Here is a 115,343-nt window from a genome sequence, read left to right as displayed (position 1 = left end):
CACATGTTGGAGGACATAGCTTTGGAAAATACTTATTTAACTGAGCTACCCGGCCGCCAAGGTATGGATTCTTCTCAACCAATATAACATCATATCCTACCTCTGCCGCCTCCAGGGCAGCCGTCAATCCGCTAATCCCCCCACCCACGACTAGTATGGTTCCGCTTACAGGACCTGTTCCAGATGTCATGCTATTCCTCCATGGTCGATTTTTCTCGCTCTAAGGACACCAAAAAACCTCCAGGCGTCTTTTACGACGCCTGGAGGCAGTGGTCTGTCATTTGTTACGCACTCAACACTTCCCTCTGACCTCGATTATTCCGGGATGATCTGCTTCCACTCCTTCTTAAATACCGACCATTCCTTCTTATCAGGGTCGTACTTGGAGTTGACAAAGCACTTCCAGTTCACTTCGTCAACCTTCGGGAAGTCTGACCGGTAAAAGAAGCCCGGATATCTGGTCTCTTCCCTGAAGAGTATGTGGCGGAGATGGGACTCTACTGTCCCCAAGCGGTGATATTGTTCCCAGGCCCTCATGAGTTCATGGAGATCGCCCGCCGCCATTTTCTCAGAGTCCTCACGCAGCCACTCCAGAAGCTGCATACATCTCTTCAGCATGGGCCCGCTGGTCATGTAGTTGGCATTGGCGCCCGCGCCATATTCGTCCGAAGCCTTGATCAGACGGAGCATAAAACCCTTCGGTTTAATATAGTTCGGGTTGACGTCCGCAGAGGTGCTAGCGCCCTTGAACTGATTGTAGGTCTTTACCGGCTTATAGATCTCATCGGCCAGTTCCTTTGCGCTCTTTTTCAGGGCCGGAGCAAAGCCGGCATTATCCCGGATATACTTCGCCATGTTTTTGGCTGCCATCCGGCCTTCAGCATGGGAACCGGAGGAGAATTTATGCCCGGAGGCACCGACGCCGTCACCGGCCGTAAAGAGGCCATTAACTGTAGTCATCCGGTTATAACCCCATTTGTAATCCGCCGGGACCCAGGCCTCATTCGGGCCGCTTACCCAGATGCCGCAACAGCCGGAGTGCGAACCAAGGAGGTAGGGCTCGGTGGGCATAATCTCGGACGGAATCTTTTCCGGCTCGATATTCATACCGGCCCAGATTCCAGCCTGTCCCACGCTCATATCCAGGAAGTCTTCCCAGGCCTCGGCCTCGAGATGCTTCATCTCTTTGGGAGTCATGTTTTTACCCAGCTCCGCCAGGGCTGTAGCCGTATCGATAATAATCGGGCCGTGACCGTCTAACATTTCCTTCAGCATGAGATGGTTTCTCAAACAGGTGGCCGGAACCTTGGCCAGCCCGTAGGGTGGATATTCTTCCAGCATGTGCTTATTCTTGGCCATGTAGTTTTCACCCAGGGCGTTCATAGCCTTGGCCTTGAAGAGAAGGAACCAGGCGCCCACCGGGCCATAGCCGTCTTTGAAGCGGGCTGGCACGAAACGGTTTTCCATCATGGTCATCTCAGCGCCAACCTCGGCACACATAGTGTAGGTGGAACCGGCATTCCATACCGGGTACCAGGCCCGGCCCATACCTTCACCGGTAGCGCGCGGCCTGAAGACGTTGACTGCACCGCCACAAGCGACCATCATGGCCTTGCACTTAAAGACGTGAACCTTGTTTTCCCTGGTGCTAAAGCCTACTGCGCCGGCGATGGTGTTGGGCTTATTGGCATCCAGAAGCAGCTTTACAATGAAGATCCTCTCCATGATGTTCTGTTCACCTAAGGCCATCTTGGCGGCCTCAGCCACGATGCACTTATAGGACTCGCCGTTGATCATGATCTGCCATCTACCGGAGCGGACCGGCTTGCCGCCCTCTTTCAGGGTCTTGCCCTCGTCGCCTTTCTGCTTCCAGACCGGAAGGCCCCATTCCTCAAAAAGCTCCACGGAGTCATCCACGTGACGACCCAGGTCATAGATAAGGTCCTCACGGACGATACCCATCAAGTCGTTTCTAACCATCCTTACGTAGTCATCCGGCTTGTTTTCACCCAGGTAGGTGTTGATGGCCGAAAGACCCTGGGCTACCGCGCCACTTCTTTCAAGAGCAGCCTTGTCCACAAGAATGGTCTTGGCATTCGGGGCCCACTTTTTAATTTCAAACGCAGTACCGCATGCAGCCATCCCGCCGCCCACGATAAGAATATCACACTCATGTTCCGCAATTTCCGGATTATCTACTGCGGGGAGTTCACCTAAAGGTTTATTTGGTAATGCCATAGCTAATATCCTCCTTAAAAAAGTATAAAGTTCTGAATGGTACGCCTAATTACGGGGTAGGCAGCGTCTTTCCGAGTTCAGTAAAGAGCAGTTCACTGTCAAGGTCGGCTGCCGCTGGCTCGGGCTTGCCCTCAAAGGGTTTAATGGAACCTTCAGGTGTCGTCCGAATGGGGAATTTGAACCGTTTTAGATTCCCGTTTCTGAATTTAATCGTCCACATAATGGAATCGGAAGCTCGCATCGGGGCAACCAGACCGCCGAGGGGGACGATGTCTGAATATGACCTAACCTCAATGGCGCCCTGCGGGCATATCTTTACGCAAGAAAAACATTCCCAGCACGCATCCGGCTCTTGATTGTATGCCTTCATCTCCGCAGTGTTTAACACCATCAGGTCATTCGGGCATATATACATACATGCGGTCTTCTCACCGCCTTTGCAACCGTCGCATTTTTCTGGATTTACAAAGCTTGGCATAATTTTCCCTCCTATTTATGTTGTACTACTGGCAGGCTTGTTTTCGCCTACAAACCTCACTTCTTATACATTCTTACTTTTCTCTGATCATCCCCCCTCTCGATATAGATTATCGCTCTAAAAACTCGGCCCGTCCGCGGACATAATCTTTACCTACAGCGCCAGACGGGTACCCAAGAAAGCTCACAGCCGAGCACTTTCTCCTGATTCTTCCCAAATAAGACCTAGTGAATGGTATCTCATTTTATATATGGCATCCGCCCATATGTCAAGAGAAAAAATGAATAATTGCTCATTTTTAAGGAGTGGTCTTCCAAACGAAAAGTGTTGGAATATCAAAGGGTAACATGATGTATCCATTGTCTATATCTTGTATCTGGAAACACATAAGGCACAACATATGGACTCATCCCTCGTCTGACCTCTCCGAGAGGAAAGCATCGGTGCATACACCTCTGGAGCGCAGGAAGGCCCTGATCCCCTTGGCTTCATTGCGTTTCCATTCGTCAATGGCCTCTTCAGCGTCCCTGGCAACGGAAACGACAATCAGCTTCCGCATCAGCCAGTAGTTGAAAGAAAGCACCAAAAAAGAACTCTCCGGGGTACTGTCCTTAATGCAATATTCAGGACACCCCTTAAATCCCTCGCAGAGCTTAAACCTCTCCTGATTGTATATTGAGCAAAGTCCTTCCGGAGTAAGCCTTGGGCAGTTGAACAGGACGTAAACCTGGATGTACCTGTTGAAATCTTTATTTATCCCAAAATCAGGACCCTTGACCAGACAGTCCGGAAAGAAAAATGGAGTTACAAAAAAGCCGTAAAACGTCAGTACGTTAAGATTGCCTTCTATGTCTTTCCGGAGGTTCTCGCCGGCCGCTACTACGGTATTGGGCAGGTCTTTCTCGGCCACGGTTCTCGGGATAACCATTGAAGTAATAATGGGATCGCAGCAGTTGTATGCACAACCGATACCGCATGGGGTGCCTGCCAGCTTCGGAAAAGACCTGTATCTGTCCCGGTAGCGGAGCTCGGGGAAGCTGGCTGTATTTACAGACAATGTCATAATGGCAAGACTATGCGTTACTCCACAACCCACACGGTACAGTCCTTGGCGTAGCTAACAATCTTGCTGCTGACGCTGCCGAACAGGAACTCCTCTTTCTTTGAGATGCCCCGCCTGCCGACAACCACCGTACCCTTGTTTTCGTGTTGCGCGTGTCTGATTATGGACTCGGCTATATATCCGCTAGACGCAGTTACTTGTTCTGTCCTTATGCATTCTTCCGGCACGGCATGTTCTCTCATGATATTTCGTGCCTCTGCCAACAAGGCAGCGGAGGTTTGTTTTTGCTTCTCAATGTGGGTCTGTCTTTCCGCGGCAGAAGGGAAGAAATCCTCGCCCATGTCTTCAATAATATTCAGTATAGTTATGCGGTAATCCCCTGATGAGCCCACAATGTTAGCCACATAGCGGATGGCACGCCTTGAATTCTCGGAATTATCTATACTAAGGAGAATATTCTTTCCCGGGTCCACTTCTCCCATTGTATCTCCCCCTTTTTTCTTTTATCTGAGTTCCTCTGTCAGATCGCCAACGATCCACAGATAGAGAACTACCAAACTACAGGTCCACCCGCGCCTCCTCCAAGTCTTCAAGCAGTTCCCAGACCGTTTCGTAGAAGACCGTGGCGCCCGCCGAAAAATGCATCAAAACCCGATTCAAGCCCTCCGGTATCTGCGGATATACTTTCTTAAGATTCACTACCCTGTTTGACCATACAATATTTGTGTCTTCATAGTAGAGTCTGTTCAGGACTTCAGGTTGCTCAGCCTTCATCTGCTGCAAGGTACAACTCCCGCCTCCCACAACAGCCGCCAGGATGTTTCCCAGACCGAACATGTCGTAACCGAAACGCGACCCTTTGGTAGAGTAGTTGTAGTCAAAATCAATCCACCTGAACAAGCCGTCCGCCTTGTCGATGAGGATATGATCCTGCCTGATGTCTCCGTGTACTTCATCCTGATCATGCAGCCAACCCATAGCGCGGAAGCAAACGACGAGCCTGTCCAACAGAGAGGGCAGAGTTTGATGGAAGTATTCATCATATCCCATACGCAGGCTCATGAGGTGTTCGTAAAGGGAAGGCCCATTGATGAAATCCAGGACTCTGATAGGGTTGCCGCGTATCTGTTCCACCGTACGCCCCTGCATGAAGTTCGGGTGTCCTTCCACCTTTTTCAGAATGCGGGCTTCCTTGGCAGGGCTTCGCGCAAGTTTAAACTTTATCCCCCCAATATGGCTGGCAAACTCTTCAAAAAAACAGAATTTGATAATTTTTTTGACATAATTGTCCCGCAGATCCACTACCCTCTTCACCCAGTATTTGGGTTCATCCTCGATCCCAAAACGCTTCTCCGTCTCTACCCCGCGAATCAAGTAATACCTGTCACCCAGCGCCAGAATATCATTATAGTCCACGGCAAAAAAATCCATGTCAGCGCTAACGAAGCGAAATGCCTTTGGCGAAGAATCCTCACCAAGATATTGCCTGGCCAGCGCCTCTACAGCCTCTTTGTCATTAATCTCCATAGCCGGTTATTCCAGGATTTTCGAACAAGACTCCGGGGCAAATTAAAACCTGTCCCCTGGGCATCAAAGCCAAAAAAATGCCGGTATGGCGACACCCATTCTAAACGGCCACCATACCGGCATGATCAACGCAACTGTAATTAAGAAGACTATTACTTTCAGGCCGGATACTTACTTCATCTCCTCACCCGTGGCAAACTTCTGCAGCTTGATCTCTACCTTCTCGGTCAGACCTGAGTAGTACTTCCTCAGGATATCGAGGACTTCAGTACGGCCAAAGTGATCCGGAACCTCCTCGCCCTCGGACAGCATCTTGCGCAGCTTGGTGCCGCTCAGGATGACGCGGTCCGCCTTGGTGTGCGGGCAGGTGCGCATTGAGGCCATGCCGTCGCACTTATGGCAATAGAATGTCCAGTCAATCTTCAGCGGTTTGCATTTGAGATACTTTCCGCCTTCGCCCTTGGGGATCTTGTCGAAGATCGTCTGCGCATCAAAAATACCGTAGTAATCGCCCACACCCGCGTGGTCGCGGCCAATAAGCATGTGGGTGACACCGTAGTTCTGACGGAACGTGGCGTGGAGCAAGGCCTCTCTCGGCCCGCCATAACGCATTTCCATGGGATAGCCGGCCTGCACCACCATGTCCTTGTTGAAGTAGTTCTCAACCAGGACATCTATACACTTAACACGAACGTCAGCAGGTATGTCACCGGATTTCAAAGCGCCGATCAGCGAATGGATGATGACGCCGTCACAGACCTCTATAGCGATCTTGGCCAGGTACTCGTGTGAGCGGTGCATCGGGTTACGAAGCTGTAACGCGGCGATACGGTTCCATCCCTTATCCTGGAATATCTTTCTCACTTCGGCCGGTGTCTTGTAGATGCCGGCAAACTTCGTGGGGAAGTCCATCTCGCTCAACACCTTCACCGGACCAGCCAGGTTGACTTCTTTTTGCTTGTGGACCTTCTCGACACCGGGGTGGCCCGCGATGTCATCCGTCGTGAAGACCTGCATACATTCCCAGCTCTTGTCGGCCTCGGTCATTTCATACTTCTCTACTACCTTCATCGTCGCCATAATCGTGCCGGTAGCATCATCCACCAAGGCGATCTCTGAGTCCGGCTTGATCGCGTCGGCGTCTGCCTTGCTACAATCAACCGTAATGGGAATCGGCCAGAAGGTGCCGTCGGCCATAGTGAAGTTCTCGCACACACCCTTCCAATCTTTCTTGGTCATGAATCCGTGCAACGGACTGAAGGCCCCGATACCCATCATTATCAGGTCAGAAGTAGCCCGCGAATGGATCCGGACCTGCTTCAGGGTTTTCGCCTTGGTCAACTCCGCTTCACGCTCTTTCCCCTCCAGTAAACTACATACCAAACCTCTTCCGCCATGTGGTTCAATTAAAGCCATTCTATTTCCTCCTTATGATTCATCAATAATAATGTGGCAATGCGTCGTTACGCCTCACCATTTTAATAGACATGAAATGATATTGTTACCTCGATCCCCCAAAACACCTCCCTCCATTAAATACTATCTGCAAGCCAAAGGCTTAGAACACAAAAAATCTATTTTTAGACCTAGATTTTTATATACTGTAAGATCCCGCCCCTGTCAAGGACTAAATGAATGAACACTCACTTTTTGTTAAAATATACACATGAGCAAATATTAATAATATCATATTGTTGCCGGATGAGATTGACACACTATATGTTGTGCCTATACACACTTGCCCACAGTATAGAGCGTGGCCATCGATTATTATCAATGGCCTATATTATGTCAACGTGTTAATTTTATCCGATTTTTGCATTCTAGAAATGGAAGCCATCATCCCTTCGCTTCACGGCTTGCGCAGTGACCCTTTTGGGACTCGCAGGTGGGAAATGCTTGCCCCTTCCTGCTTGCCCTCGAAGGGTGCCCCACTGCTCCAGCAAGTTTCGCTCAGAAACAACGGCTTCCATAAGAATGTAGGGAAAGTCCTAATTATAAGGAAAACTTGATAAGTCTATCGGGATGAGTGTAAATGGTAAAATGATCCTCCCGGGCAAAACCAATCAACGTCAGGCCGACTTTATCGGCCAGGGCGATGCCCCGATCGGTAGTTGCCGCGCGTGAAATAACAATGGGGATGCCTGCCCTGGCGACCTTGGCCACCATATCCTCCGGTTGCCGGCCGCTGCACACCAGAAAACATTCCGAAGGGTTATGGCCGTTGTTAAAGGCATAGCCCACCACCTTGTCCACCGCGTTATGGCGCCCGACATCTTCCGCTGCCCGGATTAGCTCGCTATGGCGGTTAAACAAGACCGCAATGTGCAATCCCCCCGTCCTCTGCCAATGGCTTGCGAAGGAAGATAAAGAACCGGCGCAGGACAGGGCTTGTCTTTCCGAAATCTGTAGCGCCGAATCTATGGGTGGAATATCCCTTGACGGTCTGTCGCCAACGGCTACACCGGGTTTGCTGCGTACATAGATTCCAGCTTCGTCGATATTGACCCCAGCAATCTCCTTAAAGGCCAAAAACCCATCCGTCACCACACGGCCGATGGCATAATCCTCCAGGTTCGCAGGTGAGACACTAACCGTAGCAACCAGGTTCCGGTCTATAAAAAACCGGTGAGACGCCTCACATGCCACCTCGTCTGAGACCATCTGGCGGCCATTTTTATTGACTTGAATGACCGGGAATGATTTAATGAGCCCGGAAGACATGATGGATAATCCCCTTAAAATTCGAACTTAGAAATTTTGTAACAATGTAGCGTTTTGAAAATGCATGATAAAAATTGCAAAGAAACATATCAAATCTGGAAATCAGGAACTCAGGGAAGTGTAACCCCAAATAAAGAGGGCCTATCTTTTCCTGATTTCCTGAGTTCCAGATTAATAGCCTTTTCTGAGTGTAGAACGGTTTTAACCACCTAAAGTGTTTCGAAATTTTTATCTCTGTCTCCCTTGTAAGGCAGATATTATAAGATACTCTATTATGAGACAAAAATGAAAGAATTCTTTAAGGTCAAGACATCTGACGAGGTACTCGCCATTATCAACGAGTTCCCGGTTGGACCTACAGAAGAAATCTCTCTGACAGAAGGTACCGGGCGCATTTTGGCTGAACCCATTATCTCACCGGAAGATATGCCGCCTTTTAGTCGTTCTACTATGGATGGATATGCGGTTCGGGCCAGAGATACCTTCGGTTCCTCTGAGAGTATGCCCGCCTTGCTGACTGTAGCCGGCAGCGTGGAGATGGGCGCGCCTCCTTCCCAGGCGATTTCGGGCGGGCAGGCATATAGGATTCTGACCGGCGGGATGCTTCCCCCAGAGGCTGATGCCGTAGTCATGCAGGAATATATACAACAAGCGGACGAGACGACTATTGAGGTCATGAAAACGGTTGCCCCCGGCGAACACGTTATTCTGCGTGGAGAAGACTTGAAAAAAGGCGAAGAAATCCTACCCCGGGGACACAGGTTACGCCCCCAGGATATTGGAGCGTTGGCCGCAATTGGCCGGCAAAAGATCATCGTCTATCAAAAACCACGGGTGGTTATTATCTCCACCGGGGACGAGATAGTCCCGATCGAAGAAATGCCGCCACCTGGTAAAATCAGAGATATCAACGCCTATACGCTTTGGGCCGCAATACTTGAAAACGGCGGGATACCTGTTTACCTGGGTATTGTTCCAGATAGATTTGATGATCTCCGTACCAAATGTGCCGGGGGGATAGAAAAGGCAGACGTTATCCTTGTATCCGGCGGGAGTTCGGTAGGCAGTCGTGATTTTACGGCCGCGGTGTTCGAGTCCTTTCCTGAAAGCCGGATACTGGTGCACGGCATATCTGTAAGTCCGGGAAAACCCACTATCATAGCCAGGGCCGGGAAGAAGGCCCTCTGGGGATTGCCCGGCCATCCGGCATCTTCCATGATCATTTTCTGGCTCTTCGTCCGTCCCTTGCTCCAACGAATCGGAGGTCTCGAGCCACAAATAATAACTCACCCACAACTCATAAAGGCCCGGCTGTCTCGTAATGTGCCGTCTGCGCAGGGCCGGGAGGACTATGTCCGGGTACGCATCCTCCCGGATGAAAAACACGCGCTGTTCAAATCCCCCCATCCCCCTTTGGGAAAGGGGGACGCAGGGGGATTTTCAGGTGCAACGGGTCATATAGCCGAACCCATCTTCGGCAAATCAGGGCTTATTTCCACCATGACCAGGGCCCACGGATTAATCAGGGTCGATATGAATACAGAAGGACTGGATAAGGGTTCCATAGTCGATGTCTATTTGTTTTGAACGTAACTATTAGCCACTAAGACACAAAGTCACTAAGGTTATAGAGTAATTCTCTCTTTGTGCCTTGGTGACTTTGTGGCTGAATAGTTGCCATATTTGAAGAATCAGGAGGCCTGAATTTTGCGAAAAATTTATCTGGAAATGAAGACCCTGGACGAGGCCCAGGGAATATTCTTCAATGCCCTTGATTATGCGCCTATACTCAAGAGTGAAAAGATTCCTGCGACTGAGGCCCTGGACAGAATTACCGCCGAAGCTGTGTATGCCCGTTTTTCTTCCCCGTCCTTTCACTCCGCAGCCATGGATGGTATAGCCGTTCTGGCTGAAGATACCTACGGGGCCTCCGAAGGAAACCCCAAACAACTGACCATCGGCAAGGACACCTTCTTTGTCAACACCGGCCATATCCTGCCACCCGGGACCAATGCCGTTATCATGATTGAAGAGGTCCACCAGATAAACGAAAAAACTGTGGAGATACAGGCCCCGGCCCATCCCTGGAAATATGTGCGCAAGGTAGGCGAGGACATCGTGGCCACCGAGCTGATACTTCCCCAAAACCACCGTATAACACCGTTTGACATCGGCGCACTCCTGGCCGGGGGGATATTTACGCTTTCGGTAAAGAAAAAACCGTGCGTAGTTATCATCCCTACCGGCAGCGAACTCATAGCCGCCGGGGACATTACCGGTGATGCCCCTCCCCAGGGAAAGATCGTCGAATATAACTCGCATATCCTGGCCGGTCTGGTGGAAAAATGCGGGGCTATTCCCATCCGGCACGAGATAATATCCGATGATTGTGATCGCATCAAAGGCGCTGTACAAAAAGCCTGCGCTGCTGATTATGACTGCATAATAATTAATGCCGGCTCCTCGGCCGGCTCAGAAGACTATACCTATACAGTCATAAAAGAATTGGGCCGGGTCCTGGTTCACGGAGTAACTATTATGCCCGGGAAGCCTACGATACTGGGCATCATCGCCGGCAAACCGGTCATAGGAAATCCGGGCTATCCGGTATCGGCGGTCATCTCCTTCGACCAGTTTGTCCGTCCCATTCTTTATAAAATGATGGGCATCCCTCTACCGGAACGTCCCCGCATCACGGCCAGACCGGCGCGCAAGATCCCTTCCAAGCTGGGCATAGAGGAATTTCTCAGGGTCAATGTAGGTCGCGTAGGCGATACAACCATTGCCACTCCCCTGCCCCGCGGCGCCGGCGCGATTACTACCTTGACTAGGGCCGACGGCATACTGCGCATACCACATCTTTCCGAAGGGATAAACGCCGATGAAGAAGTGGAGATAGAACTTCTAAGAGAGGCCCGTGAAATCGCAAATACCTTGGTCATCATCGGAAGCCACGACCTCACCATAGACGTGTTAGCCAACGAGATCAAAAAAAGTACGCCCCGGTTAAGCCTGTCCTCCAGTCATGTAGGCAGCACCGGCGGGCTGCTGGCCATCGGCAAAGGCATGGCCCACCTGGCCGGCTCACATCTCTTTGACCCGGAAACAGGGGAATATAACATCCCATATATCAAAAAAATAATCCCCGATGTCCCGGTAAAATTGGTAAATCTGGTCTATCGGGAGCAGGGATTGATAGTCCCTAAGGGGAACCCAAAAGGTATCCAGTCTATTCACGATCTCAGGCGTAAAGACATCGGCTTTATCAACCGGCAAGCAGGCTCCGGCACCCGGATCCTGCTTGATTTCCAGATCAAGAAGCTGGGTATCTCTCCTGCTGAAATAACCGGCTATGAAAGGGAAGAATACACCCACATGTCGGTAGCCGTGGATGTCTTAAGCGGCAGCGCTGATGCAGGGTTGGGCATATATGCTGCGGCCAGGGCGCTAGGATTAGATTTTATTTCGGTAGTTAAGGAGCGTTACGATCTGGTCATACCGGCCATGTTTTGGGATGATGAAAGAATCCGGGCACTCCTGGCAGTTATTATGTCACCTGAGTTTAAGGAAATCGTTGAACAGTTGGGCGGGTATGATACGAGCCGAACCGGTGAGCTTATCTGGGCGTCATAACAACGAAAGGTATAAGGTGCAGCCGAGCGAAGCGAGGCAACAAGGCCGCAGGCCTTGCCGTCGGTTTAATAGCTTGGTCAGCAGTTTTTTGACAAGGACATTTTGATGGTTAAACTTCTCTCGGCTCGGTAAGCAGTTTTATGCCTTTAAGAATTTCGTTAAATCTTTTTTCTGACACCTTACCAATTTTTTCAACCAAGTCGCTTTTATTAACCGTGTAAATTTGCGAAATATTCACGACACTTTTTTTAGGAAGGTTGGCTTCACCTTTATTCAGTAAAACGTTGCCCGGCGCCTGAGCTCTTTTGACGTTTGAGGTAAGAGCACAAACTACTACCGTATTAATTTTGCTCGCGTTAAATAAATTGTTTTGAATAACTACATGAGGATGCCGATAGCCCGGCTCAGACCCTGATGGCTGACCAAGGTCAACCCAATAGATTTCACCTTGTCCGATTACCATGGCTCTTGCCCTATGATTTTGCGGTGTTTGGCTTTCATAGATGTAGAAATTTTTCTTTCTTCATCATCTGGGTGGTCACTGTATGCATCATTCAGTTGGGCAAGCAGTGTTCGGTTTTCTTCTTTTTTCAAATAATCTCTCACCGCGATGGTAAACAGCCGGCTACGTGAAACATGTAGTTTGTGCGCCAGCTTGTTGACTTTGTCAAATAATTCTTCATCCAACGATATAGCGGTTTTGACTCCAGACATATTTCACCTCATGCATCGTTTTGTAATTGTATTATGCAATCAGTTTATACCGTTGTCAATACTTAATGGCGGAATGAAAGTTTTGACTGCTAACGACGCCCGCGCTCAGCCGCGCCGAGTGAGCGAAGCGAACGAGGAAACCGCCTGCGAAGCGGGCGGCGTCCGCTGGAGCGCGTGGTTGGGCGGCATCTATTTCTTCGCCTGTTCTGTGACTTGAGTAATCAGCTCATTGGACTGTTTGAGAATCTCCGCAGCCTGCTCTAGGTTGGCCTTATCAGCCTCGCCGCCGACAAGCATAGACTGAAGCTCACGCAGTAACCTCGTTTCGAGTTCATCAAGGAGGTAGTGGTATCCCTCTGGCCCGTACTTGTCGATGTAGGCCGGTTGATGCGGCAGAGCGGTCTTCAGCAACTTGTCAATGGAATCCGTGTTGGCAAAGTCCTGTTTTCCGAGGCCACTTTTCAAAATCTGCCAACGCATCGCTGCATGTACGCAGATGGCTTGAAGTGCCGTAAATATGGCCCATGCCATTGGTGAAACGAACGGGCGAGCCTTTTGGGCGTCCGCGCTGCCGAGCAACTTTATGTCGAAGCCGCCGCCCATCATGTCAAATAGCTGTCTGACCTTTGGGTCGCGCTCCGCTCTTTCAGCCGCAGCTTCAAATTTAAACACCGAAAGCCAGTTAGACAGTGCACGTGCAGGGGCAAGGGCCATGGTAGCGGCCCAAAGCTGATCCACCGCATCGAGTCGCCTCTTGTCCACGGCGATCTGCCGGCTAGCCAAAGCGGTCATCGCGCCGCCTCTCAGGGCCGCGATTTCCGCTTCTTTTGCTCGAAGCTCTGTCCTCAGTCGTTCTTCGCCCTGCCGTAGTTCCGCCTCTAAGGCGCTCCAGTTTTTCGTTGAATTCGTGCTCAACACTGGCAGTGAGGCGTGTCCGTATGAGCGTGCGGCCAAACCAAAGCAGAAGGGCAAGAAGCCCAGTTGTCGAGAGAGCGGGAATCCAGTCAGCCAATGTCATGCCGCCCAACATTATATATTATATCGACTCGACTTTTTTCGTCGAGACCTGCGGTTAGGGATAATCGTATAAGAATTTGCGAAATAACACAATAAGAAAAAATCTATTTAAATATTAAGTGGATAGAATCGATAAAACAAAAAACAAGGCTGGTTTTTTAAGGGATAAATTAAATGTTGCGGCTAGCGAAATTTGCTGCTATTTTTTAGTATAAAGGTTGTCCTTATGATCTACCCTCAGCGTATTATAGAAAATATAATCAGGGAAGCCATTGAAAAGGGCGAGTTTGACAATCTGCCCGGCAAAGGGAAACCCCTGGTCTTCGAAGACGATAGCCACGTCCCTGAAGATCTGCGCCTGGTCTATAAAATTTTAAAAAATGCCGATTGTATCCCACCGGAACTGCAATTGAAGAAGGATATCCGGGCTGCCCAGGACCTGTTATCCGGGCTCACCGATGAAAAGGAAAAATACCGGCAGATGAAGAAACTGAACTTCTTGGTCATGAAGCTCAACGTCATGCAGAAGCGACCTGTGAATTTTGAAGAAAACCAGATTTATTATGAAAAACTGATCGACAAGATGAAGTAATTTCCATCCGGAAAGCCTGGCTTCCCGGATGGAAATTAAATGATTCTCGACCCCTTCACAAAAGGCCAATCTCATCCCCCGACAGCGAAATAGATCAGGGTAAGCAAAAACAGGAATATGGTGGCCACACCGGCCGATACGCCGATAGGTATCCTGTACGTATTCACATTATACGGCTCGTTTCGGACAGCCTGATATTTATCCTTGGGGTCGCCACGGAAGTAGGAAGCAATAAGCCGCCCCGCTCGATACGGGTTTTTGGCAAGAAGTGCAACACCTTTCACATCACTGGTAAGAAAAGCTTGCACTCCTGAGCGTAATGCGTTCAGCGGCTTCTCACAGAACCACGCAACGCCACGGCCAAACATTCTATAAAACCAATCCGTATCCATGCTGACCGTTGGTTCTCCCCCCAGCTTGTCTATGTAGAGCCAGAAAGCAGCGGCCGTCAGTAACAGCATCTGCATCATGGCCACGACCTTATCCGCAGTATAAGGATGGAAATCAACCGGATAAGGGAGGATATTATACAGTACCTGGGGATAGACGCCGGTGAGTATGCACAAAAATGCCGTCAGCCCCATCGCTACCAGCATGTTCAGCGGCGGTTCTTTAGCCTCTATTTTGTCCTCCTGCCCGGTAGGCTTGCCAAACCAAGTACCCCAGGGAAGCTTCAGGCCCGTATGGAGAAATGTCCCTATAGAGGCAAGGTGAAGCATAAGCTCGATAGCCGGCCGGTTCAGCATGCCGGCAGCGGCTACGACCATGGTCTTGCTGACAAAACCATTGAATAAGGGTACGGCCGAGATGGAAAAGGCGCCAATCATATAGAGTGTGACGGTAATGGGCATCATCCGGTACAGGTTTCTACCCTGTAATTCGGTCATCTTACGCCGTCCCGTCACGTAAATCACCGCGCCGGTACCCATGAAAAGTAATGCCTTGTAAAGAATGTGACAGAAGGCATGGGCACTTGCACCATTTATGGCTAATTCAGTTCCCAACCCGACGCCACAGACCATATATCCGACCTGACTGATAATGTGGTAGGCAAGAAGCCTTCGGATATCATTCTCGAGAACCGCGTAAACCACACCATAGAGGGCCATGATCGCCCCAAGCCATACCAGAAGCTCGGTTCCGGCAAATCCTCGCGCCAGTACGTATACGGCGCTTTTCGTGGTAAAGGCAGTCATGAATACGCTGCCGGTCACTGTCCCCTCCGGATAGGCATCCGCCAGCCAGGCATGGAGCGGAGGCACCGCGGCATTGAGCAAAAAACCGAAGAGGATGAAGTTTGAAGCCAGGGTATCGGATTTCAGCAGTGAAAAGGCCGTGGATCCCGTCTCGACCACGTGCATGATAATACCGGCCAACAGAATCGCACCGCCGGTCAGGTGCACAAAGACGTATCTGAATCCGGCGTCGAGAGCCGCCTGTTCCCGCCTGTACCAGACCAGAAAAACAGAGGCCCCGGCCATAATCTCCCAGAAAACGAACAGGGTGAAAAGATCTCCGGTAAAGACCACCCCAAGCGTACTCCCCATATACAGAAATGCCGCCACGTGCTGCCCGTCTTCTTTTATGTGGATCGCATAGACCATCCCCAGGAATGACATGATGACAAAGATGTAGCCGAATACCATGCTCAGTTTGTCAACGCGGCCTAAGATAAGCTCATATCCCAGGAATTGATAAATCCAGTAGGTGCCCTGGGGCATGTTGAGAAGATCCCAGAATGCAATGGCCGGGATCAGGAGCAAAAAGGCCTGTTTCAAAAGCCTGAGCCTGTTCCCTAACAGGGGAATGAGGAACGCCCCGACGATATATATGAAGGCTGGAGGAACAATATCAATCATAATAACCCTCCTTCTTCTGCAGCCAGCCATGACCCAGCGCCTTGGAGACAACGATGATGACGATGCATCCGATGAATCCAAAGACCGCATCAAACACCGGTATCTTTTGCCACCAGAAGTGGGCATGCGGATTTGGAAAAACCAGCCCCAGCAGACAACTCAGGACAATTAAGCCGAAAAAAATGTACTTGAAGGTCTTCATAATATCAACTTACCCCCAGAATGTTATTAACGGCCAAGGCAGTTATGTTAAAGAATCTGAAAAAGGCATCCGGATAGACCCCCAGGATCACCGCCATGACGGCGGTAACCACAAGCGGGACGACCATAAACATCGGAGCCTCGTCAAAATGCGGTTTGACATCATCTAAGGGCTTCTTGAAGAAGGCCTTATAAATAATGGGGAAAAAGAAGGCCACGTCCAGTAAGGCACTGGTCAGCAGTATAAAGAGAAAGACTATTTCTTTGGACTCCATGGCCCCTAGACAAAGGTACCATTTACTTATGAAGCCATTTACCGGCGGAACCCCTGCGAGGCCCATAGCGCCTATAGTAAAGGCAGCGAAGGTAAGCGGCATCTGCCTGCCCAGGCCATCCAGTTGACTAACGTATTCCTTATGGGTTTTGACATATATGGCCCCGGCACAGAAAAAGAGGGTGATTTTCATAAAACCATGGAAAGCCATATGCAGTATCCCACCGGTAATACTGCTCTTCGATAATAAAGCAGCTCCCAAGACCATAATAGAGAGGCAGTTTACCGTCGAAAATGCCAGTCGCCGCTTGAGATGATCCTGCCCTAAAGCCAACAATCCGGCAGCAAGTATGGTGAAGGAAACAAAATAGGCCAGGGGCAACCACAATCCCAGATCACCGAGGAGCTTGGGGCCAAAGATAAAAAGGATAACCCGGAGACATCCAAAGACACCGGCTTTCACCACGGCCACGGCATGGAGGAGGGCACTGACCGGTGTGGGGGCGACCATGGCTGTGGGCAGCCATTCATGCATAGGCATGATCCCGCCCTTGACCCCGAACCCGAGAATAAGGGTTATCAGGAGTAAAGTCTGTATGGCAGGTGACCCATGTCCGGCCAGAAAGCCGCCCGCCCGAAAATCCAGAGTCCCGGTCAGGTGGTAGAGCATCGCTGTTGAAAACAGTATCAGAGTGCCGGCGGTCAGGGTATAGAAGAGGTACTTCCGACCGCCCATGACGGCCTCCTGGGTCTCTTTATGAACCACCAGTGGCCAGGTGGAGATCGTAAGAATCTCGTAGAAGACAAACAGAGTCAACAGATTGGCGGAAAACGCAATACCAATAGCGGCAGACATGCACATGGCAAAGCCAAAGAAGTAACGCGTCTGGGCGTGCTCATTCAGCCCCCGCATGTAGCCTATGGAATAGAAGGAAGTAGCAATCCACAGGGTAGAAGACAGAAGGGCAAAAATCATCCCGAAGGGCTCCACCCTTAGCTGCAAGGGGACACCGGGAATTATGGGTAGAATTGTGTACTCTATGATCTTTCCATCGGTAATCAGTGGAATCATGGAGACCACCACGGAGAATTTGATGAGTGCCGCCAGAATCGTCCAAAATTCCCGGACATTCTTGTGCTTTTCTCCCGTAAGAAGGATCAGCGGGGCAGCAATAAGTGATACCAGAACAGCAAGTAGCGGCTTTATTGAATATACGATTTCCATCCTGTCTCCTCCCGGTTAAAAGCTTGCCGGAACCGCAAAGCGAATGATAAAGGCGATAATGCGTTCATTAAAGATACCTAACAAGACTACTCCAGCCGCCATAATAAGGATGGGGACAAGCATACTTAAAGGAAGCTCATCCCGCTTTATCTCCTCGTGTGTCCCGCCGTCGGTGGCATAGGCAGTCACCGGTGGTTCCAGGTAGATATTCTCTATAACCCGGAAGAAGTAAACGGCGTTTAACAGACTGCTAGCCAACAGAACCACTATAAAGGCCCACTGTCTTGCATCGATCGCGCCTAAGACGAGATAAAACTTGCTAAAGAACCCACCAGTAGGCGGTATGCCTATCATGGAGAGGGCGGCGATGGTAAAGGCAGCCATGGTAAAGGGCATCTTTTTATGCAGTCCCCGAAACTGCGTAATATCCCGCATACCCATCTTGTACATTATTCCGCCAGCCACCAGGAACAGGGTCCCTTTCATAAAGGCATGGTTCAGAATGTGCAGTAAGCCGCCGGTAAGCCCCATCCGGTTGGCCAGCCCGATACCCAGCACGATATACCCGATGTTCGCTATGGAAGAATAGGCCAGCATCCTTTTCAAATCGGTCTGGGCGATGGCCAGGATCGAACCGGCGATAATGCCGCCGGCCGCCACCCAGGTCAGGATCTGAGTTATTGGGATCAGGTCTATGGAAAAGTGCGGTTTAAACAACGTAAAGAAAATCCGGACCATGAGATAGGCCATAACCTTGGTGAACAGGGGGGCGATAACCGCGCTGGTGGCAGAAGGCGCATAGGTATATGCATCCGGAAGCCACACATGCAACGGGAAGAGACCCATTTTGACGGCGATGCCCACCGTAAACAAGGCAAAGCCGACCAGCACCGCCTTGTTATGATATAGGGCGGGTAATAGCTGGGACAAATCGGCCATGTTCAGCGAACCGGTCACAATGTACACGTAGCCGATCCCCAGATAGTAAAAACAGGCCCCTACGGTGCCCATGATTACATAGTTGAATGCCGCCATAGGCGCCCCGTCTTCACCAACCGCTATGAGGGCATAGGCAGTGAGGGATGCAATCTCCAAAAAGACAAAGACGTTAAAGAGGTCACCGGTGACCGTGATGCCAATGAGGCCGGTCACCATGAGCAGGAAAATACTGTAGTATGGGACCAACTTTTCAGGAATTTCCCGCTCGATACTCTTTTTCGAGTAGATGGCTACCATAAGGCCAATGAACGTCAGCATCACCAGCATAAAGGCGTTGAGGTGATCCACCACGTACTCGATGCCCCAGGGCGGCTCCCAGCCCCCTTGCCAGTAGTGAATCGTCCCTCTCTCCATAACCAAGTCCAGAATACCCAGAGAGCATAGGAAAGATACCCCTAAGGCAGCCAGGACTAACGGGTAACATAGCCACCTCTTAAACCATCCTAGCAGCACCACAAGAAAAGAGGTGATTAGCGGGACGGTTACAATTAATACGATGCATTGTTCGTAGCGCATGTTAGACTCCCGTTTCCTTGCGAATCTCTAATATTTCATCCTCAGCCAAGGTCTTATACCGGTTATAAATCATGATTATTATGGCCAGAGCCACTCCGGTTGTGGCGATACCCACCACGATGGCGGTAAGCATCAGGACGTGGGGTATTGGGTTCAGGTACTTACCGGGATCGGCCATACCGTGGAGGTCCTCCGCGGTCAGTATAGGGATGTCGCCCCCCACCTTGGACCCGATAGAAATATAAAAGAGGATTATCGCCACCTGAAAGATATTCATACCTATAAGTTTTTTTACCAGATTCCTCTTTCCGATCATGCCGTAGAGGCCAAGCATCATCAGAAAGATATAGACCCAGTAGTTATATTTACTGATGATGTACTCAAGCATTGTTTTCTCCTTCGCCCCTCTTTTTCTTCCGTAACATCAGGATACAGGCCATCCCGGCCGTATAGATAACCGTGGTCTCCCCCATGGTGTCATAGCCCCGGTAATCAGCAACCACCGTCGTAACTATATTCGGAGTCCCCGTCTCTATGTATGCACCCTGGGTATAACGGGGCGAAACGTGCACGCTGCCCGGCTGATCCGGGTCGCCCCACCTGGGGAAGTCCTCCGCGCCATAGACGAGCATGACACTGGTTATGATTACCGTGAGCAAAGCAAACGCTTTCAATCTTTCGCCCTCCTTTTCGTCTTATGGACTGCAGCGATAAACAGGACGGTGCCCACACCAGCCCCCACGCAGGCCTCGGTAAAGGCCACATCCACCGCCCCCATCTCCGTGTAAATAAGGCACATGAAGAAGCTGAAGGACCCGAGGATAATCGTAGCGCCCAAAAGATCTTTTATCTGTAGGGCCGCAATACCGGTTATTACCACAAAGACAAGCAGTATAATATCCAGTGGGACTATCATTCTTTATCTACCTCCTTAAACTGATTATCCAAGGTCCAAGGCTTGACACCGCATCTAAAGGCGGCTCTATATAGGGCATGGGTGGATACGGGGCCAGCCAGAAACCAGAACATAGCGATAAAGATAATCTTTATGCTCACCAGGATATAGGGTAGCGCAAAGTTGCCCGCAAAAGCATTGTAGATGGCTAGACCGATGAGGCATAAGAGAACTGCCAGGGTATCACTCTTGCCCGTGGCATGCATACGGCAATAGAAGTCAGGCAGGCGTAAGAGCCCGATGGTGCCCCCGGTGAAGAAAAGCAAACCCAACAAAAGAAAAATCGCGGTCAGTATCGATCCTATAGTCATGGTATCCATTCTCAAACCTCTCCCATCATTTCAAGATACTTGGACGCAGCCAGGGTGCCGATAAAGTTCAGAAGCGCATAAACAATACTGATATCCACGAACATATCCAGCCGGTCGTATATGAGACCCATAAGGAGCAAAACAATCAGGGTCTTGGTCCCGATGGCCCCCACGCCTACTATCCGGTTCGTTATAAGGGGCCCCCAGATAGCCCGGTAGAGGCAAAGGAATGCCAGAAACAATAATGCAATGCTCACGCCCATAAAGAATCGCTGCATATCGATCATAGTGACACCCCGTAGAACATTACGTTTTTGTATTTACCCTCACCCCTCTGCTACTGACGAGGGTTTGCTTACCAGATTGTATTTCTTTAGCTTGGCATATAGGGTACTTCGGCTGATCTTGAGTTTTTTGGCCACCTGGAGCTTGTTCCAGTTTTCTTCCCTCAACATCTTCAGCAGAAATCTTTTCTCGTTATCCTCGAATGAGATTACCCCCTCCCCCTCTTCTCTGGTCACTTCATTCCGCAGTCTGGGGATGAGATCATCCTGGTCAATAAGCTCGTCTCGCGTCGTGAGATAGGCATACTGGATGGTGTTTTCCAACTCCTTGACATTGCCGGGCCAGGAATAATCCACCAAAAACTGCATGGCCTTGGGGGTAATCTTTTTGATGACACCCTTACCCTCACCGGATAACCGCTCCATAAAATATTCAACCCAGAAAGGTATGTCTTCTTTTCTCTGTCTCAGGGGCGGGATATATATATTTATAATGCTGAGGCGGTAGTACATCTCTTCATTAAATGTCCCCTTCTCCACTTCCTCTTTTAGATCCTTATCCGCGGCCGTTATCATACGTACATTTACCCGTACCTTCCCCCGTCCCCCCGGCCTTTCAAATTCCATCGTTTCCAGAAATTTTAGAAGTTTGACCTGAGATAAGGGGAGTACCTCGTCAATATCATTTAAGAAGGCGGTGCCGCCATCGGCCCTTTCCAATCGCCCCTTTTTGTGATGTGAAGCGCCCTTACTTATACGTTTTTCATAGCCAAATAGTTCGTCATCCAATAAGGAACGCGGATAAGCGGCACAATTAATAACCACGAATGCCTTGTCTCTCCGGGAACTATGGGCATGGATAGCCTCAGCCACCCATTCCTTTTCTGTCCCATCTTCTCCCTGGATCAGAACAGTAACATCCGTTGGAGCAAGATTTAAGATCATGTTATAGACTTGCTGCATTTTTATGGATTGTTTCTGGATGTCTTCAATCTCCAAGATGCCCTTCCCTGTGCCTTTCCGCCCTTGCTCTTCCCGGTGTTCTATTTATTACCTGTTATTACCTGCGTTCAGGCGGCAACCCGCCGGTGGAAATATCATAGACCAAAGAGGTCATAACGGCCATGACGCCAAAGCCGACGCCTGTCTCCACAAACAGAATACCGAGGGCCCTGGCTCTCGCTATGGTTACGGGCAGGATTTTTGTCAGCTCTCTATAATCCAGAAAATTTCCGCCCAGGGCCAGGCATAAGGCCCCGGTCCCTGAATAAATTAAAAGTCCGAGACAGAGGAATATGATATCGACCTTTTCAGACAACCGCCTCCTGGCCATATCCAGCCCGAAAGAAATGACCATCAGGATAAAACTGGCCGCGAGTATAACGCCTCCCTGAAATCCGCCGCCCGGACTGTAGTGCCCATGGGCAATAACATAGAGGGCATAGAGCTGTAAAAACGGCGCCAGCACCCGGGTAAGGGTCCTTATAATTATATCCTCGTAGGTTATTATCATTTCTCTACCGCCTCCTGCTTAAGTCACATCGTTTCCATCTTTATCTCAAAGCCCCATATATACGGGCCACATCCAATACATCCTGGACATAGACATGCTCCGCCTCCATATAGACATGGGCCACCCTGTCCTCCATCTCGCCGCCGTAGAGAAGGTCATAGGCCACCTCTTCATCGATGGCATGCACGTAGTACTCGCCGTCCTTTATCTCTACGGTGATAGTACCCGGGGTAAGGGTTATGGAGTTGGCAAAGGTTACCATCGAGATATCTGTTTGCAATTTTGTCTTGAACCTTATTATCCGGGGATTTATAGGCATCTTGGGCTTCAAAACAATCTTGATTACGTGGACGCTGGCCAGATAGATCTGGTATAGCAACCAGGGAATATAGGCGAAAAACCTCTTTACTATAGTGCGCATATCCCCCACCCGTACATTAACAAAGAGGAGATCGTGGGATATATAGGCCACCAGGGCACAGCAACCCACCCCGATGCTGAGATGGAAGACATCAAAGAACCCGGAAAGCGGCATCCAGAATGGAAAGAACAATAATGCAAATGTGGCCAGAAAACTCAGGACCTCGGATTTAGTCCGCTCCGCCCCTTTAAAGATGTCCTGTACCTTCTTCTCCTCAAGGACCTTGGCCTCGGCCGTAAATCTAACCGAGGTATTGAGTACGTCCAGAGCACGATTTCTGGCCTCTTCTATGATCTTAAAGGCCTCGTCTGTAGCCTGGATTAAGACCGTCACTTCCATGCCTTTTACTCCTTTGTTTGTCCTAACGTATTGTCAAAACCTAATCACGGAGAATATAGCGCTATGCTCTGTCTGTGGTTAAATCTAAGGAATAAATAATGCCGGTATCGTCGTTTCCTCCGCTACCTTATATACCGTCCGGCCCGGGAAGATCTTCCGTACAGCGGCCTTCCGGCTGTTTCCCATGACGATCAGCGTGGCATGATAATCCCGTGCCGCCAGCATAATCTCCTCAGCCGTCCGGCCGGCGTAGATATGAAATTCCGCATCTATCCCCTGAGAAGAAAACATCCGGCGTGTGTCCTGGAGTTTTTTCTTAAGCCCCCGCATCTCACCCACGGTCAGCTTCTTTTGAATAACATTCACGATATCCATTTCCTTTGCCAGGCCGTTAAGTCCCTGGATAAAAGAGGCCGCCCGCTCTGAGGCCGGCGACCAGTCAGTGGCAAAAACCAGGTGTTCAAAGACCCCCGCAGCCGGAGGCCGCGCCATTTCCCTCACTCGCCTGGCTATCAAAACGGGTACGGTCAATCCCTTAACGAGGCGACTGCTGTCACGCCTGGAAACCGCTCTTGTGCCATCACTGCTAAACTCTGCCGCCACAAGCGAAAAACTATTACCAGCGGCCGCTCTTAAAATGGAAGCGACAAGATTCCCTTCTTCCCCATGGGCCCAAACCTTAGCCCCCGAGCCGGACAACCGCAGTTGCCACTCCTGGGAATAGCGTTCGGCCATAATTTTTCCTCCGGCATGGAGGAACACCACCTCTCGCAGCCCCACCTTTGTGGTCTCCAGCAGCGACTCCAATAAACTACTCTTGGGTTCGCCAAGGTTTGTTGCATAAAGCAATCTCTCTAACGCCACATTAATCCTCCGAATTCTGGCTCATAGCATAACCCTAAGCGCCATATCATCCAGTTGTACCCCGCCATGGCCAAAGTAAATATTTAAGTTTGGCCCCCTATCTGCCGATAAAAATAATTTAAGCTTAATCTCGCGTTGTTAAATACAGCAACTTCTATGCCTAACCCAGGATACAACTCAGCCCATTATTTCATCCTGCCGTTATTCTTAACAAAAACTTGTTAATTGTGATGTTGAGAACTAATAAACCCTTCAGACATTAGTGTACAATTTTAATACACCATAATTTTCCTTATTTGGATAATTCTTGTATTTTAAATACTAAATTACTGTATAAATATCGTACAGTAATCTGTGTTTTTATTGTACAGTATGTATCCTTTATCCCAGAGAGCCATCTCAATACCAAAAATGATGGTCTCGTAATTTCCCTCTCCCTCGCCGGGCGAGGGAAATTACGATTTTTACGAATTCATCAAAATCAAGGTGCGAACCATCGAGTTACGCAGTGCACGAAAATATTTTTAGAAAACATAAACATAAATCTTGACAAGCGGCTTGTTTGTAGGCCAAAATGCAAAACGTTTTTCATCTTTACAGGGGAGGATGTGTGAATATGCAAATTAAGAAGCTACTCTTCGTAACCGACTTTGAGGAATTGTGGTTTGATGCCCTTCAGTCGCTGATGGATCTTCGCAAGGTGGGTCTTAATCACGTAGTATTTTTACATGTAATAGAGAGAGAAAAGGTGGCCATGCGCCGGGGAACCGGCTATCTTAAGAGTGAAGAACTAAAACTCAAAGAAATGGCCAATGTCCGGTTTATAAATTGGGCGGAAAGCCTGTTTGAAATGGGCATGGAATGCGGCGCCTACGTCGTAGTGGGTGATCCGGTCCCCAAGATATTATCCACGGCAGAGGTCGAAAAAGTAGATCTTGTTGTCACCGGTCGCCACAAAAAGGCCAAGATGAAGGGGCTCTATATAGACTCCCAGACTCTGGAGCTTCTCCGGAGGACCACTGTCCCTGTCCTGGTCCATAAATACATGACCAAAGACGGCAAGATCAACAAGGCCCCCTTCGAGAAGCCCCTCATGGCCACAGACTGGTCTGCCCCCTGTGCCAGGGCGATAGAATACCTCCTGGGGCTAAAAAACATAATAAAGAAAGCAGAGATTATACATATCCTGACCGAAAAAGATATGGAAGGGCGCTCTAAGACAGAGCTGCAAAAGATAGAGAAGGAAAGCAAAAAGCGGCTGGAAGAGGTTCGCCTGACCCTTGAAGGGGCCAAAATTGAGGCCGATACCCACCTTTACGTAGGAAAAGTCGTGGACCAAATAGAAACCGCGGCCCGCGAGCTTGACGCCACTATGATCGTCACCGGGACAACCGGAAAAGGCGCCTGGAGAGCAAGGTGGTTAGGCAGTGTCTCACACGAAGCAGCAGAAAGATTGGATTTACCCACCCTCCTCGTTCCATAATAACATAAAAAGGCCCGGATACTCTATGATTGAGTGTCCGGGCCCCCTCTAAAAAATAATAACCTTCTACCCTAATATCTTTTTTATTGTCCCCGCCAGTTCTTCCGGCTCCGTCGGCTTTTCCAGATAGGCCACCGGCTCAGGCACGGCCTGTCCACCGAACTCTGTCAGCGCGGCCTGAGAGCGGAGGAAGGTTCGTTTGGCAATCCCGGATAAGATAACTACCGGAATGGTCTTTAACGCATCGTCTGTTTTCAATTCACGATACATCCTGATCCCGCTCTCCCGCGGCATTAGGACATCCAAAACGATCAAATCCGGTTTATCTCCCCTTACCTTGGCCATCGCCTCTTCACCATTTGTCGCCACAATAGGCGTATAGCCGTTTGTCTCAACAACAGTGGTAACAAATGTCCTCACATCAGCATCATCATCTACAACAAGCACCTTTTTCCCCATAATATATCCTCCTGTGTTTTTTAAAGACTCTATCCTCCAGCCTCCATACATTAGAAATTTTCTCTCAACGGAAGGCGAATAGCAAAAGTTGACCCTTTCCCAGGCTCCGATTCTACAGTGATGGTTCCACCGTGTTCCTTGATTATCTTCTGTGTCACAAGCAGTCCTAATCCGGTGCCTGCGCCACTCTTGGTACTAAAAAAAGAGGTAAAAATCTTGTTCTTGACCTCCTCATCCATACCACAGCCATTGTCAGAGACCTCAATCACCACTGTATCCTTATCCTCAAGGGCTGTCTTTACTTCTACAACGCAATCCTTTTTCCTGTCAAGATCGAAATGACAGGCGTCAATGGCGTTGGAGACCAAATTGAGCACACAGCGGTGTATTCCCTTTGGATCTAAAGCTACCTCTCCAATAGCCTGATCAAAATTACGAATTATTTTTACGCCGACCTCTTGAGCCGCCAGATCCATAAGGTCACAGACGTCACCGGCAATGGTATTCAGAAAACATCTCTGGTAGTCGGGTTCGCGTTCTTTGGAATAATTGAGCAAATCCATAACCAGATCAGAGACCTTGCCGATATTACGGTTAACCATATCCCAGCCGGTCTTTAGCTGTTCAGGGTTATTACTCTTAAAGGCGGTATTTACCACATAAACCCCCCCTTTAAGCCCGTATAAGATATTCTTAACGCAATGGGCCAGGCCGGCCACGGTCTGGCCTATTGCAGCCAGCCTTTCCGACTCGATCAGGTCCTGCTCCAACCGTTTAATCTCTTTTAGATCCTGTAAAAAGCCGACGCTGCCCACTACCTCCTCTTTTTCGTACAGTATAGCGCCGGAAAACCTTACCGGCATCTCCTGACCATCTTTAACCTTGACATTTATTTCTTTCCACCTGAAAATATGTTCTTCTCCGTATTTTCTGCCATATAATCCTTCTTTGATCTCCCGAGCGATTTCTGCCGGATAAAGGTCCTCTATATCCATTCCCCTTATGGCCTCCAGGCGGGAATAACCGAATATTCTTGAGGCCCCCTCGTTGAAAATTAGTACACTGCCCTTCTCGTTGGTAGCCACTATGCCATCAATCGATGCCTGGATAAGCTTATCCTCAAATTCGTATCTCCGCCTCAACTCATCTGTGGCCGCTTTTACCATACTTTCCAGGTCATGGGTATACTCTTTGAGCCTCCGTTTCATCTCCAGCTTCTGCTCGGCCCTTTTAAGGGCAATGGAAAGGGCCTCATCGCTTACCGGTTTGGTAATAAAATCAGAAGCCCCAAGCTGGAGGGCCTGGATGGCTAATTCCAGCTCACCATGTCCCGTAATAACTATCACTTCCGTATCAGGTTCGATCTGCTTGATTATTTTCAGGACCTCAATGCCATCCATGCCGGGCATCTTTATATCGGTCAAAACAACCCGCGGGAGATTACGACGGAACGATTCCAGACCTTTCCCGCCATTTTCCGCCGTTAGCACCTGATACCCGTCTTTCCTTAATGAAAGGGATAAAACCTTCCTTATGCCTTCTTCGTCATCAATCAGCAGCAGTGTTGACACCTTAATTCTCCGATGTCTGATTATGGACGGGGAATCTCAATTCAAAAGTTGTGCCGAGACCTGCTTCACTCTTTACATCTATGGTTCCCCCGTAATCACGGACAATTCCATAACTAATGGACATGCCCAGTCCCGTGCCCCTGCCCACCTCTTTAGTGGTAAAAAACGGCTCAAATATCTTGTCCTTAATATTATCGGGAATCCCTATCCCGGTATCGGATACCACAACTACAACCCATCCATCTTCCAGAAATGACTTTATAGTTATAGACATCGCCCCGGCCCCTGGCCCCATCTTTTCAAGCTTCTCATCTATGGCATCCAGCGCATTAGTCACCATGTTGATGAAAACCTGTTCCAATCTGTTATGGTCGGCCATTATTAGAGGCAAGTCTTTGTACAGGTCAAGCTTAATCTCTACTTGATGCAGTCTTAGTTGCTGACCCAATACCTTAAACACGTCCTGAATCGGTTTATTAATATCCATTAACGCCCGCATCGGGGTAGATACCCTGGAAAACTCCCGCAAATGATTAATAATCCCGGACGCCCGGTCCACATGACCGCTGATTTCCCCGGCCACAGTCTTCAACTCTTCGATATCGATCTTTTCACCCCGCCTGATCATTTTCAAAAGGAAATCGCTCCCGATCTTGAGTACGTTTAACGGCTGATTCAATTCATGGGCAATACCGGAGGCCATGGTGCCGATAGTAGTCATCTTGCCGGCCTGGATGAGCTGGGCCTCTTTTTCCACGCTTTCCGTAATATCGGTCGTCGCTACAATCAATGCGTCTATCCCCATGTATCTTGCCGGACAAACGGTAATATTCACATAAAATGAGCGCCCATCTTTATGTGTGTGCCTTTTCTTCGTAAAGAATCCGCATTCGCCGCTGGGCGATAGCTCTTTGAACCCCGATATAACCTCTCCTGTTGGTTTATGGCCCAGATTGTCAAAAGACATCTCTAATAATTCTTCCCTTGAGTAACCATAACGCTCTAAAGTCCTCTCGTTAACGTCCAGTATCCGGAAATTATCCCTGTCTATAATAAAAATAGGGTCAGGATTGGCATTAAACAAGAGTCTGTATTTTTCCTCGGACACCCGAAGGTCTTTCTCATAAGCGCTCAACTTATGGAGCATGTGTCGAAAGGCGTCCTGAAGCTTTACTATTTCATCTCCTTTATGACGCTTATAAACAAGACATTCTGCGCACTGTTGTAGCTTTTCAGGAAATTTTCCCGATGGCTCGCCAAAGCACAGTGTATCAGGAACATACCAGCAGGGTATGCCGTTTCGTGCATATGCGGGACAATCCCTTTTATCGCAATTCAACATTTCCCAGCAATGAACGACCCGCCTCGGGAATTTTCCACTTCCAGGGACATATTTGCCCCGGCTGATCTCATCCGCTAACCCGGTCAACCGGGCCAGAGGCCGGACAATGTATCTATTGAGCCACAGGGTCAGGAAAAAAACAACTACCGACAGCGAGACCACGGCCAGGAATAGATTCTGGCCACGCACAGAGGCCAGCATCTTGCGAATCGGGTCCCGGCTAAATCCGACTGATAGCACCCCCAGGATATGCTTTTCAGACCCATGACACTTATAGCACGCCTTTTCATTATGAATAGGGATGGCATAACGTAATATTTCTACACTACCAGAATCAAAATGGTGTTTTTCCAACCCGTGTGCCACCTTGCCGATGCGCAGGGCCTCGAAGGTAATCTGAGAAATGGCCTTCCTCCCGACATCATAACGGGCTGTCCCGTTATGCCTGATAATACCGTTGTCATCACAGAGATGAACCACCTTCAAATCTTCCAGGGTACCCAGCCTCTCCAATATGGCCTGGACTTTATCCATATCGCCCTCAAGCATGGGATACTCTATCCCCTTTATGACGGTGTTACTTATCTCCAGGGCCATCTTTCTATTCTCATCCGTCAGACGTTTAACCTGGGTAACTATGGCAAGATAGTTGAAAGCACCCAGGACTGTAAGCAAAATTATCCCGACGCCAAGTATAGTCTTGGCCCTTAAACTTTCCGGTATAAGTCTGTGCCTTAACATTGCCCAGAAGGACATAGAAACGATGGCCTTTCAGTTGGAAAACAGGCGGGCCATGATGGACAAGGACCGCTCGTGCCTTTTATTCAATCTACATTAACCTTTGTTAACTGTAAATCCGGAACATTCTATATGGTATTTTTTGAGCTTGGCATAAAGGGTGCTACGGCTGATATTTAACTTCTTAGCCACCTGGAATTTATTCCACTGGTATTGCTCCAACATCCTGGTAAGAAATCTCAGTTCATTTTCTTCAAAGGAACTTGCATCTTTCCCTTTATCCAGGCCAACCCGCAAGTAAGCTGGGAGGCTTTCTTCCGTGATAAACTCTCCTTTGGTCAATATAAAGGCGTGTTCGATAGTGTTTTCCAGTTCCCGGACATTGCCCGGCCAATGATAGTCCATCAATATCCGCATGGCCTCCGGTGTAATACCCATAACCTTTTCCCCCTGGCCGGCATTCAACTTGGCCAGGAAATGTCCGGCCAGGAGGGGAATATCGTTCTTTCTGGTGCGCAAAGGAGGCAAACTTATGGGGATGATATTGAGGCGATAATAGAGGTCTTCTCTGAATGCACCCTTCTCTACCTCCTTCCGCAGTTCCTTGTTAGTAGCCACAACAATCCTTATATCCACCTTAATGGGCTCCTCGCCCCCTAGCCTCTGAAATTCCTGGGTCTCAAGGACCCGTAAAAGCTTGACCTGAAAGACCGGCGGGATCTCTCCTATTTCATCCAGAAAAATCGTACCGCCATGGGCCCGCTCAAAACATCCCAGCCTCCGGCGCACGGCGCCGGTAAAAGCGCCCCTTTCATGGCCAAAAAGCTCACTTTCCAGCAGGGTAAGGGGATAAGAAGAACAATTGACCGCTACAAAGTGTTTATCTTTGCGCAGGCTGTTCATATGAATAGCCCTGGCTACCAATTCCTTGCCGGTGCCACTTTCTCCCTGAATGAGAACAGTCACGTTAGTGGGCGCCACGTCCCCGATGAGGTCATAAATCTGCTGCATCTTATGGTCCTTACCGATAAGCTCACCATATCTTGAAAACCTTGCGATCTTGTTACGCAAGTCCCGCAGCTTTTCGTCCTGTAAAACAATCCGGCGGACCGTCCCCGCTGCCTGTGAAACCATAAGACATACGAACCTGACATCTTTCTCTGAAATGGCCTCACGACTATAAATCACGATACCACCGATAACATCGCCATGCTTCGCGATGGGGATGAGCACCCCGGGCAGACTATCCAACCCTTTAACGCACAGGCTATCAAGCTGGGTTTCTTTGAGCGTTATCGGCTCGACTACAGAGGCCAGCTCCATTACCCCGGTAGTTTCCATTTCAAATCCTGCCGGCTTATAGCCTTCAATAACAACAAAACCATCCTTCCGTCCGTTAAAGATCAGGGGTTGTACGTGCCGATAATTAATGAACTCGCCTACCTTACCAATTATAAAATCAAGAACCTCTTTTAAAGAGGTCTTGTCGCTGATATGTTGATAGATATTATAGAATGCCTCCATGCCTTTGTAAGTCTTCTCAAGCTCCCCGGTCTTTTCCCTGACCAGATTCTCCATGTTATTGGTATATTCCCGGAGTCTGGCCCTCACTTCCAGTCTGTTCTCAGCCCGGACCAGGGCAATGGAAAGCGCCTCGTCACTCACCGGCTTGGTTATAAAGTCAGAGGCGTCCAATTGGAGAGACTTGATAGCCAAGCTCATATCTCCATGGCCGGTAATAACTATAACCTCTGTTTCCGGCTTGATTTCTTTAACCTTCTTTAAAACTTCGATGCCATCCATACCGGGCATTTTTATATCGGTCAGGACTATATCCGGCTGCTCGTCCTTCAACAGTTCCAGGCCCTTCCGACCATCTCCGGCCAACAAAACATTATACCCGTCATTCCTTAAAGAAAGTCCTAAAATGTTTCTTACGCCTTCTTCGTCATCGATTAGCAAAAGCTTCCGCATCGCGGATCACCATATCTATAGTAAATGTCATCAGTCAATAGTCATTTGTCACCGGTAAAAGTAAAATTTTACCGCAGAGATCGCGGAGAACGCTGAGATAATATATTGAATGGTTTATATTTTTCTCTGCGGACTCTGCGTGCTCAGCGGTGAAAAGGCTTTTTTACGAATTCATCATACTTAACCGATGACCGATGACGTTGCCTATAAGTATGTAAAAAGGCTGGTATTGCGAACAAACATCTGAAACGACCGTCACCCATATACTGCTCTTATAGCATACCTCATCATAATATTTAAGAAAATTTAGCGTAAATATTGTATGGCCTCGATAACTTCTGTGTCAAGGACAATATATTGTAAAATCAAAACTGCCCCCTGTGTTACCTTCTCTCCAAATAGTTTTGGATTTGACTTCCCTTGAACAATATAGTAGCTATCGTACACCTATGTTTGGCTGGACAGGTAAAATATTGAGGGTCAATCTGACTCACAGGACTATAGATGAGGAACGCCTCGATTCGCGGGAAAGGGAACTCTATCTGGGCGGACGCGGTCTGGGCGTAAAATGGGTCTATGACCGTGGTCAGGTCGAACCTTTATCCCCGGACAATCTCCTGGTTTTTGCTACCGGTCCCCTCACCGGCACCGGGGCGCTGGCCTCCGGCCGGGCCACGGCTGTATCCAAATCACCATTAACGGGCGCCATCTGTTACAGTAACGTTGGCGGCACATTTGGCGTGCACGTAAAAAAAACGGGCTATGACGCAATAATCATAGATGGCGCCTCGCCAGAACCACTTCTCCTCGAAATTGGAGGCGACCGGCCTGCCCTGAAAAATGCAGGGGAACTCTGGGGGAAAAATACCGGACAAGTCTTTGACCACCTAAAGGGGTACAAAGCAGTCCTCTGCATCGGCATAGCCGGAGAGAAAAAGATCCGTCTGGCCTCTATAATGCACAACCGATCCCACGCCTTTGGTCGGGGTGGACTAGGCGCCGTAATGGGCGCGAAAGGGCTTAAAGCCATCGCCCTTACCGGGGCAGGGAGAGTCAAAGTAGCTAATCCGGAAGAATTTAAAATCCGCCAGGAAAACCTGAACAAAATCATTGCGGCCAGCCCGGTTTTGAAAAACCTATCCCTTCTTGGCACGCCCAGTCTTATCAAAGTAATTAATTGGGCCGGCCTCCTGCCCGTAGCCAATTTCAGGAAAGGCCTGTTCCCGGAGGTTGATGCCCTAGCAGCCGAAATCCTGTGGGAACTATACAAACCAAAGAGCAGGGCCTGCCTTGCCTGTCCTGTGGCCTGTAAAAAGGAGACGCAAGCCCATATCCCTCTGCCGGAATATGAAACTTTAGGCATGTTCGGCCCCAATAACGAAAACAGCGCCCTGCCATCTATTGTCGAAGTTAACCAGATCTGCAATGACTACGGCCTGGACACCATCAGCGTTGGCGCTACCCTGGCCTGCTATGCGGAGATAAGGGGCGTGAAACTTGAACCGGCTGAGATCTGCGATCTTGTCAAGGACATAGGCGAGGCCAGAGGGTCAGGGGCGGCCCTGGGTGAAGGTTCACTGCGCTATGTCCGGTCGCAAAACCGTAAAGAGGCATCGATGACTATTAAAGGATTAGAACTTCCGGCTTACGACCCGCGTAGGGCCTACGGCCTAGCGCTGGCCTACGGGACATCCAACCGGGGCGCATGTCACCTGGGAGCCTATATGGTTGCCCCGGAAGCACTGCGTAAGCCCAAAGCTATTGAGCCGCGCACCTTCACAGGCAAGCCTTCTTACTTGGCCATATTTCAAGACACTTTTGCCACTGTAGATTCCCTGGTAGTATGTAAGTTTGCTTACTTAGGGGCCGGACAGGAAGAATATGCCAATATACTGACTGCCGTAACCGGCGGAACTTTCGCGGCAGACGATCTCAATAAGATCGGCGAACGGATATGGAATCTGGAAAGACTTTATAATATCCGGGAAGGATTTACAAAAGATGACGATTTCCTGCCCGACCGCTTTTATGAAACACACATGTCGCATGGCTACACAAAGGACGATGAAAATAATCCCCCCTCACCCCCCTTTAGTAAAGGGGGGGTACATCTTATTCCCCCTTTGGAAAAGGGGGACACAGGGGGATTTTCAGGTGAAAAGACGGGCTTAGAGAACGCCTCGGTGGAACATATCGACCGAGTTCATTATGATAAAGCCTTAACAGAATACTACCGGCATAGAGGATGGACCGACGAAGGTGTGCCCGGAGACTATAAGCTCAAGGACTTAGAATTGATGAACCTGTAGCCGCGCGCAGATGGACTTTTTGAGGCCGTAAGGATTGTCCTGGACATGGAAGAGTTAATCAAATACGGAAAGAAAATGGTCGCCCAAAGGCTGGCACATTCGCATTTCGGCAACGTCAGTAAGCGTATCGGGGACCGGATCCTGATAAGCACGACCGGGAGCATGCTTGACGAACTGGAAGGCCAGATCGTGGAGGTCTCCCTTTCCGGGCCATCTTCACTGGATATGATAGCCTCAACAGAACTGGTCGTCCACAGGGATATCTACAAGGGAACCTCGGCCCTCGCTATCTTACATGGCCACTCTGAATTCGCTGTAGTCCTGTCTCTCTTATATCCAGCCGGAACCGAGCTGCGTCCCGAGGATTCAGAAAGCGTTTATCTACTCCACGAAATACCTATTGTTCAGGGAGGCGTGGGGTCCAGAGGGCTGGCCCAAAGCGCAGCCGCGGCCCTGTGCGATCACAAGGCCGTTCTGGTCAGAGGACACGGCGTCTTTGCCCGGGGAAACACGGTCGATGAGGCATTTGTGGTTCTTTCGTCTGTAGAGCACAGCTGCCAGGTCAAGTATTTTACGGACCTATGGAACAAAAAGTGGTAGTCAAAAGACCGCCCTCCCTCCATTCTCTATCCGCTATACGCTACCCGCTATCCGCTGATATAAAACTCAAATCCGCCGTATAATTCAGCTATCAAGATTAAAATCAGCAGATTATGGAGCATCCCTGAACACCGGCAAGATATTAGATGCAAGGCGCCGAGGAGCGACAACTGAGGCGTATGGAGCACTACGTCGCAAGGAGGAGCGACTGAAGGCAACGCCGCAAATGATGTCTTGCCGGTGTTCAGGGAAAACGTTTTCACTTGCCAACCGCATCGTTTTTCATGTAGAGTAAAGCATCCTGACAGACTAATTCTCTCACATGGAACGGCTTATGGCGAAAAAATTCAAAGAAGCATCTATCTCCGAGTTGAGAAGGACCTGTGATCCGGAGACCCTTGGGTTTACCACCACAGACGAAGTACTTACCCTGAAAAATGGCGTTATAGGCCAGGAACGCGCGGTTAATGCCCTGAAGTTCGGCATTAAGATGTCAGACCTGGAATATAATGTTTATATGGCCGGCGCTCCGAATACGGGCATGAGCTATATCGTCAAATCCTTTCTGGAAGATATAGCCGACAAACAGGATGTGCCTCCCGATTGTTGTTATGTGCATAATTTCAAGGAACCGGACAAGCCAATAGCTATAGAACTTCCAGTGGGCGAGGGCAGAGAATTTCAGAAGGATATGGAAGAACTCATCGAAAATCTCAAGATGCAGATACCAGAGGTCTTCGGAAGTGAATACTATCTGACGCGCAAAGAAGAGATTGTTAAGGGATTTAACGCCCGCCGGGCAAAAATCTTTGAAGAACTGGAAGAACGAGCCAGGCAGGAAGGGTTTGCCCTGAATGTAGATCAAGGCGGTATGATGGTCATCCCGGCCAAAGAAGATGGGACACCCCTCGCGCAGGAGGATATCAAGGCCCTTTCTGACGAGCAGAGGGCCAGGCTCCGGGCTAAAAGCGAGGCCCTGCAAAAAGAGATGAACATTGCCGCTCACAAGATACAACAGATGGAAAAGGAATTTCGCGCCGAGTTAAAGGGGTTAGATAGAGACGTAACTCTCCAGGCCGTAGGCCATTTTATCGATGACCTCAAAGAAAAATACAGATCGCATCCGGCCGTAGTCACCTACCTGCAAGATGTACAGGATGACGTGATTAAGCATATAGATGACTTTAAACAAAAGGCCGCGCCTGCCGGGCCGTTCCCAATAGCTTCTCCCGCCCCGTCATTTACGCGCTATGAGGTCAATGTGCTCATAGATAATTCGAAACTTAAAGGGGCCCCGGTGGTCTATTGCACCAATCCCAACTATCCAAACCTCTTTGGGACCATAGAGTACAAGGCCCAATTCGGCGCCCTTTTCACCGACTTTACTATGATCAAGCCCGGCGCCCTGCACCAGGCCAATGGAGGGTATTTAATTATCAAGGTGCTGGATCTTTTGAAGTGGTTTTTTTCCTATGAGGCGCTGAAAAGGACTATAAAAAATAAGGAAATACGCATCGAGGGCCTCGCCGAACAATTTGGTTACATCACAACCAAGACCCTCAAGCCGGAACCTGTCCCGCTGCGGGTAAAAACCATCCTCATCGGTGATCCATATATCTACTACTTACTTTACAATTATGACGAGACATTCAGAGAGTTGTTCAAGGTCAAAGCGCATCTTGATGTGGAAATGGACAATAAACCAGCCAAGCTGGAGCAGTTTATAAGCTGCTTAAAGACCATGGTTTATAAACAAAATCTCAGGCCCCTGCATAAGACCGGCGTGGCCCGCCTCGTCGAATACAGCTCAGAACTGTCCGGCGATAAGAACAAACTGACCCTGGAACTCGCGGAAATCTATGACATAGTCAAGGAAGCCCACTTCTGGGCCACTGAAGATAAAAAAGAGTATATCACGGCTGACCACGTCGAAAAAGCCATCGCTGAGAAGAGATACCGCTCCAATCTCTATGAAGAAAAAATACAAGAAGCCATAGCCAAAGGAACCATAAAAATCCAGACTGACGGCCGCATAAGCGGGCAAGTAAACGGACTTTCAGTATATGACCTCGGCGATTATACGTTCGGAAGGCCGACCCGTATTACCGCTAACGTCTCCATCGGTAAGGAAGGTGTAGTAACCATTGACCGCGAGGCCGAGCTGAGCGGGCGTATCCATACCAAAGGGGTTATGATCCTCGGAGGATACCTTAAAGAAAAATTTGCCCATGACAAACCATTGACTTTATCTGCCACGCTTTGTTTTGAACAAAGCTATGGCCTGGTCGAAGGCGACTCCGCATCCGGGGCAGAACTCTTTGCCTTGCTGTCCAGCCTGGCGGATGTTCCGATCTATCAAGGCATAGCCGTCACCGGGGCAGTAAGCCAAAAAGGGGAAATCTTGCCCGTCGGCGGAGTTACACGAAAAGTCGAAGGTTTTTATGAAGTTTGCAAGGCCCTGGGCCTGACCGGCAAACAGGGGGTAATTATTCCGGAACGAAATCTAAAGGATTTGATGCTGCGAAAAGACGTGGTGGATGCAGTCGGGGAGGGCAAATTCTATATTTATCCCATTTCCACAGTGGAAGAAGGCATCGAGATCCTTACCGGCATCGAAGCCGGCAAGCGGAAAGAAGACGGGACCTATGACGAGGGAACTGTCTTCGGGCGGGTAGATCAAAATCTAAAGAAAATGGCCGAACATGTAAAGGCCTTCATGAAGGAAGAGAAATAATGAGCGGCTATCGGCTCTCAGCAATCAGCAGTCAGCAAAAAAGAGAACTCAAATTTCAGATTTCAACTTTGAAATTAAGAGTGCTGACAGCTAAGAAAAGGAGTATCAGTGCGGCAATATCTGATTGATGAACTGGATAAAGGACAAATCGAACAGATTGTGGAATACCTTCGTGAACATGCCCAATTGTCTTCTGTAGAAGGTCTGTTCTGGGTTGACCTCCCGGATGACCTATTGGTTGAGACACAATACACTCACGGAAATTGCAAGCCGTTTTGTTTCTCTATTGAGGTTTGCGAGGATTGCGTAAAATTCGAGTTTCTCATACGCAGCAAGCAGACTCTTCGCTGCGACTGCATCCAATATGCCAGTAAGGCACAAAGGGATTTTATCCTGGGATTTGCGGAAAAAATGCTGTCAGAAAAGGGCATCAGGGCATAAAACGAATGGGCGGGTATCAAGGCAACATATCCGGATTATCTCCCGGGTGGCTCCTTGGCTGCCTTGGCCGCAGTACAGTAGAAAGGATCCGGCATTTAAGCAATGTTGTGGGCCTTCTCACACGCCTCATCTATATTTTTTTCAAAGAACGTAAGATAGGGCGACGCCTTGTCAGGCAGACTGTCATACAACAAATATATTTTACAGGGGTTCAGTCTCTAGGCATCATAAGCCTCGTGGCCCTTATTTTCGGCTTTTTGGTTATCGTTCAATCCCTGGGCCAACTGACCAGGGTCGGGAGTGAAGAGTTCCTGGGCACATTACTTGTAGCCGTAGTTATACGGGAAATTGGGCCGCTGATGACCACGCTGGTCGTCATACTCCGGTCCGGGATGTCCATGTCGGTAGAGATAGGTTATATGCATGTCCTTAAAGAAATGCGCGCGCTCCGTATGCTGGGAATAGACCCTCTGCACCTTGTGGTTCTGCCCCGTGTCTTGGGAGTAATACTGGCTATCATCTGCCTTTTTGTCTGGTTTGACGCTGTAGCTATTACCGGGGGATACTTATTCGCCTGGATATTCACAGGAACGCCATTTTCTGTCTTACTTCCTTCATTCTATCGGGCTATTACAGGGTTTGATGTCATTATAGGCTTTGTTAAGGCCCTTTTCTTCGGCCTCATTATCTCTCTGGTCTGTACTTACCAGGGCGGTCTGGCTAAAAAGGCTATCACTGAAGTGCCACAGGTCACCGCCCGGGCCGCTGTACAATGTCTGGTGTATTGTTTTGTCCTGAACGTCCTCATATCCACCTTTTTTTACCTGTGATTGGAAAATGGACGCAATTCGCCTCCACATAAATAATGTATGGTATAAAGATAACGGGAAAAATATACTGCAGGGGGTTAACCTAGCCGTACAATATGGCGAAGGGATCGGTCTCTGTGACCCAACCGGCCTGTCCGGCGCTGAGTTGCTCCAAATATGCGCCACTTTGCTGAAACCAACGCAGGGAGAAATCTATCTGGATGGGATACCCGTACCTTTTGACAGGGAAATAGACCTTCTTTCCCTGCGCCGAAAGATTGCTTACGTAGCCGAGGATACGGCCCTGATAAGCAATCTCACCTTATTACAAAACGTATCCCTGGGATGGGCCTACTACGAAAACAGATCACTGCATGATGTCTGGGAAGAAGGGGAAAGACTCTTAACCTATTTCCAGGTCAATGATTATAAAGACCTGCATCCCACAGAGGTTAATGCGGAGATATTTAAACGGGCAGTATGCGCCCGGGAGCTGGCCAAAAAACCTATCCTGATACTATTGGACAGAATAATCGATACCCTTTCTACAGAAGGACAGACCCTGCTTATATCCTATGCGGGAAAATGCCTGCAGGAGATGGGCAGCTCCCTGCTGGTCGCCTCCACAAGCGCTGCCTCATTCGCCTCCCTGTCCGCATTCATCGGTCGCTCATATACCCTGGAAGAGGGGAGGCTGGCCGGAGAAAATCCTGGCTCGGAGAGGGTAATGTAAAAACTTTCGTGAAAAACAACCACAGAGGGGTTTACGTAAGTTCCAAATGACAAAAGTAGGGGTCATTAGTCAATAGTCATTTGTCACTGGTAAAAGGGGGCTATATTTCCCCAACTTAACCAATGACCAGTGACGAGTGACGTTTTGAGCTTTGGCATTTGGCATTGATTTTAACTTTGAACTTTCAACTTTGAACTCATTAGTACGTTATAGTTTCTCTGTGTACTCTGCGGTTAGGTTTTGATAATATCCAGGAGGGAACAGCATCCGATTATGGAAATGAAGTTTAGCATAATGGAAAAGATGGTGGGTGCTTTGCTCATCCTTACCATCATCGTAGTAACCGGAAGCGTAATCGTCATCGGCCGCGGTAAGGCCTGGTTTAGGGATTATGGCATCTATAATATTGTCTTTGATGAGGGCTACAATCTCAGGGAAGGGGCCACCGTCAAGATATTTAATACTGATGTGGGGCGGGTGACTTCGTTAGAGATCACCCCGCAAAACAAGGTAGGAGTCACCATCAAAATCCTGAGGGGATACTCAAAATTGATCAGGCGGGACTCGGTAGCGGTCGTAGCCAGTCCCACCTTCATTGGCAGCGAATATATATCCATATCCGCCGGTTCGCCGGAGTCACCCCTTATATCTGAAGAGGGAACCATCCCCTCAAAGAGGAAAAAATCTCTCAGTGATTATGCTGAAGAGTTTCACCTGGAAGAAAAATTCAATGCCCTTACCCGGATACTATACAGTCTCGAGGAGACTATGGATCAGATCAAGGACCCGGAAGGCCCGTTATTGGGTACGCTATGGGACCTGCGGGCCATAACCAATGATATAAAAAGGGGCCAGGGGCTGGGTAACGTACTGGTAAAAAATGACCTTTATGAGCAACTGGACCGGCAGATGGCCCACCTGGAGGCCACATTGGCTAACGCCGAGAAAACATCGCAAGGCTTAGAGCAGGCCGCCCGGGTCCTGCCGGAAGCCATGCAAGAAATGAGAAAAATCCTGCATGATATAAAAACCGCCAGCCGTGATGCGCCGGCCATTGCCCAGGGAGCGCGTGAGAATTTACAGAAACTGGACCAGATACTGGAATCCGCCAAACGTAGTCCGCTCATTAAAGGCGGCATCCTCCCGAAAGAAAAGGGAATTATTCAGCCGGATACAAGAGGAGTAAGATAAATGCGCCGCTGTCTTCTGATAATAGCCTGCATACTGTTAATGTTATCCGGCCTCTCAGGCTGTGCAGGCGCGCCGCCGAAGCCCATAGAATTAGAAAAAGAAAAGGCGCTGGATTATGCCAATCAGGGATTACGCTGGTTTAAAAAGGGTTGTTATAGCCGGGCCTTGTCCTTATTTGAAGATTCCCTGCGAATTAACCAGTCCACAGACAACCTTCCCGGCATGGCTTATGACTATAACAATATCGGCATACTGGCCCTGAATACCGGCAAGCTCCATGAGGCTAGAGAATTCTTTACCCTGGCCGCCCGCATTCAGCGTAATCTGGATAACGAAGCAGGGCTATCTCTCAGTCTAAGCAATCTGGCTGCGGTTGACCTGAAGGCGGAAAATCCAGGCCAGGCCGAAAGACACCTGGAAGAGGCTTTTCAGGCGGCAACCCGCGGCAAGGATGATGTCCAGCAAGCATTTGTCCTCAATCTTATGGGACACCTATATTGGCAAAAAGGTCTTCTTCCCATGGCGAATGATTATGTATCGAAAGCCATAGCCATCTATGAGGCCGGGGATAATAAATCTGGGATGGCTTCAGCCTGCCATAATCTGGGCCTTATACGCATGTCTGAGGGAAATTATATGGAGGCCCAACCCCTATGGGGAAAGGCCCTGGAACTTGACCAGGAAACCCTCGATTATCCCGGTATCGCTGCTGATCTGGAGATGCTGGCCAGGTTAACCCTAAAACAGGAAAGGTGGTCTGAGGCCGCTGAATATGCCTGGAGGGCCTTCAACGTCTGTTATAATATCGGACATAAGGAAAAGGCCTCGCTTGTGCTTGAAATACTAAAAAGGGCCGATGAAGCCGGAAATCTCAAATCTCCTATAGCCGATCTTGAAGAAAAACTTAAAGAGATGTCATCTCCTGAATTCGATCTGCCCTGCCAATAGTACCCCGTTCTCACCGCAAAGGCGCAAAGCACGCAGAGAAAACTATTTTTCTAACTCATTCATTATCTCTGCGTTCTTTGCGTGAACATTATGAATTCTTCTTAAACCACTTAAGCTGCCGGCAGAGGCCGCGGATGAGTTGAGTCTCCCGTGAGAGAAGTTTGACGCGGGAAAGAAAGGCCCGCACTTGGTTAAGGCCATACTCCTGCTCCCCAGATTTAAGAAAACCAATCGTGAGCAGCGCCTCCTGAAGATCCGCATACATCCCCTCCAGCTCTGCAGAAGTCGCCAGATGCGGTGTAATACGATCCCGAGAAGTGGCTTCCATACGGGCCATGAGTATCTCGTAACACACAATCATGACGGCTTGGGCCAGGTTAAGCGAAGCAAAATTGGCTGTAGGTATGGTGGTCACAATATGACAGTATCTCAGCTCCTCGTTGCTCAGGCCCGTGTTCTCCGGGCCAAAAAGGAGGGCTACGCGATTATTTTGAGAAATGTCTACGATACGACCGGCCAGTTCCCGCGGCGTCTCCAAGGCCTGCCGATGTCTGCCCAGCCTGGCCGTAGTCCCGACTATATAGTGAAAAGGGGCCAGGGCCACGTCCAGGTTGTCATGGATCTCCATATCTTCAATCAGGCCCGCCGCTTCATGCGTAGCCATCTTAAGCATCTTTTCTCTATCCGGATTGGCCGGACTCACCACCGTTATCTTAGAGATGCCCATGTTCAGAGCACAGCGCGCTGCCGCCCCGATATTCTCCGGATAACGTGGCTTATGTAAAACAATGGCCAGGTTGACAAGATTAGCTTTGATGGTTTCCACGCTAATAACCTACGATACAAAATCCAGGCAGCTATTTTTTTGATTCCCTCAGGTCAGAAATTCCCCTGGATGTGTACTTCATAACCAGAATAAGATTGATATGCCGGCGCGAGATATCGACCCTGGCCACCTGGACCCGAACAAAGTCCCCTATCTGAAAAATCTGCTTTTTTCTTCTACCCACCAGACGATGGTGTTTTTCTTCGTAATAATAGTAATCATCGGCCATGTCCACGAGGCGTACCACACCTTCTACAAAAATCTCCCGCAGTTCCACAAAAAATCCGAAGGCCGTAACCGCCGAGATGATGCCGTCATACTCCTCTCCGATTTTATCCGCCATAAACCGGGTGCGCAGACGATCCACCATTTCGCGTTCCGCCTCCATGGCCAGACGTTCCTGCGTTGAGATATACTGGCCTATCTCGGATAGTTGTTCGAAGGTATAAAGTGGCCCGGTACTGCCTTCTAACGCATGGTGTAAGATGCGGTGTACAATCAAGTCGGCATAGCGGCGAATGGGAGAGGTAAAATGGGTGTAGTGGGCTGAGGCTAAACCAAAATGCCCGCGGTTCTCAGCCGCATAAACCGCCTGTTTCATGGAACGCAGGAGTAGCGTGTTAACCACATATTCGCCCGGCGCGCCTTCTACCAGACCGAGCACCTGTTGAAACCAGTGCGGAGTCATCTTTTCTGGAAACGTAATAGGCAACCCCAGAGAATAGGCAAAATTGAGAAAATTGTGAACTTTTGCTGCCTCAGGCTCCTCGTGTATGCGATAGAGACAAGGGATATCTCTCTCGGAGATATGCTCGGCCACGGCCTCGTTGGCCGCTATCATAAATTCCTCTATGATCTGGTGGGCCAGGTTTCTTTCCCGGCGCACGATGTCCTCCAGGGTTCCTTGCACGCCAAGTATTATGGCCGGTTCAGGGAGATCAAAATCAATACTGCCGCGCCGTCGTCTATTCCCGGCGATTTTCTGACCCAACTCAGCCATCCATTCCAATGATTTAACCATCGGCCTGTATTTTTGGCGCAGGCTTCTGTCCTTATCCACCAGGATGCCTTTGACCTCTGTATAGGTTAAACGGGCGTCACTTCGGATGACGCTTTTGTAAAAACGGCGTTCCCTCATCTTCCCCTGGCGGTCAAAATGCAGAAAGACGGTAAAGGCCAGTCGCTCCACCTGGGGCCTCAAGCTGCCTAAATAGTCTGAAAGGCTGGGTGGAAACATGGGAACGACAAAATTAGGGAAATAGACACTGTTACTACGCTTATAGGCATCTTCGTCCAAAGGACTTCCTGCCGGCACATAATGGCTGATATCGGCAATGGAGACATAGAGATTATAACCCTGGCGATCCTTCTCTATAGATACGGCATCGTCAAAATCTTTGGCCTGCTCTCCATCAATGGTCACGGTAAGGATACCCCGCAGGTCCTCCCGGCCCCTTACCATTTTGGATGTAACCTCGGAAGGCAGACGCCGCGCCTGCTCCTCTGCCTCAGGGCTGAAGTCCTGAATAAGGCCGTGCTTGAAAATGACCATCTGCGTCTGTACGGCTATATCATCAGGGTCGCCAAGCACTTTTATTATCCGGCCTTCAGGGTTTCGCCTTCCTGGAGGGAAATTCGTTATCTCCGCTACCACCACCTCATCCGAACAGGCGCCGACGGTCTCCCGTGAAGAGATGACAACTTCAAACGGAAATCGTTCATCCTCAGGTATTACGTAGGAGGCTCCCCGTCCCCTGGTGAAGGCCCCAACGATATATTTGGCTTTCCTCTCCAGGATACGGATGACTCTCCCCTCCGGCCGGCGACCTCTCAGTCCATGTTCCAGGCGTACCATTACCCGATCGCCGTGGATGGCATCCTTTATCTCCCGTCCCGGTATAAATACGTCTTCTATATCTTTTGCTTCCGGGATCACAAAGCCAAAACCACCCGTGTTGATCTGCAGACGTCCCGTAACCAGGTTCATACGTTCCGGGAGACCATAGCGGCCCTCTTTAAGTAGTATAAGATCACCGGCTTCCCCCATCCGGATTATCATGTCCTTTACCAACTTTTTGTCCCGTGGCGCAGGGCTTAAAATATGCAAAATATCACACATAAAAAGAGGCCGCCCTGCCTTGCGCATGGCGGCCAGTACATCCGCGGGCTGGATTGCCCTTTCTTTTGTTTCCCTGGTTATTCTTCTGGGCATATGGATACCTTTTTAATATTCCCAAGGCCAAAATCACATTTGCTTTATAGACGGCTATGTTGCGTTACTTCCTCTTCGCATCATCTCTTCCGCCCTGGCCAGCTCTGCCATGCTGTTTATCCCCATAACCTCATCCTGCCGATCCGTAATAACGCTGATAACCCTGTGGCCCATCTCTTTAATCAGGTGCACAGCGTCGGTTAAATAATATTCTCCCTGCACATTATCTCTTCCTGCCCTTCTCAAGGCATCGATAAGCACTGGAAATTTAGCGCAATATATCCCGGTATTCACTTCACATATCAATTTCTCATCCGGCATAGCATCTTTATCTTCAACGATCCTTAAGATATTGCCCTTGCCGTCCTTGATCACCCGGCCATAATGCCCGGGGTCATCTACAATCGTCGTCAGGACAGATAATGCCGCTTTCCGGGCTATATGTTGTTGTATAAGCCCCCTCACTGTCTCCGGCCTCAAAAACGGCACATCGCCACAGAGAATAACCACGTCTCCACTATAACCGGAAAGGTCACTAGCTGCGCATAACACCGCATGTCCGGTTCCTAATTGCTCATGCTGTAAGATAAACTTAATCGACCGGTCACAAAAAGCCTCCTGCACCGCCTTGCTCTGATACCCGACAATTACATATATACCCAACGATTCAAGCCTTTCAGCCGTATCCAGCACATAGGCCAGCATCGGCCGGCCCATAATCTCGTGTAACACCTTGGCCCGGGAAGATTTCATGCGCGTCCCTTTGCCCGCGGCAAGGATTATGAACTTAAATGACACCCTTTCCTTAACAAGCACAGAAGCTATACCTTTCACAACCATATATTATAGGCAACATCACTGGTCATTAGTCATCGGTCATTGATTAGCGCTCAACCGGAAACTACCATTTTCGGTCGTGCCACAGGCCGATTCGCCGGGGCGAACTTCACGCTTTCAGCGACCAGCAGTTAGCTGTCAGTCGGTGAACGGTCAACAGTGAACCAGTGAACAGTAGGCCAGCTTCATGCTGATAGTTGAGTGCTGATCGCTTTTACCAGTGACAACTGACGTTCATTATAGAGATTCCAAAAGAAAAGGGCAAGCCCTCGCTTGCCCTTTTACATTCAAACCTATTCTCAGCCTTTTTCCTTAGGCCATAGTTATTTTGCCTTCTCAGCTATCTTTAGCCGCCATATCGCCCTCTGCAAAGCAGCCTCGGCACGCACCACATCAATAGTTTCCCTCTTCGCGGCTGCTGCCTGTAATCTCTGCTCGGCTCTCTCTTTGGCCTTCAGTGCCCGTGCTACATCAACCTCATGCGCCTTCTCGGCAGAGGTTACGAGAAAAGTGGCACGATCAGCAACTATCTCCGCGAATCCGCCGCTTACAATCGCATATTCCGTCTTATTGCCTACCTTATAACGTAACTCGCCTAACTTAATAGCCGTCAGATACGCCGCATGGTTTGGCAGTGCCCCAAATTCACCCCATTCTCCTGGGGCTACCACCATATCCACCTCTTCGCTGACCACCATCCGGCTCGGTGTAGTTACCTCAAGCAATAACTTATCAGCCATCTTTTTTTGCTCCGTACCTTTCTGTCGCTAAACCAAATGATTTGTCAACTACCTAGGCAGCGGCCATCTTCTTCGCCTTTTCTCTGGCCTCTTCGATACCGCCAACCATATAGAAGGCCTGCTCCGGCAGATCGTCATGCTTACCTTCGATGATCTCCTTAAAGCCTCGGACTGTCTCTTCCACCTTCACAAATTTACCCGCCATGCCGGTGAACGTCTCGGCCACATGGAACGGTTGCGACAGGAATCTCTGAATCCTACGAGCCCTACCAACGGTGATCTTGTCCTCATCCGACAGCTCATCCATACCCAGGATAGCGATGATATCCTGGAGATCCTTGTATTTCTGAAGTATCACCTGAACCGTTCGCGCTACGTAGTAGTGATCCGCACCCACGACATTAGGATCCAGGATTCTTGACGTTGAGTCGAGCGGATCCACCGCGGGATAGATCCCGAGCTCCGCAATCGGCCTCGACAAAACCACGGTGCCATCAAGGTGCGCAAAGGTGGTAGCCGGAGCCGGGTCAGTCAGGTCGTCTGCCGGTACGTAAACACACTGCACAGCTGTGATGGAGCCCTTGGTGGTGGAGGTAATACGCTCCTGCAATTCACCGAGGTCAGTGCCCAGAGTCGGCTGGTAACCAACTGCGCTCGGAATACGCCCGAGCAGCGCCGAAACCTCAGCCCCGGCCTGCGTGAACCGGAAGATATTATCGATGAAAACAAGCACGTCCTGACCTTCCACGTCCCGGAAGTACTCGGCAGCCGCCAGCCCGGTCAGGGCCACCCGGGCCCGAGCCCCAGGAGGCTCAGTCATCTGCCCGTAGATCAGACACGCCTTGGGTAGAACGCCCGACTCTTTCATCTCCAGGTAGAGGTCGTTCCCTTCACGGGTCCTCTCGCCCACGCCGCAGAATACCGAGATACCACCATGGTGCAAAGCAATGTTATGGACCATCTCCAACATAACAACCGTCTTACCAACACCAGCACCACCAAACATCCCCATCTTACCGCCACGGGGAAAGGGCACCAGCAGGTCAATAACTTTTACCCCGGTCTCGAGGACCTTTACCGTGGTATCCTGCTCGATGAACGTTGGCGCCGCCCGGTGAATAGGCATCATATGCTCCGACACAAGCGGGCCCAGACCATCTACCGGATTACCAATCACGTTCATAATGCGCCCCAAGGCCTTAGGGCCGACCGGCACCATAATCGGCGCTCCCGTATCCCGCGCCGGCATCCCCCGCATCAGGCCATCTGTTGTGTCCATCGAGATACACCGCACCATATTATCCCCAAGGTGCTGTGCCACCTCCACAACTAGATTTTCCGGCTGATCACTGATAGCCACGTTAGTAATCCTGATCGCATTCATAATGGCCGGCAATTGTCCCGGCTCAAATTCCACATCCAGTACGTTTCCAATGACCTGAGCTATCTTTCCTGTAGCACCACCTGTATGCTCTGCACTCATCGGTGTCTATTCCTCCTCATTATTCAATATTATTCTATTTCTTCAGCGCCTCGGCCCCGCCGACAATGTCCATCAATTCTCTCGTAATGGCGGCCTGCCGCGCCTTGTTATACATCAGGCTCAAGCTCCGGATCAAATCCTTACAGTTACGCGAAGCGTTGTCCATGGCTGTCATCCGGGCGGCGTGCTCGCTGGCTGACGTCTCCAGCATGGCATTGTACACCTGCACGTTCACGTGTGTAGGTAAAAGACTGCTGATAAGCTGTTCCGGTGAGGGCTCATATAAATATTCCCGCGCAGTGCCGGCCGCTTCTCCTGCCCCTCCAAGTTCTTCCGGACTTATAGGGAGGAGCTTCCTGGTGACCGGCTTTTGGATAGCCACACTGATAAAATGCGCAGAAACCACATACACTTCATCAGACTCACCCCTAATAAATCTACTTGCCAGATCCTGGGCGATTGTTATGGCATTCGACATGTCAAACCGGCCCATAACGTCGATATATGAGGCCCTCATGTTCGTCTCACGACGTCGGAAGTAGTCTCGGCCTTTTCGACCGAGACAAACGAGTGAGGTCCCTACCCCTTCCGCCCCCTTTGCCCGCAGGAACTTTTCGGCTACATTATTCAAATTTACGTTGAAACTGCCACACAACCCCCGGTCTGCGGTAACCAGCAGGAGTTCAATATTCTTTACCTCGCGCTGTTCCAAAAGAGGCGAGGCATCAACATTCAGGTGCGCGGATAGACTCCCTATGACCTCAGCAAATTTGCTGGCATAGGGCCTGAAGTTCTCCATTTTCGACTGTGCCCCGCGCAGTTTGGCCGCCGCCACCATGTTCATGGCCTTGGTAATCTGCTGGGTCTTTTTTACTGCCCCAATTTTCCGTAAGACATCTTTTAGCGTAGCCATCGGTAACCACTCTTATCTCATGAAATTGATGTTAAAGTCTTTATTACCCCTACAAGCCCTTGGAGGCCTTGAAGGCGCCCCGATACTCGTCAAGGGCCTTCCTCATCTTTGCCTCCAGGCTATCGTCTATGGTCTTCTTTTCCCTTAATTCTTTAAAAACATCAGGGTGTTTGCTTTCGATAAATGGGTAGAGCCCGTCCTCATAAGCCCTCAATGCATCTATAGGATGCTCATCCAGATATCCCCTTGCACCGGCAAAGAGAATAGTGATCTCTTTCTCCATAGGCAGGGGCTGGTACTGCGGCTGTTTGAGGATTTCTACCAAGCGGGCACCCCGATTGAGCTGCGCCTGCGTGGACTTGTCAAGGTCGCTACCGAACCCGGCGAAGGCCGCCAACTCTCGATACTGGGCCAGATCTAATCGAAGCGTACCGGCAACCTGTTTCATGGCCTTGACCTGCGCCGCCCCACCCACGCGGGAGACGGACAGACCAACGTTAATCGCCGGCCTGACACCTGCGAAAAACAGTGCGGGTTCAAGATAGATCTGACCATCAGTAATGGAAATAACGTTGGTTGGGATATAGGCAGAGACGTCGCCGGCCTGGGTCTCAATAATAGGTAACGCCGTCAATGAACCACCCCCCAGTGCATCATTCACCTTGGCGGCCCTCTCTAATAATCGGGAATGGTTATAGAAGATATCACCCGGATAGGCCTCGCGCCCTGGAGGCCGCCTGAGCAGCAGTGAAAGCTGCCGATAGGCTACAGCCTGCTTGGAAAGGTCGTCATAGATAATCAAGGCATGCCGCCCGGTATCACGGAAATACTCACCCATGGTACAACCGGCAAATGCAGCCACGTACTGCAACGGCGCGGGGTCACTGGCACAAGCGGCCACGATCGTCGTATACTCCATGGCCCCGTGACGCCGCAACGCCTCGGCAACCAATGCCACGGTTGATTTCTTCTGGCCGACCGCGACATAGATGCAGAAGACGTCCAGGCCTTTTTGGTTAATAATGGCATCCACACCAATGGCAGTTTTTCCGATCTGTCGGTCGCCGATGATGAGTTCTCGTTGTCCTCGACCCACCGGCGTCATAGCGTCGATAGCCTTAAGCCCCGTGTACATGGGCTCCTTAACCGGCTGCCGGGCAATAACACCAGGGGCGATCATCTCTATCCGGCGCGTCTCCTTGACCTCAATTGGCCCCTTACCATCCAAGGGACTTCCAAGGCCATCGACTACACGTCCTACAACGGACTCACCCACCGGCACCTCGGCGATGCGGCCCGTACGTTTGACGACGTCGCCCTCTTTGATGTGCTCCACGTCTCCCATGACAGCACAGCCCACGTTATCCTCTTCCAGATTAAGAGCAACACCCATAATGCCACCCGGAAATTCCAGAAGCTCCATGGCTTGGCAATTCTCGACCCCATGGACACGGGCAATACCATCACCTACAGATAGGACAATGCCTGTCTCCTTGAGGTCAATCTTTTTCTCATACTCTTTAATCTGGCCCTTAATAATCTGACTAACTTCTTCGGCTCGTATCTGCATTATGATACCTCACCCCTCTTTAAAATTTCTTTTATATCCCGTAATTGAGTTCTTACACTCCCATCCCAAACCATGTCTCCCGCTCTCACCACCAGTCCCCCTATAATAGAGGGATCCTCTTCTGTATTAAGGATAACCTTTTTGCCGGTGACCTTTTCCAATGCCTTTTGGACGCTCTGTTTTACATCCTCAGCCAGGGAAATAGCAGCCGTAACCACCGCCCTTTTAACCCCCATAAATTCATCGGTTAACTTCTGATGCAGCACGGCAATGTCAGGAACAGAAAGTATACGCCTTTTTTCCACCAGAAGCTTCATGAAGTTGCTCATGATAGGGCTGAGTTTGAGAGTTACGGCCAGATCACTCATCAATCTGGCCTTAATATCAGTAGGATAGACCGGATTGGTTAAGGCATCTCTTAATTCAGGAGATCCCTGTAGGATCTGCGCAAAGCCATTTAACTCCTGCTGATAAGCCTCCAGCTTATCCTCCTCTTTGCCAACCACAAAAAGTGCCTTGGCGTATCTTTTGGCAACTATCTTACTGATCAATTTGTATGCACCACCTTCGCAATATATTCGTCGATCAATTTCTTGTGATCTGATTCATTAAGATTCTTCTTAATTAGATCTTCAGCCAGCTTAACTGAAAGCTCGGCTGCTTCAGCACTTAAGACCAGCTTAGCCCGCTTCATCTCTTGCTCCACCGCAAATTGAGCCTGTTTCTTTATTGATTCAGCAGTCTTCTCGGCATCTTCGATGATCCGCTTTTTCTCGGCCTCACCCTGCTCAATATATTCTTGAATTACTTTTTTGGCCTCCTGCTCGATGGTCGAAAGTTTTCTCTCGTACTCAGCATACCTCTTTTCTGCCTCAGACTTTTTTACATCCAGATCATCAAAGTTATCCTTAATCGAGGCTTGCCGACCGGAAAGGAGATTGCTTACAGGCTTTTTAAGTACCTTAAAGAGCACGGCAGCCAGAATTGTAAAATTCATAGTCCGCCAGACAAGATCCCACCATAGCACACTACTGTATCCATGCCCCTCACCATGCCCTGAGGCAAATACCGTCGTATAGTACAGTAAAACCGATATAATCGTTAGAGCCTGTGCGGCGATCACTATAAAAAACCGCTTACCATTACTCTGATCACCCATCAAATACTCCTCCCCAAAATCTTGGCCGCTATGTCAGAAGCAAACCCCGATACCTGCCCTTTCAGTTCCTCTTTCGCCTTGTTAGCGTCCTGGTCAATCTGCGACAACATCTGGGACTTAGATGCCTCGGCCTCACTACGGGTCTTGGAAATAATCTGTTTCTCCTCGCCAAGGCCCTCATTTTTTAAGTTTTCCTTTTCCTTGTTCCCTCGCTCGTGAGCCCCGCTCATTTTAACCTTAAAGTCTTCAAGCCTCTGGCTGGCGTTCTTAATAAGCCCCTCTATCTCACGCTCCAGGCCCGACACCTTCTCTTTTCTCTCTGTTATAATTTTACGCAAGGGCCGATAAAGGATGAGATTCAGGATAACCATCAGGGCCAGGAAATTAGCCAACTGTATCAACAAGGTAATATCTATATCCAGCATCCGTTTACCCCTCACTTAAAGGAAGTTTCAGCTTATAAAAAAGGAATCATCATGATTAGTGAATAGCAATTCAGCAGACTAGAAAGGCTTTTACATGATTTAACACCCCGTGTCAATGTTTTTTTACTATGTTTTTAAAAACTATTTGGGCATAATTATGGGACAAACGAGGCAAGTCAAAATCTGAAGCGGGTTTTTTAAATAATCTCCGGACATCAAGGCTCGGATTACGGGCCTTTTTGCAACATAAACCGCCGCATACGGATGTTAAGAAGCAGGCCGATACCGGTCAGGGTAGTGATGGCTGAAGAACCACCATAACTGATCAAGGGAAGAGGGACTCCGACCACAGGCATCAGGCCAAGAACCATGCCCACATTTACCACTAAATGCCAGAATATCATGGCCAATATACCAAACGCCAAAAAGGTGCCGAACTTTTCCTTTGAACGGATAGCGACCTGCAAGGCCAACAGGATAAGCAAAAAATAAAGAATAATCAGCAGAATCGATCCCATGAAACCCCACTCTTCCGCAAAGACGGAAAAGGCAAAATCAGTATGCTGCTCGGGAAGAAAATCGAGTTTGCTTTGTGATCCCGCTAAATAACCCTTTCCCAATATCTTGCCGGACCCCACCGCTATCTTAGACTGAAGGGCATGATAACCAGATCCCAGGGGGTCTCTTTCCGGCCAGAGAAAAGATTCCACCCTCTTTTTTTGATAATCCTTTAATAAAGACCAGATGAACGGCACAGAGGTCAGCCCAAAACCCAGCAAGGTCAAAAATGCGCCCCATTTTATACCTACAAAAAGGACCATTGACGCCAGTATAAACAGGAGTAAAAGGCTCGTCCCTAAATCCGGCTCCTTAACGATAAGAATAAAGGGGAGCAAAACAATACCCGCCGGCGCCAGGAGGTCACTTAGTCCATAGCCCTTTTTAACATCCTTGTGATAAAAATAACTGGCCAGCGCAATAACCGTCGCCAACTTGGCCAGCTCTGATGGTTGAAAAACCAGGGAGCCGAAACCTAGCCACCTTTGAGAGCCGGAAACTGTCTTCCCAACAAACAATACGGCCACCAAGGTTATTATAGAACCCGCATATATGTAAGGAGCCCACTCAGCTATCCGCCGGTAATCAAAAGATAGAACGACAATCATAATGACCCCGGACAGGCCCAGCCAATAAAGCTGCCTTAGATAAACTGTAGTTGCAGAACCAGTAGCAGAATAACCGGCGCTATAAAGATTCAAAACTCCTAACATTGATAAAAGTAGCACTACCCCAAGTAATGGCCAATCAAAGTTGGTTATATACCTCCTATCTATCATTTGCACCCCCTGTGCGAACCAAGGTCGCCTCCGGGCTGGACTTTTTGCTAAAATATTCTTCCAAAACCGCTCTGGCTACGGGAGCAGCTATTGAACCACCATGCCCGCTATGTTCAACTAAAACCGCGATTGCTATCTCAGGGTCCTCCACCGGGGCAAAGGCCACAAACCAGGCATGGTCCCGATACTTATAAGGTATGGCGTTTACGTTCTTCTCACGGTAGGCGGGCAAACGAACCACTTGGGCCGTCCCGGTCTTGCCTCCGACCATAACTGTGCTGAGCCGGCACGCCCCCCCCGTACCGTGCGGCTCATTTACCACCCCGGCCAGGCCATCCCGTATTATTTCCAGGTTACGTTGGGAAACCGGGACCTTACTATCTATTATGGGCTTAAACTGTTTTATTATCTTGCCGTCAAGACTAACGATTTTTTCCACAAACTGGGGACGATAAAGCACTCCCCCATTGGCCACAGCAGAGATCACACGCAGCATCTGGAGAGGAGTGACCAGATCAAAACCCTGGCCGATGGCTATAGAAATCGTCTCCCCCTCCTGCCAGGGCACCTTAAATCGTTTTAATTTCCATTCGGGAGTAGGCACCAGTCCTGACTTTTCATGCTCCAATTCTACCTTGGCAGGTGATCCCAGACCAAAACCTTGCGCGTAGCGTGCCAGACGTTTTACTCCCAGTCTTCTCCCCATTTCATAGAAATAAAAGTCGCATGACCGCACAATACCTTTATGCATAGCCACGCTGCCATGTCCTTTTTCCTCCCAACACCTATAGACCCGGTTGCCAAAAGGATAATAGCCGCTGCAATATAGTGGAGCGGTAGGATCAATGACCTTCTCTTCCAGCGCGGCCGCCATGGTTATAATCTTATAAGTAGAACCCGGGGGATATTGCCCTTGAATAACCTTATCCGGCAAGGGCCGCAAAGGATCATTTACCAGACCTGACCACTCTTTCCGACTTAATCCGTGGAGAAAGGCTTCCAAATCAATATTAGGACAGCTCGCCCAAGTCAGTATCTTTCCATTTCTGGGATCCATGGCTACGACTGCCCCTGAGCGACCAGCCATAGCATCTTCAGCCACCCTTTGCAGGTCGGCGTCCAGGGTGAGATGGATATTATTCCCGGAAACGGGTGGGATATCTCCATAAACACTTATCACCCGGCCGGCGGCATCGACCTCTACCTGCCTGCCGCCGCCTATACCCGCCAAATCCGCCTGATAAACCTTCTCCAGGCCGCATCGCCCAACGAATTCACCCAACCTGACGTTCTTAAATAATTCGCCCTTCAATTCCTTTTCATTTATTTCTCCCAGGTAACCAAACAAGTGTGCGGCCATATTCCCATAAACATAGTTTCTCTTAGGTTCAATCTCTATGGTTACGCCGGGCATCTCAAACCTGTGCATCTCTACCAAGGCCACGGTATCTGCATCCACATCTTCACATAAGCGTATAGGCATATAACGGGGCATATTCTTCGCCGCCACCACCTTTTCCCATAGTGAGGCCGGACTTTTCTTCAAAAGGGAGCTCAACCGGTTAAGCAGCTTATTTATGTCTTTTACGTCTTCACGAACCAGGGATATGCTGAAAGACGGCCGACTTTGCACCAGCACCTGCCCATGCCGATCCAGGATATCTCCCCGTGGACCCGGCATGTATTGGATACGGAGGCAATTTCTCTCCGAGCGTTTGAGGTATTCGTCACCTTTTATGATCTGGAGATACCAGAGGCGGGCAAAAAAAACGGCAAAAACGACTATGACGAATACTGTAATCCGGTCAAATCTCCTGTGGTATTCCTCGATTTCTGCCGGATCAAATGCCCTTATGCGTAGATCTCTTTTTGAACCTGTCTGCCTCACAATAGACCACTTATCCGGTAAGACTCAAAAATCATAACCACTTAATAAATCCTAGCGCGAGACCTCACGTGCTTCCCGTAACCCAAACAACCGGTCAAAATAATCGTAACAAATGAAAAAGATAGGGCTTAACAGAGATGTCAGGAGACTTTGAAGAAATACCATCCAAACGTGATGCCACCAAATTACTCCATCCATGAATACCAAATCCAAAACCAGCAGGCCTAAGTTAGCCAAAAAACTTACGGAAAAAATAATAGCCATTTGATAATAGATATTTTTTACGATCAGATTATGTGAGATAACCTTTACTAATAAAAAAAGTATGGCATAAACGAGTACATGCATGCCCAAGGCGCTGCCTGCAAATGTATCCACCAATATACCTAAAGAAAAAACCAACAAACCGCTCTGGATCCCATTTAGGTAAAGTGAGACATATATAATTAAGAGGGGCAACCCGTCAATTTTAAGTTTCCATAAAGGCAGATGATAGAATAGAGTCGTTTCCAGGATCAATAATACGCAACCCAGTAAAAATAAAAAAAACATATTCGGTCACTTTATCCCATGCAACTATTTAGCCACTAGGGCGCCAAGATAGATAATCCTCTTAATCCTCACTTAGCCTTCGTGTCTCGGTGACTTTGTGGCGCCAGATCCTATTCCATTATAGAGCTTTTTTCTAAAACAACCAATGCTTCCTCTATATCAGAAATATTAACACAGGGGACCACTTCGATATGTTGAAATAATCCCGGACGAGAACTCCTGGCCTTAATAACCCTCCCGACAGGCAACCCCTTCGGGAATATACCCCCCACCCCGGAAGAAATTACTATATCCCCGGGGTTAACATCGTCACGAATGCCGACGTAATCTAAATAACAGACTCCACCGGATTCTCCCTTGAGCACTCCCCTTACCCTGCTTCTCTGCACAATGGCATCGACAGCGCTGTTCCGGTCTGTAATCAGTAAAACCTTTGCATAGTGCAGGGAGACACTTATAATCTGGCCAACAACGCCATCGGCAGCTATAACCGCCATCCCTCTTTGAAGTCCATCGTCAGAGCCACGGTTAATAATCATGGTATTAAACCAGACCGTGGGGTCGTACCCAACAACCTCTGCCGACAAAAGGGGCAGGGGCACCGTCTCTTTAAAATTTAACAGTTTCTTGAACCGGATATTGGCAATAATGGCTTCACGATACTCATTGTTTTTACTGCGCAGCCGTTCGATTTCCTTTCTCAACAATCTATTTTCCTTTTGCACGCCAACCAAGTAGATATAATCATGCCCAAAAGCAGCAATTCCCCTCTGAATGAAGAGGATCCCTTTCTGGATGGGAGCAAACAACTCTACACCAACCTTCTGCCAGGGGCCAAAATCTCTGTTTTTCCCTATACTGGAAACAAGGAGTACGAAAAGGATAACAGCCAACAGACCGGTTAAGATAAAAATTTTCAGACGATTAAGAGGTCTTTCCTTTTTTCGCATCAAGACATCCGTACTACTGTATAGCGATCTCTTTCAGGATACCGATATTGTCCAGAATTTTTCCAGATCCCAGCACTACGGATGAAAGAGGGTCATCAGCAATAATAATAGGCAACCCGGTTTCTTCTCTTAATAATTTATCCAGATTACGCAGAAGAGCGCCTCCACCTGTAAGAACTATCCCCTTATCAACAATATCTGCTGCCAGCTCGGGAGGTGTTTGTTCCAAAGCGACCTTCACCGTCTCCACTATAGCATCTACCTGTTCGGTTATGGCCTCCCGCACCTCGTCGGCATCTATAGTAATTGTTTTGGGGACTCCCGAGACGAGATCCCGGCCCTTTATTTCCATGGTGTCATAAGGTTTCTCCGGCATTACGTTGCCGATAGTAGTCTTTATCATCTCAGCAGAGTGTTCGCCGATCAATAAATTATACTTCTTCTTGATATATTGTAAGATGGCCTCATCCATTTTATCTCCGGCCACTCTAACCGACCCCGAATAAACAACCCCGGACAGAGAAATAACAGCTACCTCCGTAGTACCGCCTCCAATATCCACTATCATATTGGCCGTAGGCTCGGTTATGGGCAGACCTGCGCCCACGGCCGCAGCCATGGGTTCCTCAACCAGATAAACTTCCCGTGCCCCTGCTGATTCTGCAGATTCCTTGACCGCCCTTTTTTCCACCTGGGTTATCCCCGAAGGGACACTGACAATAATACGTGGGCGCACCAAGGTCCGCCTGTTATGCACCTTGGTAATAAAATAACGGAGCATGGCCTCAGTTACCTCAAAATCGGCAATAACGCCATCCCTCATAGGACGGATAGCCTTTATGTTGCCCGGCGTCTTTCCCAGCATCATTTTTGCCTCTTTACCCACGGCCAGGACCTTGCTGGCACCTCTAACATCCTTTCTCACCGCTACAACCGAGGGTTCTCTTAAGACAATACCTTTCCCTTTGACGTAGACCAACGTATTCGCAGTACCCAGGTCAATGGCCAGATCGTTAGATAACCACCCCAATATAGAGTCAAACATCATACCCTCTTCTCCTTAATTTTAATGGAAAAAACCCTTAAATTTTAACCGGTTCTCCCGCTTTTCTTATTTTCTAGCCTTTCACAATAACCCGTGTAATAACAAGGGTCAATATCTTTTTTATGCATAATATGCATACTTACCTTTTTACCTAAATATCTATATCGTTCAATTCAATAAAATAATTCACTCATTTTGAGATTTTAATGAAAATCCGATGAAAATTATCTTGACAAAATCCATGGAATCTTATTTCATACATATATTATGAATGAGCAACCATTCATAAGGGATTTTTTCTGAGCCAAATAAGCCTATAACTCTGTGAAAGCCACCGACAAACATCAGAAGATTATCCAGGCCGCCGTTAAAATTTTTGCCCGGAACGGTTTTTTTAACTCGCGTATCTCAGAAATCGCCAAAGAAGCAAATGTGGCAGACGGCACGATATATCTTTATTTTAACAATAAATATGACATACTCATCTCCCTCTTTGAGGAAGAGATGGGGGAAATTATAACCAACATGCGGGAAGAACTGGCCAAAGAAGAAAACCCGCTCAAACAATTGGAGATTTTTTCCCGGGTTCACCTGAAAATTGTAGAAGAAAACAGAGAAATGGCCGAGGTGCTCCAGGTCGAAATCCGGCAGAGCAGTAAATTCATGAAGGAATATCGCAATAAAAAATTTGCTGAGTATGTAAATATAATCTCTTCCATTATAAAAAAGGGCCAGGAACAAGGCCTCATCCGCAAAGACGTCATGCCGGGCATAGCCAAGCGGGCTTTTTTCGGAGCCTTAGATGAAATGTCCCGTTTCTGGATACTCTCCCCTCAAAAAAAATACAGCACGCATACTGCAGCCAAACAGATCAGCGATTTCTTTATTCGCGGAATTGCTGTATCCTGAAAAATAGCCATCAGCTATCAGCCTTCAGCTTTCAGCTTTTGGCTGTTTTAGGCCTTGGCTTTTTCAGTGACTTTGTGGTAAAAAACAAACAAAGTGAATGTCATTAGTCAATAGTCATTTGTCACTGGTAGAATTTGATCAATCTTCCACACTTAACATGACCGGTGACGTTGCCTATCGTACGGTTATTGAGGAGATAAGCCATGCCATCTCTATTAGGAACAACGGTCATAGAACACCTGCTGACCACCCAGAAGGCCCACCCCGAGGCTACCGGTGCATTCACGCGTTTGTTATCCGAACTCATTGTGGCCGCCAAAATCATCTCTCGCGAGGTAAACAAGGCCGGCCTGGTGGACATACTGGGATATGCCGGACGAGAAAACATCCAGGGAGAGCAGGTACAGAAGCTGGATGAATTCGCCCATAGGACCATCGTTGAGCGTATGGCCCACACCGGAGAATTGTGCGCTATGGCCTCAGAAGAAGACCCGGATATAATACCCGTCCCTGAGAGATTTACCAAAGGCAATTATGTCCTGATCTTCGACCCCCTGGACGGTTCATCCAATATCGACGTAAACGTCAGCATAGGCACTATCTTCTCCATTTACCGCCGCGTAACCCCGATGCCTGCCGACCCAACCCTGGAAGATATCCTCCAGAAAGGAAGCAAACAGGTCGCAGCCGGCTACTTTGTCTATGGCTCCAGCAGCATGATGGTCTATACGTCAGGCAGCGGCGTACACGGATTTACACTCCTTCCGAGCATAGGCGAGTTCTTGTTATCCCATGAGAATATCAGGATACCGGAGCGGGGAAGGGCCTTTAGCGTTAACGAAGGCAACTATAGCTATTGGTCGGATGAAGTTAAAAAACTTGTGAGCTATTTTAAAACGCCGGACAGGGAAACAAAAAGGCCGTACACGGGGCGCTATATTGGTTCTCTGGTGGCGGATTTCCATCGCAATCTCCTGCATGGCGGTATATTTATGTACCCTCCGGACAAAAAAGACCCCAAAAAGCCCCTTGGCAAACTGCGCCTCATGTGTGAGTGCAACCCGCTGTCCTTTGTCGTGGAGCAGGCCGGCGGCTATGCCAGCACCGGCTTCCAGGGCATACTTGATCTCGAGCCCAAGGAATTGCATCAGCGTGTGCCGCTTTACATAGGAAGCAAAGAAGATGTACTTATTGCCGAACAGTTCATAAAAGGAGAAAGGAGATCCTGATGCCGCTTGTACCTGCCAAAGACATATTGCTTAAAGCTTACCGGGAAGGCTACGCCATCGGGGCCTTTAATTTTGTTAATATGGAGATGTTACAGGCCATTTTACAGACGGCCAATAACCTGCGCGCCCCGGTCATTATCCAGGCTTCAGAAGGAGCCATCAGTTATGCCGGACTATCGACCATCGTATCCATGGCCAGAACACTGGCCGGAGAGGTAGATATCCCCGTAGCCCTGCATCTGGATCATGGGCACAAGCTGGAAACGATCAGGGCCTGTATTCAGGCCGGATTTACCTCGGTCATGATCGACGCCTCTCACCTGCCTTATACTGAAAACGCGGCCCTGACCGGACAGGTCGTAGAAATAGCCCACCAATCCGGGGTCTCGGTAGAAGCCGAACTGGGCCGCCTCATGGGTGTAGAGGATACCGTATCCGTAGCGGAAAGAGACGCCATATTCGTCGATCCTGAAGAGGCCAGCCGTTTTGTTCAGGAGACAAATGTTGACTCTCTGGCTCCGGCCGTAGGGACATCGCACGGGGCCTTCAAATATAAAGGCGCTGCCCGCCTCGACCTGGAACGACTAAAAAAGGTTAAAGAAAAGACGGGGATACCCCTCGTCCTGCACGGCGCGTCTTCTATCCCGGCTGACCTTCTTCAAGAGGCCATTGATTCCGGCATCCCGGTTGGGGAGGCCAAGGGCGTACCCCTGGAAGAGGTGCAAAAGGCTATCAAGCTAGGCGTAGCCAAGGTTAACATCGATACGGACCTCCGGCTTGGTTTCGTCAGTGCCATGCGCCGCATCCTGGCGGAAAAGCCGGAGACTTTCGACCTGAGAAAAATCCTGGGGCCGGCCCGGGAAAAAGTAGCACAAATCATTGCAGGCAGGATACAGGCCTTGGGCTGTGCCAACAGGGTCTGAACGTGCTCATCCTGGGTATCGAAAGCTCCTGTGATGAGACGGCCGCGGCTGTCGTCCGGGACGGAAAGATCATATTATCCAGTGTGGTAGCCTCCCAGATGGACGTGCATCGCCGTTACGGCGGCGTCGTACCGGAACTGGCCTCCCGCAAACACATCGAAGCCATCTATCCTGTCGTGGAAGAGGCCTTAGAACAAGCCGGGATATCTTTAAATGGCATTGATGCCATAGCCGCCACCCAGGGGCCGGGGCTGGTAGGGTCACTACTGATCGGCCTCTCCTTTGCCAAGGCCCTTTCTTATGGGCGGGAACTCCCCCTCATTGGCGTGAGCCACATTGAAGGACACCTTTTATCTATTTATCTGGAAGAAGATCCCCCTTCTTTCCCCTATGTAGCCCTTATGGCCTCAGGCGGGCATACCGCTCTGTACTACGTCTCTGACTTTACAGGTTATCGCCTTCTGGGCCAGACGCGGGATGACGCCGCCGGCGAGGCCTTCGATAAGGTGGCAAAAATGCTTGGGCTTGGTTATCCAGGAGGAGAGGTAATCAGCCGGCTGGCCGAACAAGGGAACCCTAAAAAAATCAATCTCCCCCGGGCCGTTATCAGCAAGGATTCCTTCGACTTCAGCTTCAGCGGTCTTAAGACCGCAGTAGCCAATTATATACGCCGTTGCCGGGAAAACCGGCTACCAATGCCCTACGAAGATATGGCAGCCGCCTTTCAGGAGGCCGTAGTTGATGTCCTGGTTAACAAGACCATGAAGGCTGCCCTGCAATATAAGGTCAAAAATATTGTCGCGGCAGGCGGGGTAGCTTCTAATCGCCGTTTAAGGGAAGCCCTCGGCGCGGCCGCAAAACAGGCCGGGATTAAGGTCTTTATCCCGGATCCGTCCCTTTGCACGGATAATGCCGCTATGATTGCGGTGGCCGGATACCATCGTTTCCGTAAAGGAGAGGTTTCCGGCCTGGACCTCGATGCCTATTCCAAAAATAGACTATGACTTTAAAAAGGACATTAAGATACTATTATTTCCGCATAAAGAACCTCAAGGGCAATCCCCGGTCGATTGCCTCCGGCATGGCCATTGGTGTCTTTATCGGCCTTACCCCAACCATACCATTCCACACGGTGATGATCCTCCTGATAACCTCTCTATTGAGCAGCAGCCGCATAGCTGGGCTTATCGGGGCCATTGTAATCAGTAATCCCGTCACCATACCCATCTACTATTACCTGGCCTATTACCTCGGGAAATGGGTCACCTCTTTTGAAATGAAACTGCCACATACCTATTCTATTATCGATATAGCCCGCGCCGGCTGGGAGTTAGCGCTCACTATGCTCATTGGTGGAGTGATCCTCGGCATTATACCAGCGGTTATTACCTATTTCCTTACACTTTACATCTTTAAGCGCCTCAGGACAAAGCGCCGGGCCAGACGGTCCATATAAACATATAACCCGGACACTATTTAAACTTTGAACTAAGCGCCCAATGACCAGCCCGCAAGGATTACTAAAAAAGTACGAAATACGGCCCTCAAAGAGCCGGGGGCAAAATTTCCTTATAAACCCGGATATTGCTAGGGCCATAATTAAAAAGGCGGGATTTGGGGCAGAGGACATAGTCATTGAAGTGGGCATGGGCCTGGGCATTCTCACCGTTCCTCTGGCCGCCAGGGTCAAAAAACTCATCAGCTTCGAAGTTGACCCGCGCCTGATTGCTATCGTGAAGGAAGAATATACCCTCCCTTCCACGCTGGAAATAGTACACCAGGACATACTGAAAGTTGACTTTCAGGCATTGGGAAGAGAACATGGACAAAAACTAAAGATAATAGGGAACCTGCCTTACTATATTTCCAGCCCTATACTTTTTAAGATATGGGAATGTCGGTCTTTGTTTAAAAATGCCTTTGTCATGCTCCAAAAGGAAGTGGCCGAAAGGATCGTCGCCCCGCCCGGCGGTAAAACATATGGCATCCTTGCCGTGTTCTTCAATTATTGCGCCGCCATCGAAAAGGTCTTGAAAGTGCCTGCCGCTCAATTCTATCCAAGACCGGAAGTGGATTCTACGGTCCTGGGGTTTCACCTACGCCCCCCGGAGGTAATCGCTGAGGATGAATCCCTCTTTAAAAAAATAGTCAAAAGCGCCTTCCAGAAACGGCGCAAGACCCTGCAAAATGCCCTCTCTGGAGTTGACTTTTCTCCTGAACTGATTAGAAGCGTCCTGGGAACCCTGAACATTGATGGACAGAGAAGGGCTGAAACCCTGGGGGTTAATGATTTTGTGCGGATAAGCAATCTGCTGAGAAAAGCGGCTATCAGATGTTAGCTTTCAGCCATCAGCTATCAGGAGGACTGGCGGCCGGCTTATGGCGACCCGCCTGTCCTCAGGTGTTAAATGGCTTGGCTCTGTGTCCTCTGTGTGCTCCGCGGTAAATAGTTGCTAACTAACAAAACTTGACAAAAAGAAAGGGCAGTTGTTAAATTGCGCCCGCATCAAGACAGCGATTTAATACTGTGAACTATGAAGATAATAAAATCCGTGGCCAGGATGCAATCCCTGGCCATGCAAAAAAGGACTGAAGGCAAACGGATTGCCCTTGTCCCTACCATGGGGTTCTTCCATGCGGGACATATAAGCCTCATGACCTATGCCCGTAAAAGATGTGACCTCCTGGTGGTGAGCATCTTTGTAAACCCCATGCAATTCGGCCCTTCAGAGGACCTTGAACGCTATCCGCGTGACCTTAAACGCGACCGAGTAATGGCTGAAAAGGCCGGAGCGGATGTCCTCTTCTGTCCGTCCGCACAAGACATGTACCCACGGGGATTTCAGACGTACGTGGAGGTGGAACAACTAACCCAACCGCTCTGTGGCCGTCGCCGACCGGGACACTTTCGCGGGGTAACCACGGTAGTAACTAAACTTTTTAATATCGTACAACCTCATGAAGCCATATTCGGGCTGAAAGATTACCAGCAATGGCTGACCATCCGCCGTATGGCCGGTGATTTAAACATGGCAGTCAAGGTTACAGGCCGGCCCATCGTCCGTGAAAAAGACGGCCTGGCCATGAGTTCGCGCAACACCTGCTTATCCCCGGCAGAGAGAAAGGCGGCGCTCAGCCTTCAACAGGCCATTTCCGTGGCTAAGGATCTGGTCCGTAAAGGAGAAAAAGGCCCTGAGCGGATAAAGAAGGCTATAAAAGAACTGATAACTTCATATAATAGCGCTAAGATAGAAATAGAATATATCAGTTTTTGTCATCCGGAGACATTAGATGAACGAGATATAATCAACGATAAGACCTTGCTGGCCATAGCCGCCCGGGTAGGAAAAACACGTCTTATCGACAATTGTCTTTTATCGCCAGGAGAATAAACAAAATGCAGAGGCTTATGCTGAAATCGAAACTGCACCGCGTAAGGGTAACGGAGGCCGATCTGAATTACGAAGGCAGCCTGACCATAGACGCCTCTCTTATGAAGGCCGCAGGCATCTTACCTTTCGAAATGGTCCGGGTCTATAATATAAACAACGGCGAACGTTTTGAGACTTACGCTATTGAGGGCCTGCCTGATTCCGGCGTTATCTGTCTTAATGGCGCAGCGGCCCGCAAGGGAGTGGTCGGCGATCTGCTCATAGTAGCCACTTACGCCCTTTACAGCGAAGATGAATTGGCAGGCTACAGACCGCGCCTTGTACACGTAGATAAAGACAACCGCATCGTTTGACCCCTATGAAGCGATTCATAAGCAAGATAAAAAATCTATTTTTGACCGGGCTTTTAATTCTCATCCCCATCTTCGTGACGATATACGTCGCAACAGGGATGATAAATTTTATTGATTCAATCGGGGACATCCTCCCGAAGAAACTCAATCCTGAGACCTATCTACCTTTCCATATCCCGGGCCTGGGCATCATATACACCGTAATTGTAGCCCTGATTGCCGGGCTTCTGGTCCGCAACTATATCGGCAAAAAGGCCCTGGGCTACTGGGAAATGGTCGTAAATAAAATCCCCTTGGTCAGGGTGCTCTACGGCGCCCTCAGGCAGGTCTCGGAGGCCATATTTGTCAAGGGCGATACCCAGTTTAAAAAGGTAGTATTGATTGAATATCCCCGCCGGGGTATTTATAGTCTTGGTTTTATCACCGGAAAGGCCGGCGATAAACTGTCCGCAAGCACCCGTCCTCACATGGTCGGTGTTTTTGTACCCACAACCCCTAACCCCACCTCTGGATTCTATCTTATAGTACCGGAAGAAGATATTATTAATGTGGATATCTCTATCGAAGATGCCTTTAAGCTTATCCTTTCGGGTGGTATGGTTAGTCCAAGCTAAACCCCCGGCGACATCACTTCCTAAGACGAACCCCGCGTTAAGTAGAGCTAAATAATTTCTTGATACTAATATTGATGGTCTTGTAAAAAGTCGTTTTCTCACGCAAGGCGTAACGACCTCAAAGAAAAATGAAAATCTGGAAATCAAGAAATCAGGAATAGAACGGTATTTTTTCATGAGTTCCTGAGTTCCAAATCTTATTCTTTTTACATCCTTGGCGGCTTTGCGTGATATTTTGGACCTTTTGCGAGATCATCAATATTATGAGCCTTAATAGCTTGACAAGGATAGAGTCATCTGTTTATATACCGCAAGTTTGCAAGAGGAGGACGCACTATGTTCATGAAAAATTGCCTTTTTACCTCAGAATCGGTTACCGAGGGACATCCGGATAAAGTAGCTGACCAGATCTCTGATGCTATCCTTGACGCTATACTGGAAAAGGATAAAATGGGCCGGGTGGCCTGTGAGACATTGGTGACTACCGGCATGGTCCTGTTAGCCGGCGAGATCACTACGGATTGCTATGTAGATATGCCGCAAATTGTACGCGGCGCCATAAAAGAAATCGGCTATACAGATTCATCCATGGGTTTTGACTGGCAGACCTGTGCTGTTCTTTCCAGCATCGATAAACAGTCTCCGGATATTGCACAGGGCGTAAACGGCACCGGCCTCTACCATGAAATGGGAGCCGGCGATCAGGGCCTCATGTTCGGCTATGCCTCTGACGAAACCCCGGATTTCATGCCCATGCCTATCTGGTATGCCCACAAGCTGGCTATGCGCCTGGCTGAGGTGCGAAAGAAGGGAATACTTACCTTTTTGAGACCGGACGGCAAGACCCAGGTTACGGTCCGTTATGTCAATGGAGAGCCGGTATCCATACCAACCGTGGTTATTGCCGCCCAACATACCCCGGAGGTATCCTATAAAGAGATTAAAGAGGCCATTGTTGAGGAAGTTATCAGGAAGGTCATCCCGGCGCACCTCATGACCGACGATACCGAATACCTGATCAATACGACCGGCCGTTTTGTCGTGGGCGGGCCGCTGGCCGATTGTGGCGTCACCGGGCGAAAAATCATTGTCGATACCTATGGGGGCCGTGGACACCACGGCGGCGGGGCCTTTTCCGGAAAAGACCCCTCTAAGGTGGATCGCAGTCCCTCCTATATGGCCAGATATGTGGCCAAGAATGTAGTGGCCGCCGGTCTGGCGCGGGAATGTGAGGTTCAGGTGGCTTATAGTATCGGTCTGGCCAGGCCGCTTTCCATCAACCTAAATACCTATAGCACAGAGGCCATCCCTAACGACCGGATTGTTAAGATCATTACAGAGAATTTCAGCTTCAAGCCGGCCGACGTTATTAGCTATTTGGATTTAAGGCGCCCCATATTCAAGAAAACAGCGGCTTACGGACACTTCGGCCGGCCGGAGCCGGAGTTCACGTGGGAAAAGCTGGATAAGGTGGAATTATTGAAAGACAAAGCCGGGCTATAATCATAAAAGTGACGAGTAATGAGTACTGAGTGATGAGTTAAGTTCAAATTTAAAAAACCAAAGCTCAAAACGTCACTGGTCAATGGTCATTAGTCATTGGTCAAGTTTGGGAGAAAGATACACACCTCTTACCATTGACAGATGACTATTGACTTCTACGCTAGACGTTTTAAGCTTTGGGCTTTGGCATTTATTTGAACTTTGAACTTTTTAGTAAGGAGTCAGCATGAAACACCACATTAAAGACGAAAAACTCGCTGATAAAGGAAAACTCCGGATAGAATGGGCCGGCCAGAGTATGCCCGTGCTCAATATTATCCGGGATCGCTTTGAAAAGGAAAAGCCGCTCAAAGGTATGCGCATTGCCGCCTGTCTCCATGTGACCACGGAAACAGCGGCCCTGATGGAGACACTAAAGGCCGGGGGCGCGGATGTGGCCATCTGCGCTTCTAATCCCCTCAGCACACAGGACGATGTAGCCGCCTCTTTGGTTAAGAATAGCGGCATCCCTGTCTTTGCCATTAAAGGTGAAGACCATGATACCTACTACAGCCACATCCGCTCTGTGCTGAAAATAAAACCTATGATAACTATGGATGACGGCGCCGACCTGGTATCGACGCTCCATTCAGAGAAAAAAGACCTTATCCCCTCTATCCTGGCCGGCACAGAAGAGACAACCACCGGAGTCATCCGGCTACGCAGTATGGCCATGGATAAGGTCCTTGGTTATCCTATAATCGCCGTAAATGACGCCAAGACCAAACACTTCTTTGATAATCGCTACGGAACCGGTCAGAGCACCATCGACGGCATCATCAGGGCCACCAATCGTCTCCTGGCCGGAAGCGTCTTTGTGGTCTGCGGTTATGGTTGGTGCGGCCGGGGATTAGCTAGCCGGGCCCGGGGCATGGGAGCGCGGGTTATTATTACCGAGGTTGATCCTCTGAAGTCGCTGGAAGCGGTCATGGATGGCTATGCCGTCATGCCCATGGAAGAAGCCACCCGGATCGGGGATATTTATTGCACACTTACCGGTAATATCCATGTCATACGCAAGGAACACTTTCTTAAAATGAAAGATGGGGCCATCGTCTCCAACTCCGGCCACTTTAACGTCGAGCTGGACCTTGACGGCCTGGCGGAGGTAACCGAAAAAAGGCGCATGATCCGGGAATATGTAGAAGAATATACACTGGCCAACGGCAAACGGGTTTACGTATTAGGAGAAGGACGGCTCATTAACCTGGCTGCGGCCGAAGGGCATCCATCGAGCGTCATGGACATGAGTTTTGCCAATCAGGCCCTGTCCGCCGAATACATAGCAAAACACCATGGTCAGATGAGAAAAGAGGTTTACCCGGTTCCGGAAGAGATCGACCGCCGGATCGCCTTAATGAAACTCCGGTCTATGGGAATACACATAGATAAGCTGACGGCAGAACAGGAAAAATACCTTAGTTCATGGGAAATGGGAACGTAAGAGACAGAAAAATAAAGCAAGAGAGCTTAAGGCTCAAAGCTTTCAGCTCTCTTGCTTTCAGCTATTGCAGATTACGGTTTGATCCCCAGCTTCTTCTCCCTCTCCGCCACGAGCAGTCTGGTCTTGACCGCCGTGTCCGGGTTCAGGCTCATAGAGTCAATCCCGCATTCCACAAGAAACTCAGCGAATTCGGGAAAATCGCTCGGCCCCTGTCCACAGATGCCTATCTTCCTCTTGTTGGCCCTCGCCACCTTAATAACCTGGGCAATTAAGCGCTTCACCGCCTCATTACGTTCATCGGAAATATGGGAGATAAGCTCTGAATCCCGGTCTAACCCCATGGTCAACTGGGTCAGGTCATTAGAACCGATGGAGAACCCGTCGAATACCTTGGAAAACTCATCAGCCAGCACAACATTGCTGGGTATCTCGCACATCACATAGACTTCCAGCCCCTTTTTGCCCTGAACCAGGCCGTATTTCTTCATAACCTCGATTACTTTCTTCCCTTCTTCCACAGTCCGGCAGAATGGAACCATGACCTTGACATTGGTCAGGCCCATCTCATCCCTCACCTTGAGTAGCGCTTTGCACTCCAGCGCAAAAGCAGATTCATAGGCCGGATCATAATAGCGCGAAGCCCCACGCCAGCCGATCATGGGGTTGCTCTCGACCGGCTCATAAAGAAATCCACCGATTAAATTAGCGTATTCGTTGGTCTTGAAATCGGAAAGACGCACAATAACATCATTGGGATAAAAACCGGCGCCGATCCGCCCGATACCCTGGGCCAGAGTATCTACAAAAAATTGCACCTTGTCTTTATAATGGGGAGTGCGCAGATCGATCTGCTCTATTACCTTTGCTATTTTCTTATCTTTCCGCGCCTTTCCCTTAAGCTCTTTGTAATGGATGAGCGCCAGGGGGTGTATGCCGATATGAGAATTGATGATGAACTCCTCCCGTGCCAGGCCGACGCCATCATTCGGAATCTGGCCCTGGATGAAGGCCCTTTCCGGGATACCTACATTCATCATTATCTTGGTGCGGGTTTGGGGCAATTTCTTCAGGTCAGTGCGTTCTACCTTATACTTCAACATGCCTTCATATATATGGCCGGTTTCTCCTTCACAGCATGACACAGTAACAGTCTGGCCGGCCCTTAAGACCTTATCCGCCTTTTCTGTCCCAATAACACAAGGGATACCCAATTCCCGGGACACGATAGCCGCATGGCACGTCCGCCCGCCGCGGTTAGTGACGATGGCCGCAGCGATCTTCATGATCGGCTCCCAGTCCGGGTCGGTCATATCCGTCACCAACACCTGCCCCGGCTTGAAATCCAGGATGTTTTTAGAACTCTTAATAAGATTTACCTTGCCCTGACCTATCCTGGAGCCGACCGCCTGCCCGGTGACAAGGAGCTTTCCTGTCTCTTTCAAGACGTATGTCTCTATAAAATTGACATCCTTCTGGGAATGCACTGTCTCCGGCCTGGCCTGTACGATATAGAGCTTCCCGGTCCCTGCCTTTTTGCCGTCTCCATCCTTGGCCCACTCGATGTCCATAGGCTTGAAATAACCGGCCTCTTTACTGTAGTGATCTTCAATCACACAGGCCCAACGCGCCAGGGTAGCCAGTTCTTCATCCGAAAGCACATACTGATTTCTCTCAGTAAGCGATGTCGGCTTATTAACAATTGGTTTTCTCAAGTTGTTCGTATAAACCATCTTTATCTCTTTGGTCCCCAGTTTCTTGACGACTATGGGCATCTTGCCGTTCTTGAGGGTCGGCTTAAAGACATAAAATTCATCGGGGTTGACCGCTCCCTGCACCACGTTTTCACCCAGACCCCAAGCGCCGGTAATAAAGACCGCGTCTTTGAAGCCGGACTCTGTATCAATAGAAAACATAACGCCGGAGCTGGATGAATCACTTCGTATCATCTTCTGGACGGCTATGGATAAATAGACATCAAAATGACCAAATCCCTTGTCCTGCCTGTAGGAAATGGCCCGGTTGGTAAACAGACTGGCAAAACATCTCTTACAGGCATCCATAAGATGTTCTTCCCCCCGGATATTCAGATAGGTCTCCTGCTGGCCGGCAAACGAGGCATCGGGTAAGTCTTCGGCAGTAGCAGAAGAACGGACCGCAACGTCCACACCAACCCCGTACTCCTTCTCCATCCGTTTATAGGCATCAGCAATAGTCTTTGTGAGATCATCCGGGAAAGGGGCGTTACGCACTACATTGCGCACCTTTTCTCCACGCTGCATCAGGTCTTTAATATTGTGGGTATCCAACCCTTCCAAAATTTCCCGTATCTTTTTATCGACACCGGACGTCTTGAGCAGATATTTGTAAGCCTCAGCCGTTATGGCAAAACCACCCGGGACGTTGACGCCTTTCCTGATCAGTTTTTGATACATCTCTCCCAGTGAAGCGTTTTTCCCGCCGACCAACGGAATATCCTTGATGCCTATCTCGTCAAACCATAGTATAAACCGATTTTTGCTCTTACCCATAAACACGCCCCCTTCTATGATTGCGTTCTAATTTCTAAAACTTCCTGCATAGTAGCAAAATTTTATAGAAAGTTACAACAAAAAATAGCAGCCGCCTTCAGCTTTGAGCCTTGAGCTTTCAGCTTTCAGCCCTTCATCCCGAACATATCTTGATAACCTCTCTCGGAATAGCGGGCAGCGGCAATATCTTATCTACGGCGCCACGCTTTATGGCCTCTTTGGGCATGCCAAAAACCACACAGGTGGCCTCGTCCTGGGCAATGGTAAAGGCCCCGGCCTCCTTCATTTCCAGCAGCCCCTGAGCGCCATCGTCGCCCATGCCGGTCATGATGACACCGACAGCATTGGTCCCGGCATAGCGGGCCCCGGAGCGAAAGAGCACATCCACAGACGGGCGATGACGGGAGACTAAAGGCCCGTCCTTAATCTCCACATAATACCGGGCGCCACTCCGCTTAAGCAAGGTATGCTTGTTGCCTGGGGCAATCAAGGCCCGTCCGGTTACTACTCCATCGCCATTTTCAGCCTCTTTAACCTCCACCCGGCAAAGGCCGTTCAGCCGCGCGGCAAAGGCTGAGGTAAATTTCTCAGGCATGTGCTGGACAATCACCATGCCCGGGGTGTCGTGCGGCAGGGCCTCGAGGAACGCTCTTAACGCCTCTGTACCGCCGGTGGAAGCCCCGATCAGGACTACCTTCTCCGTGGTTTCGGCCATGGCCTTAGTCTTTGGTTTGGCCATGATTACATCCGCCGTCAGCTTTTCTTCAACTTTTCTGATTTTTCTGGGACGTAATGTGACCTGAGCCGCCGCCTTAACAGCGTCGCAGATGCGTATCCTGGACTCCTCCAGAAACTGCTTTGTCCCCATCTTGGGCTTCTCGATGATCTCCACTGCGCCATATTCCAGGGCCTGAAGGGTTGTCTGGGCGCCCTGTGTAGTCAGTGTCGAGCAGATAACCACGGGTATGGGATGCTGAGCCATAAGCTTGCGCAGGAAGGTGATACCATCCATGCGCGGCATCTCTACATCCAGGGTAATAACATCCGGCACAGCCTTTTTCAGGCGCTCCGCCGCTACATAAGGATCCTGCGCGGTAGCGATTACCTCGATATCCGGATCAGAGTCTAATATCTCGTTCAGCGTCTGCCGCACTACAGCAGAGTCATCGACGACCAGCACCTTGATTTTCTCGCTCATTTTATCCCCGTGTCTAACTGTATATTGTCAAAATTAACCACAGTGAATACAGCGCGGCATAACCGCAATCAAAAGCGCTTTGCGCGAATTCCAAATGACAAAATCCATCCGCCTTAGACGGATAAAAAAAGCTCAAATGCCAAATGAAGCCCAAAGTTCAAATGACAAAAATGCCTATGTGGATAAACTTGGGCATTTGACATTTGAACTTTTTTACATCTTCCTATAAACCGTCGGGCTGGCCAGTTTAAAATCCGTCTCCATCCCGTGCAGGGTCTCCGAATGGCCGATGAACAGATACCCTCCGTCAACGAGATGCTTATAAAACTTCTTTATCAACCTGGTTCTGGTCCCCTGGTCGAAATATATCATGACATTGCGGCAAAAAATAAAATCCATAGACCCGTGGAAAGGAACGGAGTCGTCCATAAAATTATAATGCTGAAACCCCACCCGGTTGCGCAACTCCGGCGCCACACGATAATAACCCTCCTGTCCCTTTGTCCCGCGCAGGAAATACTTCCTCAGATAATCCTCGGGAATACCTTGAATTTCCGGCCCGGCATAAACTGCGCGCCGGCCCTTATCCAACATGCGGTGTGATATATCCGTAGCCAGGATAGAAAATTCACCGCCCCCGTAAGCCTTAAGATACTCTATCATGACCATAGCTAAGGTATAAGGTTCTTCTCCCGAGGAACAACCTGCGCTCCAAGCCGTGATTTTCCCCTCGCCTACGCAGCGTACCCGGGTCGCCAACTCCGGCAAGACCACCTCTTTTAAGAACTTAAAATGGCCTGCCTCCCGGAAAAACTCGGTCTTGTTGGTGCTGATCATATCGATAGTATGTGGGAATTCGGCCTGCCGGCCCTCCGGACTGGTTATGTAATTGTAATAATCAAAAAAAGAATGCAGCTCAAGGGCTCTGAGGCGTTTTAGCAATCGTGAAACAAGCATGTTCCTTTTAGCAAGGGGAAGGGTTATCCCGGCATGGCGGTACACAAGATCGCTGAACAGGGCAAACTCCTGGTCAGACATGTCAGGAGGATTAAAAATGGGAATATTCGCATGTAAGCCGGGGGTTATGTCCGCCATAATTTTTGTCTTTTTCGGCTATCAGCAGTCAGCTATCAGCGGCCGGATTTCCAGTCGCGAGTTTTTTAAACTCGTTTCCATCCGAAAATCCCCCTGTATCCCCCTTTCCCAAAGGGGGATTTTAAAATTTTCCCCCCCTTTAGCAAAGGGGGGGATGGGGGGAATTTGGCAGTCATGTAGGGTGGGATCAGCCCACCAAAACTACGCTACGCTGCCAATGATGGTGGGCAAAGCCCACCCTACGTCTGCCTTCTAAATCGCCTGCTCCGTATAAACATTCTCAGAGGTCGCTTTGCCCATCGCATCCGCCTCAATCGCCGGTCCGCTGGCGGCGGACATGAGCGTTATTTCATCGATGGAAAGGATGCAGTTGATATCCAGAATGATGATAAATCCTTCGTTCTGCCTGGCCATGCCCTGGATAAAGTCAGCCCTGAGGCGCATCCCCATCTTGGGCGCCGGTTCGATCTCACCGGCCGGTATCTCCAGGACTTCTTTGACTGAATCCACAAGGCATCCTATCGTGACTGTCTCCCCATCAAGCTCCACTTCCACAATCACAATGCAGGTATCGACGGTTCGCTCTGCCGTCAGCATCCCCAGTTTTAAACGCATATCCATAACCGGGACTACGTTGCCTCTTAAATTTATCACGCCGCAGAGAAAATCCGGCATACGCGGTATCCGGGTAATGGTAGTGTACTCCAGCACCTCTTTTACCCTCGAGGTCTCCAGGGCAAAATCCTCTCCGTTTAAGACAAAGGTAAGATACTGCCTGATCTCGTCCATAGTTCTAAACCTCCCTTGATTTAATAGCTCTCAGCTTTTAGCTATCAGCATGAAGCTGGTCCACCGTTCACTGTTAACCGTTTACCGAAAGAAAATATCGGACAACGGTTAACGGATAACGGATAACAAACATGCTGATGGCTGATGGCTACTCAAAATCTTTCAAAATTCTGGTCGTTCTGTCTATCCAGATTAAGAATAACACCTGTAGCATCCTGGCTCCTCGCGGCCGTCTGCCCCACTTCCGCACGCCCAGGCACATCTACGACCGAGGCGACGGTTAAGTCCTTAACCGATTCTGTACTGGGTTTCCCCTTGAGCTTGCCGGTCAGGCCAACGAAATTCCCAACGTTCACTTTTCGCGCCGACATCTTTTTATCGCCTCTCTTCCGCCCTCCCAGCCGCTCGATAAACATATCCACGTTACGCTGCATCTCAATCACCTGCGAGGACGTCTCTTCACTGGTGGAGGCCAGTTCTTCAGAAGCGGCCGCATTCTGCTGTACCACCTGGTCGAGCTGCTGGATGGCCTGGGTGACCTGCCCGATACCGCTGGCCTGCTCCCGGCTGGCCGCATTTATTTCCTGGACGAGTTCAGACGTCTTCTGGATAGCGGGTACTAATTCTTCCACCAGTTTGCCGGCATGTTCGGCCACCTGGAGGCTGCCGCCTAAAAGGTTGGCAATTTCCTGGGCCGCGATCTGGCTCCGTTCCGCCAGCTTCCTCACTTCGGAAGCGACCACGGCAAACCCTTTCCCATGTTCACCGGCCCGGGCCGCCTCAATCGCGGCATTCAGGGCCAGGAGATTGGTCTGTCTGGAGATTTCTTCGATTACGCTCGTCTTCTCGGCAATCTGCTTCATGGCGCCGACCGCCTGTGTCACCGCCTGGCCGCCTTCCCCGGCGTTACCGGCCGCCTTGGTAGCCATAGCCGAAGTCTGGCCGGCGCTGTCCGCATTCTGTGAAATAGACGCGTTCATCTCCTCCATAGATGAAGATATCTCTTCAATAGAAGCGGCCTGTTCCGTAGTGCCCTGGGAAAGCCCCTGGGCCGTAGCGGAAAGCTGCTCCGCGCCTGCCGCCACGTTTTCTACCGCGTCCCCTATGCTCAATGCCGTCTGCCTGAAGCTCCTTATGCCAAGAATGATAAAGATATTTATAATCACGGCTACCACCAGGGCTGCCCCGGCCACTGCCATCAGCAGGTTCCGTCCGTATTCCACATCCTTATCCGACACCAGCTTGGCCGCCTCCACCTCCCTGTCCACCACGGCCACGATCTTCTCTGTACCGGCTATGGTTTTATCAATAACCGTATCCAGCTGGGTATCGAGCATCTGGACTTCTTTGTTTATGCCGCCCCGGCCCTGGGTTAATATCTGGTTAATAATCTTTTCCACCGCACCAAAGGAATTACGAAATTCTGCCAGATGTGTCTTGACCTCGGCAGAAGCAATCCCGTCCAACTCGCCCATATGCTCGCTGACCTCGGCCATTTCCTTCTTGATTACGCCGGCCAATTCATCCCTCTCGGCCGTGGTCTCCGCGGTCAGGAACTCCATAACCCCCCCAGCCGGCATTGGCAAGATGCAGTTGTAGTTCTTTAGCTACGATGGCGCGCTTCATTATGACATCCGAGATGTTCATCAGATGCCCGTCTATGGCCTCCATCTGCCTGATGCCGGTAAAACTGACTACACCCAGGGCGATTACAAGAAAAACAAACGCCCCGATAAGTTTTGGTCCGACTGATACTTTCATCTTTCTACCTCCTTGTAATATAATAGCTGTCAGCATTCAGCTTTCAGCCCTCAGCTTTGAGCTTTGAGCCTTCAGCTTCTTATCCTTTGCGGCGAACTCATGCCGCCTCCTCACGCTGTGCGCACCGCGTGATCTGGGGTACGTCCAAAATTAAGGCCACCGTGCCGTCACCCAGTATGGTGGCCCCGGATACGCCGTCGGCCTGTCTGAACATCTTGCCCAGAGGTTTAATCACCGCCTGTTTCTCACCCACAATCCTGTCCACAACCAGGCCCGTAACGAAATCCTCGGCCTGCACCACGATGACCTGTTCTATAGATAGCGCTTCTCTATCCGCCGTAACAAAGAATTCACTTAACCGGACATAAGGAACAAGTCTATCCCGGACATTCATCACATGGCGTCCGTGTGTATTATTAATATCACGCCCGGTCAATTCCACACACTCCTGCACATGATGCAGCGGGATCACAAACCGCTCCCGGCCTGACTCCACCAGGAGGCCGTCGATTATGGCCAGGGTCAGGGGCAGTCTGACCGTAACCGTGGCGCCTCGCCCTTTTTTACTCTGGATATCAAACGAACCGCGCAGGGCCTCTATCTCCCGCCTTACCACGTCCATGCCTACCCCGCGGCCGGAGACATCGGTGACCACTTCAGCGGTAGAAAATCCCGGCTGAAAAATGAGATTAAATATCTGGGAATCAGAGAGGCTCTTTGCGTCATCAATCAGGCCTTTTTCCATAGCCTTACGGACGATGGCCTCTGTATCAAGCCCCTTGCCGTCATCCTCAACCGATATAACCACCTCCCCTCCGGCATGAGACGCTGTCAAACGAATTATGCCGCGACGAGGTTTACCGGAGGTCTCTCTTTTCTCCGGGATCTCAATACCGTGGTCTAAACTATTTCGGATAAGATGAACCAGGGGATCGCCGATCTTCTCGATAACCGTTTTATCGAGTTCCGTTTCGTCTCCCTCTGTGATAAAATCAACTTCCTTGCCCAGTCCCGCGGAAAGATCGCGCACCAATCTTTTAAACTTGGCAAAAGTAGAACCAATAGGCAGCATACGCACTCCCAGGACACAATCGCGCAATTCACCGGTAAGACGCTCGACACTCTCTACAGCCGTCAGCAGTTCCGAGTTCCCGTTAGACCCGGACGCCTGGGTGAGCTGGGCCTGCGTAGTGACCAACTCACCCACTATATTGATGAGCTGGTCAAGTTTTTCGGCTGCCACGCGGATGCTGGTAGCGCTATGTTTTTCCGCCTGCTGCCGGATAATATGCTGCTCGACCAAGGCTGAATTAACCTTCTCCTTAGACACCGTACCGGCCTCGACCAGTATCTCCCCGATCTTTTTTTGATCCTTCGCGGCCCTTTCCACCGCTTCGGCAGGGACATCTCCGCGGGCAACCAGTATCTCACCAACCTTCTCAGTCACCGCATCACCAATCGTGGTCTCATTTGCTATCTTTTCAATGGCCACCTCACTGCTGTCTTCCACAAAGATAAAGACATCGCGGATAGCGTTGATATCGGCCTCAGATATAAGAGTCATGTCCCATCCGAGATAACACTCATCATAATTGATTTCTTCCAGGCAGGGGATGCGGTCGGAAAGAGCAGTGACCCGCAGCTCTCCGAGGTTGCCCATCTCGTTAAGTAAGGCGATAGGATCGTTCCCATAGCGAAGCGTATCGCTCCCGGGGATAAATCGGATACGATATGTAGCTCTCATGCCCCTACTGCTTACCGGTTGAACTTCGGCCCCCGAATCAGGATCTGCCTCTTTTGTCCTTGGGCCTGCTGCCTCTCCCTCATTCGTCTCTCCGGGTAAAAGCGAACGCAATGCGGCGATAATCTCCTCCCGGCCACCCGAATCCGTCTCAGATGTACCGAACAGCATAGATGAGATCTCGTCCCGCGCCGCCAGGATCAGGCCGATGAGGTCATTCGTAATCGGGATGACGCCGTTTCGCACCTGATCCATAACGGTCTCCACGTGGTGGGTAAACCCGGCAACGGCATCAAAACCGAACATAGCCCCGGAACCTTTAATTGTATGCATGGCCCGAAAAATACGGTTCACAAGCTCCATGTCGGCCATGTTGTTTTCCAACTCAAGCACGGCCTCTTCCAGTTCGGCCAGCAGTTCCCTGGCTTCTTCCAGGTAGGTCTGGGCGTGTTTATCTTCAGGGTTCATGATAAAACTCCTTTCGGGTTAAGAAGTCAGGAGACAGGAGTCAGAATTTAGAATAGATGAGTAGTACCCCTGCAGCAACTTACTGACTTCTTCGAGCTGATTTATTAATTCCGGATTATCCCCATATCCCAAATCTTTTGCTAAGATTAAATAGTACCGGCATTCTTCGATAGAGCCTTGGGAAATATTCATAAATCGGGCTTTATCGGCTTTCGTTTTTTTCTTGAAACCTTCCGCTATATTGGCCGGCACAGAAACAGCGGCTCGCCTGAACTGAGAAGTCAGGCCATATAGCTCTCTCCCCAGAAAGCCGTCGCTGAAACGGTAAATAGACAAAACGAATTGATGCGCCTTTTGCCAGACGATCAGATCCTGAAAATTCTTTGCCGGTTTTCTTTCCATTCCGACTTCTGACTCCTGAATTCTGACTTCTATCTAAGCACTTTTTTAACTACCGCCAGGAGCTGATCCGGCTTAAACGGCTTGACAATCCACCCCGAGGCCCCGGCTGTTCTGCCTTCAGCCTTCTTGCCCTCCTGCGACTCTGTAGTCAGCATAATGATCGGGATGAACTTATGGTTAGGCATCCCGCGCACCCCCTTGATCAGGCCGATGCCATCCAGGTTGGGCATATTAAGGTCGGTAATCAGCATGTCTATCTGAGCGCCGTTCAACTTGGTCAGGGCATCCTTACCGTCTGCCGCTTCGATGACCTCGTAACCGGCCTGTTTAAGGGTGAAACTTACCATCTGCCGGACGCTGGCTGAATCATCGGCGGTCATAATTGTCTTAGCCATAAAATACCCCCCGTTTTTACCTGAGTATTGTCAAAACTTTTGCCACAGAGAGCACAGAGAACACAGAGGTATCAGACCCGTAGGGTGGGTTTTACCCACCATCATTCCCTTGGTGGGCAAAGCCCACCCTACATTGCTAAGGGGAACCACAGCGCGGCATAGTCGCAACCAAAGAAGTTCAGGGTTCCGAGTTCCACGTTCACGGTCTTTTAACCCCGAACTTTAAACTTTAAACTTTGAACTTTCTAGCCCCGCCAATTCTGCTGCCTGCTGAAACGGCTCGGAAATGTCCGCCAAATTAAGCGACTTACCGGCTTTGGCGGCGCTCTTCTGAGCTGCAACCAAAAGTTGCAATGTGCAGACATCGACCTCAGTGACTCCATCCATGGCTACCGTAGGATTTTCTGTAGATTCAATAAGCCTTAGCAGGGCCTCTTTTAATTCCGCGCCTTCGGCGATACCGACCGCACCCGTCAGCTTTAACACCGGCTTTCCGTCAACGTCGCTAAGCATGCAAGCCATGTTGATTCCTCCTTTACCTGCCTCAGGAGACAGAATTTAGGAGTCAGAATTCAGAATAAAAGGAAACCCTAACATTCTGTCTTCTGTCTCCTGCCCTATCCCTCAAAACAACTCCACATTGTCTCCCATGTCATCTGTACCTGTCGCTTTTATCTGCGTATCCTTTTCAAGAAGTTCGACAGTACGGGCATCAGTACGCCCCGGCGCATCTGCGACCGGCTTAATTTGCTGCAGGGCATGAGTGTGCATCCTGCGTTCACTCTCCATGGTATAGCGTTCGGCTGTTGTATCCAGCACCGGTGTCACGGTAATAAGCCGTTTCTCCTCCGGCGATAATCTCTTGCCGATTTCATCCTGCAGATGTTCTAAGTGAGATATAACCCTCTCCAGGCCGGCCTCGGCAATTTGCGGAAATTTTATAGTGTTCACAAGCGCCGTAACATCCTCACCCAATAAATGACTGGCCTGGTTAATGGCCTCAACAGCGCTCCCTGTCTTGTCGCTGGCAGTCTGCAAGAGGAGCACGGCATTAGAGGCCCGTTCCTGGCCTTTTGCGGTCTGGCTCCGGCAATGTTCCAATACACCTTCCAACTTGTCTTTCAGGTCAGCCGCCACATTAACGGCACTCTGGAGCAGGGAGGCCGTCTCTTCGGCCACCGCGCTCCAAGAATCCGAAAGATGCTGCATATCTTCAGCCAGTACAGAAAGCGCGCGCCCATCCCCTCCAAGCCTCGCCGCCTGTACCTGGGCATTAAGGGCCAGGATCTTCATATCCAGGCGTGTCTTATTGATTTTGGTTTGATTGCTTCCGATCCGCTCTACCAGGCCTGACACATTACTGATGGTCTTAAACAATATTTCGCTGAGCAAAAAGCTGTTTTTCAGTTGCTGTCCCAGCGCCTCCATCTGGGGCTCAAGCATAGCCAATGCATTATCACCCTTCGTAGATGCGCTGGGGCGCGCGCCCCCGCTCGTCTCACCTATGGCCTCGGCGACATGCCTCACATGTCCCTCGATTTCCCGGCCGATCCCTTCAAGGGCAGTCATTATGTTTTGGCCGGCAGCAGTAATTTCGCTCCTCACGTTACGAAGTTGTGAAAGCTGTACGGCTAAGTTCCCATAAACAGCGCTCAACTCTTTTGAACTACATTTTTTCAGGGTTTTTCCATGCAGAGAATTACCCGGCTCTGCCAGAGCAGCCTGTACGTGTTCAACCTGCTGCCTGGTTATATCCTGAAACTGCAAGGCAGATACAATCTCTCCGACCTCCCGGAGTACTCTTTCGGAAAAGTGATCAATCTGTTCGGAAAGCCGGGTCATCTGTGCGGATGCCATATCTACAATATCTAAAGCGCCCATAATTTGTTGTGAAATCCGGTCAGACTCTTTACGTTGAATTTTTAGACGGGCAGCCACGGATGTCTCTGCCTCCTCAATATTTGCCAATACCTGTTTTACCTCGGTCTCAAAGTCAGATGCATACTTGGAAAGCGCACCGGAAAAATTACTTATTTGATCCGATAAAAAAATAAACCCGCTGCCCATATCTCCAAGACGGCCGCACTCAATGCGGGTAGAAATACCCAGTATTCTGGTTATAACGGCCAGCCTCTCCAGGGCATTGTGCCCGCTCTTCAGGCTTTCCAGTTCTTTCCCTATAGTGGAAATATGCCTGGCAGCCTTTGCAGATTCCTCAATCGTAGTACGCAAGGCGTCAAGCGACGTATTAAAAATATCCCTCACATCCAGAAACAGGTCTGTAACCTTTCGAAGATGTCCGCCTGAGGCGGATGTCTGTCCCTCTTCTCGAAGATGCGCCGTAGCGTGCAGATAGACCGCCCCCCTGGCCTGTTCCGAAAGGTCCTGCGCCTGGTGGTAAATAGACTCCAGCCCCCGGCCAAGCTGCAAAAATTCCGGCTCAACGTCGGCACATAACTGCGTCAGATATCTCTGACATTCATCCAATTCCTTTATTAGATCCCGCTTCTCATCCAATGGAGGGAAATCCCTTCAATTATCAGTCGTCAGCATGTTTGTTATCCGTTATCCGTTAACCGTTTTCCGACATTTTCTTCCGGTAAACGGTCAACTGTGAACGGGAGACCGGCTTCATGCTCAGAGCTGAAGGCTGATAGCTTATAATCATTTATCGGTAAGCAAAAAAAAATATTAAGGAAAAAAATAAATAACTTAACCGAACAAAAGAATTCGGATGAACACATTTCATCTGGAAACTACCGTTTTCGGCCTACGGTCGGCCTAATGCCGGATACTGGCTTTCAGCTATCAGCATGTTTGTTAACCGTTAACCGTTGTCCGACATTTTCTTCCGGTAAACGGTCAACTGTGAACGGGAGACCGGCTTCATGCTGAATGCCCCAACCGGAAATCAAAAGTTTTCGGTTGGATGCTATTTAAATTCTTTCAAACTCCCGGTCGTCTATATCATTCTTACCCAGGACTATATCAACCCCGGTTGTTATCTGCGGCTTAGGCACACTGCCGCTCGTAGATGCGCCGGGGCGCGCCGGTTTGCGGGCAGGCGCCTTAGGGATGTCGGCACGGGGACTACGCCCACCTCCCAATTGTTTCATCCCCTGACCACCTTGGTCATCCAGCTTGAAAAAATTAACGGACTCACGCAGCCGCTCGGCCTGGGACGTAAGTTCCTCAGCGGTTGCGGACATCTCTTCGGCAGCGCTGGCATTCTGCTGCACCACCTGGTCGAGCTGCTGGATAGACTGGGTCACCTGCTGAATACCGCTGGCCTGCTCAGTGCTGGAGGCATTTATCTCCTGCACCAGCTCGGCGGTCTTCTGGATATTGGGAACCAGTTCGGCCACCAGAGCGCCGGCATGTTCGGCCACCTGAACACTGCTGCCGGATAGGTTGGCAATCTCCTGGGCCGCAGTCTGGCTGCGCTCGGCCAGCTTCCGTACCTCGGCCGCCACGACGGCAAACCCCCGCCCATGTTCCCCGGCCCGGGCCGCCTCAATAGCCGCATTTAAGGCTAACAGATTGGTCTGACGGGCGATTTCTTCAATGATGGATATTTTTTCCGCAATCTGCTTCATGGCTCCAACCGACTCCGCCACGGCCTTACCGCTTTCCAGGGCATTGCCGGCCGCCTTCTCGGCAATGGAGGTGGTCTGCCTGGCATTGTCGGCATTCTGATTTACCGTACTGTTCATCTCCTCCATGGAGCTGGACACCTCTTCGATGCTGGACGCCTGTTCGGTAGAACCCTGTGAGAGTTGCGTGGCCGTACTGCTGGTTTGCTGACTGCCGGAGGCCACATTGTCAGAAGCAGTTTTTATATTGCCGACGATATTCCTCAAGTCGTTAATCATCCTCTTAAAGGCATTTCCAAGGACATCCTTTTCTGACTTGAGTGTGATTTCTACTGTCAAGTCTCCCCGGGCAACAGCTTCCGCTACCCGGGCGGTCTCCCGGAGACTTTCAATAACCTTATTTAAACTTTCTATGACCCTGGCAATCTCATCCTGTCGTTCAGCGACAATGTTCACCGACAGGTCTCCGAGGCTCAGGGTATGTAATTCTTTTACCAGCATGGCCACCTGTCTTTCCAGGTATTCCCGCTGTTCATCGGCCTCTCTCTGGAGACGTTTGACCTCGGTTATGTCTATGATGACCTCCATGCCGCCGTAGGGCTTGCCCTGTTCGTCAAAGAGGGCCGAACAGGCCGCCTGGATGGGCACCTTCCTGCCGTCCCTGGTCTCCGCCACCGTCTCGCCGTTGATCACCTCGCCCGTGCGCATGCAGTTCTTTATGGTGCACTGGGCCGTGCCGCAGAGCGGTGTCCGGGAAAACTGGGCGCAGGTCATCTTGCCCACCACCTCGTCCCGGCTGTAGCCCATGGCCTTCAGCGCCACATCATTTATAGAGGTGATCACCAGGTCCTTATCGGTCACAAACATGGGCGCAGCGGCGGATTTGAGGATATTGTCTACCTCCCACTTGGCCTTGACTGCCTCGGTCCGGTCCAGGATGACCTCCATGCCGCCGTAGGGCTTGCCCTGTTCGTCAAAGAAGGCCGAACAGGCCGCCTGGATGGGCACCTTCCTGCCGTCCCTGGTCTCGGCCACCGTCTCGCCGTTGATTACCTCGCCCGTGCGCATGCAGTTCTTTATGGTGCACTGGGCCGTGCCGCAGAGCGGTGTCCGGGAAAACTGGGCGCAGGTCATCTTGCCCACCACCTCGTCCCGGCTGTAGCCCATGGCCTTCAGCGCCACATCATTTATAGAGGTGATCACCAGGTCTTTATCGGTCACAAACATGGGCGCGGCTATAGACTTCAAGATGTTTTCGCAGCGCCTGGCCTCCGCCCGGGCCTCCTGCAACTCACTCTCATAATCCTTTGACTTGCTTTCTTCTCGTTTAAACAGGTTCATCTTCTTACCTCCTCTTGAAGAGTATGATTTTGAGATATATCTCCATCTCTCGCTTCTTGTTTATCGGCATACTTAAAAAAACATTAAGAATAAAACGAATAATACAACTTTTATTATACATATCGCCCTAAATTATATATTTTGCTTTTAATGGAACCCACGGGACAGGGCCGTAAGGAGTCTATATAACGAGTTTTTAAAGCTGCAGAAAACTTTGTGTTAACTTATTGTAACAATGTCCGAAAAGTAGTATATAAGCAAAAATCTATAGACTTATGGTCTGCTAGAGAAAGGTGTCTTCAGATGAATAGAGCAGAATATCTTACAACCTCAGAAGCTGGCAAAATTTGCGGGGTAACCCGTACAACCATCACCCGATGGATAGATGAAGGCATCCTCAATGCCTTTGTAACCCCGGGCGGCCATCGTAAGATAAGAAGAGGGGAGTTAATCAACTTTCTGGCCGGCAAAGATGCAGTTCCGCCGGAGGCCGTTAATCCCGGTAAGAATCATATCCTGGTAGTTGATGACAATCCTTATGACGTTAAACTCCTTGAGGCTGCCTTCCTGGTAGCCAGAGATAGATACCAGGTTCATACCGCCGGCGACGGATTTGAGGCCATTTATAAAATTGGCGAGGTCAAACCAAAAATTGTGATCCTGGACCTGATGATGCCTAAGATGGATGGGTTTGAAGTCTGTACCAGGATTAAATCCAATGAATCTACCAAACATATCAAAGTAATAGTTACTACAGCCCATGCTGAGGAAGGGCACAGAAAAAAAGCGCTGAAATGCGGCGCAGACGCCTTCTTTGCCAAGCCCCTGGATTTGACCGCTCTAATCAAAAAAATCATTGAGTTCTCGTGATTGTTGAAAGCTGATAGCCGAAGAAAGTGGATAAAGACAAAGGCTACTTGCAGGAATTCCTTGTCAACGTCTGGCAGAAGACCGAATATGATTCTCGCGGCTTCCGGCGCGTAGCCAAACCTGCTCCACCGGCCGAAGTTCTTAACAAGGTGGAAGAATGGCTTAAGAGATAGAATATAGGAGATAGAATTCAGAATAAAAAGGAACTTTAACATTTTGTCTCCTGACTCCTGTCTTCTGACCTCTGTCTCCTGTATTCTATATTCTGAAAGGAGTTTACATGTACGCCATACTGCTCGCCGATGACAATCCCAATGTCCGCTTTATGGTGAGTGAGATATTACGCGCTAATATTGACTGTGCAATAATTACCGCCAAGGATGGACTGGAGGCCGTACGGCTGGCCCGCGAAAAACACCCGGATGTGGTGCTCCTTGATATCCAGATGCCGACTATGGATGGATTCGAGGCCTGCCGGATACTCAAGGGCGATCCTGAGATGAGGCATATCCCCATCGCGTTTCTCACAGGCGCTTATGACGACTTAGATTCCAAGATAAAAGGCATGGATCTAGGGGCCGACGATTACATAGTGCAACCGGTTGACAACCTGATTTTGGTAACCCGGGTCAAGGTCATGTTGCGCATAAAGTCGCTGTATGACGAGCTGCGTCGGGCCGGCCATGAGTTGCAAAGAGTAGAGCAACAAAAGTTTGCCTTTCTCTCAAAGATTTCCCACGAACTGCGCAGCCCCCTTAACGGCATCCTCGGTTTTGCTGAGCTGCTGGCCAACGAATACTACGGGCCGTTAAACAGCAACCAGCGCGAATTCCTCTCCGTGATCGACAGGAATGGGCGGCAACTTCTGGCCCTGATTGATGACATCTCGTTCCTGGCCAGGCTGGAGACCGGGGGTGTTACGCCCCGCCCGGAGACCCTCTCTCTAACCGGCCTGATCGATACGGTCTGGATGGATCTGCAAAATATGGCCTACAATAAGCGTATCTCCTACCGGCGGGAAGTGCCGCCGGAAGCGGACCGCATCACTGCAGACAAAAAGTTCCTGCAGACTATTCTACGAAACCTCCTTGATAATGCCATAAAGTTTAGCCAGGCGGGCGGACAAATCAACGTGAGTTGCCGGCTGCAACAAGACCCAAGTCCCCCCTCACCCCCCTTTGATAAAGGGGGGATAAGGGGGGACTTGGTGGCCATAGCTATAACCGACACCGGTCAAGGCATAAAGCCGGAAGACAACGACAAGATATTTACCCCGTTTCCCAAAATAACCGGGAAAGAAGGCGGGGAACAGGGATCAGGTCTCGGTCTTGCCATATGTAAAAAATTTGTTGAGTTGATGGGGGGTTCCATAGAGTTTGAAAGTGCACCAGGAGCAGGTTCAACCTTTACCGTTTACCTACCTTTTGCAGAAACTATCAGCCATCAGCCGTCAGCTTGACATCGCCCGTTTAAAAAACTATATTAGTGCTTAAATCCGCCACAGAATAGAGGAGTCAGAAGTCAGAAAGAATTCGAAGTCAGAATAATTCTGTATTCTGTATTGTGTCTCCTGTATTCTGTATTCTGCATTATGCCCAAAGACTATTATAAAATCCTGGGAGTTCCTAAAAGCGCCTCCGCTGAGGAGATCAAGAAGGCCTACCGGAAACTGGCGTTAACGTACCACCCTGACCGTAATAAAGGGGATAAGGCCGCCGAGGAAAAGTTTAAACAGATTAGCGAGGCCTACGCCGTCTTGAGTGATCCGGAAAAAAGAAGGCAATACGACACTGTTGGATCAACAGAGTTCCATCAGCGGTTTTCGCAGGAAGACATCTTTCGTGGTTTTGATTATTCCGGCATCTTTAAGGAATTTGGGTTCAGCTTTGGCGACATCCTGGGCCAGGCCTTCTCGCAAGGCAAAAAGGGAAGCTCCCGTCAATCCTACTATAACTTTGGGGGACCGCAACCCGGCCGCGACTTCCGGTTTCATCAGGATGTAAGGCAGAAGGGTGAAGATATCGTTTTAGAACTACCGGTCAGCCTGGTAGAAGCATTTAATGGAGCGGAAAAGGTCGTCTCTTTCCAGCGCGGCGGGCATACGGAAAGGGTCTCCGTTAAGATACCGGCAGGGATAGAAGACGGGAAAAAGTTGCGTATCCCGGGTAAAGGCGGGCCCGGATTACACGGGGGACCGCCGGGCAATCTTTATTTAAAGATCAAGGCGCTGGAACATCCGCAATTCAAGCGTGAAGGGTTCAATCTGGTACTGGACAGGGAAATACCCTTCAGCAGCGTTGTCCTCGGTTCACAGGTGGATGTCCCGACCCTGGATGGCAAAAACTTGAGCGTACGTGTGCCGGCCGGCACCCAGAGTAACACCAGGCTGCGGGTTAAGGGGTTCGGGCTCCCGCTCCCGGATGGTTCGGGACGGGGGGATTTGTATGTACGTATTACGGTGAAAATCCCGGGCAAGCTGAACAACAAGCAAAAACACTTAATGGAAGAACTTGCCGCCGCCGGATTATAGGGAACTGATGAGCCTCTTGCAAAATTGTCTGTCATCCCCGAATGATTCTATCGGGGATACAGGCATTCGGGGACGGATATGGTTTTTACTTGAATAAAACCAGATTCTCGCTCAAAAGCGTTGCGGGAATGATAAAAAATGGAGTTTTGCAAGAGGCTCTGATGTAAAGAATTGTAAAGAAGAACAAGGAGGCAAGAGTGAAAAAACGGATAATGTATATTGTATTTATATGTATGCTGTTAACTGTCTCAGGTTGCGGGTATAACACGATGCAGAAAAATGAAGAGGCTATGAAGGCAGCATGGGGCGATGTAGAGGCAACATATCAGAGAAGAAATGACCTCATCCCGAATCTCGTAGAAGTTGTAAAGACATATGCAAAACATGAGAGGGAGACCCTTACCGCAGTGACAGAGGCAAGGGCAAAGGTCGGCACTATACAGATGTCAAAGAATATGCTTGATGATCCAAAAACGTTTACTCAGTTTCAGGAGGCACAGTCTGCAATGAGTAGCGCGCTTTCAAGGCTTATGGTCGTAGTAGAAAGATACCCTGACCTTAAGGCCAACCAAAACTTCCAGGACCTTCAGAATCAGCTTGAAGGCACAGAGAATAGGATAAATGTTGCACGAACACGGTATAATAAGGCAGTGGAGACATTCAATACCTCGATAAGGGTATTTCCAAACAGCGTAACAAATAGCCTGCTGCTGCATCTGAAACTTAAAGAATCATTCAAGGCTGAGGCAGGGGCAGAGAAGGCTCCTAAGGTAAAATTCTAACTATGTATAGACAGGCAGGGCATAGCATTTTCGCTCATTCTCCGTCGTATCGACCTCCGAGGTTAATCCTGTCTTCGACGGAATTAAAAACTGCTAAAATACTGTGTCCTGCCTGTTTTTGTTTGAACTATGAATAGTGCGAATAAAAAAATATTAAATATCCTGCTTTTTATTTTCTTACTTCTGTGTCTTTCTTGGAGTAAGACGATATCAACTGTTCATGCGCTTAATATCCCTAAACTTCAGGGATATGTCAACGATTATGCCAATATGATTTCTCCCTCAGTAAAAGCTGAACTTGAGAATGAACTGAAAACCTTCGAACAAACAGACTCAACCCAGATAGTCATTTTAACAATCCCATCACTTGAAGGAGAGGTGATCGAGGACTTCAGCATCAAGGTTGCAGAGGCATGGAAGATCGGGCAGAAGGGCAAGGACAACGGCGTAATACTTACAGTCGCAAAACAGGAAAGGAAGATGAGGATCGAGGTAGGACGAGGTCTCGAAGGCAAGTTAACCGATCTGATAGCAGGAAGGATCATAGACCTTGTCATAAAACCGAAATTTAAGAGAGGGGACCTTAACGAAGGTTTTATTGCGGGTGTCCACGCCTTGATTGATGCGACACGGGGAGAGTTTAAGATTGATGAAAAGCGCCGCTCTCCGGAGGGAGATATTTTTTCGATTCTTTTCCCTCTTATTCCTTTTTTAATCTTCCCTGCCATTATTGCCTTAAGAAGTCGTATTAGAAGAGGTGTGCCCTGGCCAGGTGGTGGCTATGGCGGAATAGGCAGTGGATTTGGAGGAGGAGGCTTTAGCAGCGGGGGAGGTTTTGGTGGAGGCGGTGGAGGAGATTTTGGAGGTGGCGGGGCATCGGGAGATTGGTGATGAAACATCTTAGAAAGTCAGACAGGTTTTTTAATGAGGATGAGAAAAAACGGATAGCGGATACTACCCATGAAATAGAATCCCGGACTATCGGGGAGATCGCTGTTATGGTGGTTGATAGCAGTGACCGGTATCTTGAGACCGAGGTAATCGGAGGGATATTCTTCGGAAGTTTTCTAGCCCTGATCTTAGTTACTTTGTTTTTTCAATCATCTCTTCCGTGGTACATATTATTCAGTTTTTCATTCTTCTTTCCTGCGAAATATATCGTTAAAAAAATCCCTGTCATGAAAGCTGCGCTCATAGAGGTGCGGCGAAAAGAACATGCGGTGATGCAACGGACAGTCAGGGCATTCTATGAAAAAGGGCTTTATAAAACTAAAAAGAATACAGGGGTTTTATTTTTCCTTTCCCTGCTCGAAAGGAAAGTCTGGGTTCTTGCGGACAAAGGAATATATGAAAAGATTGAACAGGAGACCCTGAATAAATTCGCAAAGATTGTTTCTCTGGGGATAAAAGATAGTCGCGCCTGCGATGCCCTCTGCGAGGCTATTAAAGAGGCAGGGGCATTGTTAGCACAACATTTTCCGATAACACCTGGAGATCTAGACGAACTGCCTGATGAAGTAATGACTGAATGAAGGCGTTTGTATCGATGATATAAAGACACATGGTCTTCCACTGAAGCCATACGGCACCTGCCCTGTTCTCCTTGGCATGTAGGAAATTTCGCGGACTCCGGGTTAAAAGAGATCGAATGGGGAAAAGGCTACATGCCTTAATAGACATTGCTGCGCTAAAACTGGCGGCCCATGATTTTCGCTATCTCTTGAATCGCAATTATCCCCGGCGTGCCGCCCTCACCCTGGTAGGCAACCGATATCAACTCACCGTGGCTGAACGAGACCTTCTCCATCGGGGTGTCTTTGCCCGGAAAAACTCTGAGCGGAAAAACAAAAAAATCCCCATCTCTGCCTTATATCAGGCCTCCCTGGCTATCGATGGTCATAACGTTCTCATAACCCTGGAAAGCGCTTTAAGGGGGCTGCCCCTGATCCTGGCGGATGATGGATTTATCAGGGATATTGCCCGGGCCGGCAGGGGATATGTCCCCGGCGCTTTTACTATGGAGGCCCTAAATCTGATCTGCGATACGCTCAGACGGCATCGGCCGGCAGATATTATCTTTCTCCTGGATTCTCCCGTCTCCAAGAGCGGAGAACTGGCGGCCACGGCCCGGCGCTTTTTGTCGGAATACGGTTTGAAGGGGAGGGTTCAGGCTATACCTGTGCCTGAAAAGATATTGTCCGGTTTTCCCGGGGCAGTGGCCACCAGTGATTCAGCAATTATTGAAGACGCGGCCATGGTCTTTGACCTGGCCGGCCACATAATAAGGTATCGCCTGGGCTTTAAAAATATGATACGACTTCGCTAAGAGTTCAAAATTCTAAGCTTTCAGACGTAGGGTGGGCTTTGCCCACCATCTTTGGCAGCGTAGCGTAGGTTTGGTGGGCTGAGCCCACCCTACATGACTGTTTGCTATTTGGCCTTTTCAAGTTGGCGGTGGGGGATGTTTGACAGGTCGTCCCTTGTGGTATAAAGGACGATAAAACGCTTTTCCAGCTCTTTGTTCAGCTTTACCAGTTTCTCCTTTTCCATATCCATAATCCGGATGAAGACGTGGCGGCATTCCTTCTCACATGAGTCCCATGAGGTGAGTATGCTTACCATCCGTCCCCCATGGGCCCGGATGGTATCGGCTACTTCTTTTATGGAGCCCGCCCGGTCTTCAATGCTGAACGCAAACTGGATTCCGCCTTGATATATACCCGTAATACTCACCAGTACCTTGAGGACATCGGTCAGCGTAACCACACCGATAAGGTCGCCCTTATTGTTCACTACCGGAAGGCCGGAAATACGGTTTTCGAGCATGATAACAGCCGCCTTTTCTACCGTATCATCCCCATTAATGGTGATAGGGTCTTTGGCCATGAGATCTTTAACTTTTATTTCAGACAAGAGATAATACAACTCATGTACATCCAGAGAAGTAGCCTTGGAAGGAGCGGCGTCCTTTAAATCCCGATCAGTGATAATCCCGACCAGCTTCCCCTTGCGTAAGACCGGCAGCCTGCGGACGTTGTGTTCTTTCATTATCTGTGTAGCCTTCATCATAGATGTGTTCTCATCTATGGCTATAACCTCGCTGGCCATCCACCCTTTTACTAACATGGCGAAACTCCTCTCACGGCTGGTAACTATTTAAAAGCGTTAGAAATCATGACAATATCACCATATTTTGTCAAGCCCTTTTTCGCTGAAAATTCCACATCTTTTATGGAATCCGATGTTCCTGAGCAAAATTTGCTGGAGTACGCCTCAGGCGAACAACTTCTTAAGCTCTTCTCCCTCTACAACCTCTTTCTCCAGTAAGAGCTTGGAAAGCATATCCAGTTTTTCCTTTTTCCCGGTCAGTATCTCTTTCGCCCTTTCATAACACGAATTGATCAGTTTTCTGACCTCATCGTCAATCTGACGGGCTGTTTCCTCACTGTACTCTTTCGACTGTGGAAGCATAACATCGAGAAACAGGGGTCTCCTCTCGCGGCCGAAAGTTAACGGCCCGAGCGCCTCGCTCATGCCGTACTCGGTAACCATACTCCGGGCTATGTCCGCGGCCTTTAAGAGATCATTCTGCGCACCGGTAGAAACCTCTTTAAAGTTTATTTCTTCGGAGCCCCGGCCTCCCAGGAGAACAGTAATCTTGTCCATCAGTTCCGACTTAGTCATCAGGTACCGGTCTTCTGTGGGGAGTTGCAGCGTATAACCAAGGGCGGCGATACCACGGGGAATAATAGAAACACGGTGGACCGGATCGGCTTGCGGCAGGGACATAGCCACGAGGGCATGTCCGGCCTCATGGTAGGCCACGATCTCCTTTTCCTTCCTGGTAATCAGTCTGCTCTTCTTCTCCAGGCCGGCCAGGACACGGTCAATCGCCTCCTCAAAATCTGCCATTTCAACCTGAGATTTGTTATTCCGGGCCGCCAGCAGTGCGGATTCGTTAACTACATTGGCTAGATCGGCCCCCACCATTCCCACGGTACGCGCCGCAATGACCTTTACATCCACATCAGGGGCTATCTTTACCTTCCGGACATGGACCTTTAATATAGCCTCCCGTCCTTTGAGATCAGGTCGATCCACAAGAACATGACGATCAAAACGACCGGCTCGCAGTAGGGCCTGATCTAAAATCTCCGGCCGGTTTGTAGCCGCCATAATTATTACGCCCTTTTTGGTATCGAACCCATCCAGTTCAGAGAGGAGCTGGGTCAATGTCTGCTCGCGTTCATCAACCCCGGAGACCGGGCTGATACCCCGCGCCTTCCCCAGGGCGTCGATCTCATCGATAAAGATTATACACGGAGCCTTTTCCTCGGCCTGGGCAAACAGGTCACGGACGCGCGCCGCTCCTACACCCACAAACATCTCCACAAAAGAAGATCCGCTCAGACTCAGAAAAGGGACCTTTGCCTCTCCGGCCACGGCCTTGGCCAGAAGAGTCTTACCGGTGCCGGGCGGGCCGACCAGCAGGACTCCTTTGGGTATCTTCCCTCCCAGACTCTGAAACCGACCGGGATTCCTCAGAAATTCGATAACTTCTTTCAGCTCCTCCTCCGCCTCGTCAACGCCGGCCACGTCTTCAAAAGTGATCTTGGTCTCGTCCTCAACATAGACCTTGGCCTTGCTCTTGCCGATAGCCATAAAACCGCCTTCTGCGCCGGTGCGCATCCGCCTGAGAAAATATCCCCAGATGGCAACAAATATGAATATCGGCACAACCCACGAAAGTAATGTGGTCAACCAGGTCATTTCCGGCTGGGCGGTGAATTTGATACGATTGGCCTCCAGTTCTTTTATGAGATCCGGGTCCTCCATACGCACAGAATAAAAAGTCTTCTCCTTGGCCAACTGGGCAACCGCTGTCTTGTCCTTTTCACCGGCCCGCATCTTGGCAAGGGTTTCTGCCGCCCCCGGTCCCAACTTGCCGCGGATGGAATCTTTGGCAATAAGCAGGTCTTCAACCCGGCCTTCCCGAACTAACACCTTAAATTCACTATAAGATATGGTTGCCTGTTGCTGTGCCAGGAAGAAATACTGGAACAGCATCAATACCCCCATGGCCACGATAAAGTACCAGATCGAAAAATGAATTTTCTTTTGTTTCATTCGCGCACCCTAAGTTTAATAGGCTAATTAAAAACGATCAATTAGTAAAAAAGCCTTTTCACCGCAGAGTGCGCAGAGAAAAACTATAAACTATTCACTATGTTATCTCAGCGATCTCTGCGGTGAAATTTTACTTTTTACGAGCTCATCAAAAATAATATATCAAAAGATATCTCAAATATGCAAGAAATACCATACCGTTAAGAATATACGGACGGGCTAATAAAGGGGATAAAAAGGTAAGATTTAGTGCGCGGGCTTATTTTCAGAGGAATTAGTCTGAGGCCGGTAGGCCTGAAAATAGCGTGACTTTATATCTTCCAGAAGGGCTTCTTTCTCGGCATCAGATAGCCGGTCATAGATTGGACTTAACCGCAAAAAGCCTTTGATTTCTTCTTCACTCATCGTGCGTACACCGACACCGTTGACAAAACGATTTATTCCATACACCAGGCAAAAAATCTTGTCAAGAGTTTTTTGTCAGTTTTGTGACAAAGTTTTGACCTTTGTCCTATAACGTTCTATAATCATCCAACTTGATAGCTCAGGAATTTCCTTTTTGGAACGCAGATAAATGCAGATTGATAAGACCTCGAATATAAAAAACCATTTTCTGCGGATATCGGCGAAAATTTGCGTCCTAATTTAAAGGATAAGGAGCGAAAACTTCGCCCATGATAAACGATTACCATTTTGGCTCCATAACCATAAACGACCGGACCTATAACTCTGACGTCATTATCTACCCGGATAAAGTGGACGCGGATTGGTGGCGCAAAGAAGGCCACGCCCTCTACCTGGCAGATATAAAAGAGATCATAGCCCAGAATCCGGAGGTATTAATCGTTGGGACAGGGGCCTATGGCGTACTCAAGGTTTCCAAAAAAGTTTGTGACCTCGCTGCTGAAAAGGGCATAGAACTTATTGTCCGGAAGACGGAAGAGGCCTGTAAGGAATTCAACCGCCTCAGCCAGTCCGGTAAAAAAGTCGTAGCCGCCCTTCACCTGACGTGTTAAAGGCATAACCTATTGAAGCTCCCCGCTACAAGCACCGGGGAATGCGCTCGCTATGCATGTTCAAGGGTGAATCATCCCATAAAAAGCTACGGTGCCCGGAAAGCTGGGATGAAAAAATCGTATATCAGCGCTGCGGTCAAGAAAGTTCGAAACCGGAAATGAAAGTCGTACTTGATATATAATGCTTCAATTGAACATGCATAGCGAGCGCATTCCCCGCTGCTTGCCATCCAGGTCCGACCCTGGCGGGCGGCGGGGTTAGCGAGCGAATACTATGCTTTTTACCTTACATACGGAGATTCCCCATCCGCCCAAGGCGGACTGCGGGAAGCTTCAATTCGGACAAAATTTAGAGCAGAAAGGTCTTAGTTGAACGGCACAAATCGTGTAAATATAAAACCAGGCATACAGGTTTTGATAGTATTAAAGAAAGACCAGCGATCTGGAAAACTAACGAAAGGTATTGTGCAAGACATTTTGACCAAATCTCCTACTCATCACCATGGCATCAAAGTCCGATTAGAAAGTGGTGAAATTGGACGAGTGAAAGAAATATTAAGTGGCTCATCGTGAAAGAGTGTGGGTAATTTTCTCTTAAAATAAGGCATGTTCTTATTATCCCCCCCTTTAGTAAAGGGGGGCGAGGGGGGATTTGAAAACTCCTGGTAGTAACTATGCTTTCGTATAATAACAGCCTGAAACAGTTATGATTTATAAAATCTCCCCTGACCCCCTTTACTAAAAAGGGGAATAGAGAAGAGTAAAAAATTACCTACTCGATTACGCGAAGACCCAAAAAAGAAATTGAGGCCCTGATGGATCAGGAACAGGCTAAAAGTATTCTGAAAAGTTTAAACGGAAAAGTGGCTTTCGTTCTCCTTAAAAATGGGGGGGGTGGACTCTTTACTAAATTAAAAGTATTTGCGCATCAACTATCCGGTCTTTCAGATTTAATAACGATAGAAGAATCGTTGGCTAAAAACGGCCCTATCTCTCCGGCCATTAACCTGGCCAATTCATCCCGGGGAAATATCTGCTATGCCGCCCTCCCCGATGGAGGCGAACTCGCCCCCTTTTTAAGAACCCTGGTCCACATGGGAAACGGCACAAATTCCCTTAAAGAAGACACCGTGCACTATTTGCTCGGCCTCAACCAGGACGTAACTATCGAGGTTTTAATTACTCAATTCTGCCCGGTCTGCCCCAGAATGGTTGAGCTGGTCAATCAGCTCGCGCTGTGTTCTCATAAGATTAAGGTGTGGATAGTCGATGTGGATTATTTCCCGCATATCCGGGAAAAACATCGCGCCGCCTCAGCCCCCACCACGGTAATCAACGACCGGGTGCAAATCGTCGGCGCTGTAAATGAAAAAGAACTATTAAACTGGATATACAAGGCCCTTTCTGAAGAAGGCTTGCCGGACGTGGTAGCCTCACTTTTAACCATAGGCAATAGCGGAAAAGCGCTGGAGATTATCACTGAAGAGAATAGACCCGACCTCCTCATCGATTTAATGGGCAGACCGGAGTTCACAGTGAGACTGGGGGCTATGGTAGTCATCGAGTCCCTGCAACAGACTGCCCCGGAGAGGATCCCCCGGCTTGTCCCTGGTCTTATAAAATTGCTGGACTCGGATATGGTGAACATCCGCGGGGACGCAGCCTTTATGCTGGGCAAGATCGGCGATCCACGCGCCATAGAACCCTTAAGACGTCTGGTGCCCGGAGAACAGAATCCAGACCTCCTGGAGATTGCAAAGGAAGCCCTCGGCAGTCTCCAGGGCCAAGAGGATGTATAAATGGCATGGCAAGAAATAATAATAATCTCTGATGCCGACCTGACTGAGGCCCTGTCTGATTTCTTAATCGATCTTACAGGAAGAGGGATATGTCTGGAAGACCTCCCCGCCTCTTCAAGCCGGACTGCGCCCGCCGCTCAACGTATTAAGGCCTATCTTCCCCTCGATGAATCCTACGAAAGTAAGATGGCTTCTCTCAATAATTATATAGAAAGCCTGAAAAAAATCTTTCCAGACAGCGGCCCAGTCTCTATTACATCTGAAATAATAACGGGAGAAGATTGGGCACATGCCTGGAAGAGCTTTTTTAAGCCCATGCGCCTTACCGAAAGGATTGTAGTCAAGCCCTCGTGGGAGGACTTCACCGCAAAAAAAGAAGACATTGTCCTGGAGATAGACCCCGGGATGGCCTTCGGCACGGGGTCGCATGCCAGTACCCATCTTTCCCTGCGCGCCCTGGAGGAAATAATCCTGACCGATGCATTCCGTAAGAAATTCTCCAAAATTAAGGCACTGGATGTAGGCACAGGTACAGGCATACTGGGAATGGCGACAGCGAAACTTGGAGCACATCGCGTCCTGGGCATAGATATAGACCAGGAAGCGATTAAGGCAGCATCTGAAAATGTACGGAACAATGCCCTGGGTGATAAGATGACCGTTATCGGCCGGGATTTAACAGAGATAACGGAAAAATTTTCCATTATCCTGGCCAACATCACATATCTCGAACTTGTCAGGCTCTGTCCCTTACTCTTTGCCCGGTTGGAAAAAGAAGGCGTCCTCATCCTCTCGGGCATACTCGCGGACCAGATCCGGGACCTGTTCAACGTATATCAAAGGCACGGATTCAGCGTGTTATCTACATCCCGCGAGGGGGAATGGGTCTGTGCCGTGCTAACCAAGGTTAACCGGTGACCATGAGACGATTTTTCGTACCACGCGAGGTATTTTCGAAAGAGACTGCCGTAATTACCGGCTCTGACGCCCATCATATACGAAACGTTCTCAGACTCAAGTGCGGCGACCGTATCAGGGTCTTTGACGGCAGCGGCCTGGAATATATAGCCACCATATCCGCCATGACCGATGCCAGTGTGGAATTAAGGCTTGGAGAAAAAATAAGTTCTGTAGAAGAAAGCCCCCTCCGCCTCTCTATCGGACAGGCCCTATTAAAGGCCCGGAAGATGGACTTCATTGTCCAGAAGATGACAGAGTTAGGGGTCTTCGCCCTATATCCGTTTACGTGTGAGAGGACCATCCCCACCGGAGACATGGGGAAAATTTCTCACAAAAAAGAGAGATGGGAGAAGATAGCTGTTGAGGCCGCCAAACAATGCAACCGGCATATACTGCCTGTTATTCATGAGGTACAACATCTGACATCTACATTGGCTGATTGCCGGAAAAACGACCTGAAGATTATGCTATGGGAAAAAGTTTCCGATAATAACTTAAAAAGGGTTTTAACTCAGGCGCCGGCAACTGAGAGGGTATGCGCCCTCATCGGCCCGGAGGGGGGTTTTTCGGCTTATGAGGCAGAAGAAGCTGTCCGGGCCGGTTTTATCCCCGTGGGCCTGGGTCGGCGTGTCTTACGGGCCGAGACGGCAACGCTGGCCATCATAAGTATAATTCAGTATGAACTCGGCTGTATCTAACATAAGAGGAAAAGACCATGAAATGTCCTAAATGTGGTTTTACCGGCCCGGATTACGCAGACTTGTGCAAGAAATGCAATTATGATCTGACAGAGGTCAGGAAGTTGTTTGGTGTTGCACTGAGTAAGCCCGGCCAGGAATCTTTTTTATCACAACTTATGCGTCCGGCAACCGGATCACGCGAAGAACAAAAGGTTCCTGCCGCCGCTCCCAAGATATCCCCGCCTTCGGAAGAGGAGATATCCCTGAGTTCTGTTGAGTCGGCCGAAGAATCTCCACAGTCTCCGCCTATTGATCTCTCCCAGATTGATTTTTCAGACCTGGAAGATGAGGTCACGCCGGAACCGGAACCAACAGCAGAGGAAGCGACATCAAAAAGCGCGGGAATAACCATGGCCGAAACAGACCTGGGGCTCCCGGAGATTGATCTATCCAATCTGGAACTGGAATCTTCCACATCAGAAGAAGTCGTGTCCGCAGGAAAGACAGTAACCCCTCCCGCCGTAACAGATGAGATCAGTCTTGATGGATTACTCGAAGCCGGAGAGTCAGAGATACAATTTGAGGAAATACTGAGCGACGAGAAAAGCCCGGAAGAAGATAAGGACACGGATGACGACAGTGATCTTCCCCCACCCTCTTCATCCGGCGCCGAAGAGACACCAAAAAAAAGGGGCAAAAGGGGCGCTAAAGGCGGAGGCTCTAAGTCCGGCCTGGAATTTTCCGGCGCCAACCTTTACCTCCAACGGGCCGGTTTCTGGCAGAGACTACTGGCCTTCTCCTTCGACTGCTGTCTCATCCACCTGATAATGCTGTTCTTCTTATTAGGGACGGCCATCGCCGTTAAAACCAGTCTGGACTGTGGTTCCGGTTTCTCATGGCCATCGGCCTTACAACTGCTGGGTACGTTGTTTTTGCCTTTTCAACTTGCCATGCTTCTTACGGTAATAACTTATTTTACCTTTTTCCATGGATACACCGGACAGACGCCGGGCAAACAACTCTTTGGCCTGAAGGTGGTCCACACCTCCGGGCTTCCCCTTACCTTTGGCCAGGCCTTTTTGCGCTGGGTCGGCTATATTCTCTCCTCAGCGCCTCTGAATCTGGGGTTCCTCTGGGTGGCCATCGACAAAAATAAACAAGGGTGGCATGACAAAATAACGGACACTTACGTGATACGTACACTGTAGCAGTGACTTGGAATGGCAGGATAGTGGGCAATAAAAGCGCACTCGTCTGAGCCTTGAGCCTTCGCCTTTCTTACTATAGGCAACGTCACTGGTCACTGGTCATTAGTCATCAGTCATTGGTTAAGTGTGGAAGATTTCATTTTTACCGGTGACAAATGACTACTGACTAATGACATTCACTATAACATCACTCGTACAGAAAAAATCTCCGGCGCAGTTCTTCAAATGAGGCCAGATCATCCTCCCAGGAGGCCGTCAAGTCAATGAGGTCGGCCCCTTCCTCCAAGGCACATCGGACGGCATCATCCCCCAGGATGAGATCAATAGGCAGTTTTTCATACTCATATTCGTAAGGCGGCTGTCTCCAGGCAAAATTATCCGGGTAAAGGTCCAGGATATCCTGAAGCAGACAAAGGGTGGTGTGGTAAGGTCTATAGACCCGCGGATCGGTGACGTGGAGCTGAAGGCCACCGCAGACCTCGCCGGCCCACTTATGGAAGGTCGGCTGGAACCAGGCCTCGCGAAAGATAGCTCCATCAACGCGCCTTTTGGCAATTCTCTCTTTAAGCCGGGTCGGTTCGATAAAGGGCGCGCCGAACAACTCAAAAGGCCGGGTAGTACCCCTGCCTTCAGAGACATTCGTGCCCTCCCAGATAACCTGCCCGGGATAGACCAGGGCGGTATCCGGCGTAGGCATATTGGGCGAGGGTATGACCCAGGGAAGGCCGGTATCGGCAAATAGCATGTCCCGCCGCCAGCCGCCGAGCGGCACGACCTCTAAGTCGCAGTCCATACCAAACGCCCCCTTCCAGAGCCTGGCTATCTCGCCTATGGTCAGTCCATGGCGCATCGGGATGGAAAAGAGGCCGACAAAGGAGCGTAAATCCTCCTTCAAAAGGTTCCCTTCGGTCAAAAGGCCGCCTATCGGATTAGGCCGGTCCAGGACTACAACTTTCTTATCCCACTTTCCGGCGGCCTCCATGCAGTAGGCCAAGGTATAAATAAAGGTATAGACCCGCGTACCCACGTCCTGCACGTCAACCAGGAGGACATCGATATGGTCAAACATCTCCCGGGATGGTGTCCGGCCCTCGCCGTACAGGCTGAAAATAGGCACCTTTAAGAGCGGATCGCGGCTATGGTCTGACTCGACCATGTTATCCTGCTTTTCGCCGCGAAAACCATGCTGGGGATTGAAAAAGGCCGCAAGCTGTCCCGGGAAGGCACAGGCCAGCAGTGTAGAGGCATGTTCAAGGCGGCTATCGACCGAGGCCTGATTGGCGAGGAGACCTAACCGCGCCCCTTTGATCCATTGGGGTGGATTCCTTACAAAGCGTTCTATGCCCAGCTCAACTCCCGGCACGGCATTCACCAGTTAAGGCGGACCTTGACGCCCTTTTCGCTGAGGTAGGACTTGATGTCCCTGATGCGGTAGTACCCATAATGGACCATGGAGGCAATCAGGGCCGCATCGGCATTGCCTGCGCTGAGGACATCATAAAGATGTTCCGGTTTCCCGGCCCCGCCCGAGGCGATGACCGGAATATTTACCGCTTCGGAGATGAGGCTGGTCAGGGTCAGTTCATAGCCCTCCTGTGTGCCGTCCGCGTCTATGGAGTTGAGGCAGATCTCGCCCGCGCCCAAGTTTTCGGCCTCTTTTGCCCACCCAAGGGCATCAATACCCATGTAAGTGCGCCCGCCATGGATGACCATTTCGTAGCCGGAGGGTATTTTAGCCGATTTTCCCACCTTCTTCACATCCATGCCCAGGACGATACACTGGCTGCCGAAGGCCTTTGCCCCTTCCGGGATGATCTTGGGGTTCTGTATGGCCGCCGTGTTAACGCTCACCTTCTCCGCACCGGCCAGGAGGACGGCCCGCATATCCTCTACCGTCCGTATCCCGCCCCCTACTGAAAAGGGTATGAATATCTCTTCGGCCACCCGGCGCACCACGTCGATCATGATGTCGCGTTTATCACTGGAGGCCGTGATGTCGTAGAAGACGATCTCATCCGCGCCCTCTTCATAATAGTGCCTGGCCATCTCCACCGGGTCGCCGATGTCTATGTTGTCTTTAAATTTAATGCCCTTAGTCGTCCGGCCGGCCCGCACATCCAGGCAGGGAATAATACGTTTACTGAGCATAACCATCCCACCGACAGAAATTATCCAATACCTTAAGGCCCACCCGGCCGCTCTTCTCCGGGTGACACTGCAAGGCCACCAGGTTCTTATAAGCCACGGCCGAGGCAAATTCCAGCCCATAACCGGTCAGGCCGGCGATATAATTATCATCCGTCGGGACCGGATAATAAGAGTGGACAAAATAGAATTCGCTCCCGGCCTCCACACCCGAAAATACCGGGTGCGGCCGGACGATCTTCATCCCATTCCAGCCCATGTGCGGTATCTTGAGGCGGGTGTCACCTTCCATAAGCGGCTGGGGGAACAACCTCACCCGGCCGGGGACAAGCCCCAGGCAGGTCGTGTCATTCTCCTCGCTGTACTCAAAGATAATCTGAGTCCCCAGGCAGATGCCCAGGATGGGCTTCCCACACAGGAAGGCCTCTCGTATAAGGTTATCCAGACCCAGGGCCTTTAAATCAGCCATGGCCTGCCCGGCCGCGCCTACGCCGGGAAAAATAATCCGCTCCGCGTTCTTAATATCCCCGGCCTTATTAGTCACCTTACAAGAATATTCCAACTTCCTGACCGCCCTCTCCACGCTGGTCAGATTCCCTGCCTTGTAGTCGATAATGGCAATCATAGTCCAATTCCGTATGATTTTTTCCGGACGGCGATTAAGTATAAATCCTGTAATGCTTACGATACCTTAAATACTAACTGAATAAATGTTTTGCAAGGGAAAAAGGCGGGTCTCCGACATTACAACCGGACGTTCCTGTTTCGGCTTGACATTTCCGCAGTTTTTTGTTGCATTTCCCTCCAGAATAATGTTTAATGCCAACAAGAGTTTGTTTTGTCCGGATTTGCCTTACTGCAAAGGCTATCATGGCCGATGCAGTTTTTTTTTGCCCGGATAGATACCTACTCGAAGTCATTATTGAAAGGAGGTGGAATAAATGGCTAAAGGATCAGTAAAGTGGTTCAATGACAGTAAAGGCTTCGGCTTTATCTCCCAGGAAGACGGTACAGATGTATTTGTGCACTTTTCAGCTATCTCGGGCGACGGGTTTAAGTCCTTAAGGGAAGGCGAGCAGGTGACCTTCGATCTGGCCGAAGGCAAAAAAGGCCTTCAGGCGGTGAACGTTTCCGTAACGGAATAAACGAGACACAAGGAATATTCGAACGGAGAAAGCCGCTCTTATGAGTACCGGTTATTCTCCGTTTGGATATAAAAGGAGCGATTGGAAATGAAAATATATGTCGGCAACTTGTCCTACGAGACAAGTGAAAATGATTTACGGGAGGAATTTAGCGCCTTTGGCGAGACTACATCCGTAGAGATCGTTAAAGATAAATACTCCGGTCAGTCCCGGGGCTTTGCATTTGTCGAGATGTCAGACGCTAAGGAAGCCCAGTCTGCGATTGATGCCCTGAACAACAAGGAGCTTAAAGGACGCAACCTGAGCGTGAACGAGGCGCGCCCCCGGCCCGCGAGGACCACTGGCGGATATGGTGGAGGTGGAGGCTATTCGGGTGGCCGTGGCGGTAGCGGCAGAGGCGGAAGCGGAAAAGGGTCAGGTTTCGGAGGGAATAGAGGCAGAAGATAACAACAGAAGCCCTTCCGATCGAAGATGCGCCGGGGCGTAGCCGTCATATTTCTGGCATAAGACAAATCCGGAGCCGGGGAGCAGGTTACCGGCACCCTCGCTGCCCATCCGGTAATCTGTCGAACGAACCACAACCGGGATAATTTGGAGTAAAGACTTGGCAAAAAAATCAAGGGGTACCTTCGAGAAACGTCAAAAGGAGAAAGAGCGGCAGCAGAAACAAGAAGCTAAGAGATCCCGCCGACTCGAGACCAAGCAGCACAAAGCCAATGTAGAACTGAAGCCCGGCGATCAAGACCCGGATATTGCCGGTATTCGACCCGGCCCTCAGCCTCTGCCGGAGCAATGGGGTGAAAACAGCAACGATGATGAATAACCCCGTAGCCCGAACGTAACGCGAGTCCCTATACGGTCGTAGCCTCTTTACAAATTTTAGCTGACCAATCGTAGACGGAATGGGACGCGCGACTTTTTTTCCACCACATACCACCCCCCGATGGGGACTTTTTCCGAGGGATCGAGTGGACCAAAATGCGGAGCGGTTGCTCCTGCCGGAACAGTAGCTCGATAGAAAGTCTCTTCGCCTGCATCATAACGATATAGATAAAAATGACCGGCGGTTGATAGGTCAAAGTTTTCGTAAATCCACAGCCCCGGATCCCGAATAATCTCATACAGGTTGTATTCCTGGTCATCCATATTCAAAGTCCGTATTTATTTCAGGCCCTTTTGTTATTAACCATAAGTGCCGATCTGTTTTCTGTCAAGCCCGGACCAATAACACCCCCCCAAACCCATCCTTCACGCCCCAGCGCATCTTCGACAGGCGCTCATATAGTTCGTCAAGATGGTGGACGCCTATTTCGCCACGCAACTTCATAATGCCTTATGCATGTGCATGTTCCTGCCTATCCAGCAGTCTTACATTTCTAATGCTTTATTATGGCTTTTCGGCTAATGGGAGGACTTACTTAAGCGAAAAAATTTTTTCTATCTCGGGGTACGGGAGCGAACGTGAGGTAGAAGAAAAAGTTAATAGACACGCGAAACTTTTAGGCGTAAAATGTCCGAAAGGAGGGATCGGCCATGTTAGTCTTTCTAAGCGATGTACATCTCACGGACGGATCATCAGGCACAACGATTGATCCCAGGGCCTTTAGCAAGTTCTGCCGGATATTGGAGGATGTCGTAGGAGACCCCGGGGAATCCAACATCAAGAACCTGGAGATAGCGCTCCTGGGAGATATATTTGATGTCATCCGTTCTGACCTGTGGCTGCGTAAAGAAAACGACGCCCCCCAAAAGCCTGTAAGACCATGGTCAACAGCTACAGACACTGATCGAAGCGGGTGGAATCTGCAAAGATATGCCGAAGAAATTGTGGACAAAATTATCAACCAGCCGCGGAATATTAAGGCCATAGGGTATATAAGAGAGTTTCAGGAACACTGCGCCAAGTTAGGTGTTAATGTTGAACTATCCTACCTGACAGGCAATCACGACTGGCTCATTAACAGATATGCCTCCACCCGCCAGAAGATAGCCCAATTTCTGGGAATGCCGGACCCCCAGTTTTACGCCCAAAATCGCTTTCCCTATGACCGGGTTTTTGAAAGTTATAGAGTTATGGCGCGTCACGGTGACTACTATGACCAGTTCAACTATGACGGGGACAGAGATGCCTCCTCCCTGGGGGATGCCATCGTCATTGACCTGTTAAATCGTTTCCCGGAGGCCGTAAGAAAAGACCCTGTTTTGGCCCCGCATACCGACCTGTACAACCGACTAAAAGAAATTGACAACGTAAGGCCTCTCCTGGAGATCCCGGCCTGGATCCAGGGCGTTTGTAATTATACCCCTGGCATCGAACAGAGGATGCATGCCATATGGAACGACCTGGTCAATGAATTCTTTAAAATAAAATTTGTGAAGGATCACGACCGGCTTGGCCCGGACACGGTGGACTTTTTAGAGATGGCCTTGCGCCTTTCCTCTGGCTTTTCCTTTAATAAGCTTCAGGAAATCCTGGGCCATTGGGTTGTCCGCAGTTTGTACCGCAAATCCGATGATTACCGGAGATTTGCTTATAATGAGGCCGCCCTTAAGAACAACCTCGTCCGTTATGTGGTGTACGGACATACGCATCATACCGAGCAGATTCCCCTGGATATCGTGCCCATTCCCCAGAACGACGTCATAGAAAAGATCTATTTCAACACCGGCACCTGGCGTAAGGTATTTGAGCACACGACTTTTGACCAGGAAAACTGCGAGTTCATCGGCTGGCATGTCATGACCTTTATCGTCTTTTATCTTGAGGAAGAGAAGGAAAGGGATAGGAACTACGAGGTCTGGTCCGCCTCTCTGGGTTACGGGAGATAAGATAGGAAGCTGAAGGCTGAAAGCTTTAAGGAGCGGCAATGGGTACTATTGATGATTTGAGTCTAAAAGACGTTACACTGGACAGGCTGCCCCGGCTGAAACGGCTACGGGAACTTCATTTTGCTACCCGGCCGGAGATATGCGTGGAGCTTCCGCGGAATATAACCCGTTATATGAGGCATCCGGATAATCCGGCTGATTCTCCGGAACTGCGGGCCGGGAGGCTCTATAAGTACGTGATGGAGAATAAACGGCCGGTGATTGCCGATGAAAATCTCCTGGCCGGGACGACTACCGCCAGGACCATCGGCGTTGTCCTCTATCCGGACTTTATGGCCCTTTCTATCTGGCCCGAACTGGAGACCGTTAGCCGCCGGAAGAAAAATCCCTTTGGCATTACCAGGGCAGAGATAGATGAATTAAACTTCGACATATTCCCTTACTGGCCGGATCGCACCATCCAGGAGGTGGCCAGGAAGGATAACGGCAATCCCCTCTGTCAAAGGATCATGGAGCGGATTGTCTTTTACATAGCCACCAAGGTCTATTGCATATCCCATACCGTCCCTAATTACGCCATGGTAGTGGAGCGGGGGCTTCTCGATATCATAAGAGAGGCCAGGGAAAGGGGGCTTTCGCTCGGCGGCTCTAAAGAGGACAGGGCGAAAAAGGACTTTTATCAGGCCGTGCAACTCTCGCTTAGCGGGGTCATAAGCTATGCCGCCAATCTCAGCCGGGAGGCGGAGCGGCTGGCGGCAAAAGAGGTGGATACCAAACGCCGTCAGGGGCTCCTTGAGATGGCCGAGGTCTGCAAAAGGGTGCCGGCCGAAAGGCCGCGGACATTCCGCGAGGCATTAAATGCTATATGGATCTGTAAGATCGCCCTGCACCAGGAAAATGCCAATGTGGCCTTGAGCCTGGGACGATTAGATCAGGTACTCTATCCATTTTATGCTGAGGATATAAAACGGGGTATGACTCCGGCTGAGGCCGTAGAACTGGTGGGCTGCTTCTGGCTCAAGATTGCCGACCATGTGCCTTTAAGCCCGGAAACCGGCGAAGAACTCTTCGGAGGGAGCGGCTCTAATCAGGCCGTTACATTAGGCGGAGTAGATATGAAGGGTGAAGACGCCGTAAATGATCTTACCTACGTCATGCTTAAGGCCACGGAACTTCTGCGGCTCCGCGATCCCAATGTCAATGCCCGCTACTATCCGGAGGTAAACAAAAAGGAATACCTGGATCGGCTCTGCGCGGTCAATATCAATACCGGGGCCACCCCATGTTTCCATAACGATGTCTCCGCTGTTGAGACCTTGATCGGGCAGGGCGTATCCCTTGAGCATGCCAGGGATTATTCATCAGTGGGTTGTGTGGAGCCGTCAAGTAGTGGCCGGGCCTACGGTCACACCGGCTGTATATTAATGAATCTTACCTCGGCCCTGGAAATGGCCCTTTGGGGAGGCAAACACCGCCTGACCGAAGATGAAGAGGTCGGGCCAAAGACAAAACCGGCCGTGGACATGACTTCTTTCGCGGAATTTAAAAAGGCCATGGAAACACAGCTTGGCTGGCTGATTAATCAAGTCGTAACTTTGAATAACAACTTAGGCCGGGCCCACCAGGAGATACACCCCACACCCATGCTTTCCGCCCTGATGGAAGGCTGCATAGAGAAAGGCAAAGATGTCATCTATGGCGGCGCTACCTATAACTCATCCGGCGCGGCCATGATCGGGCTGGCCGATGTGGTGGATTCAGTAACGGCCATTCAGGAATTCGTTTTTGATAAGAAAAAGTTCACTATGGCCGAGATGATTTCGGCCATAAACGCCGACTGGAGCGGACCTTATAAAAGGCTTCAGGTTATGGTTAAGGCCTCACAGGAAAAGTTCGGCACGGATAGCCGGATGGCCAGGGCTAATGCCGATTGGTTGATAGGTTTCCTGCATGATACTTTCCAGAGCAAGGAAAATTACCGGGGCGGCAGATATACGGTCGGTTACTGGACCATGACCAACCATGCCGGATTCGGGGCGCTCACCGGCGCGCTGCCCAACGGCCGGATGAAGAGTGAGCCATTTGCCAGCGGCATTACACCGGTCTCCGGTTCCGCGCCGGTTCTGACCTCCTGCCTTAATTTTGTGGCCCGCATGGACCACACCAAAATCGCGGATGGCCATGCCCTGAACCTTAAGTACACCCCCTCTACCACGACGCTGCCCGGGTTTGCCAACACCATCGAGGCCTTTTTTAAGATGGGCGGCCTGCAGGTGCAGTTCAATATCATTGACCGCAAGACCTTGGAGGACGCGAGAAAGTATCCGGAGAAGTATCCGGACCTTTTTGTGAGGGTGTCCGGATATACGGCCTATTTCAGGGACCTCAACCCTCACATGCAGCAGGAGATAATCACCCGTGCGGAGTATGACCTGGCTACCGGCACGGAGATTTGAAATAGGCGATAGGGAGCATGGCCATGTTTGATATCGAAAAATTTATAAGCGGGTTATCCGTGGATAAGGCCCTGGACCGGCTCGGCGAGAAGTTTTTAAAAAGCCTTGAGGACGAGACGGCCGAGACGTTTTTAGAGGCCCTGCTGGCCTTTATGAGGATCAAATTTATGTTAGACCCGGCCTATCGCAAGAACATCGAAGGCTTTAGGGGGCGTTATCAGTTCAGGAGCAGGGATGGCGGTGTGGCCGTGCTGGTTAAATTTGAAGATGGTGATATGAAAATAAGGGAGAAGGCCTCTGACGACGTTAACGTCATAGTATCCTTTAAAGATGGCCGGGCCTTAATGAACTTTTTGCTCTCGGCCAACCGGGATATTTTAAAAGGACTTCTCAATAACGAAGTGGTTGTGACCGGCAATCTTAACTATATGTACAAGTTTGGCTTTATGGCCAACCATCTCCAACTGGAGTTGACCGGTAATCTGCCTTAATGACCGCTTCTCCAACGGCGAATCTAACAACCACGCCTTCGGCGGATCTGACGACAGCGCGGCCCCTGGTTTTTGATATTAAGAGACACGCCCTGGAAGACGGGCCTGGTATTCGTAGCACGGTCTTCTTTAAGGGATGCCCGTTAACTTGTTTATGGTGTCAGAACCCTGAATCCATTGACCTTGGCCCGGAGATCGGGTTTTATCCCCGGGACTGTATAAGATGCGGCGATTGTGTCTCCGCCTGCCCGGCAAAAGCCTGTGCGCTCGAAAACCCTTTTCTGATCGACCGGGAAAGGTGTACCAGGTGCGGTGACTGTGTGGAGGCCTGCCCCGGACGCGCCCTGAGGTTGATCGGCCGCTTTTATCCGGTTGATGAACTGGTGGAGATTCTCCTTAGGGATAAGACCTTCTATGAGGTCTCCGGCGGCGGGGTGACCCTTTCAGGCGGTGAGCCGACCGTTTTTATGGACTATGCCTTGGCTGTTTTAAAGGTGTTGAAGGATTCAGGCATCCATACGGCCATCCAGACCAACGGATTTTTCGCCTGGAGGGAGTTTGAGGAAAAGATACTTCCCTATGTGGATTTGATCATGTTTGATGTCAAATTGGCGGATGCAGACAAACACCGGGAATATACCGGCCGGAGCAACGAACCGATACTGACCAACCTTAAGAATCTCCTGTCGAAGATACGCCGGGGCGGGGACGAACGGGCGGAGGCGGTCTTGCCGCGCATCCCGCTTATCCCGGGATTTACGACCACGGTGGAAAACCTGCGATCCATATCAGACTTGCTGGAAGGGTTGGGTGTAAAAAAATGTTCTTTGCTTCCTTATAACCCGACCTGGATTTCCAAGGCCGAGAGTATCGGGAAGAAGGTTGATCCCAGGATCTCCAGGCATCTGCTCACACCAGGGGAATTTAAGACATATCAGGATATATTTGCCTGGGCGGAGTTGGTCAGGTTTTAGTTGGTGAAGTTCAAGCTGTCACTCGTCACTGGTCATTAGTCATTAGTTAAGTTGGGAAAATGGATCAATTTTACCAGTGACAAATGACTATTGACTAATGACATTCGCTAGTTGGATTCTGTCATTTGAACATGCGTAACGAGCGCATTTTCCGCACCTTGCTTCAAATTCAGACTTATAGCCTTAAAGGAGGGCCGCACATGTCGCAGATACGCCGGGGCGTGAAAATAAAATGGCTGCCTGTTTTGGTATCGTTCTTTACGTTATTAATTATTACCTCCTGCGCCACCACTCCTCAGCCCAGGCCGGAAAGACCACAGCTCACGCCGAAGTTTACAGAATTTAAATTCGACACCACTGACATCCGGGACGATCCCGTGTTTCTGGCCATCGGGAAGGATTTGGAAGGGAAGGCGTCTATCCTTGAACTTATGCATTTTTACATGAAAGAACTGGAAAAAGATGCCTCTCCGGATTCTCCCTATCTCGGGCGACTGGCCTGGCTTTTTGCCAAGGGGCGTCCGGTCGATCTCCGGGGTCATCACTATGGCCTGACGCTGGTCTTAAAAAAGGGAGAACACCGCTATGGCGGTTTCCTTAATCGCCTCTGGAGCGCAACCTTAAGCGAGGCCTCACCATGGGACGGCAAGATATTTGAACCCGCTATCAATGCCGAGCTTGCGGAATATACAGAAGGCTGGGAAAAAGGCGCCGTCCCTACCTTTATGGGCATAAACTGTTTCAAAGAGGTCTGGGGATCGGTCTGGAATGTCCTGAGTACGGAGGTGCTTACCTTTTGGCTCGGCCTGAAGGACGCGCCGCCGGCAGAGAAAGAGAAATATGGGTATGATAAAAAAGGCGGACTCTTTATAGCGCATAGGGCAGAATCAGTATATCCCGGCAATCCGGGCAAGCAGGTTCTCCAGCTCAATTATCGGTGGCGTAACCTTAAAAATTCTCCGCCCCTACGCTATCTTATAGATGAGTTAGTAGAGATAGCCGACGGACTTTATCTCGGGCAACTGCTTTTTGCCACCGACAACATTCTCAAAGATTATGATCCCGGTTGTCCGGCAGCCGCGTACCAGTACGAACATTTTGGCTATTTCCTGTTGATGGATGACGACTGGAACCGAGAAAAGGTCTATCTTATGACTCCCGGCTCCTGACTCCTAACTTCTGTATTCTGTATTTTTATTCTGTAACCTAAAGGAGGATTAATATGAAGGCTCAAAGTAACAACCTCAGATGCTTTATCCTATGCCTTGTGGCTATTTTTCTTTCTTCCTGCGCCGTCGCCGGCAGGCAGGGAGAAGGCCTGGGGCCTCAACCGGAAAAGTTTACCCGGTTTACTTTTAAAAAAGAATGTATGGAAGGCCCAAAAGACCGGTTGCTGGCGGAAATAGAAAGGGATCTGAAAGAAAGAGGGACAGTTTTAGCCCTGATGAAATTTTATTCGGATGAGCTACAAAAGGACATAGGCACAAAATCACCGTATTTTGACAAACTCCAAAAGATATTTAACTGTAGCATTGCGCCTCAGGACATGCAGGGTTACGTACACGGCGCAGTGGTGGCCTTTCAGAGTCAGGAACTGGTTAAATGCCTGAATATCAACCTCCTCAACATCCCCTGGCCCCTGGTCAGGGTCTTTTCGCCCTGGACCGGCAAGACCTTTGAAGAATGTAAAGTGGAAAGGCTTAAAGATATAACCGATGGCTTTGAGACCGGCCAAGTCCCAACGACCTGGGGTTCCAATACCTACAGCGCCCGGACATCCCGCCAGAAAGCGGCCGTGGACGCCATGGAAGCCCTCCAGATAGAATTGGAGCCGGCTACAGCCGAAGAGATAAGAACCCGTGACTATGATGTGAAAGGCTTCTTTTTTATTGGCCGGGAGGGCCGATCGGTTAACCCGGATAATAAGGGACGCATGGTCTATCAGTTTAACTATCGCTGGCCCAAGCTCAAGACCTTTCCGCCGGATAACTACTGTATCGATGAGATAGTACAGATAGCCGAAGGCCTCTATATGGGCCAGCTTCTCTATGCTACGGATATCTCCAGGGCATACAATCCAGGTCTTGATCCAGACCTGTACCGGTACAGGAATTTCGGTTATTTTCTACTCCTGGATGAGGACTGGGAAAAGATGAGGGTTGAGATCGGATTCGATGTAGTAAGATGAAACACACATGCCGTATGATGACACAAGGACAATGAAAATAATCCCCCTCACCCCCCTAGTAAAGGGAACATCCGTTAAATCCCCCTTTGGGAAAGGGGGATACAGGGGGATTTTCAGATGAAAAAGGGTTCTTCAGGGGTTTGTTGGCGAAGGGTCCCTGGGGGCATCTGATCCGGTTTGACGAGGCATGAGGACTTAGTCCGGGCAGAGGGATTCCCTATGAGATTTCTACTTAAATTTTTCCTTTTCGTTGGTCTGATTCTTGGGGCCACAAGCTGCGCTACCTACCGCATCGATGTAACCGGCTATTTGGATCCGGCACGCCCTCCATCTCTGGTCCCCGGCAAGACAATATTTGTAGTACAGAGCCCGGAAGCCGACAACCCTCTCCTTGAAAGAGAGGTGGCGTCAAAAATAGCCCGGCTGCTCAAAAAAAAGGGTTATCCACTTTCCCCGGCTGAGGATGCGGACTTTCACCTTGTCTTTCGGTATGGGATAGGTCGAGGCCCTTTGTATACAGGATTTATTTCGAGACCTCAAGACATCAGAGCCTATGATCCTTATTCAAAGACGTGGTATTATGAAACTGTATACAGGTATGAACCTTATTCCATTCAGTATCTTACCCGGTCATTATCAATAAGAGTGATAGATGCCCATAAACTACGTGAATCCGGTCAAACGGAGGTAGTCTGGGCGGGCGACACTGTGAGCGAGGGAGAGAGCCGTGACCTTAGAATCGTGATAGATTATCTACTGGTGACAACATTTGATTATTTCGGAAAGGATACCGGCAGAACTGTTCAAACTACGTTAGCTCCCACGGACCCTCGCGTAATACGTTTAAGGGAAAACAGATAAGGTGTTGTGCGGGACACGTATTGACTGCGTTGAACATGCATAGCGAGCGCATTTCTCCCCCCTTTTGTGCTTGACGCCACCCTCTTTTTTCTCTATGACTATGAAAAAAGGCAGTCGACAGCTAACATGCAATGTTAAGACTTAATGGTGATATGAATAACATAAAAGACATAGGGAGATTTCAAAATGAGACCCGACGAAATTAAGCAAGAAATAAAAAAATTAAATCTTTCGGAAAAATTATTGCTGATAGAAGATATCTGGGATTCTATCGCCCAAAGTAACTCAGAGCTCCCGATGCCTGAATGGCAAAAACGAGAACTTGATAAAAGATATAGCCAATACAAAGCCGGCGAACAAAATCTTCATGATTGGCAGTCAGTTCACGAGGGAATAAGGAATAAATACAAATGAAGCTTCGTTATACTGACAGGTCAAAAGATGATGTCGAATTAGCTTTTGCTTGGTATGAAAGACAACGGAGGGGACTTGGCTTTGAGTTTCTGAATTGTGTAGAGGCCGCCTTGCAAAACATTATTCATTATCCGGAGATATACCAAATTCGATATTCGTGTTTTCGTGGGTGCCCGATAAGAAGATTCCCTTTTTCTATATTTTATACGATTGAACATAATGCAATTATAATACATTCTGTATTTGACAATAGACAAGACCCAAAAAAGAAGCCTTAATCGGGGTACCCGGGGGCTTCTCTCCCCTGGTCCCCACACCACCTGGCATCCGCCTGCGGCGGACTAGGCGGTTCATGAAGCCTATCGGGCCGTAGCTGGATAATAGATGTTCACCTACGGGCGGGCGACACTGTGAGCGAGGGAGAGAGCCGCGACCTTAGAAGCGTGATGGATTATCTGTTGGTGGCAGCATTTGATTATTTCGGAAAGGATACCGGCAGAACCGTTCAAACTACGTTAACTCCCACGGACCTTCGTGTAATACGTTTAAGGGAAAATAGATAAGGTATTGCAGGGCATGGGGGACATCCTAAATTACATACCCACAACATACCTACAACGTTTCATCTTGGAATATCGATCAATTCCTGCTATAAAATCAAACAATACAGCTATACTGAGCCGATAAATTTCCAAATAACAACGTGGCGTGCGCGGTTCAGTTTAACTATACTTTTTAAGGGCGGCTTCGCGCCGTAAAAACTCTTATTCGAAGGCGTGAGATGAAGAATTGATCCAGCACGGGGCGATGTTAAGGATAAGACAATGAAACGATTAATCGTTTTTCTAAGTTCGGCAATGGCTGGCGAGCTCGACAGCGAAAGGGGCGGGATCAGGATTCTCTTTGGGACTGACGCAGTTCTCAAAGAGTTCTTTGAACTTTATGCCATTGAGGAACACGCTAGCCCGCGACCTATTGAAAAGGCCTATATCGACGAAGTGAGGCACTCAGATTTGCTTATCCTCTTGTTGGACGAACAATTACGCGATGCGGTCGAAAAAGAGTTTTTGGAGGCCAGTAATTCAAATCTGAGAATATTCGTTTACATTCGGAACACAGGTAAACGAGACGAAAGGTTAGCAGAATTCATCGGGCAACAGGCGTACCGGGTTCATTGCGGATCATTCAATGACCCCATGGACCTGTGCTCCAAGATCAGAAACGACATCCTATCTGACCTGACACGTAAGTATTCCGAGACAATAAGGGTTGAGAAACTAGACCAAGATTATGTGGCCGTTTCATCGACCAGAGAATACTTCGGGAGTAGCCTACGATACTATGACCACGACCTTCTAATGCGCATCTCTGAAAGCGACACGTTCAGAGACATGGACGCAGATCAGTTGGTTGTTCTTGCAACATTAAGGGCGGAAGAAACTGGGAATTTGAAGGAAGCTCTTTTGATCTACGAGATCATTCTCCTGAGAGACCCATACAATTGGCAAGCATACAATAACAGAGGTCTTGTCTTGTACGAAATGGGGCATCTGGATGATGCTCTTTTCAGTTACAAGAAAGCCTTGGAATTGAATAGCGAAGCTGATGCCACGTTATATAACATCGGAATCTATTATCGAGACAAGGGCCGATACGATGAGGCAATTGAGTACTATCTGAAAGCATTGGCTATAAAGCCAGACAAGGCGTCTGCATTGGGGCATTTGGTGGGGATTTACTTCTCAAGAAAGGAGTACACGAAAGCTCTGGAATATGCGGAGAAAGCGTGCTCATTCGAAAAAAACCATATTAACTTGTCAAATCTTTGCATAGCACTCGCCTTGGTGGGAATAAAGGAAGAAGCACTTACCAAGACTGAGGGCCTAAGAGATACCAAATACCATGAGAAGATTAGAGCCTACATTTTTTACTCTTCAGAGGAGTGGGGCAAGTGCATGGTAGAGATAGACAAATTCTTTCAATTATGGGGCTTTGACTATGATCTTTCCATAAAAAGAGTCTATTGCCTAATCCATATGAATGACATTAAGGGGGTTATCGCCTGGCTAACTGAACTTGAGGAAAAGCATTACCTGTATCCTTCCGACTACAACAATATTGGTTGGACGCTTTACGAGAGAAAACTTGAGTTGCAATACGCGGCGCGACTTCTAAGGAGGGCGGTTGAAGGAGATCCTACGATTCTTGCAGCATGGAAGAACCTTCAGTGCGTGTTGGGAGAATTGAAGGAAGTTGAGGAGGGACTTCTGGTTTCCGATCGGGCGCTGAACTACTTCCCTGGTGATACCGGCGTGATAATGAATAGGGCTAAGTTTCTATTTTTTTCTGGAGATATCCGCCAGGCTGCCAGTTTCGCAATCCGCGAACTCACAAGGCTATTTGGCCGGGAAATGCCAGCCTCAGAAATTGAAGAAATGATAAACCAATCATTCGTAAATGCTGGGATAAGGAACATAGAGTCTTTCGAGAGTATCGTCAAGGCGTTGGTACAGTTTGAGCGTAGCAAGTCACAGAAACAGACGAACGGACAAGGGAATCACTAAACCGTGAAATGCCTTTGTAACTTTTGGAACCAGAAATCCTGTCATGTCTTCTAGTTATCTTAAGTCTGGGATGTTGGGACGCTGGTAAAAAAGTAACAAAACCTTATTCGATTAATTGCAACCCATTACCATCGACCGGGACAATCTTCGGTCTTTTTCGTCATGTTTCCGATTTCAATTCTTGCTCTATACGTTCGCTTAGAAACATTTTAAGCAAGGACTGATAAGGAATGTCACGTTTGTTTGCCAAAAGTTTAAGTTCTTCTATCATGAATTCCGGGAGACGCAACGAGATCGTCTTAAGTGAAGGTTTGAGATTGGGTAAAACTACCCTCCCGGCCTTTTTCCAATCGACGTATTCAGTTGAATCCGCAGTGGCCCAAAATTTACGCTCTTCATCTTCCGATGTAAATTTGGGGATCTTCTTTTTCATAATAATTCGTACTCCTTTCTCTCTTTCTTGTTCATATCCCTGGCCGAGATGACCCGGATACGATTACTCCTGATCGTAAAAACTACAAATAAATACCTTTGGGCGTCTGTATGCCCCAAGGCGTAAAATCGCCTTTCCCCTTTCGAATGTTTTTCATCCTGGGCTGTAATCAAAGGCCGATTGAAAAAAACCTGCTCACATTCTGCAGCCGACACGCCATGTTTTTCCCAATTCTTCAGGAGGTTCCCTTCGTCCCATTCAAATCCAACGCATTTGACCAGTTGATCTATTATACCCATAAATTATGTATATCTCAGAAATATACAATTTGTCAAGAAGCTTGAAGACATTGTAGTAGCCCCACATGTGAACAAGCCTCTGTCTTATCAAAATTTGGTGATGTAATAATACGGGACGGGGGCACATCCTATATTAACTCCCGTCTATGCCGGAGACTTGGACAACAGGCAGGCCCTTACCAGTCTGGCCTCCTCATAGGTTACCATCCCCTCCGAATGCTCTACTATGGGGTTGAGATTCCACTGCTGGAGCGTCAGGAACAGGGCTTCGATTTGCTGCCGCTTTCCGGGATCAATAAGACGGTCTATATCGACATCGCGGCCGTCGTGGATAAGCCGTTCCATGTGCGCGGCAATAGTGGACGGCGCAAGTCCACGCAGCCTTGCGATTTCCTCCAGTGATAATCCTTTCCTGAAGAGTCCATACGTCTCCTCCACTGTTTCGCCCTTTTTCTTTTTCGGGCCGGGCCCGTCATCGAAAGCGCTATATTGTCCGGCTCGCGTGGAAATGCCGGGGTTATCATCCAGGTATCTTCTTATGGCACGCACAAAGGCCTCTCCGTACCGTTCGAGCTTGGCAGCGCCAACCCCACTGATTCTGCTCATATCGGACGGGGTCACCGGGGAGATCCTGGCCATCTCACGGAGGGTCTTGTCTGAGAATACGATAAAGGGCGGAACGTGCTCGTCTTCGGCAATGCCCTTCCGCACAGTAACAGTTTAGTGGTAACAGTTTAGTCCCTATTTTAAGTTATCTTTTCGGTGGAGGAAAGTATCAACTTGAATTGTCATACAGGGCAGCCTGAGCTATTTTTGTATCGGATGTGAAGAGTATTTGC

Annotated in this window: 112 protein-coding genes and 1 pseudogene (1 of these 113 running past the window's edge); 49 read left to right on the top strand and 64 right to left on the bottom strand. The window is 49.5% G+C overall.

Annotation, left to right across the window (positions count from 1 at the left end; translation table 11 throughout):
* From PHT49_06315 to fdhD, 8 genes are all read right to left on the bottom strand, one after another.
* Nucleotides 1-190 carry the beginning of a CoB--CoM heterodisulfide reductase iron-sulfur subunit A family protein gene (locus PHT49_06315; GenBank protein ID MDD5451494.1) on the bottom strand. 1,079 nt of this gene lie to the left of the window's left edge, so the window shows 190 of its 1,269 coding nt (coding positions 1-190); its start codon is at nucleotides 188-190; the stop codon falls past the left edge of the window.
* Between the two features lie 125 nt (nucleotides 191-315).
* Nucleotides 316-2,238, bottom strand: coding sequence for an adenylyl-sulfate reductase subunit alpha (gene aprA / locus PHT49_06310; GenBank protein MDD5451493.1), 1,923 nt, complete (start codon nucleotides 2,236-2,238; stop codon nucleotides 316-318).
* Nucleotides 2,239-2,287: 49 nt separating this feature from the next.
* A complete protein-coding gene (aprB, locus tag PHT49_06305; GenBank protein ID MDD5451492.1) occupies nucleotides 2,288-2,716 on the bottom strand; it encodes an adenylyl-sulfate reductase subunit beta in 429 nt (142 codons plus the stop codon).
* 406 nt (nucleotides 2,717-3,122) lie between these two features.
* A complete protein-coding gene (locus PHT49_06300; GenBank protein MDD5451491.1) occupies nucleotides 3,123-3,644 on the bottom strand; it encodes a hypothetical protein in 522 nt (173 codons plus the stop codon).
* A gap of 152 nt (nucleotides 3,645-3,796) precedes the next feature.
* Nucleotides 3,797-4,261, bottom strand: a complete 465-nt coding sequence (locus PHT49_06295) for a universal stress protein (GenBank protein ID MDD5451490.1) — start codon at nucleotides 4,259-4,261, stop codon at nucleotides 3,797-3,799.
* 76 nt (nucleotides 4,262-4,337) lie between these two features.
* Nucleotides 4,338-5,306 carry a hypothetical protein gene (locus tag PHT49_06290; GenBank protein ID MDD5451489.1) on the bottom strand — a complete coding sequence of 323 codons (969 nt, stop codon included), beginning with the start codon at nucleotides 5,304-5,306 and terminating at the stop codon, nucleotides 4,338-4,340.
* 171 nt (nucleotides 5,307-5,477) lie between these two features.
* Nucleotides 5,478-6,722, bottom strand: a complete 1,245-nt coding sequence (sat, locus tag PHT49_06285) for a sulfate adenylyltransferase (protein ID MDD5451488.1) — start codon at nucleotides 6,720-6,722, stop codon at nucleotides 5,478-5,480.
* A gap of 579 nt (nucleotides 6,723-7,301) precedes the next feature.
* Nucleotides 7,302-8,030, bottom strand: a complete 729-nt coding sequence (gene fdhD / locus PHT49_06280) for a formate dehydrogenase accessory sulfurtransferase FdhD (GenBank protein MDD5451487.1) — start codon at nucleotides 8,028-8,030, stop codon at nucleotides 7,302-7,304.
* A gap of 285 nt (nucleotides 8,031-8,315) precedes the next feature.
* Between fdhD and PHT49_06275 the strand changes: the two genes are divergently transcribed.
* Nucleotides 8,316-9,617, top strand: coding sequence for a molybdopterin molybdotransferase MoeA (locus PHT49_06275; GenBank protein ID MDD5451486.1), 1,302 nt, complete (start codon nucleotides 8,316-8,318; stop codon nucleotides 9,615-9,617).
* Between the two features lie 120 nt (nucleotides 9,618-9,737).
* Complete coding sequence (locus PHT49_06270) at nucleotides 9,738-11,663, top strand: molybdopterin biosynthesis protein (GenBank protein MDD5451485.1); 1,926 nt, start codon at nucleotides 9,738-9,740, stop codon at nucleotides 11,661-11,663.
* A gap of 109 nt (nucleotides 11,664-11,772) precedes the next feature.
* On the opposite strand, the gene PHT49_06265 is transcribed toward PHT49_06270, so the two are convergent.
* The 3 genes from PHT49_06265 to PHT49_06255 all read right to left on the bottom strand — a co-directional run bounded on the left by PHT49_06265 (nucleotide 11,773) and on the right by PHT49_06255 (nucleotide 13,292).
* A complete protein-coding gene (locus PHT49_06265; GenBank protein ID MDD5451484.1) occupies nucleotides 11,773-12,126 on the bottom strand; it encodes a type II toxin-antitoxin system PemK/MazF family toxin in 354 nt (117 codons plus the stop codon).
* Nucleotides 12,120-12,377, bottom strand: a complete 258-nt coding sequence (locus tag PHT49_06260) for a ribbon-helix-helix domain-containing protein (protein ID MDD5451483.1) — start codon at nucleotides 12,375-12,377, stop codon at nucleotides 12,120-12,122. The genes PHT49_06265 and PHT49_06260 overlap by 7 nt, the downstream gene beginning before the upstream one ends.
* A gap of 189 nt (nucleotides 12,378-12,566) precedes the next feature.
* A complete protein-coding gene (locus PHT49_06255) occupies nucleotides 12,567-13,292 on the bottom strand; it encodes a hypothetical protein (GenBank protein ID MDD5451482.1) in 726 nt (241 codons plus the stop codon).
* Nucleotides 13,293-13,620: 328 nt separating this feature from the next.
* Between PHT49_06255 and PHT49_06250 the strand changes: the two genes are divergently transcribed.
* A complete protein-coding gene (locus PHT49_06250; protein ID MDD5451481.1) occupies nucleotides 13,621-13,986 on the top strand; it encodes a DUF1992 domain-containing protein in 366 nt (121 codons plus the stop codon).
* Between the two features lie 71 nt (nucleotides 13,987-14,057).
* Here the strand turns inward: PHT49_06250 and PHT49_06245 are convergent, their stop codons facing one another.
* From PHT49_06245 to PHT49_06185, 13 genes are all read right to left on the bottom strand, one after another.
* The gene (locus tag PHT49_06245) at nucleotides 14,058-15,845 is read right to left on the bottom strand and encodes a Na(+)/H(+) antiporter subunit D (GenBank protein MDD5451480.1); all 1,788 of its coding nucleotides are present in this window, start codon (nucleotides 15,843-15,845) and stop codon (nucleotides 14,058-14,060) included.
* The gene (locus PHT49_06240) at nucleotides 15,838-16,047 is read right to left on the bottom strand and encodes a hypothetical protein (GenBank protein MDD5451479.1); all 210 of its coding nucleotides are present in this window, start codon (nucleotides 16,045-16,047) and stop codon (nucleotides 15,838-15,840) included. Before PHT49_06240 ends, PHT49_06245 begins: the two co-directional genes overlap by 8 nt.
* Nucleotides 16,048-16,051: 4 nt before the next feature.
* Entirely contained in the window at nucleotides 16,052-17,545 is a 1,494-nt protein-coding gene (locus PHT49_06235) for a monovalent cation/H+ antiporter subunit D family protein (protein MDD5451478.1), read from the bottom strand.
* Between the two features lie 15 nt (nucleotides 17,546-17,560).
* Complete coding sequence (locus PHT49_06230; GenBank protein ID MDD5451477.1) at nucleotides 17,561-19,060, bottom strand: monovalent cation/H+ antiporter subunit D family protein; 1,500 nt, start codon at nucleotides 19,058-19,060, stop codon at nucleotides 17,561-17,563.
* 1 nt (nucleotide 19,061) lies between these two features.
* Nucleotides 19,062-19,448, bottom strand: coding sequence for a cation:proton antiporter subunit C (locus PHT49_06225; protein MDD5451476.1), 387 nt, complete (start codon nucleotides 19,446-19,448; stop codon nucleotides 19,062-19,064).
* Nucleotides 19,441-19,734, bottom strand: a complete 294-nt coding sequence (locus PHT49_06220) for a hypothetical protein (protein MDD5451475.1) — start codon at nucleotides 19,732-19,734, stop codon at nucleotides 19,441-19,443. The genes PHT49_06225 and PHT49_06220 overlap by 8 nt, the downstream gene beginning before the upstream one ends.
* Entirely contained in the window at nucleotides 19,731-19,976 is a 246-nt protein-coding gene (locus PHT49_06215; protein ID MDD5451474.1) for a DUF4040 domain-containing protein, read from the bottom strand. Before PHT49_06215 ends, PHT49_06220 begins: the two co-directional genes overlap by 4 nt.
* Entirely contained in the window at nucleotides 19,973-20,335 is a 363-nt protein-coding gene (gene mnhG / locus PHT49_06210) for a monovalent cation/H(+) antiporter subunit G (protein ID MDD5451473.1), read from the bottom strand. Before mnhG ends, PHT49_06215 begins: the two co-directional genes overlap by 4 nt.
* Before the next feature lie 2 nt (nucleotides 20,336-20,337).
* Nucleotides 20,338-20,613 (bottom strand): monovalent cation/H+ antiporter complex subunit F, encoded by a 276-nt coding sequence (locus PHT49_06205; GenBank protein MDD5451472.1) that lies wholly within the window; start codon nucleotides 20,611-20,613, stop codon nucleotides 20,338-20,340.
* A gap of 39 nt (nucleotides 20,614-20,652) precedes the next feature.
* A complete protein-coding gene (locus PHT49_06200; protein MDD5451471.1) occupies nucleotides 20,653-21,609 on the bottom strand; it encodes a sigma-54 dependent transcriptional regulator in 957 nt (318 codons plus the stop codon).
* A 61-nt stretch (nucleotides 21,610-21,670) separates the two neighbouring features.
* The gene (locus PHT49_06195) at nucleotides 21,671-22,123 is read right to left on the bottom strand and encodes a Na(+)/H(+) antiporter subunit B (GenBank protein ID MDD5451470.1); all 453 of its coding nucleotides are present in this window, start codon (nucleotides 22,121-22,123) and stop codon (nucleotides 21,671-21,673) included.
* Between the two features lie 40 nt (nucleotides 22,124-22,163).
* A complete protein-coding gene (locus tag PHT49_06190) occupies nucleotides 22,164-22,883 on the bottom strand; it encodes a Na+/H+ antiporter subunit E (GenBank protein ID MDD5451469.1) in 720 nt (239 codons plus the stop codon).
* Between the two features lie 84 nt (nucleotides 22,884-22,967).
* On the bottom strand, nucleotides 22,968-23,747 hold the full coding sequence (locus tag PHT49_06185; GenBank protein MDD5451468.1) for a universal stress protein: 780 nt from the start codon (nucleotides 23,745-23,747) through the stop codon (nucleotides 22,968-22,970).
* A gap of 616 nt (nucleotides 23,748-24,363) precedes the next feature.
* On the opposite strand from PHT49_06185, the gene PHT49_06180 reads away from it, so the two are divergent.
* Complete coding sequence (locus tag PHT49_06180) at nucleotides 24,364-25,230, top strand: universal stress protein (protein ID MDD5451467.1); 867 nt, start codon at nucleotides 24,364-24,366, stop codon at nucleotides 25,228-25,230.
* A 66-nt stretch (nucleotides 25,231-25,296) separates the two neighbouring features.
* Here PHT49_06180 and PHT49_06175 read toward each other — a convergent pair whose 3' ends face one another.
* The 4 genes from PHT49_06175 to PHT49_06160 all read right to left on the bottom strand — a co-directional run bounded on the left by PHT49_06175 (nucleotide 25,297) and on the right by PHT49_06160 (nucleotide 31,314).
* Nucleotides 25,297-25,689, bottom strand: a complete 393-nt coding sequence (locus tag PHT49_06175) for a response regulator (protein MDD5451466.1) — start codon at nucleotides 25,687-25,689, stop codon at nucleotides 25,297-25,299.
* 50 nt (nucleotides 25,690-25,739) lie between these two features.
* Entirely contained in the window at nucleotides 25,740-27,260 is a 1,521-nt protein-coding gene (locus PHT49_06170) for a response regulator (protein ID MDD5451465.1), read from the bottom strand.
* A gap of 1 nt (nucleotide 27,261) precedes the next feature.
* On the bottom strand, nucleotides 27,262-29,343 hold the full coding sequence (locus tag PHT49_06165; GenBank protein ID MDD5451464.1) for an ATP-binding protein: 2,082 nt from the start codon (nucleotides 29,341-29,343) through the stop codon (nucleotides 27,262-27,264).
* A 93-nt stretch (nucleotides 29,344-29,436) separates the two neighbouring features.
* On the bottom strand, nucleotides 29,437-31,314 hold the full coding sequence (locus PHT49_06160; protein MDD5451463.1) for a sigma-54 dependent transcriptional regulator: 1,878 nt from the start codon (nucleotides 31,312-31,314) through the stop codon (nucleotides 29,437-29,439).
* Between the two features lie 404 nt (nucleotides 31,315-31,718).
* Here PHT49_06160 and PHT49_06155 point away from each other — a divergent pair, with 404 nt between their 5' ends.
* The 8 genes from PHT49_06155 (at nucleotide 31,719) to PHT49_06120 (ending at nucleotide 41,079) form a co-directional block, all read left to right on the top strand.
* The gene (locus tag PHT49_06155) at nucleotides 31,719-33,623 is read left to right on the top strand and encodes an aldehyde ferredoxin oxidoreductase family protein (GenBank protein ID MDD5451462.1); all 1,905 of its coding nucleotides are present in this window, start codon (nucleotides 31,719-31,721) and stop codon (nucleotides 33,621-33,623) included.
* Nucleotides 33,624-33,668: 45 nt separating this feature from the next.
* Nucleotides 33,669-34,223, top strand: coding sequence for an aldolase (locus PHT49_06150; GenBank protein MDD5451461.1), 555 nt, complete (start codon nucleotides 33,669-33,671; stop codon nucleotides 34,221-34,223).
* 334 nt (nucleotides 34,224-34,557) lie between these two features.
* Nucleotides 34,558-36,957, top strand: a complete 2,400-nt coding sequence (locus tag PHT49_06145; protein MDD5451460.1) for an AAA family ATPase — start codon at nucleotides 34,558-34,560, stop codon at nucleotides 36,955-36,957.
* A gap of 108 nt (nucleotides 36,958-37,065) precedes the next feature.
* Nucleotides 37,066-37,398, top strand: coding sequence for a hypothetical protein (locus PHT49_06140; GenBank protein ID MDD5451459.1), 333 nt, complete (start codon nucleotides 37,066-37,068; stop codon nucleotides 37,396-37,398).
* Between the two features lie 5 nt (nucleotides 37,399-37,403).
* Entirely contained in the window at nucleotides 37,404-38,228 is an 825-nt protein-coding gene (locus tag PHT49_06135) for an ABC transporter permease (GenBank protein ID MDD5451458.1), read from the top strand.
* A gap of 7 nt (nucleotides 38,229-38,235) precedes the next feature.
* Nucleotides 38,236-38,940 (top strand): ATP-binding cassette domain-containing protein, encoded by a 705-nt coding sequence (locus PHT49_06130; protein MDD5451457.1) that lies wholly within the window; start codon nucleotides 38,236-38,238, stop codon nucleotides 38,938-38,940.
* Nucleotides 38,941-39,219: 279 nt separating this feature from the next.
* The gene (locus tag PHT49_06125) at nucleotides 39,220-40,131 is read left to right on the top strand and encodes an MlaD family protein (protein ID MDD5451456.1); all 912 of its coding nucleotides are present in this window, start codon (nucleotides 39,220-39,222) and stop codon (nucleotides 40,129-40,131) included.
* Entirely contained in the window at nucleotides 40,132-41,079 is a 948-nt protein-coding gene (locus tag PHT49_06120) for a tetratricopeptide repeat protein (protein ID MDD5451455.1), read from the top strand.
* Between the two features lie 88 nt (nucleotides 41,080-41,167).
* Here the strand turns inward: PHT49_06120 and PHT49_06115 are convergent, their stop codons facing one another.
* The 14 genes from PHT49_06115 to PHT49_06050 form a co-directional block, all read right to left on the bottom strand.
* Nucleotides 41,168-41,905: a TrmJ/YjtD family RNA methyltransferase gene (locus PHT49_06115; protein MDD5451454.1), complete on the bottom strand. Its 738-nt coding sequence runs from the start codon at nucleotides 41,903-41,905 to the stop codon at nucleotides 41,168-41,170.
* Between the two features lie 31 nt (nucleotides 41,906-41,936).
* The gene (gene rnr / locus PHT49_06110) at nucleotides 41,937-44,117 is read right to left on the bottom strand and encodes a ribonuclease R (protein MDD5451453.1); all 2,181 of its coding nucleotides are present in this window, start codon (nucleotides 44,115-44,117) and stop codon (nucleotides 41,937-41,939) included.
* 54 nt (nucleotides 44,118-44,171) lie between these two features.
* Nucleotides 44,172-44,951, bottom strand: a complete 780-nt coding sequence (locus PHT49_06105) for an NTP transferase domain-containing protein (GenBank protein ID MDD5451452.1) — start codon at nucleotides 44,949-44,951, stop codon at nucleotides 44,172-44,174.
* A gap of 326 nt (nucleotides 44,952-45,277) precedes the next feature.
* On the bottom strand, nucleotides 45,278-45,694 hold the full coding sequence (locus PHT49_06100; protein MDD5451451.1) for a F0F1 ATP synthase subunit epsilon: 417 nt from the start codon (nucleotides 45,692-45,694) through the stop codon (nucleotides 45,278-45,280).
* Nucleotides 45,695-45,746: 52 nt separating this feature from the next.
* On the bottom strand, nucleotides 45,747-47,177 hold the full coding sequence (atpD, locus tag PHT49_06095; protein ID MDD5451450.1) for a F0F1 ATP synthase subunit beta: 1,431 nt from the start codon (nucleotides 47,175-47,177) through the stop codon (nucleotides 45,747-45,749).
* Between the two features lie 34 nt (nucleotides 47,178-47,211).
* Entirely contained in the window at nucleotides 47,212-48,090 is an 879-nt protein-coding gene (gene atpG / locus PHT49_06090; protein MDD5451449.1) for an ATP synthase F1 subunit gamma, read from the bottom strand.
* A gap of 49 nt (nucleotides 48,091-48,139) precedes the next feature.
* Nucleotides 48,140-49,660: a F0F1 ATP synthase subunit alpha gene (gene atpA / locus PHT49_06085; protein ID MDD5451448.1), complete on the bottom strand. Its 1,521-nt coding sequence runs from the start codon at nucleotides 49,658-49,660 to the stop codon at nucleotides 48,140-48,142.
* Entirely contained in the window at nucleotides 49,660-50,211 is a 552-nt protein-coding gene (gene atpH / locus PHT49_06080) for an ATP synthase F1 subunit delta (protein ID MDD5451447.1), read from the bottom strand. Before atpH ends, atpA begins: the two co-directional genes overlap by 1 nt.
* Nucleotides 50,208-50,819, bottom strand: a complete 612-nt coding sequence (atpF, locus tag PHT49_06075; protein ID MDD5451446.1) for a F0F1 ATP synthase subunit B — start codon at nucleotides 50,817-50,819, stop codon at nucleotides 50,208-50,210. Before atpF ends, atpH begins: the two co-directional genes overlap by 4 nt.
* Nucleotides 50,819-51,244, bottom strand: coding sequence for an ATP synthase F0 subunit B (locus tag PHT49_06070; protein MDD5451445.1), 426 nt, complete (start codon nucleotides 51,242-51,244; stop codon nucleotides 50,819-50,821). Before PHT49_06070 ends, atpF begins: the two co-directional genes overlap by 1 nt.
* A 227-nt stretch (nucleotides 51,245-51,471) precedes the next feature.
* On the bottom strand, nucleotides 51,472-52,581 hold the full coding sequence (rodA, locus tag PHT49_06065; protein ID MDD5451444.1) for a rod shape-determining protein RodA: 1,110 nt from the start codon (nucleotides 52,579-52,581) through the stop codon (nucleotides 51,472-51,474).
* Nucleotides 52,571-54,469, bottom strand: coding sequence for a penicillin-binding protein 2 (gene mrdA / locus PHT49_06060; GenBank protein ID MDD5451443.1), 1,899 nt, complete (start codon nucleotides 54,467-54,469; stop codon nucleotides 52,571-52,573). Before mrdA ends, rodA begins: the two co-directional genes overlap by 11 nt.
* 662 nt (nucleotides 54,470-55,131) lie before the next feature.
* On the bottom strand, nucleotides 55,132-55,971 hold the full coding sequence (gene mreC / locus PHT49_06055; GenBank protein ID MDD5451442.1) for a rod shape-determining protein MreC: 840 nt from the start codon (nucleotides 55,969-55,971) through the stop codon (nucleotides 55,132-55,134).
* A gap of 13 nt (nucleotides 55,972-55,984) precedes the next feature.
* On the bottom strand, nucleotides 55,985-57,019 hold the full coding sequence (locus PHT49_06050) for a rod shape-determining protein (GenBank protein ID MDD5451441.1): 1,035 nt from the start codon (nucleotides 57,017-57,019) through the stop codon (nucleotides 55,985-55,987).
* Nucleotides 57,020-57,340: 321 nt separating this feature from the next.
* On the opposite strand from PHT49_06050, the gene PHT49_06045 reads away from it, so the two are divergent.
* The 11 genes from PHT49_06045 (at nucleotide 57,341) to ahcY (ending at nucleotide 67,422) form a co-directional block, all read left to right on the top strand.
* Complete coding sequence (locus PHT49_06045; GenBank protein MDD5451440.1) at nucleotides 57,341-57,925, top strand: TetR/AcrR family transcriptional regulator; 585 nt, start codon at nucleotides 57,341-57,343, stop codon at nucleotides 57,923-57,925.
* A 203-nt stretch (nucleotides 57,926-58,128) separates the two neighbouring features.
* The gene (gene fbp / locus PHT49_06040) at nucleotides 58,129-59,154 is read left to right on the top strand and encodes a class 1 fructose-bisphosphatase (protein ID MDD5451439.1); all 1,026 of its coding nucleotides are present in this window, start codon (nucleotides 58,129-58,131) and stop codon (nucleotides 59,152-59,154) included.
* Nucleotides 59,154-60,077 (top strand): class II fructose-1,6-bisphosphate aldolase, encoded by a 924-nt coding sequence (gene fba / locus PHT49_06035; GenBank protein ID MDD5451438.1) that lies wholly within the window; start codon nucleotides 59,154-59,156, stop codon nucleotides 60,075-60,077. The genes fbp and fba overlap by 1 nt, the downstream gene beginning before the upstream one ends.
* A gap of 2 nt (nucleotides 60,078-60,079) precedes the next feature.
* Nucleotides 60,080-61,081, top strand: a complete 1,002-nt coding sequence (gene tsaD / locus PHT49_06030; GenBank protein ID MDD5451437.1) for a tRNA (adenosine(37)-N6)-threonylcarbamoyltransferase complex transferase subunit TsaD — start codon at nucleotides 60,080-60,082, stop codon at nucleotides 61,079-61,081.
* Nucleotides 61,078-61,533: a DUF2062 domain-containing protein gene (locus PHT49_06025; GenBank protein MDD5451436.1), complete on the top strand. Its 456-nt coding sequence runs from the start codon at nucleotides 61,078-61,080 to the stop codon at nucleotides 61,531-61,533. The genes tsaD and PHT49_06025 overlap by 4 nt, the downstream gene beginning before the upstream one ends.
* A 43-nt stretch (nucleotides 61,534-61,576) precedes the next feature.
* A complete protein-coding gene (rsmA, locus tag PHT49_06020; GenBank protein MDD5451435.1) occupies nucleotides 61,577-62,416 on the top strand; it encodes a 16S rRNA (adenine(1518)-N(6)/adenine(1519)-N(6))-dimethyltransferase RsmA in 840 nt (279 codons plus the stop codon).
* A 195-nt stretch (nucleotides 62,417-62,611) separates the two neighbouring features.
* Nucleotides 62,612-63,469, top strand: coding sequence for a pantoate--beta-alanine ligase (gene panC, locus PHT49_06015; protein MDD5451434.1), 858 nt, complete (start codon nucleotides 62,612-62,614; stop codon nucleotides 63,467-63,469).
* 5 nt (nucleotides 63,470-63,474) lie between these two features.
* Nucleotides 63,475-63,822, top strand: a complete 348-nt coding sequence (locus PHT49_06010; GenBank protein MDD5451433.1) for an aspartate 1-decarboxylase — start codon at nucleotides 63,475-63,477, stop codon at nucleotides 63,820-63,822.
* Nucleotides 63,823-63,827: 5 nt separating this feature from the next.
* Nucleotides 63,828-64,436, top strand: a complete 609-nt coding sequence (locus PHT49_06005) for a DUF502 domain-containing protein (protein ID MDD5451432.1) — start codon at nucleotides 63,828-63,830, stop codon at nucleotides 64,434-64,436.
* Nucleotides 64,437-64,772: 336 nt separating this feature from the next.
* Nucleotides 64,773-65,939 carry a methionine adenosyltransferase gene (metK, locus tag PHT49_06000; protein ID MDD5451431.1) on the top strand — a complete coding sequence of 389 codons (1,167 nt, stop codon included), beginning with the start codon at nucleotides 64,773-64,775 and terminating at the stop codon, nucleotides 65,937-65,939.
* A gap of 226 nt (nucleotides 65,940-66,165) precedes the next feature.
* On the top strand, nucleotides 66,166-67,422 hold the full coding sequence (gene ahcY / locus PHT49_05995; protein ID MDD5451430.1) for an adenosylhomocysteinase: 1,257 nt from the start codon (nucleotides 66,166-66,168) through the stop codon (nucleotides 67,420-67,422).
* A 71-nt stretch (nucleotides 67,423-67,493) separates the two neighbouring features.
* Here the strand turns inward: ahcY and ppsA are convergent, their stop codons facing one another.
* The 12 genes and pseudogenes from ppsA to PHT49_05935 form a co-directional block, all read right to left on the bottom strand.
* Nucleotides 67,494-69,950, bottom strand: coding sequence for a phosphoenolpyruvate synthase (gene ppsA / locus PHT49_05990; GenBank protein MDD5451429.1), 2,457 nt, complete (start codon nucleotides 69,948-69,950; stop codon nucleotides 67,494-67,496).
* 133 nt (nucleotides 69,951-70,083) lie between these two features.
* Nucleotides 70,084-71,148, bottom strand: coding sequence for a chemotaxis response regulator protein-glutamate methylesterase (locus PHT49_05985; GenBank protein ID MDD5451428.1), 1,065 nt, complete (start codon nucleotides 71,146-71,148; stop codon nucleotides 70,084-70,086).
* A 213-nt stretch (nucleotides 71,149-71,361) separates the two neighbouring features.
* Complete coding sequence (locus PHT49_05980; GenBank protein MDD5451427.1) at nucleotides 71,362-72,243, bottom strand: protein-glutamate O-methyltransferase; 882 nt, start codon at nucleotides 72,241-72,243, stop codon at nucleotides 71,362-71,364.
* A gap of 252 nt (nucleotides 72,244-72,495) precedes the next feature.
* Nucleotides 72,496-73,032: a chemotaxis protein CheW gene (locus tag PHT49_05975; GenBank protein ID MDD5451426.1), complete on the bottom strand. Its 537-nt coding sequence runs from the start codon at nucleotides 73,030-73,032 to the stop codon at nucleotides 72,496-72,498.
* 419 nt (nucleotides 73,033-73,451) lie between these two features.
* Nucleotides 73,452-74,123: pseudogene (locus PHT49_05970) on the bottom strand (methyl-accepting chemotaxis protein).
* A 430-nt stretch (nucleotides 74,124-74,553) separates the two neighbouring features.
* Nucleotides 74,554-74,793: a hypothetical protein gene (locus PHT49_05965; GenBank protein MDD5451425.1), complete on the bottom strand. Its 240-nt coding sequence runs from the start codon at nucleotides 74,791-74,793 to the stop codon at nucleotides 74,554-74,556.
* Between the two features lie 97 nt (nucleotides 74,794-74,890).
* Nucleotides 74,891-77,002: a chemotaxis protein CheA gene (locus PHT49_05960; GenBank protein MDD5451424.1), complete on the bottom strand. Its 2,112-nt coding sequence runs from the start codon at nucleotides 77,000-77,002 to the stop codon at nucleotides 74,891-74,893.
* A gap of 18 nt (nucleotides 77,003-77,020) precedes the next feature.
* Entirely contained in the window at nucleotides 77,021-77,404 is a 384-nt protein-coding gene (locus tag PHT49_05955; protein ID MDD5451423.1) for a four helix bundle protein, read from the bottom strand.
* A 29-nt stretch (nucleotides 77,405-77,433) separates the two neighbouring features.
* Entirely contained in the window at nucleotides 77,434-77,799 is a 366-nt protein-coding gene (locus PHT49_05950; protein MDD5451422.1) for a response regulator, read from the bottom strand.
* A 222-nt stretch (nucleotides 77,800-78,021) separates the two neighbouring features.
* Nucleotides 78,022-78,321, bottom strand: a complete 300-nt coding sequence (locus PHT49_05945) for an STAS domain-containing protein (protein MDD5451421.1) — start codon at nucleotides 78,319-78,321, stop codon at nucleotides 78,022-78,024.
* A gap of 102 nt (nucleotides 78,322-78,423) precedes the next feature.
* Complete coding sequence (locus PHT49_05940) at nucleotides 78,424-80,316, bottom strand: methyl-accepting chemotaxis protein (protein MDD5451420.1); 1,893 nt, start codon at nucleotides 80,314-80,316, stop codon at nucleotides 78,424-78,426.
* 419 nt (nucleotides 80,317-80,735) lie between these two features.
* Nucleotides 80,736-82,733, bottom strand: coding sequence for a methyl-accepting chemotaxis protein (locus tag PHT49_05935; protein MDD5451419.1), 1,998 nt, complete (start codon nucleotides 82,731-82,733; stop codon nucleotides 80,736-80,738).
* A 303-nt stretch (nucleotides 82,734-83,036) separates the two neighbouring features.
* On the opposite strand from PHT49_05935, the gene PHT49_05930 reads away from it, so the two are divergent.
* The 8 genes from PHT49_05930 to PHT49_05895 all read left to right on the top strand — a co-directional run bounded on the left by PHT49_05930 (nucleotide 83,037) and on the right by PHT49_05895 (nucleotide 89,241).
* Nucleotides 83,037-83,603: a response regulator gene (locus PHT49_05930; GenBank protein ID MDD5451418.1), complete on the top strand. Its 567-nt coding sequence runs from the start codon at nucleotides 83,037-83,039 to the stop codon at nucleotides 83,601-83,603.
* A gap of 26 nt (nucleotides 83,604-83,629) precedes the next feature.
* Complete coding sequence (locus PHT49_05925) at nucleotides 83,630-83,776, top strand: hypothetical protein (protein MDD5451417.1); 147 nt, start codon at nucleotides 83,630-83,632, stop codon at nucleotides 83,774-83,776.
* 107 nt (nucleotides 83,777-83,883) lie between these two features.
* A complete protein-coding gene (locus tag PHT49_05920; protein MDD5451416.1) occupies nucleotides 83,884-85,062 on the top strand; it encodes a hybrid sensor histidine kinase/response regulator in 1,179 nt (392 codons plus the stop codon).
* 132 nt (nucleotides 85,063-85,194) lie between these two features.
* On the top strand, nucleotides 85,195-86,133 hold the full coding sequence (locus PHT49_05915; protein MDD5451415.1) for a J domain-containing protein: 939 nt from the start codon (nucleotides 85,195-85,197) through the stop codon (nucleotides 86,131-86,133).
* A 212-nt stretch (nucleotides 86,134-86,345) separates the two neighbouring features.
* Complete coding sequence (locus PHT49_05910; GenBank protein ID MDD5451414.1) at nucleotides 86,346-86,915, top strand: LemA family protein; 570 nt, start codon at nucleotides 86,346-86,348, stop codon at nucleotides 86,913-86,915.
* 129 nt (nucleotides 86,916-87,044) lie between these two features.
* On the top strand, nucleotides 87,045-87,806 hold the full coding sequence (locus PHT49_05905) for a TPM domain-containing protein (protein MDD5451413.1): 762 nt from the start codon (nucleotides 87,045-87,047) through the stop codon (nucleotides 87,804-87,806).
* Between the two features lie 107 nt (nucleotides 87,807-87,913).
* A complete protein-coding gene (locus PHT49_05900; GenBank protein ID MDD5451412.1) occupies nucleotides 87,914-88,447 on the top strand; it encodes a hypothetical protein in 534 nt (177 codons plus the stop codon).
* Nucleotides 88,448-88,563: 116 nt separating this feature from the next.
* A complete protein-coding gene (locus PHT49_05895) occupies nucleotides 88,564-89,241 on the top strand; it encodes a DUF434 domain-containing protein (protein MDD5451411.1) in 678 nt (225 codons plus the stop codon).
* 104 nt (nucleotides 89,242-89,345) lie between these two features.
* Here the strand turns inward: PHT49_05895 and PHT49_05890 are convergent, their stop codons facing one another.
* The 3 genes from PHT49_05890 to PHT49_05880 all read right to left on the bottom strand — a co-directional run bounded on the left by PHT49_05890 (nucleotide 89,346) and on the right by PHT49_05880 (nucleotide 92,447).
* Complete coding sequence (locus PHT49_05890) at nucleotides 89,346-90,041, bottom strand: CBS and ACT domain-containing protein (protein ID MDD5451410.1); 696 nt, start codon at nucleotides 90,039-90,041, stop codon at nucleotides 89,346-89,348.
* A 147-nt stretch (nucleotides 90,042-90,188) separates the two neighbouring features.
* Complete coding sequence (gene ftsH / locus PHT49_05885) at nucleotides 90,189-92,042, bottom strand: ATP-dependent zinc metalloprotease FtsH (protein ID MDD5451409.1); 1,854 nt, start codon at nucleotides 92,040-92,042, stop codon at nucleotides 90,189-90,191.
* A gap of 246 nt (nucleotides 92,043-92,288) precedes the next feature.
* On the bottom strand, nucleotides 92,289-92,447 hold the full coding sequence (locus tag PHT49_05880) for a hypothetical protein (GenBank protein MDD5451408.1): 159 nt from the start codon (nucleotides 92,445-92,447) through the stop codon (nucleotides 92,289-92,291).
* 269 nt (nucleotides 92,448-92,716) lie between these two features.
* On the opposite strand from PHT49_05880, the gene PHT49_05875 reads away from it, so the two are divergent.
* From PHT49_05875 to PHT49_05850, 6 genes are all read left to right on the top strand, one after another.
* Entirely contained in the window at nucleotides 92,717-93,058 is a 342-nt protein-coding gene (locus tag PHT49_05875; protein ID MDD5451407.1) for an MTH938/NDUFAF3 family protein, read from the top strand.
* Nucleotides 93,059-93,427: 369 nt separating this feature from the next.
* Nucleotides 93,428-93,631, top strand: a complete 204-nt coding sequence (locus tag PHT49_05870; protein MDD5451406.1) for a YwbE family protein — start codon at nucleotides 93,428-93,430, stop codon at nucleotides 93,629-93,631.
* Nucleotides 93,632-93,873: 242 nt separating this feature from the next.
* Nucleotides 93,874-94,857: a thioredoxin family protein gene (locus tag PHT49_05865; protein MDD5451405.1), complete on the top strand. Its 984-nt coding sequence runs from the start codon at nucleotides 93,874-93,876 to the stop codon at nucleotides 94,855-94,857.
* Nucleotides 94,858-95,775: a 50S ribosomal protein L11 methyltransferase gene (gene prmA, locus PHT49_05860; GenBank protein ID MDD5451404.1), complete on the top strand. Its 918-nt coding sequence runs from the start codon at nucleotides 94,858-94,860 to the stop codon at nucleotides 95,773-95,775.
* A gap of 2 nt (nucleotides 95,776-95,777) precedes the next feature.
* The gene (locus PHT49_05855) at nucleotides 95,778-96,515 is read left to right on the top strand and encodes a 16S rRNA (uracil(1498)-N(3))-methyltransferase (protein MDD5451403.1); all 738 of its coding nucleotides are present in this window, start codon (nucleotides 95,778-95,780) and stop codon (nucleotides 96,513-96,515) included.
* Between the two features lie 17 nt (nucleotides 96,516-96,532).
* The gene (locus tag PHT49_05850) at nucleotides 96,533-97,705 is read left to right on the top strand and encodes an RDD family protein (GenBank protein MDD5451402.1); all 1,173 of its coding nucleotides are present in this window, start codon (nucleotides 96,533-96,535) and stop codon (nucleotides 97,703-97,705) included.
* A 187-nt stretch (nucleotides 97,706-97,892) separates the two neighbouring features.
* Here the strand turns inward: PHT49_05850 and PHT49_05845 are convergent, their stop codons facing one another.
* From PHT49_05845 to hisH, 3 genes are read right to left on the bottom strand one after another with little or no spacing between them, the layout of a single operon-like run.
* Nucleotides 97,893-99,068, bottom strand: coding sequence for a DUF1343 domain-containing protein (locus PHT49_05845; protein MDD5451401.1), 1,176 nt, complete (start codon nucleotides 99,066-99,068; stop codon nucleotides 97,893-97,895).
* A 5-nt stretch (nucleotides 99,069-99,073) separates the two neighbouring features.
* Complete coding sequence (gene hisF / locus PHT49_05840) at nucleotides 99,074-99,853, bottom strand: imidazole glycerol phosphate synthase subunit HisF (protein MDD5451400.1); 780 nt, start codon at nucleotides 99,851-99,853, stop codon at nucleotides 99,074-99,076.
* A complete protein-coding gene (gene hisH / locus PHT49_05835) occupies nucleotides 99,843-100,475 on the bottom strand; it encodes an imidazole glycerol phosphate synthase subunit HisH (protein MDD5451399.1) in 633 nt (210 codons plus the stop codon). The genes hisF and hisH overlap by 11 nt, the downstream gene beginning before the upstream one ends.
* A gap of 316 nt (nucleotides 100,476-100,791) precedes the next feature.
* On the opposite strand from hisH, the gene PHT49_05830 reads away from it, so the two are divergent.
* The 3 genes from PHT49_05830 to PHT49_05820 all read left to right on the top strand — a co-directional run bounded on the left by PHT49_05830 (nucleotide 100,792) and on the right by PHT49_05820 (nucleotide 101,818).
* Complete coding sequence (locus tag PHT49_05830; GenBank protein ID MDD5451398.1) at nucleotides 100,792-100,995, top strand: cold-shock protein; 204 nt, start codon at nucleotides 100,792-100,794, stop codon at nucleotides 100,993-100,995.
* 87 nt (nucleotides 100,996-101,082) lie between these two features.
* Nucleotides 101,083-101,442, top strand: a complete 360-nt coding sequence (locus PHT49_05825) for an RNA-binding protein (protein ID MDD5451397.1) — start codon at nucleotides 101,083-101,085, stop codon at nucleotides 101,440-101,442.
* 157 nt (nucleotides 101,443-101,599) lie between these two features.
* Entirely contained in the window at nucleotides 101,600-101,818 is a 219-nt protein-coding gene (locus tag PHT49_05820) for a hypothetical protein (protein ID MDD5451396.1), read from the top strand.
* A gap of 56 nt (nucleotides 101,819-101,874) precedes the next feature.
* On the opposite strand, the gene PHT49_05815 is transcribed toward PHT49_05820, so the two are convergent.
* Nucleotides 101,875-102,141 carry a hypothetical protein gene (locus tag PHT49_05815; protein ID MDD5451395.1) on the bottom strand — a complete coding sequence of 89 codons (267 nt, stop codon included), beginning with the start codon at nucleotides 102,139-102,141 and terminating at the stop codon, nucleotides 101,875-101,877.
* 387 nt (nucleotides 102,142-102,528) lie between these two features.
* On the opposite strand from PHT49_05815, the gene PHT49_05810 reads away from it, so the two are divergent.
* The 9 genes from PHT49_05810 (at nucleotide 102,529) to PHT49_05770 (ending at nucleotide 113,772) form a co-directional block, all read left to right on the top strand.
* Nucleotides 102,529-103,824 (top strand): metallophosphoesterase, encoded by a 1,296-nt coding sequence (locus PHT49_05810; GenBank protein ID MDD5451394.1) that lies wholly within the window; start codon nucleotides 102,529-102,531, stop codon nucleotides 103,822-103,824.
* Between the two features lie 38 nt (nucleotides 103,825-103,862).
* Entirely contained in the window at nucleotides 103,863-106,280 is a 2,418-nt protein-coding gene (locus tag PHT49_05805) for a pyruvate formate lyase family protein (GenBank protein ID MDD5451393.1), read from the top strand.
* 23 nt (nucleotides 106,281-106,303) lie between these two features.
* Nucleotides 106,304-106,771, top strand: coding sequence for a hypothetical protein (locus tag PHT49_05800; GenBank protein MDD5451392.1), 468 nt, complete (start codon nucleotides 106,304-106,306; stop codon nucleotides 106,769-106,771).
* On the top strand, nucleotides 106,771-107,745 hold the full coding sequence (locus PHT49_05795; protein MDD5451391.1) for a glycyl-radical enzyme activating protein: 975 nt from the start codon (nucleotides 106,771-106,773) through the stop codon (nucleotides 107,743-107,745). The genes PHT49_05800 and PHT49_05795 overlap by 1 nt, the downstream gene beginning before the upstream one ends.
* A gap of 200 nt (nucleotides 107,746-107,945) precedes the next feature.
* A complete protein-coding gene (locus PHT49_05790) occupies nucleotides 107,946-108,914 on the top strand; it encodes a hypothetical protein (GenBank protein ID MDD5451390.1) in 969 nt (322 codons plus the stop codon).
* A 53-nt stretch (nucleotides 108,915-108,967) separates the two neighbouring features.
* On the top strand, nucleotides 108,968-109,933 hold the full coding sequence (locus PHT49_05785; GenBank protein ID MDD5451389.1) for a hypothetical protein: 966 nt from the start codon (nucleotides 108,968-108,970) through the stop codon (nucleotides 109,931-109,933).
* A 219-nt stretch (nucleotides 109,934-110,152) separates the two neighbouring features.
* Nucleotides 110,153-110,794 (top strand): DUF4136 domain-containing protein, encoded by a 642-nt coding sequence (locus tag PHT49_05780; GenBank protein ID MDD5451388.1) that lies wholly within the window; start codon nucleotides 110,153-110,155, stop codon nucleotides 110,792-110,794.
* Between the two features lie 186 nt (nucleotides 110,795-110,980).
* Nucleotides 110,981-111,208, top strand: a complete 228-nt coding sequence (locus PHT49_05775; protein MDD5451387.1) for an addiction module protein — start codon at nucleotides 110,981-110,983, stop codon at nucleotides 111,206-111,208.
* A gap of 824 nt (nucleotides 111,209-112,032) precedes the next feature.
* Nucleotides 112,033-113,772 carry a tetratricopeptide repeat protein gene (locus tag PHT49_05770; GenBank protein ID MDD5451386.1) on the top strand — a complete coding sequence of 580 codons (1,740 nt, stop codon included), beginning with the start codon at nucleotides 112,033-112,035 and terminating at the stop codon, nucleotides 113,770-113,772.
* 160 nt (nucleotides 113,773-113,932) lie between these two features.
* Here PHT49_05770 and PHT49_05765 read toward each other — a convergent pair whose 3' ends face one another.
* The 3 genes from PHT49_05765 to PHT49_05755 form a co-directional block, all read right to left on the bottom strand.
* Nucleotides 113,933-114,205 (bottom strand): BrnA antitoxin family protein, encoded by a 273-nt coding sequence (locus tag PHT49_05765; GenBank protein MDD5451385.1) that lies wholly within the window; start codon nucleotides 114,203-114,205, stop codon nucleotides 113,933-113,935.
* A complete protein-coding gene (locus PHT49_05760; protein MDD5451384.1) occupies nucleotides 114,202-114,504 on the bottom strand; it encodes a BrnT family toxin in 303 nt (100 codons plus the stop codon). Before PHT49_05760 ends, PHT49_05765 begins: the two co-directional genes overlap by 4 nt.
* Nucleotides 114,505-114,648: 144 nt before the next feature.
* Nucleotides 114,649-115,215 carry a helix-turn-helix domain-containing protein gene (locus tag PHT49_05755; protein MDD5451383.1) on the bottom strand — a complete coding sequence of 189 codons (567 nt, stop codon included), beginning with the start codon at nucleotides 115,213-115,215 and terminating at the stop codon, nucleotides 114,649-114,651.
* Between the last annotated feature and the right edge of the window lie 128 nt (nucleotides 115,216-115,343).

This window comes from Desulfovibrionales bacterium, assembly GCA_028715605.1.
In the GTDB taxonomy this organism is placed as follows: Bacteria; Desulfobacterota; QYQD01; order QYQD01; family QYQD01; genus QYQD01.
Note: the sequence above shows the minus strand (reverse complement) of the source record. Positions and strands in the feature narration are given on the sequence as shown.

Coding starts and splice junctions, on each gene's coding strand:
- ftsH (MDD5451409.1), bottom strand. CDS start 92,042: ATGAAACAAAAGAAAATTCATTTTTCGATCTGGTACTTTATCGTGGCC.
- PHT49_06300 (MDD5451491.1), bottom strand. CDS start 3,644: ATGGTTATCCCGAGAACCGTGGCCGAGAAAGACCTGCCCAATACCGTA.
- PHT49_06150 (MDD5451461.1), top strand. CDS start 33,669: ATGGAAGAGTTAATCAAATACGGAAAGAAAATGGTCGCCCAAAGGCTG.
- PHT49_05895 (MDD5451411.1), top strand. CDS start 88,564: ATGGGGAAAAGGCTACATGCCTTAATAGACATTGCTGCGCTAAAACTG.
- PHT49_05910 (MDD5451414.1), top strand. CDS start 86,346: ATGTATATTGTATTTATATGTATGCTGTTAACTGTCTCAGGTTGCGGG.
- sat (MDD5451488.1), bottom strand. CDS start 6,722: ATGGCTTTAATTGAACCACATGGCGGAAGAGGTTTGGTATGTAGTTTA.
- PHT49_06145 (MDD5451460.1), top strand. CDS start 34,558: ATGGCGAAAAAATTCAAAGAAGCATCTATCTCCGAGTTGAGAAGGACC.
- PHT49_06235 (MDD5451478.1), bottom strand. CDS start 17,545: ATGGAAATCGTATATTCAATAAAGCCGCTACTTGCTGTTCTGGTATCA.
- PHT49_05955 (MDD5451423.1), bottom strand. CDS start 77,404: ATGGAAAGAAAACCGGCAAAGAATTTTCAGGATCTGATCGTCTGGCAA.
- PHT49_06215 (MDD5451474.1), bottom strand. CDS start 19,976: ATGATAGTCCCACTGGATATTATACTGCTTGTCTTTGTGGTAATAACC.
- PHT49_05790 (MDD5451390.1), top strand. CDS start 107,946: ATGTCGCAGATACGCCGGGGCGTGAAAATAAAATGGCTGCCTGTTTTG.
- PHT49_05855 (MDD5451403.1), top strand. CDS start 95,778: ATGAGACGATTTTTCGTACCACGCGAGGTATTTTCGAAAGAGACTGCC.
- atpG (MDD5451449.1), bottom strand. CDS start 48,090: ATGGCTACGCTAAAAGATGTCTTACGGAAAATTGGGGCAGTAAAAAAG.
- PHT49_05985 (MDD5451428.1), bottom strand. CDS start 71,148: ATGAGCGAGAAAATCAAGGTGCTGGTCGTCGATGACTCTGCTGTAGTG.
- PHT49_05875 (MDD5451407.1), top strand. CDS start 92,717: ATGATAAACGATTACCATTTTGGCTCCATAACCATAAACGACCGGACC.
- rnr (MDD5451453.1), bottom strand. CDS start 44,117: ATGCCCAGAAGAATAACCAGGGAAACAAAAGAAAGGGCAATCCAGCCC.
- PHT49_05765 (MDD5451385.1), bottom strand. CDS start 114,205: ATGAAAAAGAAGATCCCCAAATTTACATCGGAAGATGAAGAGCGTAAA.
- PHT49_06100 (MDD5451451.1), bottom strand. CDS start 45,694: ATGGCTGATAAGTTATTGCTTGAGGTAACTACACCGAGCCGGATGGTG.
- PHT49_06190 (MDD5451469.1), bottom strand. CDS start 22,883: ATGGAAGTGACGGTCTTAATCCAGGCTACAGACGAGGCCTTTAAGATC.
- PHT49_05880 (MDD5451408.1), bottom strand. CDS start 92,447: ATGAGTGAAGAAGAAATCAAAGGCTTTTTGCGGTTAAGTCCAATCTAT.
- PHT49_05920 (MDD5451416.1), top strand. CDS start 83,884: ATGTACGCCATACTGCTCGCCGATGACAATCCCAATGTCCGCTTTATG.
- ahcY (MDD5451430.1), top strand. CDS start 66,166: ATGAAACACCACATTAAAGACGAAAAACTCGCTGATAAAGGAAAACTC.
- PHT49_05800 (MDD5451392.1), top strand. CDS start 106,304: ATGTTTGATATCGAAAAATTTATAAGCGGGTTATCCGTGGATAAGGCC.
- PHT49_06205 (MDD5451472.1), bottom strand. CDS start 20,613: ATGATCGATATGCAGCGATTCTTTATGGGCGTGAGCATTGCATTATTG.
- PHT49_05890 (MDD5451410.1), bottom strand. CDS start 90,041: ATGTTAGTAAAAGGGTGGATGGCCAGCGAGGTTATAGCCATAGATGAG.
- PHT49_06120 (MDD5451455.1), top strand. CDS start 40,132: ATGCGCCGCTGTCTTCTGATAATAGCCTGCATACTGTTAATGTTATCC.
- PHT49_06050 (MDD5451441.1), bottom strand. CDS start 57,019: ATGATGTTTGACTCTATATTGGGGTGGTTATCTAACGATCTGGCCATT.
- PHT49_06070 (MDD5451445.1), bottom strand. CDS start 51,244: ATGCTGGATATAGATATTACCTTGTTGATACAGTTGGCTAATTTCCTG.
- PHT49_06010 (MDD5451433.1), top strand. CDS start 63,475: ATGCAGAGGCTTATGCTGAAATCGAAACTGCACCGCGTAAGGGTAACG.
- ppsA (MDD5451429.1), bottom strand. CDS start 69,950: ATGGGTAAGAGCAAAAATCGGTTTATACTATGGTTTGACGAGATAGGC.
- PHT49_06160 (MDD5451463.1), bottom strand. CDS start 31,314: ATGCGGAAGCTTTTGCTAATCGATGACGAAGAAGGCGTAAGAAACATT.
- PHT49_05775 (MDD5451387.1), top strand. CDS start 110,981: ATGAGACCCGACGAAATTAAGCAAGAAATAAAAAAATTAAATCTTTCG.
- PHT49_05850 (MDD5451402.1), top strand. CDS start 96,533: ATGAAATGTCCTAAATGTGGTTTTACCGGCCCGGATTACGCAGACTTG.
- PHT49_05805 (MDD5451393.1), top strand. CDS start 103,863: ATGGGTACTATTGATGATTTGAGTCTAAAAGACGTTACACTGGACAGG.
- PHT49_05865 (MDD5451405.1), top strand. CDS start 93,874: ATGGATCAGGAACAGGCTAAAAGTATTCTGAAAAGTTTAAACGGAAAA.
- rsmA (MDD5451435.1), top strand. CDS start 61,577: ATGACCAGCCCGCAAGGATTACTAAAAAAGTACGAAATACGGCCCTCA.
- PHT49_05785 (MDD5451389.1), top strand. CDS start 108,968: ATGAAGGCTCAAAGTAACAACCTCAGATGCTTTATCCTATGCCTTGTG.
- aprB (MDD5451492.1), bottom strand. CDS start 2,716: ATGCCAAGCTTTGTAAATCCAGAAAAATGCGACGGTTGCAAAGGCGGT.
- PHT49_05950 (MDD5451422.1), bottom strand. CDS start 77,799: ATGGCTAAGACAATTATGACCGCCGATGATTCAGCCAGCGTCCGGCAG.
- PHT49_06165 (MDD5451464.1), bottom strand. CDS start 29,343: ATGTTAAGGCACAGACTTATACCGGAAAGTTTAAGGGCCAAGACTATA.
- PHT49_06260 (MDD5451483.1), bottom strand. CDS start 12,377: ATGTCTGGAGTCAAAACCGCTATATCGTTGGATGAAGAATTATTTGAC.
- PHT49_05810 (MDD5451394.1), top strand. CDS start 102,529: ATGTTAGTCTTTCTAAGCGATGTACATCTCACGGACGGATCATCAGGC.
- hisH (MDD5451399.1), bottom strand. CDS start 100,475: ATGATTGCCATTATCGACTACAAGGCAGGGAATCTGACCAGCGTGGAG.
- PHT49_05915 (MDD5451415.1), top strand. CDS start 85,195: ATGCCCAAAGACTATTATAAAATCCTGGGAGTTCCTAAAAGCGCCTCC.
- PHT49_06275 (MDD5451486.1), top strand. CDS start 8,316: ATGAAAGAATTCTTTAAGGTCAAGACATCTGACGAGGTACTCGCCATT.
- fbp (MDD5451439.1), top strand. CDS start 58,129: ATGCCATCTCTATTAGGAACAACGGTCATAGAACACCTGCTGACCACC.
- PHT49_06125 (MDD5451456.1), top strand. CDS start 39,220: ATGAAGTTTAGCATAATGGAAAAGATGGTGGGTGCTTTGCTCATCCTT.
- PHT49_06245 (MDD5451480.1), bottom strand. CDS start 15,845: ATGATTGATATTGTTCCTCCAGCCTTCATATATATCGTCGGGGCGTTC.
- panC (MDD5451434.1), top strand. CDS start 62,612: ATGAAGATAATAAAATCCGTGGCCAGGATGCAATCCCTGGCCATGCAA.
- atpA (MDD5451448.1), bottom strand. CDS start 49,660: ATGCAGATACGAGCCGAAGAAGTTAGTCAGATTATTAAGGGCCAGATT.
- PHT49_05795 (MDD5451391.1), top strand. CDS start 106,771: ATGACCGCTTCTCCAACGGCGAATCTAACAACCACGCCTTCGGCGGAT.
- PHT49_05760 (MDD5451384.1), bottom strand. CDS start 114,504: ATGGGTATAATAGATCAACTGGTCAAATGCGTTGGATTTGAATGGGAC.
- PHT49_06135 (MDD5451458.1), top strand. CDS start 37,404: ATGGGCGGGTATCAAGGCAACATATCCGGATTATCTCCCGGGTGGCTC.
- PHT49_05945 (MDD5451421.1), bottom strand. CDS start 78,321: ATGGCTTGCATGCTTAGCGACGTTGACGGAAAGCCGGTGTTAAAGCTG.
- rodA (MDD5451444.1), bottom strand. CDS start 52,581: ATGATAGATAGGAGGTATATAACCAACTTTGATTGGCCATTACTTGGG.
- PHT49_06230 (MDD5451477.1), bottom strand. CDS start 19,060: ATGCGCTACGAACAATGCATCGTATTAATTGTAACCGTCCCGCTAATC.
- PHT49_05965 (MDD5451425.1), bottom strand. CDS start 74,793: ATGAAAGTATCAGTCGGACCAAAACTTATCGGGGCGTTTGTTTTTCTT.
- PHT49_05830 (MDD5451398.1), top strand. CDS start 100,792: ATGGCTAAAGGATCAGTAAAGTGGTTCAATGACAGTAAAGGCTTCGGC.
- PHT49_06175 (MDD5451466.1), bottom strand. CDS start 25,689: ATGGGGAAAAAGGTGCTTGTTGTAGATGATGATGCTGATGTGAGGACA.
- PHT49_06250 (MDD5451481.1), top strand. CDS start 13,621: ATGATCTACCCTCAGCGTATTATAGAAAATATAATCAGGGAAGCCATT.
- mreC (MDD5451442.1), bottom strand. CDS start 55,971: ATGCGAAAAAAGGAAAGACCTCTTAATCGTCTGAAAATTTTTATCTTA.
- PHT49_06290 (MDD5451489.1), bottom strand. CDS start 5,306: ATGGAGATTAATGACAAAGAGGCTGTAGAGGCGCTGGCCAGGCAATAT.
- PHT49_06240 (MDD5451479.1), bottom strand. CDS start 16,047: ATGAAGACCTTCAAGTACATTTTTTTCGGCTTAATTGTCCTGAGTTGT.
- PHT49_05960 (MDD5451424.1), bottom strand. CDS start 77,002: ATGAACCCTGAAGATAAACACGCCCAGACCTACCTGGAAGAAGCCAGG.
- PHT49_06195 (MDD5451470.1), bottom strand. CDS start 22,123: ATGATAATAACCTACGAGGATATAATTATAAGGACCCTTACCCGGGTG.
- PHT49_05905 (MDD5451413.1), top strand. CDS start 87,045: ATGAATAGTGCGAATAAAAAAATATTAAATATCCTGCTTTTTATTTTC.
- PHT49_05770 (MDD5451386.1), top strand. CDS start 112,033: ATGAAACGATTAATCGTTTTTCTAAGTTCGGCAATGGCTGGCGAGCTC.
- PHT49_05825 (MDD5451397.1), top strand. CDS start 101,083: ATGAAAATATATGTCGGCAACTTGTCCTACGAGACAAGTGAAAATGAT.
- PHT49_05815 (MDD5451395.1), bottom strand. CDS start 102,141: ATGGATGACCAGGAATACAACCTGTATGAGATTATTCGGGATCCGGGG.
- hisF (MDD5451400.1), bottom strand. CDS start 99,853: ATGCTCAGTAAACGTATTATTCCCTGCCTGGATGTGCGGGCCGGCCGG.
- PHT49_05935 (MDD5451419.1), bottom strand. CDS start 82,733: ATGAACCTGTTTAAACGAGAAGAAAGCAAGTCAAAGGATTATGAGAGT.
- PHT49_06130 (MDD5451457.1), top strand. CDS start 38,236: ATGGACGCAATTCGCCTCCACATAAATAATGTATGGTATAAAGATAAC.
- PHT49_06180 (MDD5451467.1), top strand. CDS start 24,364: ATGCAAATTAAGAAGCTACTCTTCGTAACCGACTTTGAGGAATTGTGG.
- PHT49_06225 (MDD5451476.1), bottom strand. CDS start 19,448: ATGCTTGAGTACATCATCAGTAAATATAACTACTGGGTCTATATCTTT.
- PHT49_05980 (MDD5451427.1), bottom strand. CDS start 72,243: ATGGCGGACATAACCCCCGGCTTACATGCGAATATTCCCATTTTTAAT.
- PHT49_06295 (MDD5451490.1), bottom strand. CDS start 4,261: ATGGGAGAAGTGGACCCGGGAAAGAATATTCTCCTTAGTATAGATAAT.
- fdhD (MDD5451487.1), bottom strand. CDS start 8,030: ATGTCTTCCGGGCTCATTAAATCATTCCCGGTCATTCAAGTCAATAAA.
- PHT49_05900 (MDD5451412.1), top strand. CDS start 87,914: ATGGTGGTTGATAGCAGTGACCGGTATCTTGAGACCGAGGTAATCGGA.
- PHT49_06025 (MDD5451436.1), top strand. CDS start 61,078: ATGACTTTAAAAAGGACATTAAGATACTATTATTTCCGCATAAAGAAC.
- mnhG (MDD5451473.1), bottom strand. CDS start 20,335: ATGGATACCATGACTATAGGATCGATACTGACCGCGATTTTTCTTTTG.
- PHT49_05975 (MDD5451426.1), bottom strand. CDS start 73,032: ATGGACGAGATCAGGCAGTATCTTACCTTTGTCTTAAACGGAGAGGAT.
- PHT49_06265 (MDD5451484.1), bottom strand. CDS start 12,126: ATGGTAATCGGACAAGGTGAAATCTATTGGGTTGACCTTGGTCAGCCA.
- metK (MDD5451431.1), top strand. CDS start 64,773: ATGTTCATGAAAAATTGCCTTTTTACCTCAGAATCGGTTACCGAGGGA.
- fba (MDD5451438.1), top strand. CDS start 59,154: ATGCCGCTTGTACCTGCCAAAGACATATTGCTTAAAGCTTACCGGGAA.
- atpF (MDD5451446.1), bottom strand. CDS start 50,819: ATGGGTGATCAGAGTAATGGTAAGCGGTTTTTTATAGTGATCGCCGCA.
- PHT49_05930 (MDD5451418.1), top strand. CDS start 83,037: ATGAATAGAGCAGAATATCTTACAACCTCAGAAGCTGGCAAAATTTGC.
- aprA (MDD5451493.1), bottom strand. CDS start 2,238: ATGGCATTACCAAATAAACCTTTAGGTGAACTCCCCGCAGTAGATAAT.
- atpD (MDD5451450.1), bottom strand. CDS start 47,177: ATGAGTGCAGAGCATACAGGTGGTGCTACAGGAAAGATAGCTCAGGTC.
- PHT49_06005 (MDD5451432.1), top strand. CDS start 63,828: ATGAAGCGATTCATAAGCAAGATAAAAAATCTATTTTTGACCGGGCTT.
- prmA (MDD5451404.1), top strand. CDS start 94,858: ATGGCATGGCAAGAAATAATAATAATCTCTGATGCCGACCTGACTGAG.
- PHT49_05780 (MDD5451388.1), top strand. CDS start 110,153: ATGAGATTTCTACTTAAATTTTTCCTTTTCGTTGGTCTGATTCTTGGG.